This is a genomic window from Frankia sp. ACN1ag, from assembly GCF_001414035.1.
In the GTDB taxonomy this organism is placed as follows: Bacteria; Actinomycetota; Actinomycetes; order Frankiales; family Frankiaceae; genus Frankia; species Frankia torreyi.
The window spans coordinates 1-115,343 of sequence record NZ_LJPA01000011.1 but is presented as its reverse complement, the minus strand read 5'-3'; the positions used below and the strand labels follow the sequence as shown (position 1 = coordinate 115,343).

Genomic DNA, 115,343 nt, shown 5'->3' with positions numbered 1-115,343 from the left:
CGCATCGTGTGCAGCGCGCGCAGCCGCCGCGGGCCGGGGGTGGGCCGGGCGGCCCGGTAGGCGGCGAGCGCCGACGGCCCGACGAGGGGCCCGTCCCCGTCGACGCGCACCACGTCCGCACTGGCGGAGAAGGACTCCTGCTGGGTCGCCACGTCCCCGGCCAGCAGGGCCCGCTCGTACCGCGCGAAGGCGGCGCCGAGCTCGGGGTCGATGGCGGCCAGCTCCGCCGGTGCCCCATCAGTCTCCGACGTGGCCGCCGCCGTCTCGATGCCAAGGGGACGCAGAATGCTGAAGTCGGCGAAGTCGTGCCGCAGCGCCGGGCGGCGCAGCAGGTCGGTACCCGGCCGGCCGGGCGCCTCCCCGGCGGCGACCGCCTCGAACGCGTCGGCGGCTCGGCGCAGGAAGTCCGGGCCCACCCGGTACCGCAGGGTGTGCGCGGGATAGATCTCCCGCACCGAGCCGGCCAGCCGCGACGCGAGGCCGCGCAGGGTCGCGGCGAACACGTCGATCTCGGCGTCGGGCAGGTGCACCCAGAAGTCGCCGGTGACGAGGGTGTCGCCGGCGAACAGCAGACCGTCCCGCTCGTCGAACAGGCACAGCGAGTCCGGCGAATGGCCGGGGGTGTGCAGCACGGTCAGCTCCCGGCCGCCCAGGTCGAGGCGCTCGCCGTCGACCAGTGCGGCCGGCGCGGGCCCCGCAGGCACGGTCCAGGCGTCGGCGGACGGCGGCAGCGGTCGGGGCGTCGTGTCCTCGGTGAGCAGGTGGAAGAACCGCTCGTCGTCGGCGCGCAGCCGTTCGTAGGCGGCGTACTGCTCGCGGGCGACGGCGAGGTAGGCGGCCAGCCGCTCGGCGGGCACCGGTGTCCTCAGCGACGGCGCCGCCAGCGGGTGCGCCGCGACGTCGCGGAACAGCCAGTTGCCGCCGCGATGGTCGTCATGCCCGTGGGAGTTGACGGCGAGGATCGGCCGGCCGGTCAGGGACCGGGCCGCCGCGTGCACGTCGGCGAGACCCAGCCCGGTGTCGACGAGCACCGCGCGCTCGTCGCCCTCGACCAGGAAGCAGTTGACGTGGCCGGGCTCGGCGACCAGCCAGGTCCGGGCCGCCACGGGCCGCAGCGCGAACCAGTCCGCCGCCATGGCCACCGCGTCGCCGCCGGTCATGGCGCGGCGGACGGCGCGGCGGCCAGGACGGCGCGGTCCTCGTCGTCGGTCCCGGCGAGGGGCCCGCGGCGCACCATCGCCGCGAACCCGTCGTCCGGGCTCATCAGGGTCAGCGCGTACATCCGGCCCGGTCCCGTGTTGGTGATGTGGTGCACCGACGTGGGCGGGAGCACCAGCGTGCCGCCGGCGGCGACGGCGACCTCGGTGCCGTNGCAGACGGCCACCCCGCGCCCGCGCAGGAACACGAACAGCTCGGTGGACGCGGGATGGCTGTTGGGCGGCTGGGCTCCGCCGACGTCCCAGGACTCCAGGATGACGGTGACCGGCGAGGCCTCGGGGCCGGCGAGCACGCCGAGGCGCACGGTGTCCCCGGCGCTGATGTGGTGCATCTCCAGGGCGTCCGGGGTGATCAGGATCGGCGTCGTCGGCACGGCGTCACCCCTGCCCGGCGGGGTTGGCGGGGTCGGCGGGGTCGGCGACACCGGCCGCGGCCGCCGGATACCGCGCATCGGCGGTCCCGGCGAGGCCGTCGGTGAGCGCCGCGGAGGAGGCGACGAACCCGAAGCACTGGGCGACGTTGTAGACGGCGGCGTCGTGGCAGAACGGCGGTGACGTCGTCGCCGCGCAGTCCTCGAGCAGCACGACGTCGTAGCCGAGGCAGGCCGCGTCGGTGAGGGTCGCCAGCACGCACTGGTCGGAGTTCACCCCGGCGAACAGCAGCGTCGTCACCATGAGGTTGCGCAGCACGGCGTCCAGCGGCGTGTCGAAGAAGCCGCTCATCCGGTACTTGTCGACGCGCACGTCGCCGAGGGGCACCGGCAGCTCGTCGACGATCGCCGCCGACCAGCTTCCGGCCTGCAGCGTCGGGCTGCCGCCGGGGCGGGCCGGCGCGCCGATGCCGCCGCTGGCCCCGTCCGGGTTGTAGACGTGCAGCACGCCGGGCGGCAGGTTCGCCGCGTCCGGCCGGTTGCCCCAGTTCAGCCAGACGACGGCGACGCCGGCGGCGCGCAGCACCGGCAGGGCGCGGCGCAGCGGTGCGATGGGGCGGCGCGCCGGGGTGATGTCGACGCCGATCGAGGCGAGCCAGCCGTCGGGATGGCAGAAGTCGTTCTGCATGTCGACGACGACGACGGCGGTGCGGGCCAGATCGAGGGTGAGCCGCTGCGGGCGGGCGTCGACGGTGACCGGCAGCGGCGCGACCGGGGCGCGGCGCAGATCGACGTGTTCGGACGACACCGCCCACGAGTTCCGGGGGCCGCCCAGCCGGATGTTGACCACGTGAACATCCTGCGGCCGGTCGTTTGCCTCGGCATTACCGGCCAGTTGCGTCGTGGTGGCGCCCGGGGTGGACCACGCCTCGCCGTTCGCGGGACGGACGCGCTGGTCACACCGCAGGCGGCGGGCCGGTGACCGCGTGGCACGGTAACGAGACCGACACCGGGGTGTGGCAGCGTGCCGGCCCGTGACCGTTCTGCACAGCGGGGTCGGGATTACCGCGGGCGAGACGTACCTGCCGGCCCGGCCGGACGAGGTCTGGTGGGGGCTGCTGCCGAACGCGGCGAGCCGACCGGTGCTGACCGTGCCGTCCGGGCAGGCCATCCGGATCGACACGATCAGCCACGAGGGTCTGCTCGCCGACCAGGGCGGCGACCCGCGGACCTTCTTCGGCGCCGCGGGCATCCCGACCGACGCGCTGCTCGACGACGTGCTGGCGCTGGCGGGCAGCGGCCGGCGCCACCAGCCCGACGTCGCCGGCCCGCACGTCGTCACCGGCCCGGTGGCCGTGCGCGGGGCCCGACCGGGCGATGTCCTGGAGGTCGAGGTGCTCGACCTGGTCCGCCGGGCTCCCTACGGGGTGATCAGCAACCGGCACGGGCGGGGGGCGCTGCCCGGCGAGATGCCGATCGCGCCGCCGGGCCTGCCGGCCGGGGCCGCGGTGCCGCCGGTGTGCCTGGTCGCGCACACCCGGGGCGAGTCCGGGGTGCTGCCCGTGGGCGACGGCCGACAGATCCGTTTCCCGCTGCGTCCCTTCCTCGGAATCATGGGGGTGGCGGCCGCGACGACCGACCCGGTCCACTCGGTGCCACCCGGCCCGCACGGCGGCAACCTCGACATCCGCCACCTCGGCGTCGGCGCCCGTCTCTACCTGCCCGTCCAGGTCCCGGACGCGCTGTTCTACGCCGGGGATCCGCACTTCGCCCAGGGCGACGGGGAGGTGGCGCTCACCGCGTTCGAGGCGCCGCTGCGTGCCCTGCTGCGGCTGACCGTGCGCTCCGACGAGACGGTGCGCCGCACCGCCCGCGCCCTGAGCGCACCGTGGGCGCAGACCGACGCGCTGCACATCGTCGCCGGGCTCGACCCGGACCTCGGCGCGGCGATGCGCGCGGCCACCCGCAACGCCGTGGCATTCCTGGGCGAACGGTTCGCGCTGCCGCCGCACGTCGCCCTCGCCTACCTCAGCGCCGCCGGCGACTTCGCGGTGAGCCAGGTGGTCGACCAAGTCGTCGGCGTGCACTGCTGCATTCGTCGCGACGACCTGCGCGGGCTGGACGAAGCGAACGGGCTGGACGAAGCGAACGGGCTGGGCGGGCCGGACGGGCCGGACGGGCTGGGCGGACCGGACGGCGACATCGGCGGATGAGACGACGCCGCAACGGATACCCTCGGCTTCTGAGCGGTTCCGCGGGCGTCGGAGGGTGGTCCGGGTGGCGATGGCCGAGCAGGTCGAGGTCCCGTTGCTACGCGGGCTGATCGGGCGGGCGCTGCGGCGCCGCCGGCTGGCCCAGCAGCGCACCCTGCGCGACGTCGCCGCGGCGGCGCTGGTGTCGATGCCGTACCTGTCCGAGATCGAGCGGGGTCGCAAGGAGGCCTCCTCGGAGATCCTCGCGGCGATCTGCCGCGCGCTTGGCGTGCGCCTGACGGACCTGCTCGACGAGGTGCGCCTCGAACTCGCCCGCATCGAGCCCGAGATCGCCCCCGCCGTGCCGGCCGCGCCGGCGTCCGAGGTCGCCGGGCCGGTCACGGCCCACCTCGGCGTCCCGGCCCCGACGGGGCTGGCGCGACCGTTCGAGCCCCGTGCCGCCACCGGCGGCCCCCTCGAAATTCGCGGCTCCATGGCAGTTGGCGGCTCCATGGCAGTTGGCGGCCCTGTCGCGGTTGGCGGCCCCATGGCAGTCGGCAGCCCGATCGCAATGGGCGGCGCCATGGGGGTGAGCGGCCCCATCGCGATGGGCGGCCGGCCCGCGGTGGACGTCTCGGCGGCCTGGGACGGCGCCGGTGCGCTCCCGGTGCTCGACTCCCCGGCGCACCAGCACGGCGTGTCCCCGAACCTGGGGTTCTCGGCGGGGTTCGAGGCGGTCCTCGGCGCCGGCCGGATCGTGGTCCCAGCCGGCGCGCGGTTCGCCCGCCGATCCTTCCACCAGCCCGCCGCCGGAGAGATCCGCGCCTCCCGCCGCGGTCGCCCCGCGCCGGCCGGCCGGACCTGCCCTACCGCGAGCCCGCGGTACCCCGCCGGGCGGGCCGGGCGGACCACCCGGCGATCAGTCTCGGTCGCCTCCACACGCTGACCGTCGACCACTCCCCGGGGAGGCACCATGCGGTTCCTGGTCATCACCCTGATCGTCCATCGGCCGGACCCGGTCACCGGCGTCACGCCGTCGACCCGGGACCGGTTGCGCGAGGTCGTCGACAGCGCGGTGCTCGCCGAGGAGCTGGGTTTCGACGGGTTCGGCGTCGGTGAGCGGCACGAGCGGCCGTTCATCTCCTCCTCGCCGCCGGTCGTGCTCAGCCACCTCGCGGCGCGTACCTCGCGCATCCGGCTGTTCACCGCGGTGACGACCCTGAGCCTGCTGGACCCGGTGCGCGCCTACGAGGACTACGCCACCCTCGACAACCTCTCCGACGGCCGCCTCGAACTGATCATCGGCAAGGGCAACGGCACGGCGCAGCGGGAACTGTTCGACGTCACCCCCGAGGACCAGTGGGATCGCAACGCCGAGTCCTACGAGCTGTTCCGGCAGATCTGGCGGCAGGACACGATCACCGCGCAGCCGCGCTACCGGCCCGCGCTGCACGAGGCCGAGGTCTGGCCGCGCCCGTTCCAGCAGCCGATCCGGGTCTGGCACGGCAGCGCCACCAGCCGGGAATCGGTCGACCTCGCCGCCCGCTACGGCGATCCCCTGTTCTCCGCCAACGTCACCAACCCGATCGAACCCTACGCCGAACTGGTCCACTACTACCGGCAGCGCTGGGCAGAGTACGGCCACGACCCGGCGCTGGCCGCGGTCGGCGCCGGCACGGCCGGTTTCCACGTGGCCCCCCGCTCCCAGGACGCCGTCGCCGCCTACGCGCCGGTGTTCGCCGGGCAGCTCGCCTTCCAGCGTTCGATGGGGATGGAACCGGTCTTCCCGACGCTCGAGGACTTCATCGAACGCAGCTCCGCGCTGATCGGCAGCCCCCAGCAGATCGTCGACAAGGTGCACCGCTACCACGAGCAGTTCGGCCACAGTGTGCTGCACCTGCACGCCGAGGCCGGCGGCCTGCCCGCCGCCGAGCACCGGGCGAGCCTGGAACTGTTCCAGTCCGAGGTCGCCCCGGCGCTGCGCCGGAGCATCCCCGACCCGCCGTGGCCCTGGGCGCCGGTCCTGCCCGGGGCCGCCGAGGCTGCGGTCGCCGGCTGACCAGCCTCCCGCAGCAGGATCCCGGTCCGCTGTCGAACTCGAAGCGGACATCCGCAAGTGGATCAACGACTCGGCACACTAGTGCAGCGCCTCGGAAGTCCGCTTCCCGTCCAGCCTTTCGCGCTGCGTGACGTCGCCGTGTGGCTGCGAGGGTCGCTATGGGGGCGACGGCTCGCGGTTCGGGGCGGATGCGTGGGAGAGCCGCCACCGTGGTCCTTCTATACGGTTCAGCGTCCGATTTATCCATACAGAACAACCACGTGGCTCCGCTCCCACGCACACCTCTCGCGAGGCGGTTCCGGCGAACCATCCGGCGGCGAGACGAACGCCGTCTGACATCACAGGCCGTCACCGCACACCGGAAAGGGACCTATGAGCGGCTGCACTAGCCTCGGGTGGCCTTCTGCGCGTCCCAGGCGTCGAGCAGGGAGCGTTCTTCGTCGTCGGTAAGACCTGCTACCGGTTGTGCGGGCGGTGCGCGGAGTCCGTCGAGCAGTGTTTCCGCCAGCGGCCGGCTGACCAGACCGTGAGCACGCGCCGTGGTGTTGTCGAGATCGTTGAACCCGGAATAGTCGGGTTGCCGCAGCCACAAGGGCAGCGATGTCGGCCCGGACCAGGTCCGCACACCGTGCCGGTCGAGCCAGTCGGGAGCGGCCCGCACGAGTGACCCGCGGTGGCCCGTGATCTCGCGGGTGAGAGCGATGTGCTCCTCGAAGGGAATCGAGTCGCNGGTCGCGTTCACAGTTCCGGCGCGATGCTGGCGCGCGGAGTCGACCAGCCAGAACCCGAGATCACGCACGTCGATGACTTGCGTCATGAGGTTCGGTGCATCCGGTACAAGTACCCGACCATCCGGATGCGACGGGGCCGCGAACCGTGAGGGCCAGTAGGTCGTCCGTCCTGACCAGTCACCAGGTCCGCCGATCAGACCGGAGCGAGCGATCAACAGACGGGACGACCCGAACGCGTCGGCCACGACCTGTTCACACGCCACTTTCGCGGGACCGTAGTCGGCCATGGTGGCCATGACGTCGCCGGCAAGCGGCTCCAGCAGGGGAGCGTCGACGGTTTTCCGCAGCGCGGACGGGTCGGCGTACACATTGCCGGTGGACACGAAGATGAAGTGCGAGCAGCGCGGCTCCAGTGCCGCGGCCGCGCTACGCACGTGCCCAGGCTGGCGAGACACGTCCACCGCCGCGTCGAACTCGCCCGGGAGGAGATCGTAGCTGGCCGGATCGCGACGATCACCGCGAACCAGTTGCACGCCCTCGGCGGCGTCACCCGACTCACCACGAGCCAGGCACACCACGCTGTCGCCCGCGTCGCGCGCCGCCTCGGCCACGGCCCGGCCGAGCCAGGCGGTGCCACCCAGGACGAGCAGCCTCATGGCACACATTCCACTGCGCGATGATCCGTACCACTACCAGATTCCGCGGTCGTCGAACGAACGGTCCCTCTCAAGCGCCTGTCACCCCAGCCTACGATCGACCTGGAAACATGGATTCCGCGCACGACCCGGTGATCCGACCTGGTGGGATTCTCAGCGATCGGATCACCGGGTCGAGGTCAGGCGGCGCCGGAGATGCGGGGCGTCGTCGCCTTGCGGCTGGTGATGACGTCGTCGATGAGGCCGTAGGCGCGGGCCTCGGTGGCGCTGAAGATCTTGTCGCGTTCGGTGTCGCGGCGGATCTCCGTCTCGCTGCGGCCGGTGTGCCGGGCGAGCAGGGTCTCCTGCAGGGCGCGGACGCGCAGGATCTCGCGGGCCTGGATCTCCAGGTCGGACGACTGGCCCTCCCCCTGCGCCGACGGCTGATGGATCAGGATCCGGCTGTTNNCCAGCGCGAACCGCTTGCCCGGCGTCCCCGCCGCCAGCAGCACCGCCGCCGCCGACGCCGCCTGCCCCATGCAGATCGTCGAGATGTCCGGCCGCACGAACTGCATCGTGTCGTAGATCGCCGTCAACGACGTGAACGACCCACCCGGCGAGTTGATGTAGATCGAGATGTCCCGGTCCGGATCCTCCGACTCCAGGAACAGCAACTGCGCCATCACGTCGTTCGCCGACACATCGTCGATCTGCACGCCGAGAAAGACGATCCGCTCCTTGAGCAGCTTCGAGTACGGGTCCATCGAGTACTCGCCGCGCGACGTCCGCTCCACGATGTTGGGCAGGACGTGGCGGGCGGCGCTCATCGGGCACCCCCCGCCGGGCCGAAGCCGGTGCGGCCGGCCGCGCGGCGTAGGCCGATGCCGGCGCCGCCGACACCGCTGGGCACCTGGTCGACCCGCTCGACGACGTGGTCGACCAGCCCGTAGTCGCGGGCCTCCTCGGCGGTGAACCACCGGTCGCGGTCGGAGTCGGCCTCGATCTGCTCGACGGTCTGCCCGCTGTGGAAGGCGATGCGCTGCTGCAGCGTCCGCTTCGTGTACAGCATCTGCTCGGCCTGGATGGAGATGTCCGCGGCCGTGCCGCCGATGCCGCCGTGCGGCTGGTGCATCATGATCCGCGCGTGCGGGAGGGCGTACCGCTTGCCCGCGGCGCCGGCGCAGAGCAGGAACTGGCCCATGGACCCGGCGAAGCCGAGCGCGACGGTGGCCACGTCGTTGCCGACGTACTGCATCGTGTCGTAGATCGCCATGCCGGCGCTCACCGAACCACCCGGCGAGTTGATGTAGAGGTGGATGTCGGAGGTCGGGTCCTCCGCGGCGAGCAGCAGCAGTTTCGCGCTGATCGCGTTGGCGACGGCGTCCTCCACCACTGCGCCGAGGAAGACGATGCGGTTCTCCAGCAGCCGGCCGAACACCTGGTCGTCGGCGGTGCCGGCGCCGGCGGCCTGGGCGATCGGGCTTCGCGGCCGGCCGAGGCCGGGCCCCGCGTGCGCCGTCGATATCTCGATCATGAAACGTGTCCTCCCGCCGACCGGGTCGGGACTCGTCGCGTACGACGAGGGGCCGGCCCTTCCAGGGTCACCGGGAAAGCCGCCGCCGGACCGGCGGTCTGCCTGCGGCAGATCTGCTCATGGCAGACAGGCCGCAGACAGGACGCGGCCAGGACGCGGCCAGGCCGCGGCGCCGGTCCCCACCGCGGCCAGCGCGCCCCGCGCCCCGCGCGTCAGCGGTCGTCGCCGCCGAGCGGGTCGTCGAGGAAGTCGAGGAACGAGTCGTCCAGGTCCAGCCGACCGCCGGCGAGTCCCGGGGCCGGACCGCCGCGGTCGGGCCCGCCCGCGTCGCCGTCGGTCCGCAGCGACCGGGCCGTGTCGTCCCGCAGGCCGATCATGAAGTCCTCGGCGAGACGGACCTGCTCCTGCAGCGAGGCGAGCTTCTCCTCGGCCAGGCTGACCCAGGTCTGCAGCCGGTCGTGCAGCTCGGCGCGCAACTGAGGAGGCAGCCCCGGCTGCGTGATCCGCTCACGCAGGGTAAGCAGCGAGCGCATCTCCTCCACCGTGAAACCCAGCGGCTTCATCTTCTTGATCAGAAAGAATCGATCGAGGGCATCGTCGTCATAGAGTGGAAAACCACCCTCCGAGCGGCCCACGGCGACAAGAAGGCCGGCCTCCTCGTAGAACCTGGCGGTACGCAGGGACAAGGTCACCAGGGTGGCGACGTCGCCGATCTCGTAGCGCCCGTCGCGGGCGTCGGCGGAAGACCTGGCGCTGCTGGTTGTGGACAATTCAACCCTTATCAGGTGAGCTCGGCGGCTGGTGTTCAGATATCTAGCGTCTACGCGTGGGCAATCCGCGGCTACACACAAGCGGTAAAGATCTGGTAATCCCTGACCGACCGCGCGTCCCCTGCGGATCCGGCTTCCCGAGGCCCCCACGCGCGCCCCTCCCTGCCGGAGCGGGGCGGGACCACGGCGAGCGTCGGCAGACTCTCCGAACACGGCGAAACCGGGGCCGGGCAGCAGACGACAGAGCCTGCTCCGTCACCTCGCGTAGCCGGCAGGCCCGGCGGGCTGATGTGCCCCACCGACCTACCGTAGCCGGTGACCTGGCACGACACGCCCAGGCGCAGCCGCCGGCCGGAGGGGACGCCTAGCGCTGGGTCAGGCTGACCGGTCGGCGTCGCCGTGCAGGCCGATGACGAAGTCCTCGGCAACGCCGGCCTGCTGGCGCAGGGTGGCGAGCTTCTCCTCGGCCAGCACGACCCAGGTGCGCAGCAACTCGCGCAGCTCGGCCCGACGGGCATCGGAGATCTTCGGGTCAGACAACTCGTCGCGGACGGACAGCAGCGAGCGCATCTCCTCGAGGGTGAACCCGAGGGATTTCATCTTCTTGATGACCAACAGCCGGTCGACGGCCTCGTCGCCGTAAAGGCGGAATCCGCCGGGGGTACGGCCGGCGGTCGTGAGCAGCCCGGCCTCCTCGTAGTACCGGACCGTGCGCAACGAGAGCCCGACCCGCTCGGCCACCTCACCTATCTGATACGTGGTTCCGCGGGCCGCACGGAGCGCGGATGGATCGCGACGCGTCGTGGACAAGGTGACCCTCACGTTAGTGGCTCGACGCCGGGAGCAAGGCTGATAACAGACGACTCTACGACGTTCCGGACAGCGGGCCGATACGGGTCGCTTCGGCCCACCGTGCGCCCTCGGACGATCCTCCGACCCGGTGCGGAAGGTGACACCCCGGCCGGGCGGGCGTCCGCGGACCCACCGCGACCGCCGTCACCTGCGCCACCTGCCCGCATCGGTCGACGCGGGGATCGCGAACGGGCACTCTCTTCCTCGAGGCCGAGGTCTGCGGCGGGGCGGAGCTCGGCGGCGGAGCCGAGCCCGGACGCCGCCCGTCTCGGCCGCCATCATCGGCAGGATCCAGCCGCCGGGCCGGCGGAGCAGGGAGAGCGTTGTGCTGACCAGGATCGACCATGTCGGAATCGCGGTGGCTTCACTGGCCGAGGCGATTCCGCGCTACGAGGAGGCGTTCGGCCTCAAGGTCGTGCACCAGGAGGACAACGACCGCCAGGGCGTGCGCGAGGCGATGCTGCTGGTACACAGCGGCGAGGCCGGCAACTCCTACGTCCAGCTCCTCGAGCCGCTGCGCGAGGACAGCCCGGTGGGCAAGTTCCTGGCCAAGCGGGGCCCCGGCATCCACCACATCGCCTACGGCGTCGCCGACATCGACAGCGCCCTGGCCGCGCTGACCACCACCGGCTTCGACCTGGTCAACTCCACGCCGGTGCACGGCACCGCCGGCAGCCGGATCGCCTTCGTCCATCCCAAGGGGCTCGGCGGGGTGCTCACCGAGCTGGTCGAGGCCGCAGAGGGACACTGAGCCGACGGGCGCGGAACGGCTGGGAGGAGCAACGGGTGCGGATCGTGATCGCGGGGGCACACGGCCGGATCGCCCGGCTGCTAAGCCGCCGGCTACGCGGGCAGGACGCGACGGTGATCGGACTGATCCGCAACCCCGACCAGCGCGACGACGTCCGCGCGGCGGGCGCCGAGCCCGTCGTCGCCGACCTGGAGTCGATCGACGCCGCGGCATTGGCGCAGCACGTGCGCGGCGCGGACGCCGTCGTCTTCGCGGCCGGCGCGGGACCGGGTAGCGGCGCGGCCCGCAAGGACACCGTCGACCGGGCCGCGGCGGTACTGCTCGCCGACGCGGCGCAACTCGCCGGGGTCCGTCGCTACCTGCTGGTCTCCTCGGTCGGCGTCGACGGACCGCCGCCACCGGGCACAGACGCGGTGTTCGCGGCCTACCTGCGGGCCAAGGCCGCGGCCGAAGAGGCGATCCGCGGCCGCGATCTGGACTGGACCATCGTCCGCCCGGGCCGGCTGACCGACGACGACCCGACCGGCCGGGTGCGGCTCGCCGCCGGGGTGGACCGCGGGGAGATCTCCCGCGCGGATGTGGCCGCGGTGCTCGCCGCCCTGCTCACCACCGCCGGCACGGCCGGGATCACCGCCGGGCTGGTCAGCGGCGAGACGCCGGTGGCGCGGGCAGTCGCCGAGCTCACCTCCGCCGGACCCGGGCGCCACGCCTGAAGCAGGCGCCGGCACCACCAGCGCGTCCGGCCTCGCCGCCCCTTGCCTTGCCCTTCCAGGGGGTTCCGTGTCCGATTCATCCCTCTGGAAGGGCAAGGCACCCACGGGGCTGGCGCGCCGCGGGCACCGGAGAACGGTCAGCGGCGGCCCGCCGGGGCAGCGAAGGCGGCGCTCGGGATCGGGTCGAGCGGCGTCACCGACGAGCCGTTCCACTGGTAGCGGACGGTGGCCCCGCCGGCGGTCGGGCAGCACATCGGATCGCCCGGCTTGTACAGGTCGTACTGCAGAGCCACCACGCGGTCGGTGGACCAGATCCAGCGGATCGTCGCGCTCGACTGCTGCGCGTCGTTGCCGATGTACGCCCCGCGGTGGAAGAAGAACGCCCGCTGCGGGTGCCCGTCCGCGGAGGTCGAGCGCAGCCCGACGATCACACTGAGATCGCTGTTTTGGTCGAAGCCGCCCAGCGAGATCGGCGTGTAACCGGCGGCGCGCACGACCGACGACGCCTTCGCGACGCTGAGCGCGGGCGCTCCCGCCGCACTCGGCGCGGCCGAGGCGCTGCCAGCGAGTCCGCCTACCAGTACGAGTGCACCGATCATCACTGAAACGGCAAGTCCGCGACGTAGAGTCATGAGACCCCCCAAGTTCCGTGTTGACCCGACCACGCTAGATGCCCTCTTCGACGGCCGCCGCCCCGGCAGGGTCTATGGGCGCTATGTCGCCCGGTTCGACCGCAATCGCCCGGCAGCCGGCCAGTCCGGCCTCGCGGGACGGGTTGTCTCGGAACGGGCTTCTCGGGACGCGGGCCTCGGAACGGGCTGTCTCGGGACGCGGGCCTCGGGCCTCGGGCCTCGGGACGCGAGCCTCGGGACGCGAGCCTCGGGACGCGAGCCTCGGGACGCGAGCCTCGGGACGCGAGCCTCGGGTCAGCGACCGCGGCGGGCGGACGGGCCGCGGCCGTGGCGGCGGCCGGCGACCCAGCTCACCGCGGCCAGCAGCCCGGGCGGGCGCTGGAAGGTGGTCAGCGTCATGCCGGGCAGCGGCAGACGCAGCGTGGCCACCGAGCGGGGGCGGGCGAACTCGCGCAGCCCCTCGGCGCCGTGCACCCGGCCGAACCCGCTCTCGCCGCTGCCGCCGAAGGGCAGGGCGGGAATCCCGGCGAAGGAGAGTACGGCGTTGACGGACACCATGCCGGCGTCGAGCCGGCGGGCGATCTCGTCGCCGCGGTGGCGGGAGAACACGGTCGCCCCCAGCGCGTACGGGGTGCCGTTGGCCAGGGCGACGGCCTCGTCGACGTCGGCGACGGTACGGACGGTGACAACGGGACCGAAGGTCTCCTCCTGCACGGCGGGGCTGTCCTCGGGGACGTCCACGAGGACGATCGGGGCGATGAACGTCTCGCCCACCGCGTCGACGCCGCCGAGCAGGGCCGTCGCGCCGCGGGCCAGCGCGTCGGAAACGTGGCGGCGCACGACGGCGGCCTGGCCGGGCATCGTCATCGGGCCGTAGGAGGCGCCGGGACCGTCCCCCGGCCGCACCGCGGCCAGAGCCCGGCGGACCTCGGCGAGGAACTGCTCGGCGACGGCCGCGGTGACGTAGATCCGTTCGACGCCGGCGCAGGTCTGCCCGGCGTTCGCCATCGCCCCCCAGACGGCCGCCCGGGCGGCGGCGACCACGTCGGCGTCGTCGGCGACGATGCACGGATCCTTGCCGCCGCACTCGATGACGACCGGGGTCAGCGACTGCGCGCAGGTCGCCATGACCATGCGGCCGCTGGCCGCGGAACCGGTGAAGGCAATCTTGTCGACGCCCGCGGCGCAGAGCGCGGCGCCGGTGTCGGCGAACCCGGTGACCACGCCCAGCACACCGGCGGGGGCGTCCGGGTTCGCTGCGGCGAAGGACTGCGCCAGCCGACTGCCCAGCGCCGGGGTGTACTCGCTGGGCTTGAACACCACCGGGTTGCCGGCGGCGAGGGCGTAGGCGATCGAGCCGACCGGAGTCAGCAGCGGGTAGTTCCAGGGACCGATCACCCCGACGACCCCGAGCGGGCGGTACTCCACCCGGGCGGTGTAGTTGGCCAGGAACGGGCCGGGCAGGACCCGACGCGTCCGCAGCACCCGCCCGGCGTGGCGCGCCGCCCAGCGGATGTGCTCCAGGGTGAGCAGCAGCTCGATGCGGGCGTCGGCTGCGGTCTTGCCGTTCTCCGCATGCAGGAGCTCGACGAGCTCCCGGTCGTGGCGGGCGAGGTGAGCCGCCCAGCGCAGCAGGTGATCGCGGCGCGCGGCGGCGCCGAGCCCGGCCCACCAGGGGGCGGCGTCGCGGGCCGCCGCCACCGCGGCCGAGACCCGCCGCGGGGAGCACACCGGGAAGTGGCCGACGACCGCGCCGGTGACCGGGTTCGTGGAGGCGAACGTCGAGTCGGCAGCCGCGGCCAGATCAGCCGCGGCGCCTGGGAGCACGCCGGCGGCGGCGCCGGCACGAGAGGTCGAAGCGCCGGCCGCGGCCGGCTGGCCGGGCACCTCCGCCGCCTGCGCCCCGTGGCCAGCCACCTCACCCGGCTCACCCGGCGAGGTCGACACAGGCTGTCGCACCGCATGCCCTTCGGGGTCGTCACGGACCTTCCCTGCTGGGAAGCCCATTCGAACCAAGGATAGGTCGCCCGTGGGCCGAGGTCGACTACAGGAAGGAGTCCCGGTAGGCGGTGAACCATTCCCGTTGGGCCCGCTGGTCGGCCGTCTCGTCCGCGTACACGTTGTCGAACATGGTCACCGGGGCCGGCGGGTCCATGGCGAGGCATGCTCGGCGCAGGTCGGCGGCGGCGTCGTCGGCGTGCTCGCGGACCTCGTCGAACCAGCCGGCGGCCACGTCGGCGGCCAGCAGCAGCCGCAGTCGCTCGATGGGGTCCCGCGCCCGCCAGACGGCGAGCTCCTCGGCCGGCTGGTACCGGGTCGCGTCGTCCGACGTGGTGTGCGGCGCCATCCGGTAGGTGTTGGCCTCGATGAGCACCGGGCCACCGCCGCCGCGGGCGTGCTCGAGCGCCCAGGTGGTGACGGCGTGCATGGCGAGCACGTCGTTGCCGTCGACGCGCACGCCGGGGAAGCCGAACCCGTCGGCGCGCCGGGCCAGCTGCATCGTCGACTGCCGCCGGGTCGGGGTGGAGATCGCCCACTGGTTGTTCTGGCAGAGGAACACCACCGGGGCGCCGAAGCTCGCCGCCCACACGAACGCCTCGTTGGCGTCGCCCTGGCTCATCGCGCCGTCGCCGAGGTAGACCAGCACGGCGCCGTCGCGGTCCGGATCGCCGCTGCCGACCGTGCCGTCGAGCACCATGCCCATGCCGTAGCCGACGGCATGCAGGGTCTGCGACGCGAGGACGATCGTGTAGTTGGCCATGTTGTGCTCCGCGGTGTCCCAGCCGTCGTGGCTCACCCCGCGCAGCAGGCGGATGACCTCGGCGGCCGGCACCCCACGGTGCCAGGCGACGGCGTGCTCGCGGTAGCTGGGGAAGATGAAGTCGCGCGGCCGGACCGCCGCCGCGGATCCGACCTGCGCCGCCTCCTGTCCGCGCAGCGGAATCCAGAGCACCAGCTCACCCTGGCGTTGCAGGGCCGTGGCCTCCTCGTCCAGGCGGCGCGCCAGCACCATCGACGAGTAGAACTCCCGGCACAGGTCGTGGTCGGCGAGGACGGCGAAGCGCGGGTCGGTGACCCGGGTGCCGTCCGGCGCGAGCAACCGCACACCGGAGTCGGCCGGCTCCTGTGGTGGCGACGGCACCGCCGGGGGTGCGGCGACGGCCGCAGCCGGTTCCGGTGGCCGTGCCGGCCGCGCCGGCCGCTCCGCGATCAGCCCCGGCCCGCGTACGACATTCATACCGAGTACCTCTCCCCCACCGGAAGATCGCAGGACGTCCTACGATCGGAAACCATCGAAAAAAAGACCGGTATACCGGTAAGAGAGTACGCGGTCCGGGTTCGACGAGAACGCCGGATCCCCATGCTTCATTCACGTCGTACTCCTACCCGGCCGGCGGCCCGCCGATTCCAAGGACGTCCTACGATCGGAAACCATCGAGAGGAAACGGTCACCGTTGTGAACTCGACCGAAACCCGAGTGGCCGTTACGGCGCCCGCAGGTTAGGAGAACATTTCGGCCGCAGCCCTGAGCTCCGCCCGCCGGCGATCCACCAAGGGCCGTCCGACCGACCGGAAAGGGGCCCGCTGGTCGGCCCGATCGGCCCGCCGGACCGGACCGGTGGACACCCGATGCGGGGTGGTCGCCGGCCCGCGTCGGCGCACAATGGCCCCATGGCTGGCAAGGCGGAACGTGTCCGGGTGGTGTTGGAACGGTCCGGCGGGCTGCTGGGACGGCCGGTCCGGCGGGGGCTCGACAGCGCCGATCTGCCCGAGCCGGAGGCCGCCCGGCTGCGCGAACTGGTGCGCGGAGCGGTCTCACCGGGCAGCGCGCCAGCCCGGCGGGCCGGCGGGGCAGGAGGCGCAGGCGGGACACGCTGCGCAGGCGGGACAGGCGGCGCAGGCGGGGCCGCGCCGCGGGGCGAGCCGGCCGACGACGGACGGGGCGGGGGCGCGGACCGCTTTGTCTACACCCTGGAGATCGACTACACCCCCGAGATCGACTACACCTCCGAGATCGACCGCACCCCCGAGGTCGACCGCGCCCCGCGGGTCGACCAGCAGGGCGGACGCACCGTGCGGACCTTCTCCGAGCCGGTCCCCGAGGACCTGCGGCCGCTGCTGGCCCTGCTGCGGGCCGCCCCCCTGCTACCGGCCGGCGGCCGCGACACGCCGCGCTGACCCGCCGATGTGTCGACCCGCCGACCCCACCCGACGGACTGCCGAACTGGGACCGGAAAATCATTCGCCGGGCGGCCGTGGACCGGGCATCCTGAACAGGCGGAGCGGAACGGTTTCGATGCGGACTTCCGGACCGGGCGAGCACCTTCGCTGAAGACGGTGGCAAGGGCACGGCGGAACTTGCATGAATACACAAGGCCGGGGATGCCGTGGCCGGTGAAATCCATCCGTCGGCTTGTTCCAGCGCCTCCGGCGACGGGCGGGACGGGGAACTTCCGACGCGAGGCCCTGATTCCGGGCCGCCGCGATGAATGCGTTCGGTCGGCCAGAAGTGAACAGCACGTACCCACCCCCGTCGAGCGGAGGAACCATCCGATGAGCCCCGTCGCAACGCTCGGCGCAGCGGCGCATCCGATCTGGCTGTGGACTCGGCCCGAGGAGGTCGAGAGCGCCGCGCTGGACCAGTTGCGCAATGTCGCGTCCCTGCCCTATATCCATCATCACGTCGCGGTGATGCCCGACGTGCACCTCGGCTACGGCGCGACGGTCGGCTCCGTCATCGCCCTGCGCGACGCTGTCTCCCCCGCCGCCGTCGGGGTCGACATCGGCTGCGGGATGGCCGCGGCGCGGACCAACCTCACCGCGGCCGACCTGCCCGACGATNTCGGTCCGCTGCGGGCCGCGCTGGAGGCGGCCGTCCCGGTCGGGATGACCAGCCACCGGGAGCCGACCGCGCGGGCCCGGCGCCAGGACGACCTGTGGAGCGCGTTCGGTGCGCTGCACCCCCGCGTGGCCGGGCGGCTGGCGAAGGCCATGAACCAGCTCGGCACCCTCGGCTCGGGCAACCACTTCCTCGAGGTGTGCCTGGACACCGACGACGCGGTCTGGATCATGCTGCACTCCGGTTCGCGCAATGTCGGCAAGGAGCTCGCCGAGGGCCACATCCGCGTCGCCAAGCAGCTCGAGCACAACGCCGGCCTGGCCGACCGCGACCTCGCCGTGTTCCTCGCCGGCACCCCCGAGATGGCCGCCTACCGCCACGACCTGGACTGGGCGCAGACGTACGCCCGGCGCAACCGGGACCTGATGCTCGCCGCCGCCGTCGAGGCGCTGCGCGGCCCGCTGCCCGGGCTGCGCGTGCCCACCCCGCCGGCCGACGGCCCGCATGCCGGCGACCGCGACTTCGCCCTCGTGAACTGCCACCACAACTACGTGGCCGAGGAGCACCACTTCGGCGCCGACGTGCTCGTCACCCGCAAGGGCGCCATCTCGGCCCGGGACGGGGAATACGGCATCATCCCGGGTTCGATGGGAACCCGGTCCTACCTGGTCCGCGGGCGGGGAAACCCCGACTCGTTCCATTCCGCCAGCCACGGCGCCGGCCGCACGATGAGCCGCAACCGGGCCCGCCGGACGTTCACCGTCGACGACCTCGCCGCCCAGACCCGCGGGGTGGAATGCCGCAAGGACGCCGGCGTTCTCGACGAGATCCCCGCGGCGTACAAGGACATCGACACCGTCCTGGCCCGCCAGAGCGACCTCGTCGAGATCGTCGCTCAGTTGCACGCCGTCCTCTGCGTGAAGGGCTGACCTCCACGCCACGTGCGCGGAGGCCGTCGGATCGGACGGCGGCCTCCGCGGGGGTGTCCGACGAACGTGGACGTGCCTCGGCGGGCTCGCCCGACCGATGTGGGAGGAACAGCTCGCATCAGCGCATACGTCGGTCTTTCAACCCGTCCGCGCGCACGGGTGATTCGACCGTCCCGTCCATCCCGGATTATCGGTGGCCGAAGTCGGGTAAAAACAATCCGACCGATCCCGACGACATCCGACCGGGGCGGTGGCGTCCGCGTGCGCCGCTGGGGGGCGTGATGCTTTCTCGACACCGAGCCGCACGACTCACGATTGCGGCATTGATTGGTGCCATTGTGATGGTCGGCGCCAATCAGCCGGGCATGTCCGTGCCGACGGCGGCGCCCACGCCGCCGTCGGGACAGCCGCTTCGGGAGCCGCCGCAATACGTGAGTGAGGACGGCGTCCTGCGGGTCCGTATCGTCGTGGAGCGCCGCCAGGTCGAGCTAGCCGGCCACCGGCTGTGGGCGCTGACCTACAACGGCCTGTACATGCCGCCGACGCTGCGATTCCGGCCGGGTGACCGGCTGGATCTGACGATGGTTAACCGCGTCCGTCCTTACACGAACCTGCATATCCACGGGCTGCACGTGTCGCCGGCCGGAAACTCCGACAACGCCTTCATCCACATCCATCCGGGCGAGACGTACCACTACGTATACCAGTTCCCTCGGACCCTGACGCCGGGGACCTATTGGTACCATTCCCATGGGCATCCGCATGCCGCGTCGCAGGTCGCCGGAGGGATGTCGGGAATCATCATCGTCGACGGCCTGCAGCGGTACCTGCCGCCGAATCTGCGTCACATCACCGAGCACGTCGTCGCCCTGAAGGACTTCCAGGTCCAGGGCGACGCGATCCGGACCGAGGACCTGCACATCGGAGCGGCGACGAACCGCACGGTCAACGGCCAGCAGAACCCGACCATCCAGATCAGGCCGGGCGAGACCCAGCTGTGGCGGCTGGCCAACATCAGCGCCAACATCTACTACCGACTGCGGCTGCCGGGGCAGCGGTTCCACGTGATCACGCAGGATGCGAGCCCCGTCACCCGGGTCTGGTCCGCGGACTCTCTCGTCATTCCGGCCGGCGCCCGCTATGACGTGCTCGTGCAGGGCGGCCCGGNCGGCCGCACCGCACTGGAAACCCTCGAATACAGCACCGGACCGGCAGGCAACAGTTTTCCCCGACAGACCCTCGCCACCGTCGTCTCCAGCGGTCCGGCGATGCGACCGGCGGTGTTGCCCACCACCTTCGACCCGAGAACACGGGTGGACCTGAGCCGCGCTCCCATCGCCGCGCGCCACACCATCGTCTTCTCGGAGAAGAGCACCGGAACCCAGTTCTACATCAACGGTCGGACCTTCGACGAAAACCGGGTCGACATCCGGTCCAGGCTCAACACGGTCGAAGAATGGACTATCCGCAACGAATCCGACGAGCAGCACTCCTTCCACGTGCACACCAACCGCTTCCAGGTGATGAGCATCGACGGCGTACCGCATCACGCACTGAGCCTGCAGGACACCGTGAACCTCCCCGCGCGGGGAGAGGTGGTCGTGCGGATCCATTTCACCGACTTCACCGGAAAGACGGTCCTGCACTGCCACATCCTCAACCACGAGGACATGGGCATGATGGCCGTCCTCCAGATCGTGAGATAGGCCGCCGCACGATGATCGTCACGACGAAGGACCGCAGGAATGCGCCCGACGGCGTGGTGCGATCAGGCGGCATCGTGGAAGATCAGACCGAGGGTGTGGCTCGACGGCGCAGGGCGGCCTGCGGCTCTGGGACGAGGCCATCCAGCTGGGGGCGGCGTTTCACCTGGCCGGCTTCCGGCAGGTCATCGCCACCCTGGGTCCGGTGGAGGACCAGACCCTCCAAGTGGTCCACCTGCATCCACGTCGGTCCTTGATCTACGGTGCGGCGGCGGTGTTGGGGGGCGGGGCGGGCCGCCCTGGGGACTCGTCAGACGAACGCCTCGTCGACGTAACACCAGCGCCAGTCCTCGCCCGGTTCGAACGAGCGGACGATGGGGTGGCCGTGGTGGGCGGCNTGGGCGCTGGCGTGCCGCGCCGGCGAGGAGTCGCAGCAGCCGACGTTGCCGCAGGTCAGGCAGAGCCGCAGGTGTACCCAGCGGCCGCCGGTGCGCAGACATTCGCCGCAGCCCTGGTGCGTCGCCGGCTCGACGTCGCGGATCGCCGACAGGTGAGGGTCCTGGATGGTGGTCATCGGCCGCTCCGATCGTCGTCTGGCCGGCACGCACGAGGGGGTGCACGCCGACGTCGACTATGCCCGGCTGGGAGCCCTGACACATCCTGGCCCGGGTGGTCGGCGTGCCCCGGGTGGTCGGCTGCGGCCCCGCGCTCGTCGCGGACTGCACCCGGGAGTCCGATCAGGCGGCATCATGGAAGATCAGGCCGAGGGCGTGACGCCGGCCCGATCGGACGGTGCTGACTCCGTGCCGCATGGGCGAGGCGGACCAGCCGCGCGCGGAGGGGACCGGCCGATCCCGGGTGGTGAAGATCAGGGCATGNCCGCGCCGGAGGGTGAGGGCGGTGCCCCGGGACTGGGCCCGCATGCGCTGCTCGACGAGCAGGAACTCGCCACCGGTGTAGTCCGCGCCGGGGGTGTCGAGGCCGATGACGACCTGCAGGGGGAAGACCAGCTCGCCGTACAGGTCGCGGTGCAGCGCGTTCCAGTCGCCCGCCCGGTAGCGCAGCAGCAGCGGCGTGGGCAGGCACTGCCCGCTGCGGTGGCAGTCGGCCAGCCAGGCGTCGAGGGTGTCCGGCCACGGTGCGGACCGGCCCAGCCGGGCGGCCCACCGCCGGGCGACGGGCAGCAGGAACGGGTAGAACGCCGCGCGCAGGGCCCGGACCGGCGGGGGAAGTGGCTGATCGAAGTAGCGGTATTCCCCCGACCCGAACCGGTGGCGTCCCATGTCCACGGTGGACCGAAAGCGGGCGGGCTCCTCCAACAGACGCACGAGGTCGCGGCACTGCGTCCCGGTGAGCACCGCGCCGGCGAGGGCACAGCCGGTGGCATCCAGCTCCGCGCCGATCGCCGCCCAGTCCATGGCCCGTACGCGCTCCTCGGCTCCGGCGACCGGCTGCGGTGCCGTCATCCGAACCCCACGGCCGGGCCGGCCGGTGCGCTCGCCGCGGTGGCCTCGCCGGCGAGGTCCAGCGTCGGTGCGAGCGCGCCCTCGTGGCGCAGCAGGAACTCCTTGCGGTCCAGCCCGGCGGCGAAGCCGCGCAGCGTGCCGTCCGCGCCGATCACCCGGTGGCAGGGTCGTACCAGCAGCAGCGGATTCGCACCAACCGCCGCGCCGACCGCGCGCACCTCGCCGCGCCCGACTCCGACGCGGGCGGCGAGCTGGCCGTAGCTGATCGTCGCGCCGTAGGGAATCGCCTCCAACGCCCGCCACACCCGCTCCTGGAAGCCGGTGCCGCCGGTCCGCAGGGTGAGGGTGAACGCGTGCCGTTCACCGGCGAAGTACTCCTCGATCTCCTCGGCGGCGGCGGCGAAGAGTTCGGGGGTGCGGCGCCAGTGCGGCGCGGGTACCGCTGCGCCACGCTGCCCCGGCATGGACAGCGAGGCCAGGGCGAGCCCGCCGGGGGCCTGGTCCGTTGCGGCCCCCACCAGCAGCAGCTCGCCCACCGGGCTGGCCAACGTCGTGTAAAGCATCACCGCTCCCCTTCCGATCCGATCCCATCCTTCGGGACTGCTTCGACGCGCGTGGTCAACCCGGACCAGGAACCGGGCCCGCAGCCGGCTTCCGCCGCGTGCCGGCTCGGCGGGCACGGCCGGCGTGCAGACCCGCGCGGGTCATCGTGGGTGGGTCGCCGCGGGTGGCTGCGGCAGCCCACACGTGGTGCGCCGCGTAGCTGCGCCAGGGCGCCCAGGCGGCGGCGCGACCCAGGTCGACGTCGCCGCGGCGGTCCGCGGCGCGCAGGGCCGCATCGCCCGGCGGGAGCACATCGGGGTCGCCGAGGGCTCGCATCCGCAGGTAACCCGCCGTCCAGGGCCCGATGCCGCGCAGCGCCAGCAGCGCCCGTCGCGCCTCGTCGCGGTCCACCCCGGCGTCGAGGACCACGGAGCCGTCCGCAAGCGCGCCGGCAAGCGTCCGCACGGCGTCCCGGCGCACGGCCGGCATCCCCAGGTCCGCCAGACCGGCCGAGGCGAGGGTGTCGACCCGGGGGAACAGCAGGGTCAGGCCGCCGCTCGGCGTGGGCAGCGGATCGCCGTAGGCAGCCAGCAACACCGCGCCCAGGCGCCGCCCGGCGGCCACCGACACCTGCTGGCCCAGCACGGCCCGCACGGCGAGCTCATGCGGGTCGGCGGCACCGGGGGCGCGTAGTCCGGGTAGGCGGCCCACCTGCGCGGCCAGGGCGGGATCGCCGGCGAGCCGGTCGGCGACGGCGAGCGGATCGGCGTCGAGGTCGAACAGCCGACGGAGCCGGCTGACGGCGCTGCCGAGGTCCCGCAGGTCGCTCAGGATCAACCGGCAGTCCAGCCAGCCGACGTCGTCGCCGGCCGGGCGTTCGGCCACCTCCGCCACGCCGTGGCCGCAGGCCAGGCGCAGGGTGCGCCGGTAGGTTCGCCGTCCTCGCTCGCCCACGACCTCCTCCGCCCCGGGCAGGGCCCGGTCGGCGAGGTAGTCGAACAGGTGACCCGCCTCGTAGGGCCGGCGATAGCCCAACCGGAGGGTGAGGCCACCCTCGTCGGGTCGGCCGCCCGGACCCGCCCCATCGCCGCGGCTCGGGCCGGGCGGGACGGTCCGCGGCGGCCGTGGACCACGCAGCTCGAGAGGCGTCGCGGCATAGACCGTTCGGATGGTGTCGTTGAACTGACGAACGCTCGCGAAGCCGGCGGCGAAGGCCACCTCGGTGGCGGGCAGCGCGGTGGTCTGCAGCAGCAGCCGCGCGGTGTGCGCACGCCGCGCTCGGGCCAGGGCGAGCGGCCCGGCGCCCACCTCGGCGGTCAGGTGCCGGTGGAGCTGGCGCGCGCTGTAGCCCAGCCGCGCGGCGAGGCCGGCCACGCCTTCCCGATCGACGACACCGTCGCCGATCAGGCGCATCGCCCGGCCGACCACGTCAGCGCGGATGTCCCACTCGGCGGAGCCGGGCACCGCGTCCGGCCGGCACCGCCGGCAGGCCCGGAAGCCGGCACCGTGCGCCGCCGCGGCCGTCGGGAAGAACCGGACGTTCGTCCGCTTCGGCGTCACCGCCGGGCAACTTGGACGGCAGTAGATGCCCGTGGTGGTCACGGCGAAGTAGAAGGCGCCGTCGAATCGGGCATCCCGGCTGGCCACCGCCTCGTAGCGGCCCTCGTCCGTCCTCATGCCCCCACTTTCGGCGCGACCGCCTCCGGATGCTGGCGGGAATCGGACGTCGTGCCCGCTCGCCGGATCGGCGACGTCAGGCCAGCGGCTTGCGCAGGACGATGAAGTAGAGGTCGGGCCGCAGCGGCCGACCGAACCGCTCGTCGGCGTACGGAAACGGTCGGGTGGCGGTGGTCGGGAGGTATCCCTTGCCGCGGTACCAGCCGATGAGTTCGCTCCGCTGGGCGATGACCTGCATCTCCATCCACGACGCCGACCACGCGGTGACGGCGTGCCGCTCGGCGAGCCGCAGCAGCGCCCCGCCCACTCCGGCCCCCTGCCGGGTGGGGCTGACGGCGAACATGCCGAAGTAGGCCCCCGTCACCGCGGTGATCCCCGCTGCGGTGGTCCCCTCGTCCTCGCCCGGCTGGGCCACCAACTCACCCGTCTGGACCACACCAGCTCCGCCATGCGCCCGCGGCTCGATCCGACGCTCCACGTGGCAGCAGCCCACGAGGAGACCCGAGGGCTCCTCCGCGAGCAGGACTGTCCCGTGTGGGGCGGTCAGGGCGGCACGCACCTCCTCGACATCCGTGCGCTGGCCCCCGACCAGGTCCGCTTCGGTGGTCCACCCCGCCCGGCTGGACTCCCCCCGGTACGCGGATTCGACGAGAGCGACGATCGCCGCCGCCTCGGCGGCGCTGTCGGTGGCACGACGAAACGCCAGGTTCGCGGGCTGGGGGCGGGAGACCGATCGCATCTCCCCATCCTCACAGCTCAGCGGGCGAATCCCCCGACAGGGCCAGGGACGGCACGGTCCGTGACGGCGCGAGCGTTCGTTCGCCGCTGGTGACGGCGGCAGCCAGCCGCGGCAGCAGCGTCCCGAGGGGAGCGTCGACACGGACCGTCGCCCGGCTGTCCCCACGGGTGGGCCCCTGGTTGACGATCGCGACCGGGATGTCGAGCTCGGCCGCCCGCAGGACGAACCGGTAGCCGGACATCACCGTCAGCGACGATCCCAGGATCAGCACCGCACGCGCGCTCTCGACCAGATCGAATGCCTGCGCCACGCGGGGTCGCGGCACAGTGGCGCCGAAGAACACCACGTCCGGTTCCAGCCGCTCACCGCCGCAGCCACGGCAGTCGACCATGACGAAGCGGGCGACCGCCTCCGCCGAGAGGGTGACGTCACCGTCCGGATTGGTGGGGGCTCCGGAGATGCGGAAGCCCGGGTTCGCCGCGGTCAGCCGCTCGTCGAGGTCGAGGCGCGGGCTCACCTGCCCGCAGTCGCCGCACACCACGCGGGAGAGGCTTCCATGCAGATCGATGACATGGCGGGAGCCGGCGCGCTGGTGCAACTCGTCGACGTTCTGGGTGATGATGCCGGTGACCAGTCCCGCCTGCTCCAGGCGGGCCACCGCGCGGTGGCCCGGGTTGGGCTCGGCCCGGGCGACCTGCCGCCAGCCGGCGTGGCTGCGCGCCCAGTAGCGGTGACGAGCCCCCGGTTCCTTGGTGAACTGCTGGTAGGTCATCGGGGTGTGGCGGCGCAGTGCCCCGTTCGGGCCCCGATAGTCGGGGATGCCGGAATCGGTCGAGATCCCCGCCCCGCTCACCACGGCGACGCCGCCTGCCGCGACGAGGGCACACAGCCGGTCGAACGCCTCGCCGTCGTTGGTCGTCTTTACTCCCACCGCTCCCATGCTGCCCGATCGCGCGGCCGCGGACCCGTCCGAGCCGACTGGTGACCTCAGAGCGTGGGTCGTACCGTTGCGCCGGGTAGACCTGTATCGAGGTGATGACCGATGAACGAGCAGGTCAGAAGCGCCAGCAGACCGCCACGCCGGCGGCGGGACACCCCTGGTCCCGCCGTGGCGTCTGGTACCGCCGTGGCGTCCAGTACCGCCGTGGCGTCCCCCGAACGGCGCACGCCGCGCGTCACCGATGCGGGGGACGAAGCCGCATGTACGGGAGCCGAGCGGCTGTCAACGTGGGAGGCCGCGCAGGCAGCGGCCCATCCGGGCCCCGAGGCGCCGGTGTGTGGCGCGGCGGGGCAGCTCGCCGGACCGGAGGAGACGATCGAGGCCGAGATCGTCCGGTGCCTGCCGGGCGGGGTCGCACTTGTCCGGACAGCGGCCGGCACCGAGGAGATCGGTCTCGCCCTCGTCCGAGCCCGGGCGGGCGACGCGGTGCTGGTCCACGCCGGGGAAGCGATCAGCGTCCTCTGACCAGCGTGAAGGAGGCCAGCGATGAGGACGGTTCAGGCGCGGCTGGACCGGGCGGCGGCGATCGCCGACGCGACGATCTACCGGCACGATCCGGGCCATCGCGTGCGGCCCGGTCGGGGCGGATCGGGCGGACTCGTCGGGGTGCTGACCCCGGCCGCCTACGCCGCGCGCCATCCGGCTGACCGAGCCTACGTCCACGCGGAGTGCCTGTTGGAGGCGGGCCCCGACGCCGTGCTGACCGCGCAGGTCCGCTGGCTGCAGATCACGACGCGGGAGCAGCAGGTCCTCCGATCGGGCGGTGCCAGCGTCGGGCCGGAGGTGGCCTTCGACGCCGACCCCGACGACCAGGCCGAGTTTCTGCCCCACGAGGTCGATGAGGACGTGACGATCGCGGATCTGCTCGCGGCGGGCCCCGGCCCGATCACTCATCCCTCGACTCCGTCGACCGGAACATGGCCTCGCGGCTGGCTACCTCATCTCAGTGCCCCCCGCCCGGCCCCCTGGGAGCCGGCCGGCGCGGCGGCGGGCGGGCCGGGTGTGGCCCGGTCGGGGGCGCACACGGTGCGGCTCAGTGCGCCGTCCGGCCGTCAGGTCCGGACCGTGGATCACGGTGGGACGGCGCCGACCAGGATTACCTGGGACACCTGGTTCGCCCGGGCGGAACTGCGACTGAGCGCTGGGCTTTATCCCGGTCCACACCCGCTGCTGCGCCTGCGCGCGGAGCTGGTCAACATCTCAGGCTGGCCGCCCCACGCCGACGAGGCCCACGGACGGATCCCGGTAGGGTGGGCCGCCCGGGCCCCTCACGGGCAGGCATTGCGCCATGCGCTGATCGGGGCACACGTGATCCTCGGCATCGACCGGGGCCGGTTCGTCTCCCTGAGCGCGCCCCCCGCCTGGGCTGCCGCTGTCGCACGGGACTGCGTCAACGACGGCCTGTGGCCTGCGGTGGTCGGCGGGCCGGGCGGCGACCCCACCGCCGTGCTGCTCGCGCCGGTCCGGATCCCGGACGATCCGGGACCGCGGCCGACACCTTCCCCGGCTTGACGGGCCATCCGGGCGGTGTCGCGGCGGCGCCCGGACTCCTGGCCGAGATCCACTAGGGCAGATGGCCGCGATCCACATCCGCCGACGGACCGGGAACCCTGTCGGCCGACAGATCGGGGACGGCCTCGGCGGACGGATCGGGGACGCCCTCGACGGATGGATCGGGGTCCGCGGCGGCGGTCGGGTCACGACCCACGCCCGGGATCGCCGACAGCGGGTCGCTCGCCGGGCGCTGCTGGTCGGGCAGGTCGGTAAAGGTGACGTCCACCTGCTGGAAGCTCTTGAACTGCTCCGCCTTGGCGTAGGAGGTGTAGGCCCGCCGGTCGGAATCGGTCAGCTCGACGTCGTCGGTGAACGGGGTCAACAGCGCCCGCGGGTAGAGTCGGCCCGCCCGCACCGCGTTGATCTCCATGGCGACAACCACGACGACGGCGAGGAAGTACAGCCAGGTCATCAGCCCGAGAACGAGCCCGAACAGCCCGTAGACCTGGGTGGAGCCCTTGAGCTGGTGGGCGATGTAGTAGCTGCCCAGGGTCTGCACGAGCTGCCAGCCGAGCGCCGCGAACACCGCTCCGGGCAGGATCTCGCGCACTCGGACGGACCGGGCGGTCAGGACCTTGAAGGCGACGAGGACCAGGCCGGCGTTGCCCGCCGTGGAGATCGCGACCGCGAGCACCTGGAACCCGGCGGCCAACCGGCCGAACGCCGAGGCCCCGGTCGTGACGCTGGAGAGCACCGTCGTCATCAGCACACCGAGGCCGAGCAGGCCGATGAGGCTGAGGCTGCGCAGCCGGGCGAAGAACGGGTTCGGTCGGGCCCGGCGCGGCACCGCCCAGACGGTGTCGAGGGCGTTGCCGATCGCCCGGGCGACGCCGAGGCTGCCGGAGATGGCGCCGAGGACGCCGACGGCGACGGCGACGCCGCTGCCCTTGAGCGCCTGCACGTCGTCGCGGAGCTGATCACCAATGATCGGAAACTGGCTCAGCGTGGAGGTCACGACTTGTTCCTGCAGGTCAGGATGGCCGTGCAGGACGAAGCCCAGCCCGGTCGTGAGCAGCAGCAACAACGGGAACAGCGACAGGAAGGCGTAGAAGGTGATCAGGGCGGCGAGGTAGCCGCCCTGATCGTCGGCGAACTTGTAGATGACGGCGATGACGAAGCCGACCCCACGGTTGCGTTGCTGGGCCCGGTCGATGCGGCCACCGAGCGCCATCCCGCGCCTCCCCAGGCCGTCCATCGTCATGAAGCTATCCCCCGTCCGGGTGGGCCGCATACCCGCTGACCTGCCGGTAAAGCGTCTCGACCGGCCGACAACGGACCTCCCACCGCAACGCGCCCACATCGCCGCCGCGGCTGGCCCGATCGGGTGATGTGCCGGCTGCGCGGCCGGCCTTCACCCGCATCCCCCGATCCGGGTCCACCCGTATCCCCGATCCGGGCGGCGCCGCGGCGGGCTCCCTCCACCGGCTCATCATCGCGTTGACGGATGGGCGCGCATGGCCTTGGCTGATGCCGCCACCCTACGCACCTGATCGATCACGATGCAGCCACGGTCCACCGCCCGAAAGGAGTCCGCGGATGCGACGAGGTCTCAGGGGGATCATCCCGGGAATCGGCGTGGGCCTGCTTCCCCTCGCCGTCCTCCCGGTCCTGGCAGTATCCGGCCCGGATGGGGCAGCCCCGGTCGGCGCAGACAGCATCGGTGCGGACAGCATCGGTGCGGACAGCATCGGTGCGGACACCGGCCACCCGCTCGTGCCGCCCGCCGACGCGGCCTCGACGCCGCACGGACGAGGTGACACGCCCGCCGACGGGCCGACCTACCTGATCGCCGACCTCGGACCGGTGAACCGATCCGGCGCGAGCGGCACAGCCACCGCGACCCTGCGGGGGAACCTGCTGAGCATCCGGATCGTCACCCACGGCTTGGCTCCGGGACTGCCGCACCCCCAGCACATCCACATCGGCGGCAGCCATTCCTGCCCCGCCCCGGACGCGACGGGCACCGGCGCGAGGGGCCAGGTCCGTTCGGGCGACGCGAAGAAGTCGATCGGTGCCATCGCGGTGTCGCTCACCACGACCGGCGACACCGGCCCGGACAGCTCCTACGCGCTGGACCGCTTCCCCGTCGGCGACGCCGGCTACGAGCGCACCATCACCGTCTCCCCGACGGTCGCCGCGGAGCTGCGCGGCGGCGAGGGCGTGATCGAGCAGCACGGTGTCGACGCGAACCACAGCGGCCGCTACGACGGGGCGGCCCGCAGCGACGTGAAGCCCGAGCTGCCCGAGGAGGTCTCCAACTCGGCCGCCTGCGGCCGGCTCGTCACGAGCCCGACCGCTGTCCCGGTGGGCGGGGTGGCAGCCGGCGGCGGCGGGACCGCCTGACCCGATCGGGCCGGGGGCCGGGCCTGATCCGCTCGGACCGGCTGCCGGGCCTGATCCGATCGGGCCGGCTGCCGGGGGAAGGGGGCGCGGAACACCGGCCCGGTTCATCGTCCCGCGACGCCGCCCACCGCACGGCCCGGATGCGCCGGGGAGTCGCTCGGGGCAGCGTCGACGCTCGCCGGTCCCGACGCCGCGGCCGGGTAGATGCCGGTCTGCTCGGTGGCGTCGATCGTGGGTGGCCGCCCGTCAGCGAAGCCGAGCTGCACGATCTGGTGCGGGATGACCAGGTCCAGCGCCCAGTCCGTGACCACCCTGACCCGATTGGACCCGTTGTTCAACGCGTACGCGTGGTACGCCCGGGTGACCACGGCCGCGGGCAGTCCGTGCAGGGTGACCCCCAGCGGGTTGGCCACCGCGTCCCGGCCGCCTAGATCGACCACGAACCCGAGATCGTGGTGCCGGTACGGCCGGGCGGTGCCGTACCCGAGGGACGCCGCCACGTTGCGGGCGGCGGCCCCGGCCTGGCGCACGGCGTGCTGGGCGGTCTGACTGGCGAGGGCGCCCGAGCGGGTCACGTCCGGCACGGCGGCGGCGTCGCCCAGCGCGAACAGGCCATCCACCTCGGGGACGCGGAAGCAGTCGTCGACGACGAGGCGCCCGTGCGTGGTGGGCAGGCCCAGCTTGGCCACGAGCGGGCTCGGGGACACCCCCGCGCACCAGACCACGGTGTGGGTGTCGATCGTCTCGTGCTGGTCGGGGGCCTCCGCCTGGCCCAACCGGACGGTGCGCTCGGTGACCTCGTGCACCGCCGTCCGCAGCCGCAGCTCGACGCCGCGGGCGGTCAGCACGTCGGCGGCCCGGCGGCCGAGCGTCGGCGCCAGTTCGTGCAGCAGGCTCGGCGCGTGGTCGACGAGCACCCAGCGGACCTCCTCGGCCCGCACCCGCGGGTAGTTCGCCACCGCGCGCCGGCTGAAACGGGTCATCTGCGCGGCGAGCTCCGTGCCCGTGTACCCGCCGCCGACGATCACGAAGGTGCACAGGGCGCGCCGGCGAGCGTCGTCGGTGGTGGTGGCATCCGCCCGCTCGAACTGCCGCAGCACATGGTCGCGCAGGTGGACGGCCTCGGCGAGGTTCTTCAGGCCGATCGCGTGCTCGCGCACGCCGGGGATGTCGAAGGTCCGCGTGACGGACCCGGGGGCCAGCACAAGCCGATCCCAGCCCAGCTCGTCGACCGTGCCGTCGCTGCCGAGCACGGTCACCGTGCGGGCCCGGGTGTCGACCGCCACCGCATGGCCCAGGCGCAGCACGGTGCGGCGCAGCGCCCCCCGGGTGGCCACCGCCAGGTGCCGCGGCTCCACCGAGCTCGCGCAGACCTGCGGCATCAGGGAGGTGTAGAGCAGATGGTCCACCGGCGAGACGACGGTGAGTTCCGCCGCCGACGCCGGCAGCAGACCTTCCAGCCGCCGCAGCAGCCGCAGGCCGGCGAATCCGCTGCCCACCACGACCACGCGGGACGCTGCCGCCCCGGACCCGGCGGCGGACGCGGGTGCCGGGCGATCGGCTGCCCTGTCGGCGGGCAGGAATCGACGCAGGGACGCCGGCAACGACCATGCTGCGGGCACGTTCCACCTCCGGAGGCCGCACAAGGCGGTAGCGGTCGGGCGGCGGCAGGACGCGGGTGCGCAACCGCTTGGGGTGCGCGGACCGCGCCGGCCGCCTTCCTCTGCGTGCCCGGGTAGGCCGCCGGGCAATCGCTCGCCGCAGCGGTCTCGCTTCACGTCCAGTCGATTCTCATGATCGCGATCGTGGAATCACGTCAACGGCGTTGATTATCGGACATCCGCCGCCGTCCTGGCGGACCTCGCCGGTCAGGGCCTGACCGGCGCGTCACCGCGGGGGACGCCCAGGTCACCGACCCGTGGACGCCAGGCGTCGAAGAACTCGCCGCTGGTCAGCCGGCCCTCCAGGGCAATCCCGAGGTAGCGACTTCAGGCCCGCACGCTCCCGTCCTCCTGGAGGAGCAGGGAGGTGTGGACAGTGTGATGGTCGGGCGCCGCCGCGCTCCTGGAGCGGACGTAGTCGGCGAACTCCCCGAGCCCGTGGTAGGTCCGGCTCGGGCCCGGCCCGATGTCGACCCGGACGTCGGACGTGCACGCGAGCCCCAGCCCCGCCACATCGTTGTTGTCGAAGACATGCGCGAACAGCGCCAGGATCTCCCGGATCGCCAGCGCGTCACCCTGGGGAAGGACGGCCGCCATCTCGTTCTTCCCTCCGCCCGCCGCTTACCGTTGGGCCCTTCCAGGATGGTCGGCCTGCCACCACCGGAACACCCCATTCCATGTGCATCGGGGTGCTGGTTCAGGTCTGGACGAATCGGGTGCCGCTTGCGGAGAGCAGGAAGCCTCGGCCGCGGCCTGGTCCGCTCGGCGGGTAGGTGAGGTACCGGCCGCTGATGGGGTCGGACTCGCCGGGTTCCGGTTCGAGCACGAGGCGGGTCGGCGCCGACTTGAGCCGGCTCGCGGTCGAGGTGTAGTCGGCCGTGCGCAGCTCGCCGACGCGGGCCGTCGCAACCAGGCGGACGCGGGGGTGACGCTCCTGCAGGAAGGCGTTCAGGCTGTCGCCGAGCCGGGTCACGTCGTCGATGAGCAGCAGGGCGGGGCGCTGCTCGCCCGCGGCCCGCTGGGCGAGGGTCACCGCCGTGTCGAGCTCACGCACCCGGTCCGCGGCCGGGCAGCCCGCGAGCGGCGAGTCGGCGGGGGCTGCCGCGTAGATCGCCACGGCGTCACCCAGGCTCGCCCGAGTAAGCTCCGCGAGTCGGCGCAGCAGCGTGCTCTTGCCGCAGCGAGGTGGCCCGTACACCAGGGCCGGGCTGCCTTCCGCCAGGTCAAGGCACACCTGCACGACCGCGCCGTCCTGGGTGGCGAGGCCCACCGGGATCACCAGCACGTCGTCGTCCAGGCGGGCGCCCCCGTCCGCGGTGAGCTCGTCCGGCTCGATCGTCGCCGGCAGGGCCCGGATGCGTCTGGGTAGGGACGCGGCGCGGGCGCCGTCCGCCCAGGCCCACCGCGACGACCGGCCAGGCCCGTCGGCGCCGCCGAGCAGGGCTGCGGGCACATCGGTGGGCAACGCTGCGGGCGTGGACTCGCGCGTGGCCCCGGTCGGGGAGACGGCGTCGGGGGTGGCGACCTGGACCTCCATCAGCAGGTCGTTGCCGGTGGTCCACAGGCCCCGGCCGGGCACACCGCGTGGGATCGAGCGTCGTTCGACGGTGAGGTCGGTGTAGGCGTTGCGGTCCGGTAGGCGCAGGATGAGCCGCTGCGGCGCGCGGGCGGCGACCTCGTTGCGCACCCGGGTGCCGACGACGGACGCGGCGACGGCCACCTTCGACGCGGGCCCCGCGCCGATCACCGCGGCGAAGTCCTCCAGCACCGCGATCCCCTGTTTGGAGCTGACGGCCTCGTACGCGTTCATGAAGCCGGCCAGGTTGTCGATCAGCAGGATCGACTGGGCCTCGGCCGCTCGGGCCGCCGCGTCCAGCGCCCCCAGCCGGGCGATCCGGGCCCGCAGGTAGGCCAGCAGGTTCACCTGCCGCTCCCGCTCGTCACCGAGGATGACGTTGCCGGCGCAGTGCGGCAGCGCGGCGAGCCCCTGCAGGTCGCCTCCGGCGAAGTCGAGTGCGTACAGGTGCAGCTCGGCCGGGGACAGCGAGGCGGTGAGACTCGTGGCGAGCACGGTCAGCGCGGTGGTGGCGCCGGCGCCCGGAGCGCCGAAGACGAGCAGGTTGCCGGCGTCGAGATGCCAGGCGACCGCGGGCTGGCGGGCGTGCTCGGACTCGTCCGGACGGTCCGCGCGGCCGAAGTACGCCGCGAGCCCGGCGGGACGCCCGGGGATCACCTCCCCCGCCCGGGCCTGGGCCACGACCTCGCCCGGTGCCAGCGACACGGGCAGTGCCGGCGGCCAGACGTCCGCGACGGGCCGCAGCTGGCGCCTGCCCAGCGCCGACCGGTAGGCACGCCGGACTCCGGCAATCAACGCGCCCAGCTCGGTCCGCTCCCCGGCCTCGACACTCTCGTCGTCCTCGACACCCGTGCCGTTCGGCAGGTCGTCCACCTGCCACCAGGGCTCGTCCAGGGCTGCGATGCCCGCCAGGTTCGCGCCGCCGGACATGGACGTGACGACGCCTGCGGCGCCCACGACGTCCGCGGTGGCGACGACGGCCGCGCCGGGTGGGACGGCCGAGGCGGCGGTGGCGACCGCACTGGGCGTGACGGTCCACCTGTCGTCGTCGGGGGCGGCGGCGGGGAGCAGCGTGAACGGTTCGAGGCGGATCGCGTCGTCCGCGGACGCTTCGACTGGGCCGGACGGGTAGCCGGCCTGGAAGGCGAGCACCTGGTTGTCGACCCGGGCCAGCCCGCGGCCGGGCACGGTGAACCGGGCGGCGTCCGGCAGGTCGATGAGGCGCACCGAGTCCTCGACGTCGAGGAGCTTGAGGGTCATCCGCAGCTGGGTGTTGCGCTTGATCTCGTCGTAGTTGCGCACCGAGGCGGGGCTCTGCGTGGCGAACAGCAGGTGCACGCCCAGGGAGCGGCCCCGCTTCGTCAGGTCGATGACGGTCTGCAGCTCGTCGGGGAGCTCATCGGCGAGGATCTGGAACTCGTCGATGATGACGATCAGTCGGGGCAGCTCACCGGCGATCTGCTCGATCTTCGTCGCGCCGCGGGCGAACAGCAGCCGTTCGCGGCGCAGCAGCTCGGTGCGCAGGTAGCGCAGCGCCCGCTCGGCCTCGTGCAGGTCGGTGTCGCTGACCAGGCCGACGCAGTGCGGCAGCCGGGTGAGCTCCTGCAGGGACGTGCCGCCCTTGAAGTCGAACAGTCCGATGATCACCTCGTCGGGTGAGTACCGCGCGGCGAGCCCGGCCACGATCGTCTTCAGCAGCTCGCTCTTGCCGGATCCCGTCGCGCCGCCCAGGAGCCCGTGCGGGCCATGGCGGACGAGGTCGAGCTCGAACGGCCCATCCTCGCCGACGCCCACCGCGATCGTGAGGCTCCCGGGGTCGTGGCGGGCCGACCAGTGCCCGCGGATGGCGTCGGCAAGCTGGTCGGACGGCTGCGCCAGGTCGAACGGGACGAGGTCGGACAGCCGCACCCCGGCGGGCAACGGCACGTCCCGCTCGGCCACGAGCGGATCGTCGAGCCGCGCGAGCATCCGCGCGCAGCGGTGGGCGTCGTCGGCGTCGAGCGCCGCCGGGCTCGCGCCGTGGACGACTTGGCCGGTCCTGGCGTCGGCCTGCGTGACCGTGCCGTCGGGGCCGAACTCGACCAGCGTGGTGGTCAGATTGGGGGGTGGGCCGTCGACGACGATCGCCGACGCGTCGGCCGCGAGCGCGCGGCGGAAGGCGAGGCTGGACCCGGGCCGCAGCCGCGGGCCGTCGACGATCAGCAGGGTCCGGACCGCCTGCACCCGCTCGGGGGACGCGGCGGCCGGCAGGCCGAACGCGGGACCCCCGCCGGCGCCCCGGCCGCCGAAGCCACCGGAGCCACCGAGGCCGCCCGATCCGCCCGGCCGGCCCGATCCGCCCGGCCGGCCTGGTCCTCCCGGTCCTCCTGCTCCGGCGGCGCCGGCGGCGGCGAACGCGTCCGCGGCTGTCAGCCAGGCGGCGGCCTCGTCGACGGCGCGCTGCGGGTCTGCGGTGGCGTCGATGCGCCGCACCCGCAGTTCCCCGCTGGCCTCGTCCCGCAGGTGCGGGAGCCACTTGAGCCACTCCCAGTCGGCGGTGTCCTCGACCAGCAGGCCGATCCGCAGATGGGCGGGCCCCTGCGCGCAGCACGCCTGACAGATCGCCGCACGGACCAGGCCCAGCACCTCCGGCCGCGGGCCGCGCAGCGTCACGAGCTCGCCGCGGTCCAGACTGAGGGTGAGCGGGATGGGTGAGAGACCCCCCGAACGGGCCACCCGTTCCCTGACCTCGGCGCCGGCCTGGTCCACCCGCTCGACCGCCGGACGCCACTGCAGGTGCCCGACGGCGACGAAGACGTCCAGGAAGTCGCGGTCGGTCGGACCGCGTTCCCACAGGGTGGCGCCCAGCTGGTCGGCGGCGCGCACCCAGTCGGCCGCCGTCGGCGTGACGTCCCAGCGGCGCCGCAGCTCCTGGCGCCTGGCCTCGGCCAGCCTGGTGTCGAACGCGGCGAGTTCCGCCGCCCGCTCGGCGGCGCCGCGGCGCACCTCCCGGCGGCGGCGCAGCCGGCTCTCCACGAACGAGAACACCACGATGATCGCGCCCATCGCGGAGAGGAGCGCGTACGTGAGCTGCCTGGTCATCGTGAACAGAAGGCCGGCGAGGACCAGCGGAGCGCCGAGGGAGGCCCAGTTGAACGGGTTCGCCCCGCCCGGCTCCCGGGGCGTCGGCGGCAGCGTGACCCCGTCCGGCGCCGGCGGTGGCACCGGACGGGCGGTGCGGTGGAACGGCACGGTCGGGCGATGCTCGGCCGGCACGCCCAGTGCCTGGCCCGGTCGGGCCAGCCCGCCGCCCGCGCGGGCCAGGCGTGCGGTGCTGCGCCCGACGGTGAGCACCGCGGCGGGGCGCAGGACCTGATCGTCCGCGGGAGCCTCGCCGTCCACGGTGAACTCNGCCGCCGCCCACCGGCAGGTGACCGCGTCGTCGGCCACGGTGAACTCGGCCACCGCCTCCTCAACGCCGCCGCGTTCGAGCAGCGGCCCGTCGAACGGGTCGACGAGCAGCGAGACCGCCTGCCCCACCGGCACGGGCAGCCGCCACCCAGCACCCGGGCCGGCGACGACCACCAGCTCCCACCCGCCGGGCTGCGACCCCGCCGACGACCAGGGCAGTACGTCAGACAGTTCGGCGTGGTGGGCCGGGGCCGGGGCCCACCAGTCCGCCTCCGTATCCGACGCGACCGCCTCGAAGCCGCTGGGTTCCGGCGCAGCCACGGGCTCCCACCAGGCATCGGCGTTGTCTCCCTGCGAGGTGTCGTCTCCCCGCCAAGCCGACGGTCCCGGCGCGGTGAGCCCACCGCCAGACCCGGACCAATACCCGTCCACGGATTCGGCCGGGGCCACCTCGACGCCGTCGACGATGCCGCAGATCGCCACCGGCACCTCAGGCTCGAACGACTCCCCCTCCACCACAAGACCGAACTCGCCCGCCGGGCCAAACAGGCGAAGACCCAGCTCCCGCACAGTCGCGTCCGCCCCGACCTCCACCGACCAGTCCCGCACCCCGCCGCCCCCGGCGACCGCGCGCACCCTGACGATCATGAGGTCCGAGACCGCGGACTGCGCCCCGCAGGACCGGTCGGAAGTGTCATGAGCTCGGCATAGACGGGCTCGGGCCGGGGAGCCTCGTTACCACGCCACCGTCCGACCAACGGGCCGCCACCGTACCTGAAGGTGACCAGGCCGGCTGAAGGGACGAAATCCACCACGACGATCTGCACCACTTTCCTGTCAATGAGGCGAGCCGGACGACATCATCCCAGGTCGGTGAAATTTCTAGGCTCCGACTCGGGCGGCGGCCACCATGGACACGGAAGTAGGCCGTGCCGTTGAAGGCTGCGGGTTCTCCGAGCTGTTGTGATACTCGAGTGGGATCTCCGTTAGCGGCACCTCGCGTCCAGTCGATGACCGCCTCGCCGCGGCGATGCCGACGTAGGGCCGCGGCCCCGGGCCAGTCTGTATCCAGGCATCCACAGGAACCTCCACGTTGCCCCAAGGGTGGGCGACGGTAACCAGGACATCCGGGTACTCCTCGAGAGACAACATCAGCGCCCTCCGCGACGGTGGCCAAGTTCTGAACTTCCCAGTCCCCGAAGTCGCGGCGCACCATCACCGGCTCCCACCACGGGAGTCCTCGCCTGGCGCACTCCGCGCGCGATTTCCCTGGCATCCTCCCCGCTGATGTGGCTCTTCGACAGGAACAGGCATCGCGCAAGTCGGCTCATCGCTCATCCTCATAGATTCCGTAACCAGCAGCGCCGACCCCCGACCGCTCCGCACCCAGCCAGTGACCTTCACGTAGCCATCGGCGATCGGGAATTCAAGGCCCTGCCGCAGGCTGCCCGTGGCACAAGTCTTGGCTGTGGCCTCCGCGCGTCTCCGCCGCTACGCGTCGAACGCTATTCTCCCCATTCAATAAAATCCTCGACAGCCCGCCGGAACCAGGCGTAGAAATTGACGAAGGCATTTTCCCGGTGGTATCCAGGGCTGGCGAAGTCGTGTACGACGGTGATACCGCCGGAGTCCAGATCCCAACAGGCGACGTCATCGTTGTCCTGCCGCTCCGCGAACGGTACAAAGCAGTCGGCGGGGTAGCGGCTGCGCAGGCCTAGGTGTCGGCGGAACAGAATTTCCCCATCCATGATCCACCAGGGTTCGAGGTTGGTCAGTCCGAGCTCCACCACTCGGAGAAATTCCGGTGGATAGGTGAAGTCCCGAGGAAGATCGACGGTGGATATCAAGTTACTCATCCCACCCTCCATTCCAGCTGGTTATGGGCGATCCCATCGGATATGTCTGACGATAGATTGCCTTCTGCCCTCGCAATCGGTTCTCCACCGCCTCCCCCCAGGTGTCGGGCGAAATCTTCTTCGTGTCTCTGAACCGGCCGGCGAAATCGGATGGTATGGGGTCGCTGTACCGGTGGATGTTCGCCTGGATCCGGGTGTTCGTGATCTTTGCCGCGAGCACCCGCCGGTTGTCGACACTCGTCAGTCCGCCGTCGGGCATCCGCACGACGTCGATCCGGTCGCCAGCCCAACCGTTCGCCCGCATGCTGGCGACGTACTGCGGGACTCTCCTGCCGACCGACCCCTGGCTGAACCGCACGTCGGCCGGCTTGAGAGTCGGCCGGAACAGCATGCGGCTACCCGCTCCGCCGAGCCCACCAGTCGCCAGGCCGAATGCGACCTCGCCGAGATCAAGATGCCCCGGGTGGGCTACCTGCTGTTCGGTGACATCCCCGGCAGCCCCAGAGATTGCGCCCGATCCGGCCGCGACCAGATAGCCCTCCCCCGTGACGAGTTTTCCGGTGGCGGCGCCGACACCGCCGCCGACACCCCCGGCGATACCGGAAAGCGCGACAGCCGTGGGATCGAAGTTGCCGGTGACGAGACCCAGGCCGGCGGAGCTCCCGGCGCCGATGAGGATGCCGGCACCGATCGCCTGCCCTCCCGGCACGAACATCAGCCCGACTCCAGCGGTGATGACCGCGGCGGCGGCCAGGCTTCCCCACGGGTCCTTCTGGATGTTGTGCCAGGCCTTGCCGAACATGTTCCTGGCGGACTGCGACCGATAATCCTCGTACGCGTCGTCGCTCAGTGGACGCAACCCGGTCGGGTCCAGCATTCCGACCGGGTTGTTCCACGCCTCGTGGTAGGGGTTCGCCGCACCCGGCATGCCGGGAACGTGCTCGAGCGGATCCGGGGACAGGAAGGAACGCGCCTGGGGGTCGAGAACCCGGGCGCGCTGCCAGAGCAGGCCGTTGAAGGCGAGTTCGCCACGGTAGCCGAGCCCAACCGAGACCCTGGCATCCGGGGACGAGCCGCGAGCAGCCTCTCCGGCGTCGCGGGTGGGGAACCGCCCTCCCCACGGGTCATGGCCGCCGAACGAGCCCTGCCAGTCGGTGTCATGCCAGCGCCCACGCCCCGCGTCCTCTCCCTGCCCGTCCGCGCGGGCATCCGGCGTCGTGGGGCCGATCACACCGAGGGCCGACTCGGCGCGGACGTAGGTGGTGTCGCCGAGGCCCTGGACCTGCCCCGGCCAGGTCACCGGGTCCCAGCGGACCGCGGTGCCGTCGATCTGCAGCAGCTCACCGAGTGCATCGGTGACCAGGCGAGTCGTCCGCTCCTCCGGCGCGTCGCCGCCGACGGCGCGGGACGGGATGCGGCTGACCTCGGTGAGCCGGCCCAGGGCGTCCCAGCCGTACCTGGTGCTACCGGTCGGCCCGTCCTTCGCCACGCGGCGGCCGGCCGTGTCGTACCGGTAGCGGGTCGGCCCGGCCGCCCCGAGGCGGCGTTCGACGAGCTGGCCGGCGGCATCATAGGTGGAACGCAGGACGCCGGCCGGGTCGCCGCGGTCCTCGGCGACGAGGCGTCCGCCCAGATCCCAGGTCAGGGTCTGGGTCCCCCACGGCCCCTCGGCGGTGACCAATTGGCCGGCGGCGTCGTAACCGAAGCGCAGCTCGCGGCCGCCGTCGACGACCCGGGTGATCCGACCTACGGCGTCGCGTTCCACCGTTCTGCCCGGTGCGCTGATCCGCCCGTCGGCGTCCCGGTCGATCCGCCGCACGCCGAGTATCGGGTGCTCGACGGAGCGCAGGTAGCCGTCGTCGTCGTAGTCGTGGCGCACCGGCGGCGAGCCTGCCTGGCCCAGCCGGACGCAGCGGTCGTCCGCGTCGTACTCCCAGGTGAGCCGGCCCGCCGCGGTGGTGCGGGAGACCAGCCGACCGGCCGCGTCGTAGGTCAGGGAGACGCCCCNGTCGGGTCCCGTCGCATCAGCCTGTGCCGTGGCACTGATCAGGCGACCGGCGGCATCGTGGTCGAAACGAGTCCGGGGCTCGGCATCGTCGAGGAGACCTTCGCCCACCAGTCGGCCGGCCGCGTCCCGCCACCACCGTTGGCCGACGCCGTTCGCACCACGCCAGGCCTGGACCGCGCCGTCGCTGGCCCGGATGACGGTGGTGGTGCGGCCGAGGGGGTCGGTCGTGGCGGTCAGTCGGCCGACCTGGTCGTGGCGCAGTTCGTGGCGGCCGCCCAGCGGATCCGTCCAGGCGGAGAGCTGGCCGCGGGCGTTGTACTCGTAGCGGGTGACGGCGCCGAGCGGGTCGGTGGCGCTGGTCAGGGCGCCGCGGGCGTCGTAGGTGTAGCGGCGGGAGGCGCCGGTGCCGTCGGTGACGACCACGGGCAGACCGAGCGGGTTGTGCTCGATCGTCGTGCGCCGCTCGCCCGGGCGGGTGACCGCGACGACGCGGCCGTACGCGTCGTACTCCCAGGTCGTCTCGCGGCCGGCGGGGGTGACGAGTGCGGTCAGCCTGCCCGCGGCGTCGCGGCGGTACAGGGTGCGCGCCCCGGACGGGGAGGTGGTCTGCACCCAGCGGCCGACCCGGTCGTAGCCGTAGGTCTCGCGCCGGCCAAGGGGCGTGGTGACGGCGGCGAGGCGCCCGCCGGGAGTCCACTCGAGCGTGCGCCGCCCGCCCAGCGGGTCGGTGACGGCCACCACCCGTCCGCGCGGGTCGTGCTCGTAGCGGGTGACGGCGCCCGCCGGGTCCGTTTCGGCGATGACGGCGCCGGCCGGGTCGTACGCGCGCTGCCAGACCCGCCCGTCCGGGCTGGTGCGGCGCACCGGGCGGCCGGCCTCGTCGTACTCGGTCCGCCACTCGTGGCCCTCGGCGTCGGACTCGACGGTCGGGCGGCCGTCCGGGTCGTAGCCACGGCGGAACGTCGCGCCGGCGGGATCGCTCAGGGCCACCAGCCGGCCGAGGCCGTCGTGGTCGAAGTGGAACTTCTGGCCGTCGGGGGCGACGATCAGCGCGGTGTTGCCGAACAGGTCGTACTCGAAGCCGAGCGTCGAGCCCAACGGGTCGGTGACCTGCTCGACCCGCCCGTGCGGGCCATACGTCGAACCCCATCGCCCGCCGGCCGGGTCGACGTAGCCGTCGGGACGGCCCGCGGCGGTGTAGTGGTACTCGCTGCCTGCCCCGTCCGGGCCCTGCTCGCGCGTCACCCGCCCGGCGGCGTCGTTCTCCCATACCCGGGTCTGCCCCGCCGGCCCGGTGATCCCCACCAGCCGGCCGGCCGCGTCGTAGCGCAGCCTGGTCCGCCCGCCGCCGGCGACCCGCACGTCGATGAGCTGGGCGTCGTCGTCCCAGCGGAACCTCGTCGTGACGCCGTCCGGATCGACGACGCAGGTGGGCAGGTCGTCGTCGTTCACGGTGATCCGGATCAGCGCGCCGGCCGCGTCGACGATCTCCACCGGGGTGCGCGCGGTGCCGGCGTAGACCCATCGGGTGAGGTGGCCGCGTGGGTCGGTGTAGCTGGTCAGGCGGCCGAGGGTGTCCCATGACCAGCGCTCGGTGATGCCGCACGGGCCGGCGCGGTGGACGAGGTTGCCCTCGTCGTCGTAGTCCATCGTCCAGCGCGCGCCGGAGCGTTCCTCGATGCCGCGCAGCCGGCCGGCGTCGTCGAACACCCGGTAGAAGGGACGGTCCGCGTCGTCCACGACGCCGACCAGCCGGCCGGCCGAGTCGTGGCGGTACTCGTTGATGGCACCGCCCGCCGCGTCGGTGACCAGAGTGCGGTGGCCCTCCCGGTAGGCGAACTGGACGAGACGGCCCTCGGGGCTGAGCTGGGTCAGGACCCGGCCGGCCTCGTCGTAGGTGGTGCGGGCCAGCGTCACGCCGTCGGCGTCGACGAGCTCGGTCAGCAGGCCGGCGGTCGCCCCGGCGTACCGGAGGCGGCGGGAGCCCTGGGGGCCGCCGTCGACGGCGACCAGGTTGGCGTACTCGTCGTAGGAGTAGCGCACCTCCCGGCCGTCGCTGGCCCGCACCGCCGTGACCAGGGCACGCTCGTCGTCCCATACCAGCTCGACGAACCGGCCCGAACGGGGATGCGACAGCCGCCTCAGCCGGCCGCCCGACCAGGCGAGCAGCAGTTCCGTCCGGTCGACGCGCACCCGCACCGGTCGACCGGCCTCGTCGTACCACCAGGTCTCCCCCGGCCCGCGGGTGAAGCGGAAGCCCGCGCCGTCGGCGTGCAGGGTCGCGCCCAGCAGCGGCAGCTCGGTCGGCCGGTCCACGCCGGGGCGCGCCAGCAGACAGCACGCGCCGTCCGGGGCGCGCCACTCGATCTGCTCGGCGCCCTCGACCCGCTCGGCGCCCTCGACCCGCTCGTCACCGAGGTCCAGGGCGGTGTCGGCCCAACTGGACCACCCGCGCCCGTGCGCGCCGAGCCGCTCATGAGCGCGGGAGTTGTAGGTCCGCCGCCAGCCGGCCGGCGCCACCCGGCCGGGCAACGGCAGGTCGAGTTCCTGCTCGACGAGGTTGCCGTTGGCAGTACACACCGGGTCGGCCGCAAAGCCGCTGTCCGGCGTGTGGCCCAGCAGCGTCGGGTCGTCGACGGTGAGAGTGGCCGTCGGCAGCGAACCGATGCCGGCCGCCGCCAGACCGGCAGCGATCCGGCCGTCGTCGACCGTGACCGGGCCGGCAGCCGTGCCCGCGGAGCCACTGTCCGCGGCGACGAACGCGTCCCTCACCGTGGCGACGAAACGGTCCCGCTCCTCGGCGTCGCTCAGGTGCGAACCTAATTTCACCCACAGATCCGGATGCGAAAGACTGTACTGCGCCCCGAACCGGGCGACCACGTCGTCGTAGTAGGCCCGCACACCGCTCGCCGCCGCCGCCAGCGTCGCGCGGGCCGCGGTGGCATCCGTGACATAGGTACCCAGGTCCTCAGGATCCGCGGAACTGGTCGCCACGACACTCTTCCTTTCTCCCCGCTCCTTCGCGGAGCCGGCTCCCACTCCACCGGCCGACGGCCCCGCGGCTCCGAACAATATTTCGGCGAAAGACCACCAGTCGCCGAACGAATTCGCGCGAGCGCCGACAAGATTTTGATCATCATCGTGGCATTGGCCCGAAGACACCCCCGACGGCCCCGCTGCCTCCGCCAACGATCACCCGAATGTTTCCGCCGCGGTAATTGGCGTTAGTCCATACTTCCCAGTCCCCGAAGTCGCGACGCACATTCACGGGCTCCTCCCAGGTAAGGCCGCGCAAGGCGCACTCGGCTCGCGCGATCTCCCTGGCATCATCCTTGCTGATGGTGCCCTTCGACAGGAACAGGCATCGCGCAAGTCGGCTCATCGCACACCCTCGTAGATTCCATAGCCGGCAGCGCCGACTCCCGCCAGCTCCACGTCCAGCCAGTGCTCCTTATCCACCGCCAGCCCGCGGTCGCCGGGCGGTCCGAACAGGCGAAGGCTCAGCTTCCGCACGGTCGCGTTCGCCCCGATATCCACCGACCAGCCCCGCACCTCGCACCTCTCAGTGACTATCCACACCCTGATGATCACCATATGATCGCGCCGGTCCCATGCTGCTCCTACGCATCCGAGACGCCATCGGCGCGGGCGGGCGACCACACCCAACCGATACGTGAAAGATCTGGGCTAGGGCTCTGACTTGGGCGGCGGCCCCCACGGGCACGGAAGTAGGCCTTGCCGTTGAAGGCTGCGGGTCTCCGGGCTGTTGTGGTACTCGTGCGGGATCTCAGCCAGCGGCACCTCGCACCCGGTCGATGATCGCCTCGCCGCGACGATGCCGACATAGGGTCGCGGCCCCGGGCCAGTCTGTATCCAGGCTTCCAAAGGCACCTCCAGGTTTCCCCAGGGGTGGGCGACGGTAACGAGGACATCCGGGTACTCCTTGGGAGACAGCATTCGCCACCCTCCTCTGAACGGATTTGCGCGAGTTTCCACAAGATATTTGATTAGATCGTCCCCTTGAAAGAGGTACTCCCCTTCGGAGATGGACAGAGCGTTCGACGGTGCGACGAGCCGGCTGGCCGGAACGCTGAACTCGCTGAGATGAGGCGCATTCTTCACGATCCCTTGCAGCCACCAATCGGTTGTAGCCGCCGCGGCCTCCGGGCTGTCGGTCACGCTGACGAAGGGGCTGTTCTCAACGAAACCCTGCATATGAGCTTCGGCAAGTCTGGCCACCTCAGCCGGGGACTCCAGCTGCGACATTACCTTTGCCTGCACATCCGGCGCCGCGGATTCCAGCCGGGACACCAGCGAGGTCGGATCGCTCGCGTCGTGGAACCGGAAGACGGTCTTGAACGCCGCCCCTGCATCCTCCACGGCGGTGGCGTCGGCGCCGACGATGTCGGCTCCCGCGGCGGTGGCGCCGCCGAGGGCATCGCCGATGCCGCCGGTCGCGCCGCCGAGCATGCCGGAGACGGCGATCGATCGGGGGCTGACGTGGCCGGTGACAAGGCCGATGCCGGCGGAGGTTCCGGCGCCGATAAGAATCCCGGTGCCGATCACCTGGCCGCCGGGGACGAACATCAGGCCGACGCCGGCGCCGATGACGGCGGCGGCGGCGAGGCTCCCCCAGGGGTCGTGTCCGATGTTGTCCCAGGCCTTGTCGAACATGCCTTTGGCGGCCTGGGTCCGGTAGGTGTTGTATTCGTCGTCGCTCAGCGGGCGTAGTCCGGTGGGGTCGAGCAGGCCGACCGGGTCGTTCCAGGCGTAGTGGTAGGGATTTGCCGCTGCGGGCATGCCGGGTAGGTGGTCGAGTGGGTCGGGTGACAGGAACGACCGGGTCGCCGGGTCGAGGACGCGTGCGCGTTGCCAGAGCAGGCCGTCGACGGCGAGTTCGCCGTGGTAGCCGAGCCCGGTGACCGGCTCGTCCGGACTGCCTGTCGGGCTGTTGGAGCTGCTCGGGATGGGCAGGCCCCAGGGGTCGTAGCTGCCGGGCGAGCCCTGCCAGTCGGAGTCGATCCAGCGGCTCTGCCCGGCCTGACCTGGTCGGCCCTCTGGAAGCTCGCCGTCGATGACACCGATGGCCGATCCGGCGCGGGCGTAGGTCGCCGTGCCGAGCTGGTGAACCTGCCCGGGCCAGGTGACCGGGTCCCAGAGCACGGGCACACCGTTGATCTGAAGCGGGGCACCGAGCGCGTCCACGGCGAGCCTCGTCGTGCGGCCAGGCGCGCTGGTCTCGCCGGTCGGGCTGTGGTGGATGTCGGCGAGCCGGCCTGCCGGGTCCCAGTGGTAGCGGACGGTGCCGGCTGGTCCGTCGGCCGTGATCCGGCGGCCGGCCGGGTCGTAGCTGAACCGCAGCCGGGTGTCGTCGTGGTCGATCTGGACGATTCGCCCGGCGGAGTCGCGATGCACGGTGCGGCCGGGGATGACTGGGCGGCCGTCGGCGTCGCGGTCGAGGAGGCGGCGGCCGAGCGCGGGATGCTCGACCGACCGCAGGTGACCATCGGCGTCGTAGTCGTAGCGTAGTGGCGCCGAGCCAGCGCGGCCCACGGTGACAACCTGGCCGTCGGCGTCGTAGCCCCAGGCGAGTCGTCCCGCCGCGGTCGTGCGGGCAACGAGGCGGCCCAGCTTGTCGTATTCCAAGGCGACCGCGCCGCCCAGCTCCGGCCGATCGGGAGCCGGGCTGGCCGGGTCAGCTCTGGTGAGCCGACCAGCCGGGTCGTAGCTATACCGCACCTGTGGCTGCTCGCTGCCGGGCAGGCCCCGTCCGATCAGCCGTCCGCCGGGGTCGCGCCACCACCGCAGCCCGGTGCCGTCCGCGTACCGGAGGGTGTCAACGGCACCGTTACGGTCGCGGGTGACGGTCGTGGGCCGCCCCAGCGGGTCCGTCATCCCGATCTGCCGTCCGACCTGGTCGTAGCGCAGCTCGTACCGCCCGCCCAGCGGGTCCGTCCAGGCCCGCAGGCGGCCCCGGACGTCGTACTCGTAGGACGTGACGGCGCCGAGCGGATCGGTGGCGCTGGTCAGTGCTCCTCGGGCGTCGTAGGTGTAGCGGCGAACCGCACCGTCCGCGTCGGTGACCGTCACCGGCAGCCCGAGCGGGTCACGTTCGATCGTCATCCGCCGCCCGTCTGGGCGGATCACCGCGCTGACGGCGCCCTGCGGGTCGTGTTCCCAGCGGGTTTCCCGGCCGGCGGGGGTGACCAGCGCGGTCAGCCGGCCCGCCGGGTCGTGCCGGTAGACGGTCCGCGCTCCGGACACCGACAGGGTCTGGGCCAGCCGGCCGGCCCTGTCGTAGCCGTAGGTCACCGTGCGGCCGAGCGGCGAGGTGACCGACGCGAGCCGGCCGCCCGGTGTCCAGGTCAGCGCGCGGCGTCCGCCCGCCGGGTCGGTGACCGCGACGACCCGGCCGCGTGGGTCGTGGTCATAGTGGGTGGTGGCACCTGCCGGGTCGGTCTCCGCGATGACCGAGCCGGCTGGGTCGTAGGCACGGTGCCAGGTCCGCCCGTCCGGGGCGGTGCGTTCCGTCGGCCGGCCGGCCTCGTCGTAGGTGATCTGCCAGGCGTTCCCGTCGCCGTCGGTTTCGAGGGTCGGCCGCCCGTCCGGGTCGTAGGCCCGGCTGAAGGTCGCCCCCGCCGGATCGCGGGCTGCCACGAGGCGGCCCAGGCCGTCATGGTCGAAACCGAACGTCTGCCCGTCCGGCGCGACGATCCCGCTGGTGTTCCCGAACAGGTCATAGGAGAAGCCGACCGTCGAGCCCAACGGGTCGGTGACCTGGGCGACCCGTCCGTGCGTGCCGTAGGTCGAGCTCCACCGACCCCCCGCCGGGTCGACGTAGCCGTCCGGGCGCCCCGCGGCGGTGTGGTGGAACCGGCTCCTCGCCCCGCCCGGGGCCTGCTCCAGCACGACCCGGCCAGCGTCGTCGGTCTCCCACCGCCGGGGATGACCGTCCGGGCCGATCATCTCGACGAGCCGGCCCGCCGCGTCATATCGCAGCCTCGTGCGCCCAGCGCCGGCAACGGCCACCCTGGTGAGCTGACCGTCGCCATCCCAGGCGAAGCGGGTCGTGACACCGTCCGGATCCGCCACACAGATCGGCAGATCGTCATCCGACACTGTGATCCTGGTGACCGCACCGGTCGCGTCGACGATCTCCACCGGGGTCCGGGCCCCGCCGGCGTAGAGCCACCGGGTCACCTGGCCACCTGGGTCGGTGTGCGAGGTCATCCGGCCGTGGTCGTCCCAGGTCCACTGCTGTCTGATCCCGCACGGACCGGTCCGGGAGGTCAGGTTCCCCGCGTCGTCGTAGTCCATCGCCCAGCGGGCACCGGAGCGTTCCTGGATGCCGCGTAGCTGGCCCGCGTCGTCGAACACCCGGTGAAAGACCCGGTCCGCGTCGTCGATGACACAGATCAGCCGGCCGGCCGCGTCATGCCGATACTCGTTGATCGCACCGGCCGCTGCGTCGGTCACCAGCGTGCGGTAGCCCTCGCCGTAGCCGAACCGAACCAGCCGTCCCTCCGGGGCCAGCTGGGTCAGCACTCGGCCGGCCTCGTCGTAGCTGTTGCGCGCGAGCGTCACCCCGTCCGCGTCCACGATCGCCACCAACATCCCGCCAAGGCAGCGGTAGCGGCGTGGACCGTGCGGGCCGCCGTCGACGGCCACCAACTGCGCGTCGTCGTCATAGCAGTAGGACACGGCCCGGCCATCGCTGGCTCGCGCCGTGGTGATCAGCGTGCCGGTGTGGTTCCACTCCAGCAGCACCGACCGGTCCGACCGGGGATGCCGCAGCTGCACCAGCCGGCTTCCAGCCCACTCCAGGGTGATCTCAGAGGGGCCGGTCCGGACCCGCACCGGCCGGCCCGCCTCGTCGTACCACCAGGTCTCCGCCGGGCCGCGTTCGAACCGGAATCCCGACCCGTCGGCGTGCAGCATCGCGCCCAGACGCGGCATCGCCGTCGGCCGCCCGGCACTCGGCCGCTCGACCAGCAACTCCGCCCCGTCCGGCCCACGCCACCCGACCAGCTCCGCGCTCAGCTCCAGCGCGGTATCCGCCCAGGAGCACCACCCTGGCCCGTGTGCCCCGACCCGGTCATGACCGCGGGAGTTGTACGTCCGCCGCCACCCCGCCACACCGGCCCGCCCCGGCAGCGGCAGGTCGAGTTCCTGCTCGACGAAGTTGCCGTTCGCGGTACACACCGGGTCGACCGCGAAACCGCTGTCCGGCGGGCGGCCGAGCAGCACAGGATCATCGACCGTCAGCGTCACCGTCGGCAACGCGCCGATCCCGGCGGCCCTCAGTCCGCTCGCGATCTGACTGTCCGCCACCGTCACCATGCCGCCCGGCGAGCCGCCGTCCGCGGCGACGAACGCGTCCTTCACCGTGCCGACGAAACGGTCCCGCTCCTCGGCGTTGCTCAGGTGTGAACTTAATTTGGCCCACAGATCCGGATGCGAAAGACTGTACTGCGCCCCGAACCGAGTGACCACGTCGTCGTAATAGGCCCGCACACCGGTCGCCGCCGTCGCCAGCGTCGCGCGGGCCGCGGTGGCGTCCGTGACGTAGGTGCCCAGGTCCTCGGGGTCCGCGGAGCTGGTGGCCACGATCGTCTTCCTTTCTCCCCGAACTTCGCGGGCCGAGTCCCCATCCGCTGACCGAGGACTCCGCGGATCCGAACAAAGTTTTCCTCGGTCGTCCGGGCACATCCCATTGCCGGGGGCCCTACAATGCCCCGAACGTTCCGCTGATTCCCGGGGGAGGCCCAGGATGGGTGTTCACGGCGGCCAGCACGTGGTCTTCGACTTTGCGGGCGCACTTGAGCTGGCCAGACGGCTGTGGGGCCTGGCCGACGGCGTCGACACCTTCCGCGGAAAGCGGGACACCGCCGCGACCACGGCCCTGCGCCATTGGCAGGGCCGTTATGCCACGGAGTTCCGCAGTAGTGTGACCGCCGAACAGGGCAGTGACACACATCTCAGTACCGCGATGCGGGACGACGCCCGCACCCTGGCCGCCCTGTGGAGCCAGGCGATGGCGGAGGAGGCCAAAGTCCGATACGCCGACCACGTCACCGAGAAAAAGCAGCACAGGGGCTTCTTCCATCGCATCGAGGACGCGGTGTTCGGTTCCGACGACGACTACGGACCCGAGCCCGGGCCGTTCACCGTGCCGCAGCCGCCCGCCTTCACCGCGACGGGCAGCCTCCCGGTCTACGACTAGGAACCGCACCCCGGGCCGGCGGCCTTCGGCGGCCGCATCTCCCAGGAACGCCTGCCGCGCAGGGCGCCACCGGCACCGGCTCGTTGCCTCGCGGCGGGGCGGGCGGCCGTCGGCACGTCGCTCAGTTGCCGCCCGCATTCATGATGTCCGTGTTGATCTGACTGACCTTCTGCTGCAGCGCGCCAAGCTGGGTGACCGCGTTGTCCAGCGCCGTCTTGGTCTGAGGCCAGATGTCGGCCCGGAACTGGACGGCGAGGCCGCCGTCCCAGTTGTTCGGGTCACTCAGCAGCTGACCTTCGCGTTCCAGGTTCTGGATCTCCTGACTGAGCCCGGAGTTGATGATCTGCTGCATACGCCCGATCGCGTCGCGCGCCGTGTCAGTGGAGACAACCCGAGCCATCGATCCTGATCTCCCCGCAAGTCGATTCTGCCGCCGACGCCATCATCATAGCCACACCCATCTCCACGGGCGGCACCCCGACCTGGCGGCGCCATATCTTTCCTGTTGAACGGCACCACAGCCCGGACGGACGCCCGCGCCGGCCACCGAGCAGCTGATTGCGAGCGGACAAACGTCGGTAGCGGGTTGCCCGTCTCGATGACCTTGGCGGCCGCACCCAGGATTCATCAGCGTTCGAACGGTGGACGTTCTCGCCGGCGCCCGGCTATAGTCGGGCAGCAATGGTGTTGGCCGTTCCCGCGCTGGCCCGGTAGCGCGGGAACGGCCCGGGTGAATATGTGTTATACGGGCAGCTCCGGCCGCCGGCCGCCACGAGGCCGGGTTTTCCGACGACGTTGCTTCCAGGGTCGGCGCGCATTCGGGCGTCGCCGCTGCCCGCTGTTCGCTGTCCGCTGTCCGCCGCAGACAATGGTGAGTGGTGTGCGTATCTGGCCGGATGACGGACGGTTCGAGGCGGCGGTCACGCGCGGCTCGTACTGGCATCCGCGCCTGACCGGCGTCACCTTCGACCGGGAGGGCCCTGCCGGGCCGGGCCGGGCCGATGCCGGCGGCGACGGGTCCGGGCCGCTGCTGCACGCGCTCGGCGCGTCGGCGGTCGTCTTCTTCGGCCGTCGCGGCCCGCAGGGCGTGGCGCTGCGCTGCCCGACCCGGGACCTGGGCGCCGGTGCGACCCGTCGCTACGAGAAGCTCGCTGCCCGGCGGGCCGCCCATCCGTCCCTGGCCGCCGCGCTCGCCGAGGCGGAGTGGATCGACCAGGGCGTCGAGATCGACGGCACCTGGTGGCCGGTGATCGTCATGGAGCGGGTGGAGGGCCGGTCACTGGCCGGCGAGGTGGAACACGTGCTCGAGAAGGACCCGGCCGGGCTGCGCGGCCTGGCCTGGAACTGGGCCGAGTTCGTCGCCGCGCTCGGGGCGGCCGACGTGGCGCACGGCGACCTGCAGCAGAACAACATCTTCGTCACCGGGGACGGGCAGCTGAAGGCAGTCGACCTGGACGGCGTCTGGCTGCCGGCCGTCGCCCACCTGCCGCCGGACGAGACCGGTCATCGGCACTACCAGCATCCCCGGCGGCGGCGCGGCGACTGGGGCCGTACCGTCGACACGTTCTCCGCCCTGGTCATCTACCTTTCCCTACGCGCGCTGGCCGTCGAGCCGGACCTCTGGGGGCTTTACCACAACGGCGAGAACTTAGTGTTCACCGACGACGATCTCGCGCATCCGGACCAGACCCCGCTGTGGGACCGGCTGAACAGCAGTCCCGGCCAGGACGTCCGTCGGCTCGTGGCGCTGCTGCGGGAGCTCTGTCACGGCCCGGCCGACTCCGGCCGGGACCTGGCCGGCCTGCTGGACGGGTATCGCCGGACCCGGTCGGAGGGGCTCCTGCGGCCGGCATCGTTCCTCCGCCCCGCCGGGCACGACGACGTCAACCGCTGGTGGGACGAGCCCGCGGCGGCCCCGCCGGATCCCGACGCCACCTGGTCCTGGCCCGGCGAGGCGGACGTCGGCGCCGGGCTGGCCGAGCACAGCGACGCGAACGAGGGTGATGGCGCGGCCCGGTCGGGCCCGGCGCGCGCGCTCGTCTACGTCGCCGTGTTCCTCGCCGTCTTCGGTGTCGTCTTCGTCGTGTACCGCACCGGACTACTGCGGGCACTGCTCTCGTGAGGACCGCCCCGCCCCTCCACGACCCCCGCCCCTCCACGACCCCTGTCCCACCGCTAGGAGCCGGTCCGTGCCCTATTCCCAGTCGATCGACCGCACCACCCCGGGTTGCGTGATCTTCCTGTTGGACCAGTCCGACTCGATGAACCTGCCGGTCGGCGGTCGCCCCAACGTGTCGCGGGCCGAGCTGCTGGCCGACATCGTCAACGACACCATCGCGATGATCATGCGGCGATGCCGGAAGGTCCACACCGAGCCGACACCGCGGGCCTACTACGACCTGGCCGTGCTCGGCTACTGCGGGCAGGAGGTGCGCTCGCTGCTGGGCGGTCCGCTGACCGGACAGTGGCTGGTGTCGATCCCGGAGCTGTTCTCCTCGGTGCTGCGGCACGAGGAACGGGACGGACGTTCCAAGCCCGTCTGGGTGGAACCCTTCGCGTCCGGTCACACACCGATGTGCCTGGCTCTCAACCAGGCCGGTCGGCTGGCCAGCGGCTGGGCCTCGGGGCACCAGCGGTCCCACCCGCCGATCATCATCAACATCACCGACGGGATGGCGACCGACGGGGACGGCGACGAGGTGCGCACCTGGGCCGACCGGCTGCGCTCGCTGCGCACCCGGGACGGGGACCTGCTGCTGTTCAACGTCAGCCTCTCCGACGGACTGTCAGCCTCGGTGCGTTTCCCGGCCAGCCCCGCGGAGCTGCCCGCGGGCGACGACTTCCTTCGCCTGCTGTTCGACACCTCCAGCGAGATCCCGCCGGAGATGCGCACACGGGCGGAGTCCACCACCAACGTCAGTCTTTCCGCCGGGTCCCGCGGTTTCGTGGCGAACGCGGCCCCCGACGACCTCGTGCTGGCACTGCGGGTCGGCACCAGCCTGACCGACGACCGGCGGTGACCACCAGCCGGCGGGACCCCGCGCGCCCGCAGGCGCCGCCTCGGTGCAGTGCGCGGATCCTGCGGCTGCCGAAGAACGAGATCGACCCGATCGAGGACGGCGCGGCCGCGAGCGAACGCCACGGCCGGTTCGCCGTCGCCGACGGCGCCTCGGCCGGACGCGACGTGCACCTGTGGGCGCAGGCGCTGGTCCGCGCCTACGTCCGCCAGCCGCCCCCGGCGCAGGCCAGCGATGCCGACCTGCGGGAATGGTTCCTCGCCGTGGCCAGGCAGCACGCGGCCACCCTTCCCCCGGCGGTCGGGCCCAGCTGGCTCGACGAGGGTCCCGGCGCGGTGACCAGCGCCTACGCCACGTTCCTCGGGCTGCAGCTCCTGTTCGACGATCAGGGCCGCGCACGCTGGAAGGCCATTGCCATCGGTGACTCCTGCCTGCTGCAGGTAACCGCCGCCGGTGTGCTCACGGCCTTCCCACTGGACGCCCCGGAACAGTTCTCCGACACCCCGCGACTGGTGCCGGGCCAGCCCGACCTGCTCGCGGCCAGCATGGACGCCGCCGTGGTGGAACGGGCCTCGGGCCCGGTGGCCGCGGGTGACACCCTGCTGCTCGCCACGGATGCCGTCGCCCGCTGGCTGCTTACTCTGGCCCTCCACGACCTCGCCGGGCTACATCGGATCATCCGCAGCCCGCGCGACGACCTGCGCGACCATCTCGCCGCGCAGCGCGCCAACGGCGCGGTGGACACCGACGACCTCACCCTCCTCACCGTCCGCCTGCGCACCAGTCCACGCAGCCGGTGAGGTGGTGGCACTTCGCGATCCGCATCTCCCGTGGCACCGAGTTGGTGCCAGGAACTGGCGCCAAAGCGGGACGAGAACCTGCAACGGGGACACGTTGCCCCTGCTGGTGCGCGAGTTCCGCCCGGCAGTGCCCACGATGTACGTTCTACCGCGCGTAGAATCTGGCCGGTGCGACGACAGGTGCAGACGGCTTCCGCGCGTCGCGGCGGCGCCCGACGGAGCAGGCTCGCCGCCGCGGTCGGCGTCGTCGCCGCGATCCTGCCCGCGCTGCTGCTGGCCCTGGCAGCACCCGCCGCGGCGCACTCCCGGCTCGTGGCCACCACACCGGCCGCGGACAGCGTGCTGCCCGCCGCGCCGAGTGAGATCATGTTGACCTTCAACGAGTCCGTCTCGTCCCGCTACACCCACGTCGCCGTGACCAGCGCCGACGGCACGAGCGTGACCGGCGGCGCCACCGTGGTCGAGGGCGCCGCCGTCCGCCAGCCGCTCACCGCGCTGGCCGGCGGGCGCTATACGGTCTCCTACCAGGCCGTCTCCGAGGACGGCCATCCCGTCGGGGGGACGTTCACGTTCACCGTCGCCGGGCGGGCGGGCCCGCAGGGCGGCGGCGCCGGTTCCGCGTCGCCGGCCGGAAGCGGCGCCGCGGCCCCCGGCCTCGGCGCGGCCACCGCGGCGCCCGCCACGACCGCGCCTGGCGCGGGGACCGCGGCGGTCCCCGGCGGATCCGCCTCGACCGCGCCCGCCACCGGCGCGCACGATGGGGACGGCGGGGGTGTCGGCGGGGCCATCTTCGTGGTGATCGCCGCCGTTGTCGTCATCATCGTCGGCGGCCTGCTCGTCTTCCTGATCCTGCGCCGTCGTCAACCCGGAGCGCGCTGACCATGGACATTTCCGCCTCGGCGGGCCCGCCCACCTCGACCGACGACCCCGTCGCCGCGGAGGTCCGCCCGCCGGGGGACGCCTTCCCGGCGCAGGCGCCGACGCCGGGGGCCACCCGGCCCGCGGGTGCCGTCGCCCGCGCGCTGCCCGTCGCGGTGCTGGCCGGCTGTGCCGTGCTGGCTCTCGTCGTCGGTTTCGGCCCGGGTCCGCTCCGGCTGCCCGGGCTGCCCTCGTCGGGTGAGGGCACCTACTGGGCGTTGCCGTTCGCCCGGCTGGTGGGCCGGATCGCCTCGGTCGCCACGCTCGGCTGGCTGCTTGCCGCCGCGGTCCTGCTTCCAGCCCGGCGCGTCCCCGTGCGCCGCGACCGCGAGCCGTCCAGCGCGGACGCGACGGCAACGCGGGCCGGCGACGCGGCGACGCGCACAGGGGCTGCGGCGACGGCTCGCGCGGGTGACGCCCTGCCGGAACGCGCGGCCGGGTCCCGCCAGCGGCCGTTGACGTCGACCGCGCGCCGCTGCGGGCGGTACGCGGCCGACGCCGCGGTGGTATGGCTGATCGCCACGCTGGCGGAGCTGGTGTTCACCCTGTCCGACGTCTCCGCGCAGCCGGCCGGGGACGTGTTCGACCTGCACGCGCTGCGCTCGTTCGTCGCCTCGACCGAGCAGGGCCGCGCCCTGCTCACCGTCGCCGCGCTCGCCGCCGTGGTGGCGATCGTGGGCCGCACGGTGACGACGACGACCGCGGCCGGCGTGCTGCTCGCCCTCGCCGCCATCGGGCTGCTGCCGCCCGTCCTCGCCGGGCACGCCGCCACGTCTGGTGACCACGCGATCGCGGTGGTGGCGCTCGCCGTGCACATCCTCGCCGCGTCGGCGTGGGTGGGTGGGCTGCTGGGACTGCTGTCCGCCGTGCGGCTGCCCGCCGGTTCCTTCGGGCCGGCGCTGCGGCGGCACAGCCGGTTCGCGGCCGGCGCGGCGGCCGTGACCGCGGTCAGCGGGATCGGCGGGGCCGCGCTGCGGCTCGGCGGATTCGCGCCGCTGTGGGAGACCCGCTACGGCCTGCTCGTCACGCTCAAGGCGGTGGGCCTGATCGCCGCGGTCGTGCTGGGCGGTCTGCTGCGCCGCCACGTCGTCGCCCGGCTCGCCACGGCCACCCCGCAGACCACGACGGCGGCCGGGACGGCGGCGGGGGCTGGGGCCACGGCAGAGGCCGGGACCACGGCAGGGACGGTCGGTCGGTTCATCCGCCTGGCGGGCGTGGAACTGACCGTGCTGACGGCGACGTTGGGGCTGGCCGTGGGGCTGTCCCGCACGGCGCCGCCGGTGGACGACGCCCTCGTCCCCGCCGACCCGACCCGGGCGCTGCTCGGCTACCCGATGCCGCCGCCGGTGACGGCCGTCCGGCTGGCCGCCGACTGGCGGATCGACTGGGTGTTCCTCAGCGCCTCGGTGATCGCCGCCGGGCTGTACCTCGCCGGGCTGCTGCGGCTGCGCGCCCGGGGCGTCCGTTGGCCGGTGGGGCGCACCATCGCCTGGCTGTCCGGTCTGGCCGTCGTCGTCTTCGCCACCTCCAGCGGGCTCGGGCGCTACGGGCCCGTCCTGCTCAGCGTGCACATGACCCAGCACATGCTGCTGAGCATGCTCGCCCCGATCCCCCTCGTCCTCGGCGCGCCGGTGACCCTGGCGCTGCGGGCGATGCACCCCGCCCGGGCCCCGCACCCCAGCGGGCCGCGGGAGTGGCTGGTGGCGCTGCTGCACTCCTGGCCGGTGCGGGTGCTGACCCATCCGGCGTGGGTGACGGCGAACTTCATCGGCAGCCTCTACGCGCTGTACCTGACGTCGCTGCTGACCACGCTGATGCACAACCATCTCGGCCATCTGTACATGAACGTGCACTTCCTCGCGGTCGGCGTGTTGTTCTTCGAGCTGCTCATCGGGGTCGACCCGTTGCCGCGGCGGCTGCCGCATCCGGGGCGGATCATCATGCTGCTCAGCGCCGTTCCGTTCCACACCTTCCTCGGAATAGCGATCATGAGTGAGTCGTCGCTGCTCGCGGCCGGCTGGTACGGCCGGCTGGTGCGGCCGTGGGGGGTGAGCGCGCTCAGCGACCAGCACACTGCCGGCGCCATCGTCTGGGCGTTCGGGGAGCTGCCGACGTTCGCCGTGCTCATCGTGCTGGTCATCCAGTGGTCGCGGATGGACGACCGGCGCACCCGGGCCCGTGAGCGCCGGATCGCCGCCGCCGGCGACGTCGACGCGGAACTCGACGCGTACAACGCCTACCTCGCCCGGCTCGCCGGCGGCCCGACCCGCCGCCGTACCGCGGCGACGATCGGCCCGGCGGTCACGGCCGCCGGGGGGCCGATCACCACCACGCCTCCCGCGCCCCGGGACGCCGCGGACGACGACGAGGGTGGCGGCGGGCGCGCTTCGGCCGGGGGCGGCGGCTGACGGCGCCCACGACGGCGTCTCGCCAGCCGGGCCGGCGACGATACCGCGCACCGCCGTCACGTTCGCATCGCGGCGGTCGACCACCGCCGGGTTCTCGCCGGGTTCTCGCCGGGTGCCCTGCCGGGCAGACATTCGCCGCCACCCGTCGCCCCGGCACCCGTTTTCCGCCGAAAGTGGTGCGTGCCGGCACGGGCGCGTAAGCGTGCACGGAATAGAACATCGCCGGTTCCCGCCGTATTGGCAGCCCATTTCCCGGCAAATCCCGGGCCGAGGCAGGTCACCGGCGGAATGTCGGCGGAGCCGATGGCCCGTCGCCTGGCTGTACGCCCGGACTTGCCACGACCCCCGGAAATGCCCTCGACAACGGGTCCGGACGTGGCGTCATCGCCATCGACACCACAGCAGAAGGCATTCCTCGTTACGATCTACCAGGCGGCCGGAAATCCGCCGCCGATCCGCAGGTGCCGTCGCGCGGCGGCCGCGACGGAGGAGCAGTCACGTGTCGCAACCGCCCCCTGAACCGGGCCCAGTCCGCCGCCGAACTGCACAGAAGCAGGCAATTGTCCCAGGCCAGAAAAAAGATCCGGCCCGGTGGCCGCGACGACTGCACGGCGGCACTCGAGGGGCAGATCGCGACCGGTTCGCCGGGTTCCTGCGGGCGCAGACCACCGGCGGGCTGCTCCTCGTCGGTGCGACGGTGGCCGCCCTGGTCTGGGCGAACGTCGCACCCGGCGCCTACCACGCGGTGTGGTCCACGCCGGCCGGTCTCGGCCCGGCCTGGCTGCACCTGGCCGACCTGCACGTCACCGACTGGGTCGCCGACGCCCTGCTCGCCGTCTTCTTCTTCACCGTCGGCCTGGAACTACGCCGCGAACTGACCGTCGGCGCCCTGGCCGACCGCGCCAGCGCGGCACTGCCCGTCGCCGCCGCGGCCGGCGGCATGCTCGCCCCCGCCCTGATCTGCCTGGCCCTCACCCACCACACCCCTGGCGCCGGACGCGCCTGGGCCATCCCCGTGGCCACCGACATCGCCTTCGCCCTCGGGGTGCTGTCCCTGGCCGGCGACCGGGCCCCGGCGGGGCTGCGCACCGTGCTGCTCGGCCTCGCCGTCGCCGACGACCTCGGCGGCATCCTGCTCATCGCCGTCGGCTTCAGCAACGGCATCAACCCCGGCTGGCTGGCCGCCGCCGCCGCCCTGCTCACCGCCACCGCCCTCGCCCACCGCCGGCGCTGGGGCTCACCACTGCTGCACGTCCCACTCGCCGTGGCCACCTGGGTCAGCGTGCACGCCGCCGGCCTCCACGCCACCGTCGCCGGCGTCGCCCTCGGCCTGCTGGTGCGGGCCCGACCCGACCCCGGCGAACCCGAGGCGCCGGCCATCCGGCTCGAACGGCACCTCAGCCCGCTCTGCGCGGCCGTGGTCCTCCCCGCGTTCGCACTGTCCTCCACGGGGGTGTCCCTCGCCCCCTCGGCCCTGCTGCACGTCGTCACCGACCCGATCAGCCGAGGGGTGGCCATCGGGCTCATCGCCGGCAAGCTCCTCGGCGTCCCCGCCGGGGCGTGGCTCGCCGTGCGCCTCCACCTCGCGCGGCTGCCCGACGGCGTCCGCTGGCGCCACCTCGTCCCCCTCGGCCTGCTCGCCGCCATCGGCTACACCGTCAGCCTGCTCCTCGCCCGCCTCGCCCTCCCCGACCCGGCCGCGGTCGAAGGAGCAGCCACCGCCATCCTCACCGCCTCCGCCGCGGCCAGCGCCCTCGCCCTCGCCGCCCTGCGCACCCCGCTCGCGACCGTCGGCGCCCCGGGCACCCGCGGGTCGAGCAGGCCGGCCAAGCAGGCCGGCGGCCTGGCCGGACCGATCCCGCAGACCCGACGGGAGTCGGACGGCGGCCCGGCCGGCGGGCAGGAGCCGCCCCCGGCGAGCCGGCTGCCGACACCGCTGCCGACGCAGCCGTCGACGCAGCCGTCAAAGCAGCCGCCGAAGCCCGCGACGGGGAAGGCTGTCACCGGGAGGTCCGCTGCCCGAGCCGCCCGTCCCCGGTTCTGACCGGCGCAGCGGCGCCCACGGGCCAGCGCGCCCCCTCCCGTCCCGCCCTCGCCTCGCGGCGCACGTGTCAGGCGCGAGCCCCCGGCGTCCCTCCCTCCGCGGTGACCTCACCCCGAGCCTCGGGTTGGGCGTCCGCGCCGAGCCCGGCGCTCGGCGCGGCGGGCTGGGCACCGGGCGCCGACGGCGCCGGCAGGGTCCGCACGTTGCTCTGCGTCGTCGACGGGCGTCGCGCCGCGGCCAGCTCATCCCTGGAGGCCGCGATCGACAGGTGCCGGCGGGTCAGCAGCCAGACGAGTTCGAGCAGGATCGCCGCGCCCGCGGCGATGCCCACCCCGATCCACGGGCCGGTCGTTCCCACCAGCGACAACTGGAAGAACTTCTGGCCGAACGGGATCACCAGGACCAGCACGAAGGCGACCGCCATGGTCAGGACCAGGGCGATGCGCCACCACGTGTAGGGGCGGGCGACGATCGCCAGCGCCCACAGCGCAATGAGGAAAAGCGTCAGGGNCGCCATCGACGTCTCGGCGTTCAGATCGTCGTAGATCGACCGCGCCACCAGGTAGGACGCCATGGTCGCCACCGCGGCGAGGATCCCGGCGGGCAGCGCGAAGCGCAGCACCCGGCCGACGAAGTCCGGGCGGGCCCGCTCGGCGTTCGGGGCGATCGCGAGGAAGAACGCCGGGATGCCGATCGTCAGCGAGCCGAGCAGCGTGAGATGCCGCGGCAGGAACGGGTAGGGCACGCGGGTGACGACGACCAGGATGGCGAGCAGCACCGAGTAGACGGTCTTCGTCAGGAACAGGTTCGCGACGCGTTCGATGTTGCCGATGACGCGGCGTCCCTCGGCGACGACGGACGGCAGCGTCGCGAAGCTGTTGTCGAGCAGGACGATCTGCGCGACGCCGCGGGCGGCCTGGCTGCCCGAACCCATCGCGACGCCGATGTCGGCGTCCTTGAGGGCGAGGACGTCGTTGACGCCGTCGCCGGTCATCGCGACCGTGTGCCCGCGTGACTGCAGCGCGGCGACCATCGCCCGCTTCTGCTGCGGGGTCACCCGCCCGAAGATCGAATGGGTTTCCAGGGCGTCGGCGAGGCCGACGGGATCGGTCGGCAGCGTTCTCGCGTCCACGGGCGAGTCGGCGCCGGGCAGGCCCAGGGAACGAGCGACCGCGCCGACGGACAGCGCGTTGTCCCCGGAGATCACCTTCGCCGCGACGTTCTGCTCGGCGAAGTAACGCAGCGTGTCCGGCGCGTCCGCCCGCAGCCGCTGGGCGATCACGACGAGCGCGACCGGCACGACGGCCGCCGGGACGCTCGCCGGGTCGGCCAACGCCTCGTCGAGCGGGGCGTTGAACCGGCCGAGCAGCAGCACCCGCAGCCCGCGCGCACCGTAGCCGTCAACCTCGGTGAGCACCGGGTGGCCGGCGGGCAGCAGCACGTCCGGCGCGCCGAGCAGCCAGGTGGCGACGGTGCCGGCCGGGTCGGCCAGGGTGGCACCGCTCCACTTGCGGGCCGAGGAGAACGGAGCGTCCGCGCGCACCGTCCATCCCACCGGCGCCGGGTAGGCGTCGATGATCGCCTGCATGCTGGGGTTCGGCCGGGTGTCGGCCGCGCCGAGCACGCCGAGCACCTGACGGGCCGCCTCCGTCGCGGGACCGCCGTCGGCATCGGTCGCCGCGGTCGCCGCGGTCGCGTCGACGATGCGCAGCTCGGCGACGTCCATCGCCGCCTCGGTCAGGGTGCCGGTCTTGTCGAGGCAGACGACGTCGACGCGGGCCAGCCCCTCGATCGCCGGCAGCTCCTGGACGAGGCACTGGCGGCGCCCCAGCCGCACCACCCCGACCGCGAAGGCGACCGAGGTGAGCAGAACGAGCCCCTCGGGCACCATCGGTACCAGGCCCGCGACCATCCGGCGGATCGCCTCGGGCAGGTCGTCATTGTTGACGAAGATCTGACTGATGATCAGCGCGACACCGGTCGGGATGATCATCCAGGTCACGACCCGCAGGATCGTGCTGACGCCGGCGCGCAGCTCGGAGTGCACCAGGGTGAACCGGCTGGCCTCCTCCGCGAGCTGCGCGGCGTAGGCCTCGCGGCCCACCCGGGTCGCCCGGAAGGCACCCCCGCCCGCGACCACGAAGCTGCCGGACATGACCTGGTCGCCGGGCAGCTTGTGCACCGGGTCGGCCTCGCCGGTCAGCAGCGACTCGTCGACCTCCAGGTGTTCGGCCTCGACGACGACGCCGTCGACGGGGATCCGGTCGCCCGGCCCGAGCTCGATGACGTCGTCGAGGACGATCTCGGACGCGGCGAGCGGCGCCACGACCCCGTCGCGGCGCACCAGCGGCCGGGACTCCCCGACCACCGCCAGGCGGTCCAGGGTGCGCTTGGCGCGCAGCTCCTGGAACAGCCCCACCAGGGTGTTCGCGACGATCACCCCGCCGAACAGGGCGTCCTGCAACGGCCCGACGACGAGCACGAACGCCAGCAGAACGCCGATGATCGCGTTGATCCGGGTGAACACGTTGGCGCGGACGATCTGCCCGAGGGTCCGGCTGGAGCGCAGCGGCACGTCGTTGACGTGGCCGTCGGCGATCCGCTCGGCGACCTCGGCGGCCGTCAACCCGGCGGCGGCGACGGATCCCACGGTCGGGGCGGCGGCGCCGGCCGGATCACCTGTCGCGGCGGCCTCGGCGGGGTCCGCCGGGTCACCGCCCGCCGCGACCTCGCCACCCGCCGCGACCTCGCCGGTCGCCGTGTCCGGGTCGTCGTGCCGTCCCGGAGACGGCCGCGCTCCCGCGACCCCTGGCCGATTCATGGCGTCCTCCACGCTCCGTCGCGGCCGCCACCAAGAGCTCGGCGGCGGCGTCGGGCATCGCCTGCTGGGCCCGGGTCCGGCAGGCGGTCGGCGCGCGCACCGCGGATCCATGCGCGTGCCCGGGGACGGCCACGTCCCGGCATGCCGCGTCCCCGCGGCGCAGTGTCTCCTCGGCGCCGTGTTTCCTCGGCGCCGTGTTCCCCGCCACCGCGCCGAGCAGGTACCCCGCACCCCCGCCCACCGCGCGTCGCGTTCCATACGCCGCATGGGCTGCGAGCCCACCGTAGTTGACGCGACCGCGGCAGGTCCGTCCGCGGGTCGTCAGTCGGTCGCGGCACCCGCGTCCGCGCTGATCGCGCCCCCGGCGAGCAACGCCAGCAACAGCAGCCCCAGCGCGACCCGGTACAGCACGAACGGCGCGAAACTGCGGGTCGAGATGTAGCGCAGGAACCAGGCGATGGCCGCGTAGCCGGTGGCGAACGCCACGATCGTGGCGACGATCGTCGGCCCCCAGGACACCTCTTCGCCGTCACCGCCGATCGACTTCAGCTCGAACACGCCGGAGGCGAGCACCGCGGGCATCGCGAGCAGGAACGAGTAGCGCGCGGCCGCCTCCCGGGTGTAGCCGAGCAGCAGCCCGCCGCTGATCGTCGCCCCCGACCGGGACACGCCCGGGATGAGAGCGGCCGACTGCGCCAGCCCGTAGAGCAGGCCGTCGCGCACCGACAGATCGGGGAGGGTCTTGCGCGGCCGCGGCAGCGAGTGCCGCCCGCGCGGGCGGCCCTTCAAGGCATACCAGTCCGCGCCGCCGAGGATGAGACCGAGCACGATCAGCGTCGTCGCGATCAGGCGAAGGTCCCGGAACGGGCCCTCGATGGCGTCCTGCAACGTGACGCCAAGCAGACCGATCGGGATCGTGCCGAGGATGACCAGCCAACCGATGCGGGCGTCGGTGTCCTTGCGCATCTCCCGGCGGGTCCACGACAGCGCCCAGGCCCGCACGATCCGCGCGATGTCCCGGCGGAAGTAGATCAGCACCGCGGTCTCGGTGCCGATCTGGGTGACCGCGGTGAACGCGGCGCCAGGATCGTCCCAGCCGGCCAGCGCGGCGGTGATCCGCAGGTGGGCGCTGGAGGAGACGGGAAGGAACTCGGTCAGCCCCTGGACCAGCCCGAGAACCGTGCCCTCGAAATAGTTCATGGGCGCCGGTCGGGGCCCGCGGGCCCGCTGCGCCCGGACTGCAGTCCGTGCCTGGGCTGCATGCCGGTCAGCGGGTCATTCGCGCGTCGGGTCCGGTCTGGTCGCGTCATCCGTCTGCACCCCTCCACGCGCCTCACGCTAGCGGAGCACGAAGCACGCCTTCAGGGCGGGGAGCACGGCCACCATCGGGCCCATGACCGCGGCGATGCGCCCGAATCGCCCGCATCGTGCCTGGTAGGGTGCGTTGCAACTCGCCGTCCGGTTTTCCGCCGTCGTGGCAGGTGTGGGCGGCGGTCGTTGACGCGTTCGCCGCGCGTCGGCGGCCCGGACGGTCGCCGCGTCGGCGTCCATGCCGTGGGCTGGACGTTGCCGGGGCTCGTCACCCCGCCGGATTCGCGCCCGCTGTGCGCTGTGGCCCGCGGACGCATCCATGAATCTTTCTCACGACGACGACGCCGTCCCCCAGAGGCGCCCCTCCCCCAGGCCGGCCGAGCCGCCCGTTCCGGCAGGCTCGTCGCCCGTTCGGACCATTCCTGCACCGCCAGTGCCGGCCGTGGCGCCCACTGCCCCCGACAGCCCGGCGACCCGCGGCGGTCAGCTCGCCACTGTGCGGAATGGTCGTGGACGCCGCCGGGGCGCGGCCGGCGACCGTCGCCATCCCGATCTCGGCCGGACTGGCCGCCGTCGGCGCGCTGCTCGCAGCGCGGTCCGACGCCGCGCGCTCCGCCGTCCCGGACCCGACCGGCTGACTCGGTCCCTCCGCCGCCGTCCGCGGGCGTTCACCGCGGACGGCTTCACCATCACGTCACACCGTCGAACGGGGAATCTCGCCTTCCGTTCACCTTGGGACCGCATGGTGTCATCGGAGCGCGGGGTCCGTCGACGCATGCCCTGATCCGCGTCGACCCGGGCGGCCAAGCCGCTCCGACGGACTCGGATCCGCGCGTGCGGCACGTCCACGGCAGCTACGGGAGGTCCGATGATGAACCATCTGCTCGCAGCAGTGATCATCGAGGTGGTCGGGACAGCCGTCATCCTCGTCCTGACCACCCTGGTCCGCCGCTGGCTCGGTGTGCCGGCCGGCCAGCAAGCCTGACCCGGCCCGGCCCGGTCGGGTCGAGTCCAGTCGGGTCGGGCCCGGTCGTAGGGAGGGCGGGCGCCGGGCGGGCGGCACACCCGCCGTCTCGGCCGGGCCAGCCAGCTCCGGCTGGTTAACGCGGGCCCGGCGGCATCTCGGAACCCTGACGCCTCGCCGCCTGCCAGGCCACGAAGGTGGCCGCGCCGGCGGCGCCCAGCGCGATGCACCAGCCGACCGGCCCGACCGGGCGGGACCCGAACAGCGCGCTGAGCACCGGTGTCTGTACCAGCACGGCGAGCACGACCACGCTGGCAATCGCCGTCGTGATGACCAGCGGATCCCGGCCCGCGAGGGTCAGAGTCTGGCCCAGTTGGGCCCCGACGAGCGCGAGCAGCGCGACGGTCGAGGCGCGCCGCCGGGTGCCGGTCACCCGGGCGAGCAGCCAGGCGGCGCTCGCTCCGCCCGCGGTCGCCCCGCCTCGGATCAGCAGGATGCGTCGCAGCGGGCCGGTGAGCCAGTCGGTCGCCGCCACGCCGCCGCGGCGGACACCCCCCTGTCGGGCGGGGCCGGTCCCGGGCAGCGCCCGCTCGACAGCTCCGCCCGACCGGGCGGACTCGGCGCCGCCGACGGCGGAGGGCCGCCCGCCCCGCGGTGCGCGCCCCCGGACGGCGAGCGCCATCGCCGGGGCCATGTCGGTCAGCAGGTTGACGAGCAGCAACTGGCGCGGATTCAACGGCGCCGTCCCCCCGAGCGCCGTGCCGAGGACGGTGAACGCGACCTCCCCCGCGTTGCCGCCGACCAGCACGGACACCGCATCGGTCACCGCCTGTGACATGCCTGCGCCCTCCTCGAGGGCGTCGACCAGGCGGGTGACATCGGCGTCGGTGAGCAGGAGGTCGGCGGCGCCGGTGGCCGCCGCCGACCCGTGGCTGCGGACGGCGACGCCGACGTCGGCGGCGCGAATGGCGGCGGCGTCGTTCGTGCCATCCCCGGTCATGGCCACGACGTGGCCGCGCCGGCGCAACGCGAGGACGAGGCGCACCTTCTGCTCGGGGGAGATGCGCGCGAACACCGTCGCCTCCTCGACCCGACGCGCGTACTCCTCGTCGCCCAGCGCCGCGAGCTCCGCGCCGGTGACGATGTGATCGGCCCCCGGGACGCCGAGCTCGGCGGCGATCGCGCCCGCGGTCACCGGGTGGTCTCCGGTCACGACGAGCACCCGGATCCCGGCCTCGACCAGCCGGCGCACGGCTGGGGCCGCCGACGGTCGGGGCGTGTCGGCCAGGCCGAGGAAGCCGACGAGTTCCAGACCGCGGAGCTGCTCCGCGCCCACCGGGCTCCCCCCGCCCGAGCGCGGGTGCGTGCCCGGGGGCCACGACCTGTCGGGTGGCGTCGGTTCCGGCGACGTCTCGTCGGGCAGTGTCCGCTCGGACGAGGTCCGCTCGGACGAGGTCCGCTCGGACGATGGGTGGTCCGCCCGGGCGACGGCGAGGACTCGGAGCCCGCGTCGGGCCAGGTCCTCGGCGACCGATGCCGCCGCGCGCCGCCGGACGGACCCCAGCCCGCAGCGGTCGAGCACCACCTCCGGGGCGCCCTTGACGGCGAGCGCCTCCGTCCCGTCCGGGCCACGCAGCAGCGTGGCCGCGTATCCACGCGCGGTCTCGAACGGCGTCTCCGCCAGGCGTTCCCCCAGCGGAGCAAGCCCATGGGCGGCGTCGAGCACCGCCCGGTCGGTGGCGTGCGGCACCGGTCCACCCGGCGCGGGACTGGCCGCGGCCGCGAGCCGGTGAACCGCCGCTGCGGCCGGGTCCGTTGCGGCGACCCGCCGCCACCGGGTGCCGGGCCCACCCGCGGCACCGCCCGACCTTCCTCGCGCCACAGCCGCGCGGACCACGACGTCACGCAGCACCAGCCGCCCCTCGGTGAGGGTGCCGGTCTTGTCGAAGCACACGGTGTCGACGCGGCCGAGGGCCTCGACGGTGCGGGAGGAGCGGACGAGCACTCCGAGCCGGGCCAGGCGGCGCGCCGACGCCATCTGCGCGACGGTGGCGACCAGCGGAAGCCCCTCGGGGACCGCGGCCACCGCCACGGCCACCCCGGCGTTGACGGCGGACCGCAACGATGTGCCGCGCAGCCAGGACAGGCCGGCCACGGCGACCCCGCTGATCGCGGTGAGCGGCATCGCCAGCCGGGTCAGGTCGGCGAGCCGGGCCTGCACACCCTGCGGCCGGTCGTGGCCGACCGCGGCCTGCCCCGCCCGACCGGCCTCGGTCGCAGCGCCGACGGCGACCACCACCGCCCGACCGGACCCCGCAAGCACAGTCGTCCCCTCATAGAGCATGTTGCGCCGCTCGGCGAGCACGGCTCCCGGCGTCGGGGCGATGTCCTTCACCACGGGCACCGACTCCCCCGTCAGGGAGGACTCGTCGACCTCCAGGGACTCGGCGTGGACCAGCCGGGCGTCCGCGGGCACCACGTCGGCGGCACGTACCTCGACGAGGTCGCCCATGCGCAGGTCACCCGCGTCGACGACCAGGGTCCCCGCCGTCGTCACCAACCGGGCCAGCGGGGTGTGTCGGGCCACCAGCCGGCGCATCACTGCCTCGGCCCTGGCCCGCTGCGCCCCGCTGACCACCGCGTTGGCCACCGACACGCCCGCCACGAGTGCCGCGTCGACCGTCGACCCGAGCACCGCGCTCGCGGCGGCCCCGACGAACAGCACCGGGATGAGCGGATCGCGCAGGTCCGAGAGCACGGCGCCGGGGAGCCCANGGATGCTGGACACCATCGAGCCCAGGGCCCCTCCGGGGGTCGGGGAGTCGATGTTCCTCGCGGCCGGCTGGCCCGCCGACGATGGACCGGCGGACGGCGCCTCCACGGGCATGGTCCCCTCGGGCGGGACCGGCCGTGCGGAGTCCGGTTCGGCGGTGCGGGAGACGGCCAGACCCGCCGGGTCCCGCGCAGCGGCAGCCAGGCGGCGTCGCACGGTGTCCGCCGACAGGGCATGCCAGTCGGTGCGCCATGCGGGCGCCGGAGGGCTTCGCCGGTCGGCGCGGCTCGCGCTGAGCGCGCCGAGGGCCATCGCGGCGAGCGCGGCGGCGTTGACCGGCCCGCCGCGCAGGAGCGCCGCGGGCCGGATCAGCGCCGCCCGGCCGTGGCCCGCATCGGCGTCCCCGCGACCCAGCCCGGCGATGGTGGTGAGGACGGCCAGGGCCGACGCGGAGTGAGCGAGGGTCGCCGACCGACTGCTGACCGCCGCGGCGACCGGCGGAAGCTGCAGGATCCGCCAGGCATCGGCCAGCCCGTCCGCGCAGATCAGATCCGCGGACCAGGGCGGCCGGGCACCGGGAGCGTCCACCCCGATGGCGACGTCCGCGCGGAACATCGCGTCAGCGTCGTCGGCGACCGCCAGCGCCTCCGGTCGCGCGCCCCCGGCCACGGCGGCGACCACCCGACCGGCCGCCTGCAAACGCCAGACCTCGGTGTCCGCGGCCGTGCCCGCGGGCAGCACGGTGTCGACGAGTGCGGCGAGCTCGGCCGTGCTGGCGTGGGCGGTGAGCACGACGGTGCCGCAGGACCGGGCCGCGCGCAGGAGCGCCTCGGCAAGACCGTCGAGTTCGGTGCCGACGACGGCACGCGTCCGGTGGCGGCCGGCGCGCAGCTCGACGGGTAGCCCGGATGGGTGCAGCGCCGACCGCGGTCCGTGAGCGTGCATCGCCACCACCCGGGCGGCCCCCTCCCGCGCTATGACGTCGCCCGGGTGGAACACCCGCCGCGGGTCCACCTCGTCGAGCAGCCGGTCCGCCCGCGACCAGGTGGCCGCATCGGCGGCGGACAGCACCCGCATCCGCTGCCCCAGCAGGACCGGTGCGCAGACGACGACAGCGTCGATCCGATCGAGCCGGCGCAGGCTGGCGGCATCGAGGGTCAGCACGTCCCGAGCGGACAGCCGCCGCGCCGCCGTGGCCGCGAAGACCTCCCGGCCCAGTCGGGCCGCTCGCGGTACGGTCGCCAGCACCAGCTCGCCGCCCATGTGCGGAGAGCCGGTCGCGAGCAGGCCGGCCGCGCCGACGGCGAGCCCGACAGCGGCCATCCGCTCGGCGCTACGCTCGATCGGGCCGGCGGGAAGCGGGCGGGGCCTGCGCTCCCGCGCGCGGGCGCCGAGCTCGCCGGGTAGTCGGGACAGGCCAGGCAGACCGCCGGGCGGCTGCCCCGATGCCATCGGCTCCGCGGCACTCGGCGGCTCCACGGCACTCGGTCGGTCCACCGGCGGCAGGGCGTCCGGGAGGGCTGGCCGGTCGGGGACCGCACGGAACGGCTCGGACGGAACCGCGGGCGAGGCGAGTACCTGGTCCGCCTGGGCGGTGCGGCGCAGCAGGTCGGGCTGCCGGCGGATGAACACCGCCCGTTCGGCGAGCAGCTCGCCGACGGCCGCCGCCCGGTGGGCAACGCTGACGACGAGGATGTCCGGGCTCTGGGTCACCGCACCCGCGCCCGCGCCGAGCAGGCCGATCATCAGATCGGCGCCATGCTGGCCAAGGCGGCGTTCGGCCGCCCGCCGGACCCACGGTTGATGATCCACGAGCGCCACCACGGCTCCCGCGGCGCGGGGCACGGCGGGCACCCGACAGACTCGGGCGGCCACGGCGACGCCGAGCGCCGCGGTGTCCACGCCGAGTCCGATCATCGCGGCCGCCACTGGCCCCGGATCCCCCGGATGCGCGGCCCGCCCGGGGGGCATCATCCGCCCGTCACCGTCCCAGTCACCGGCCCCCACGGCGGCCGCCGTGGCACCTCGCTCGGCGCCGGCACCCGACTCTTCCGCGCCATCCCGATCGCCCTCGGCGCCATCCCGCTCGCCCTTGATGCCGGTCCNCTCGCCCTCGGCGTCGGCCCGCGCGCGCCCCCCGTCCGGGTCCGGCTCGCCGAGGGCACCCTGGCGCAGGCCTGCCTCCGCCGCGGCGACGGCCTCGACCAGCTCCGCCACGTCCACCCGATCGGAGTCGAAGCTGACCAGGACCCGCCCCAGGGCCTCGTCGACCTCGGCCCAGTCGACGCCGTCCAATCGATGCAGCGCGGCGACGACGGCGCGGTGCAGTCGGCGCCGGTGGACGTAGGCGACCGCCGGATCCGGCTGCGTGCCCTCGGACCACGGCGGATGAACCTCGATGTGCGCGTCGCCGTCCCGCGTCCATACTCGCCGCGGTCGCCGCTCCGGCCGGGTCAGCTCGGCGCTCAGCATCCGGACGAGCACCGCCGCCGCGGACCTGGCCGCGGCCGGGCCGGGCAGTCTCACGCGCGGGGGGTTATCCCCGAAAGCGAGGCCGAGCGGCGCCGCCGCCGAGACCGTTGTGACCAGGTCGCTCAGAACCAGGTCGCTCAGAACCAGTCCGCGAAGAACCCGGCACCGTTGAACCACGCCCCCCGGAACCACGCTCGTGGCGGCCATTCCCGCTGTGGCCGTTGCGGTCGGACAGCCCGCCGAGCCCGTGTTCGGCATGCCGGAACCGACGCCACAGCCCACGCGGGCCAAGGCCGATGGGCAGCTCCGCGCTGATCTCGACCTCGGCCTCCCGCTCCCGCGCAGGAGCAGCCTGCGGTCCCACCGCATGCCCGGCCACGTAGGTGCCGGCCGCGATGGCCAACGCCACCGGCCACTCGATCAGCTCGACCACGGCCAGAGTGCCCAGGCCCAGGTAGTAGGCGGTGCGACCCGGGGTGGGCAGGCTCAACGGCCCCAACCGGACCTGGCCGCCCGGCGCGGGTGGCGGGGAGACCTCGAAGTGGGCGGTGACAAAGGGCAGTCGCAGAGTCGCCGTGCGCAGCTCGGTTGGAGTGTCCCCGCGACGACGGATCTGCGCCACACCCCCCGCAGGGGTGGAGCTCACCCGAACGGCGGAGGAGGCCGTGACCCGGCTGCCCCCGGCCTTCCGGACGGTGCCGCGTCCGCTCACGGCCCGGCCCGACGTCGTCGCAGTGACCCGGCCCGACGCCGGCCTGGTCGCGGAGACCCGCGATGTCCCGGGACGCGTCGCCGCGGCGGCCCGACTGCTTGCAGCCCGGCTCGTGGTGCTCCGGCCGGCCGCCGCCGACCGGCCGGCGGTGGCCTCGCCCGACGCCGACCTGTCCGTGCCTCGGGGGGCGGCGGCCGAGGCCGCGGTGCCGCGCCCGGATGCCGCCCGGGTCGGCGTCGATCGGCTGGCGGGGCCCGTTCGGGCGGCTCCCGCCCGCGCGGTGGTCGACGGGGTGCCCGCGGCCCGTCCCGCAGTCCCGGTGGTCGTCCCGACGGAGGCCGATCCTGTCGGCGCCGCCGAGGCGGCGGACCGGCGGCCCGAAGCTGCCCGAGTCGTGCTCGCCCGGGTGGAGCTGGCGCGCGCGGAGGCGGACTTCGCGCTCGCCGGCCCCGACTCTCCTACCTTCCCGGTGCTGGACTTGGCTGCGGTGGACTTGGCGGTGCTGGACTTGGCCGCGGTGGACTTGGCCGCGGTGGATTCTTCGGTGGCGGTCCTGCCGGTGCCGGTCTTCGCGGTGCCGGTCTTCGCGGTAGACGTCCTGGACGCACCAGAGCCGGACGTGGCGGGCCCGGGCGTGGCGGAGCCGGCGCCGGTGGTGCCTGCGCTGGTGGTGCCGGGGGACGTGCCGGTCGAACCGGCCTGCGATGCCGATGCCCCCGCGGACGCCGGGCCCGGCTGCGAGCCGCCGTCGCCCGACGACGAGGCGCCGCCGGCAGGCGGCTCCGAGGGAGACAGGGAGGTCGCCGAGGTCCCGGCGATGGTGCTCTCGCGCGTACCAGCGCTGCTCGGCCCGGCGCCGTTCCTGGAGCTCGTGCTTGCCATGAAGCGCTTCCTCCCCGTCAAGCAGCCGGCCGCCAACTCCGAAGAGTCATCGGACTGCGTCGATGGGTGCACAGCCTCGCAGCTTCCGCGCCGAAGCGCTACCGCTCACCGCAATGATGCGACTACTTTTTGTCGCGACGCGCGCGGGCGGATCGCCGCCGGGTGGTGCGGCCGCCCAGCCCTCAGAAGGCCGCGAAACCGGTCGCAAGCAGCCCGAGCGCCTCGTCGAGGATCGCCACCAGGTCCGTGCCCTCCTCCCGCAGCCACTGCTCGTACGCGGTGACCGCGACCCCCAGGTGCGCGGCTGCGACCGCCTGCGGCGTCAGGGCATCCGCCGGTTGGCCGACCCGGCGGGCGACGAACTCGGCGATGACGCCGCGCCAGCTCGCATAGCGCAACGTCGAGTGCGCCTGCAGGGCCGGGGTGCGCAGGATGAGCGTCATCCGTCGGCGCAGCCAGGCGCCCTCCGCAGGCGGATAGGTGTTGAAGTCGAGAATCGCCCGGCGCAGCACGGCAACCGTCGGTTCGCCCGCCGCGGCGGATGCCAGCGACGCGCGCATGACCTCGAGCTGGCCGTCGAAGTCGCCCCAGGGGACGTCGTTCTTCGAGGCGAAGTAGCGGAAGAAGGTGCGCCGCCCGATCCCGGCCGCGCGGGCGATGTCGTCGACGGTGGTCTCCTCGAACCCACGCTCGGCGAAGATCTGCAGGGCGAGGTGCTCGAGCTCCGCCGCACTGGTGGCGGGCCGGCGGCCGGTGCGTCGACCATCGGCGCCCATGGTCACAACGGGGGGCATCACTTGCCCCTCACCCCACTTCACTTTCGGCACCGAGTGCCATTAGTGTCCGAGGTGGCGGGCGACGCCCGGTCGGCCCGCGTCGCCGGCACGCCGGACCTGCTGCCCCCGGGCCGCACCCCACCTACTACCCACCATCACCGTAGAGGAGATCGATGCGGCCCGGGGAACCGGCGGGTGCACCGCCCGTCCGCGCGATGGTCCCACCCACCGGGCTGAGTCAGCCGATCGTCCTGCGCGGCGGGCGGCGGGCGCCTTCCCGAGTCCTGTTCGGACCGCACGAGACCAACCTGGGCCGGGGACGGGCGCTGTCCGAACGCCATGTCGCCTACTACGGGCGGCGGGCGGCGGGCGGCGCCGGCGTGATCGTCACCGAGACCGCCTCGGTCACCCCCGACGACTGGCCCTACGAACGGGCTCCGCTTGCTGCCGACTGCGGGTCCGGGTGGGCGGCTGTGGCCCAGGCGATCCGCCCGCACGGGACTGTGCTGCTCGCCGGCCTGGGCCATGCCGGCGGGCAGGGGTCGAGCGCATGGTCGCAACAGCCATTGTGGGCCCCCTCCCCGGTGGCCGATGTGGTGAGCCGGGAGGTACCCGCCGAACTGGACCAGAGCGCGATCGCGGGCATCGTCGCGGGCTTCGCCGCCGGGGCCGACCGGGCGGTGGCGGCCGGGCTCGACGGAGTGGAGATCGACGCCGGGGTGTTCTCCCTGCTGCGGCAGTTCCACTCGGGGTTGACGAACCGGCGTGCCGACGACTACGGCCGGGACCGGCTCCGCCTGACCCGGGAGGTCCTCACGGCGGTCCGCGCGGCCATCGGCGACGCGCGGATCCTCGGCCTCCGGCTGTGCTGCGACGAGCTGGCGCCCTGGGCGGGCATCACCCCGGACCTGGCGGCCGGCCACGTCGGCGCGCTCGCAGGCCTCGTCGACCTGCTCGTCGTCGTCCGTGGCGGCCCGTTCGCGACGGGCGCGTACNGGCCCGATGCGGCCACCCCACCCGCCTTCAACACCGATCTCGCCCGCCGGATGCGCCGCGCCGCCGCCGGCCGGGTGCCCATCGTCCTGCAGGGCAGCATGGTGGACGCCGCCGACGCCCAGCAGGCCCTCGACACCGCGGCCGCCGACGTCGTGGAGATGACGCGCGCCCTCATCGCGGAGCCGGACCTGGTGGTTCTGGTCCGCGCGGGCCAGGGCCACCGCGTGCGTCCCTGCGTGCTGTGCAACCAGGCCTGCCAGGTCCGGGATGTCCGCAACCCGGTGGTGAGCTGCATCGGCGAGCCCGCCAGCGGCCACGAGACCGTCGAACCCCGGCCCGGCGGACGCGCCGCAGCGCCGGTGGACGTCCTCGTCGTCGGCGGCGGCCCGGCCGGACTGGAGGCCGCGCGCGTGCTGGCCACCCGCGGGCACCAGGTCCGACTCGCCGAGCGCGGCGCCCGGCTCGGCGGGACGCTGCGGATCGCCGCCCGTGGGCCCGGGCGCGACCGGCTCGCCGGGCTGGCCGACTGGTGGGCGGCCGAGTGCCGCCGGCTCGGGGTTCGGATCTGCCTGAACACCGACATCGGCATCGAGGAGATCGACCGGCACCGGGCGACCGGCGGCGCCGTGCTGCTCGCCACCGGCTCGGTCCCGGCGCCGCCCGCCGCGCGGACCGACCTGCCCGCCCCCAACGCCGAAGCGATGATCAAGGTCCTCGACGTGGTCCACGTCCTGACGGCGGGGCCGGCGGTCCTGCCTGCGGGGCCGGTGGTCGTGCATGACCCGCTCGGGGGACCCGTGGGGGTGGCGACCGCGCAATGGCTGGCCGAGCTCGGCCGGCCGGTCACGATCGTGACGCCCGACCCGGTGGTGGGCGCCCGTCTCGCCGCCGGCGATCTCGCGCCCGCGAACGTGCGGCTGGCCCGCGCCGGGGTCCGGCGGCAGGCGCGGTCCCGAGTGTGCGAGATCGGTCCGGGCGGTCTGGTGCTGGAGGACGTGTGGACGGCCGAGCGGCAGATCCTCGGCTGCGCCGCCGTCATCGACTGCGGTCCCCGGCTGCCGCGGGACACCCTGCACACCCACCGCCCGGACCTGCCCCGAGCGGGGGACACGATCGCGCCACGGACCATCCTGGCGGCCGTCCTCGAAGGCCGTCGGCGAGCGCTGGAGATCGGCGCCGGCCGGCCCGGCTCCCCCCGGGTGGACCATGGCATCCCCCGCCCCGACCATGATCGGCCCGCCCGGGCGGATGACGCCCCGGGCGGCCCGCAGAGGTCGCCGAGGCCGCCGAGGCCGCCGAGGTACGGGCCCGCCGGGCCTGGCGGCGCGGGGACAGGGGAAGATCCAGGACTGTTTACCCCACAGCAAATCGGGCCATTGACGCTGCGCAACCGGATCGTGTTCTGCGCACACCTGACGAACTACGCCGACGAGGGTCTGCCGAACGCACGCCACGCCGCCTACTACGCGGCCCGGGCAGCCGGCGGAACCGGGATGGTCATCACCGAGGAGCTCACCACCCATCCGGGCGACCGCCCCTACGAGAAGATGATCCGCGGTTTCGACCCGGCGGTAATCCCCGGTCTACGGCGGATCGCCGACGCGGTCCACGCGCACGGGGTACCGGTTCTCGCCCAGCTCAACCACAACGGCGGGCAGTCCGCCTCGACCTACACCCGGCTGCCCGTCTGGGCGCCAAGCGCGGTGGCGGACCCGATGTTCCGCGAGGTGCCCAAGGCACTGGCAGAGTCCGAGATCGCCGACGTGGTCGCCGGTTTCGCCCGCACGGCCGCACACGCCGTGGCAGGCGGGTTCGACGGCGTCGAGGTGCAGGGTTCGCACAGCTCCCTCATCCGTGGGTTCCTGGCCCCGGCGACGAACCGGCGCACCGACCGCTACGGCGGCCCGCTCGCGAACAGGGCTCGGCTGCTGCTGGAGATCATCGAGGCGGCACGGGCCGCGATCGGCCCCGGCCGGGTCCTCGGCGTACGGCTGTGCGGAGACGACGGGATCGAGGGGGGCATCACCCTCGACGAGGCGGTCGCCGTCGCGGCGCTGGTCGAGGCCACCGGTGCGGTCGACTACCTCAACACGGCCATCGGTGTGGCCACCTCGACGCTGCCGCTGATCATACCGAGCATGCAGGTCCGCCCGGGCTACGCGGCGCACATCGCCGCGGCGATCCGGGCGGCGGTCGACCTGCCGGTCGTCGCCGTCGGCCGGTTCACCGACCCGGCGCAGGCCGAGCAGGTCCTGGCCGCCGGTCAGGCAGATCTCGTCGGGGTGGTCCGCGGCCAGATCGCCGACCCCGCCTTCGCCGCGACGGCCCGGGCAGGGGGGCACGGCCGGGGCGGAGGCGAGCAGGGCGCAGGCGACGAAGCCGGCCAGGGCGAGCGGCGCGAGGGCGGCACCTGTGTGGCCTGCAACCAGGAGTGCGTGGGCCGGACGGGCCGCAATCGCTGGCTGGGCTGCCTGGTCAACCCGCGGGCGGGCCGGGAGGCGGTGCCGCTGGCACCGCCTCGCCGGCGCGGACGGCGGGTGTTCATCGTGGGGGGCGGCCCTGGTGGCCTGCGGGCCGCTGTCACCGCGGCCGGACGCGGGCACCGCGTCACCATGGTCGAGCGTGGCGACCAGCTCGGGGGCCAGGTGCGCCTCGCCGCGCGGTTGCCGGGCCGGGGCGGGCTACGCGCACTGGTCGACGACCTCGCCGCCCGCCTCGACGGGCTCGGCGTCGAGGTGCTGCTGGACACCGTCGCCGACACCGATCTGCTGCACACTGCCGGCCCCGACGCCGTCGTCCTCGCCACCGGATCCCGGCCGGCCCGGCCCGACTGGGCGGGCGACGATCCACGGATCGTCGGCGTGCGGGAGGTGCTGACCGGCGCGGCCCGCCCGCGCGGGCGGGTGCTCGTGGTGGACAGCACGGGGTTCCACCAGGCCCCATCGGTGGCGGAGCTGCTCGCCGCCCGCGGCGCCGACGTGACGGTGATCAGCGACGCGATGGTCGTCGGCCAGGATCTCGGCCTCACTCTGGATCTGGAGCGGTGGAACCGGCGAGCGGCCGCCCTCGGCGTCCGACAGGCCGGCGACCTCGTCGTGACGGCCGTCGGCGACGCCGACCCGGATCCGCACAGATCCGCTCCGCCCGATTCGCCGGGTACGTCCGGCCGCTCCGGGCGTGCAGACGGGCTGACGGTGAGCGTCACACACCATCCCACCGGGGCAGTGCGGCGCCACGCGGTGGACTGGGTGGTCCATACCGAACCCTCCCGAGCGGAGGACGCTCTGTGGTCCAAGCTGCGGGTGGATGCCCCGTTCGAGCTACATCGGGTCGGTGACTGCCTGGCCCCACGGCGCGCGCACGCTGCCATCCTCGAGGGTGACCGGGTGGCTCTCCTACTCTGAGTTAGCCCAAGGCGACCAGGCAGGTCCTCATCGAGCCGCCCGCTCGGGCCGCTCGGGCCGCGACTGCGCGGGTTCCCCCCGGCGGCGGGCCAGACACCACCGGCTGCCCGAGTGCAGGCCACGCATCGCCCGGCGGACCGCCGGGACCTGGGTGGCACGGTGCACTCGGTAGCGCCACGGCGGCTGCGGACCGTGGCGCCCCGCCATCGCATAGGCGAAAGACACCGCGCCCCGGTCGCCGTCCCGGCTGCCCTCCTCGTTGCCCTGCTCGTCGCCGTCCCGGTCGAGGTAGCGGTCCGCCTGCTCGAACCAGGTCATGCTGGTCCGCGCCGCCGCCTGCACCGGGCGCAGCGCCAGCCGACCCCGGGCGTCGAAGGACCGCAGCGCGGCTGTCAGATCGTCGTCGTTGTCGTCGAGGATCTGCGCGAGCATGACCGCGTCGACGATCGCCAACGCCGTCCCGGATCCCAGGGTGAAGTGGGTCGTGTGGGCGGCGTCCCCGAGCAGCACGACATTGTCGTGGTACCAGCGCTCGTTGGAGATCTCGGTGAAGCGCTGCCAGCGCGCGGTCCGGCCGCGGCACTGGCTGATGAGACCGTGGCCGTCCAACGGCTCGACGAAGATCTTCTCCAGCTCTCGCAACGTGTCGGCGTCGCCACGCTCGTCGAAGCCGAGCCCCTCCCAGGTCCGCCGGGTGCATTCCACGATGCACGTGCTCAGGCCCGCGCTGGACGGGTAGGCGTGACACCAGATCCAGCCCGCGGGGGTCCGCTCGAAGTCGAAGGCGAAGGTGTCGAAGAACCTGTCCGTCCCCAGCCAGATGTAGGGGTTGCTCCCGGTCGCGACGCGGGTCCCGAACGGGTTCCCGCCCCCCTGGCGCATCCGGCTGTTGGCGCCGTCGGCGGCCACGATCAGGTCGGCGTCGGCGTACGGACGCGGATCGGCGACCTCGTGGCGGTAGGAGATCCTGACCCCGAGTTCGACGGCGCGCCGCGCGAGGATGTCGAGCAGCACCGCCCGCTGCATGCTGAAGCCGTATCCGGCCAGGTAGGCCGCGCCCGCCCCCGCGACGCTGATGCGCTGCTCCTGCCAGAGGGTGGACTGCGCCCGGATGCGGCGCGCGCTGGGGGGATCGTTGCGGAAGAAGACGTCCAGCAGGTTGTCCCAGTAGACGACCCCCCAGCCATAGGTGGCTCCCGGCGGGTCGCGTTCGATCACCGTGACCTCGTGTGCGGGATTGCGCAGCTTCGTCGAGATTGCGAAGTACAACCCCGCCGGTCCACCACCCACGCAGACGACGCGCATACCAGTCCTCCCGATCCGCACCCCCTGATCCTCGGTGCCCTGCCGCCGCCCGAAAACGACGAAATGGCGACGGCCGACCGATATGGAGCGGTTCGTCGCCACCTCGTTCCCGGATGAACAGAACACTGATGGTGGGTGTCGTGTGGTGGGTGTCGTGACAGTTGGTCGGAACGTTGCCGGACTACCGGCGATGGCCTGGCCGGCCGGGGGACTGCCGCAGGTCGCGGCGAGTCAGCCGAGGGCTACCAGCCCCAGCCCCAGCCGCCTCCGCCACCCCAGCCACCCCAGCCGCCTCCGCCACCCCAGCGGCCCCAGCGACTCCAACCCCAGCCACCCCAGCCACCCCAGCTGCTCCAGCCCCCGCCCCAGCCGCCGACGAAGAAGCCGACGAAACCGGTCGCCTGCCGGAACGATCCCTGAGCCTGAAGGGCCGGTGCCTCATATGTAGCCTTCATGCCGGGTTTCCCCCCGTCTGCACTCGGATGCTTTCTCTCGGGTATGCCCGGCCCTCGGTATTCCTCGTTCAAGGCCGGATACACGACCTTCGACCGAGCAACTTCCATTGTGCTTCTTCCGGGTCCACTAGGGGTTCATCGACGGTTCGTTGCAGCCGGTTGCAACGGCATCTGCGGGTCTCGCCGCGCCGGGCCGGCCTGGCGCCGTCCGGCGGACCGGCCGGGAGTCGGACCGGCCGGAAGTCGGGACGGCCGGGAGTCGGGACGGCCGGGGCTGCGCGAGGGCCGGCGGGGTTACCATGGAGAAGTCCACCATCTGGGAGATCCAGCCCAGATGGTGGGACACCTGCCGGGAGAGGCCCCTGAGGGGACACCCCCGTCGGTGTCCCCGGCGGCCCGAGACAGTCGGCCGGCGTCGGGGACCCTGACGGCCCGCCCGCCGCCGCGACCCGGCCTGGCGGGCGGGCCGTCGACCCCGACACCCGCCATCCCGCCGCACCTGCGACCACCCGCGCACCCGACCGGGCGGCGGCCTGACCGCACGCCCTGCGGGCGGATCACGGCCGACGCAGAAGGAATCGAGAAGCCGCCATGACGATCGCCGCCGCCCCGCCGCAGCTCGCCGCCCGCGCCCGCGCGGTGCGCACCTCCCCGGTGCGCGAGATCCTCGCCCTGACCGCCCGGCCCGAGGTGATCTCCTTCGCCGGCGGTCTGCCGGCCCCCGAGCTGATCGACGCCGAGGGCATCCGACGCGCCTACGACCAGGTGCTCACCGACGAGCCCCGGCGGGTGCTGCAGTACTCCACCACCGAGGGGGACCCCGACCTGCGGGCGGCGGTCGCCGCCCGCCTGGCCCGGCGCGGCCTGCCGACCGAGCCCGACCACCTGCTGGTCACCACCGGCTCCCAGCAGGCCCTGACGCTGCTCGCCGCCGCCCTGCTCGAGCCCGGGGACGTCGTCGTGGTGGAGGACCCGACCTACCTCGCCGTGCTGCAGTGCTTCGGCTTCGCCGGGGCCCGGGTACTCGCAGCCCCCACCGACGACGAGGGGATCATCCCCGACCGGCTGGCCGACCTCGTCGCCCGGGAGCGCCCCCGGCTGCTGTACCTGGTGCCCACGTTCCAGAACCCCACCGGACGCACCATGGCCGCGGACCGCCGGCGTGCCGTTGCCGAGGTCGCCGCCCGGCAAGGCCTGTGGATCATCGAGGACGACCCGTACGGCGAGCTGCGCTACGAGGGGACGGCGCAGCCGTGGATCGCCTCGTACCCGGCTGCGGCCGACCGCACGGTGCTGCTCGGCAGCTTCTCCAAGACCATGGCTCCGGGCATGCGGCTGGGCTGGCTGCGCGCGCCGGCGGCGCTGCGGCGCGCGTGCGTGATCGCCAAGCAGGCCGCGGACCTGCACACCTCGACCGTCGACCAGGCGGCCGCCGCCCGCTATCTGGCCGACGCCGACCCCGACGCCCAGATCGCGCGCATGTGCGCGGTGTACCGGGAGCGGCGTGACGCGATGCTCGACGGGCTCGCCGGGGCGCTGCCGGCCGGCAGCTCCTGGAACCGGCCCGAAGGCGGCATGTTCGTCTGGGCTCGCCTGCCCGCAGGTTACGACGCCACCGCCCTGCTGCCCGCCGTGGTCGCCCACGACGTGGCCTACGTCCCCGGCGCCCCGTTCTTCGCCGGCGCGCCGGACCCGGCGGCGCTGCGCCTGTCGTTCACCACGCACGCGCCCGCACGCATCGCCGAGGGGATGGCCCGCCTCGCCCGCGCCCTCGGCGGCCAGGCCGCGACCGGGTGAGGGCACCCCCGTCCCGCCGGGTGCCGGCCAGACGGGTGCCGGGACGGGTGGCCAGCCAGCCGGGCTGCGGCGTGTGCCCGCGCTCAGGCACGGATCTCCAGGGTGGCGCNCTTGATTCCACCGCCGCCGCGACGCAGCTCGTCGAACTCGATCCCGATCGGTTCGAACCCTCGGTTGCGCAGTTCGGCGGCGAACCCCTCAGCGGCGGCGGAGAGCACCACGTGCCGCCCGTCGCTGACGGCGTTGAGCCCGAACACCACCGCGTCGGCCTCGCTCACCCTGATCGCGTCCGGGAACAGGGTGGCGAGCAGCCGGCGGGCGGCCTCGTCGAAGGCCGTCGGCAGGTAGGCGACGAGATCGTCGTCGAGGACGCACAGCGCGGTGTCGAGGTGGTAGAAACGCGGGTCCACCAGGGTCAGGGAGTGCACCGGGCGGCGCAGGACACGCGCCGCTTCGGCATGCGCGGCCGGCTCCGACCGGAATCCGGTGCCGGCGAGGATCATCTCGCCGACGGGCAGGAAGTCGCCCTCGCCCTCGTTGCAGAACGCCGGGCGGTATGCCCCGTCCGGGGCCAGCCTCGCCAATCGCCGCAGGTAGGGCGCCTGCTCCCCGCGCCGTTCGGGATGGCGGAACCGGACCCCCAGCGCCCGGCCGCCGACGACGAGCCCACCGTTGGCCGCATAGACCATGTCGGGCAGGCCCGGCAGCGGATCGATCAGCTCGACGGTGTGCCCGAGATCGCGGTACAGCGCACGCAGCGTCTCCCACTGCGCGCAGGCCCGCGCGGTGTCGACCGGGCGGTGCGGGTCCATCCACGGGTTGATGGCGTAGCGGACGTCGAAGTAGGTCGGCCGGCACATCAGGTACCGGCGCGTGCGGGCCCGGCGACCCCCGGCACACGACGACGTCATCGGCGACTCCCGGGCCCGACAGGTGCGCTGTCCACCGTCCGGCTCAACGCGCCATCGCCTGGTGCCGTTCCGCCGACCGGATCGGTTCGTGGATTGCGCGAGCACGGCGGGGCCGAAGGGACAGCAGCCACCCCGTTCGGGCTAGGCAAGTAGGTTCGTCCGGAGTGGTCGCCACCGTGCGCGACCGCACGGCGGCCGCGCCGGTCGTGGCGCCGGGGCACGCGGACCCCCGTCCGATCCCCCGCGGTCAGGAAGGCAGGACACGAGGGCGATGTCGACCTCCGAAGCGGAACCGTCCGGTTCCGCCACCTCCGGCGCGCCGGGCTCGCGACGCACCCGCCCCGCCCCGCGGCGCCTGCAGGTCGTCCGGGTGGCCCCGCTGGCGGACGACATGGTCACCGTGACCCTGGGCGGCCCCGCACTGGCCGGGTTCGCCCTGCCCCGGCCCGCGCATCACATCAAGATCTTCCTTCCGGTCGACGGACAGCGGGAGCCGACCGTCCCGGCCTGGGGACCGGACGGGCGGCCGGTCTTCCCGGCGGGGCAGCCCCGCCCGGTGGTCCGGACCTACACTCCGCGACGGTTCGACCCCGACGCCCTTGAGCTGGACATCGAGATGCTGCTGCACGCGGGGGGCCCGGCCGGGCGGTGGGCGGCCGCGGCCCGGCCCGGGAACCATCTCGCCATCGCCGGTCCGGGGGGTGGCTATGAGGTCCCCGCCGGCGCGGCCCATCACCTGCTCGCCGCCGACGAGACCGGCCTGCCGGCGCTGGCGACGATCCTCGAACGGCTGCCCCCGGCGGAGGGCGTCACGGTGCTGGCGGAGGTCCGCGACGCGGGGCGCCGCCGCGAGCTGCCGGTGAACGCGGCGGCCACGGTCACCTGGTTGCACCGCGGCACGCGGGTCGCCGGCGAGCTGCTCGCCGAGTCCGTCGCGGCGGCGAGCCTGCCGGCGGGCACGGCGGCCTGGGTCGCCTGTGAGGCCTCGGCGGTGCGCCGGATCCGCCGCCAGTTGCTCGGCTCCGGACTGGACCGCGGCCGGATCTCGACCCGCGGCTACTGGCGGCTGGGAGCGGCGGACCATCCCGACCACGACTTCGGTGAGGTGGACCTCGCCGACGTCGCCCGGGGCGGCGGGGGCCGCGGGGACCGGCTGCGTAGCACGCTCGGGCCGTTGAAGAGCCGCGCCCGCAACGCCGCCCGGGAGGTGCGCACCGCGCTACGCGAGCGCGGCGACGGTCGGACCCGATGACCACGGCCGACGCACCGCTGAACGGCCACGTCCCCGCCGGCAGCACCCCCGTCGGCAACACTCCCGCCGCCGACATCCTGACCAGCGGCGCCCTGACCAGCGACGTTCTGACCAGCGCGGCGCCTGCATCGCGGTCAGCCGTCGACGCCGTGATCGGCTCGCGGTCGGGACCGCCGGTGCTTCGTTGTGCGGGCGTCGCCCTGGTGCGCGAGGGCCGGGAGCTGCTCGCCGACGTCGATCTGACGGTCCGTCCCGGCGAGCACTGGGCCCTGCTCGGCGCGAACGGGGCGGGCAAGAGCACGCTGCTCGGCCTGTGCGGCGCGGTGCGCCACCCCACCCGCGGCAGCGTGGATGTCCTCGGGCACCGGCTGGGCCGGGTCGACGTCCGGACGCTGCGGGGCTGGATCGGGCACGTCGACCCCCGTCATCCGCTGCGTTCGCCGCTGACCGTCGAGGAGGTCGTGCTGACCGGGGCGACCGGCTCGATCGAGCCCGTTCCGCGCTGGCAGCCCACCGAGGCCCAGCGGCGGCGGGTGGCGGAGCTGCTCGGGCTGCTGGGCATCGCCGCGATCCGGCACGCACGCTGGCCGACGCTGTCCCAGGGCGAACGGGGGCGGGCGCTGATCGCGCGGGCGCTCGTGCCCCGGCCGCGGCTGCTGCTGCTCGACGAGCCGGCGACGGGCCTCGACGTCGCGGCCCGCGAACGGCTGCTGACCAGCGTCGAGACGCTGGCCGGGGAGTTCGGTGAGCTGGCGAGCGTGCTGGTGACCCACCATCTGGAGGATCTGCCGGTCACGACGACCCATGCCATGCTGCTGCGCGGCGGGCGGGCGCTGGCGACCGGCCGGGCGGACGACGTGCTGACCACCGAGCTGGTCAGCACCTGTTTCGACCATCCGATCGCGGTCCGCCGCCAGGACGGCCGGTGGTCGGCCCGCGCGCCGCGCCGTACGGGGTGACCAAAAGGTTCGACCTCACTTACCTGCGGGCGCCCGGGAACCTTTTGCGAAATCGGACAGTTTGACGGGAGCCGCACCGGGGATACCACTCGCGATCACCCCGGCGAACAGGAAAGCGGCGCACCCCGGCACCGCCGCCGGCCACGGCAAAATTGCGGAGGCTCTCGTGCTCTGGTTCATCCTCACCATGATTCTGCTTGGGCTCGTCGCTGGCGCGGTCGCCCGCCTGGTGGTTCCGGGTCGCGATGCGATGAGCATTCCGGCGACGATTGTCCTGGGCCTTGTCGGTTCCTTCATCGGTGGTTTCCTCGGTTACCTCCTGTTCGGCCATGACTTCGACGAGGGTGCGTTCCAGCCCTCCGGGCTGATCGGCTCCATCATCGGTGCGATCATCGCGCTGCTGATCTACCGGGCCGTGCACGGCCGTCGGCCGGTGCACCACTGACCTCTGCCGAGCCGGAGCCCGACGACCCCGCCCACCAGCGGCGTCGCTCCGGGTCCGGGAGCTGCTTCGAGGGCCGACCGGGCAATCCGGTCGGCCCTCGGGCGTGTGCGGATCCGACCGCGAACGATTCCCCGCGCCCGATGCGACCGTGGCCGTCCTGGCGCGGCGGCCGTCGATTCCGGCCGACCGGGGCGACCGGCCGGAGGACCGCGCCGCCGGGAAACAGGGTCCTTGGTCCCGGTGAACGGTCCGCCGGGCACCCGTCGGCCGGAATCCGGGTGGAGCGGTGGGTATCCCACCGGTCCCGGTTCTCTTCACCGCCGAACCCCACGCGCGCAACCGGGAAAACACCGGGCGAGGTCCAGCCGACGAAGCAGGACATGCCCGGGTCACCGCCCAGAAGGCCGTCAGCATACGGCCGACCTCTGGGGCAGAGTCGCACCGCCGCGACCGAACCGTCCGTGTCAGGAGCAAAGGGAGCTCCACCACGACGGATGGACGGGCCCGTGGCAGGCTGACGGCACGGCACGGCAGCGCCCCAGCCGGGCCGCGGACGTCGGCGGAGAGGCACCCATGGCGCAGGACGACGCGACGCTGCCCGACGGGGACCATCGCGGGGACCGGTCGGACTCGCCGAGGGACGGCCGTGTCGGCGGCGCGGCCGGGTCCACCCGGTGGCTCGAACCGACCGAGCCCACCCGGGCCCGCTTCACCGGTTCGCCCCGCCCCGGCGACGGCGACGAGGACGGCCGCGAGCGGGCCGTGGGCGCCGGTGCGGTGCCGGGCCCACGGACGATCTCCTCCCCCCGCCGGGGCCCCGCGCCCGGTGTTCCCCGCGACCCGCTGCGGCTGCCCCGCCGGATCGGGCCACCGCCCGGTGCCACCCCACCGCTGCTGGAGGCGCCGAGCGTGCCCGTGGGGCTGCGGGAGTGCGCCGGCTGCGGCGCGCCGGTGGCCCGTCCGGGCCAGTCGGGAACGGTCGCACTCGAGGGCACGTGCGGGGGGTGCGGCCACCGCTACTCGTTCACCGTCAAGCTGCGCCCCGGCGAGCGCGTCGGCCGGTACACCGTGCACGGTGTGATCGCCCACGGCGGCCTCGGCTGGGTGTACGCCNCCACGGACGACAACCTCGGCGACGACGACGTACAGGCCTGGGTGGTGCTCAAGGGCCTGCTCGACGCGGCCAACCCGGAGGCCCGGCGGATCGCGGAGGGCGAGCGCCGCATCCTCACCACGGTGTCCCACCCGGCGATCGTGAAGATCCTCGACTACGTCACCCACGAGGGCGAGGACTACATCGTGATGGAGTACGTGCCCGGGGTCTCCCTGACCGGGCTGGCCGACGCCGGGCCACCCGGTCCGGACGGGCGGCCCGCCCCACCACCCCCCGCGGACGTGCTGCGCTATCTGCTGCGGGTGCTGCCCGCGCTGGGCCACCTGCACCGGATGGGCCTGGTCTACTGCGACTTCAAACCGGACAACGTGATGGTCACCGCGTCCGGGGTGAAGCTCATCGACCTCGGCGGGGCCCGTCGCCAGGACGACATGGTCTCCGGGTACCTGTCCACACCGGGCTACCGCGCGCCCGAGCTCGACGACGACGGCGAGCGCCCCGGCGGCGTCGAGCGGGCCGCGCCGTCGGTGACGACGGACACCTTCGCCGTCGCCCGGACCCTGGCCCGGCTCGTCCTCGGCCGCTTCCCCGGGTTCGTCGACGCCTACCGGCACGTGCTGCCCCCGCGACGCGCCCACCTACCGCTGCGGGAGTTCGAGTCGCTGGACCGGCTGCTGCGCCGGGCCACCGCGACCGACCCGCAGCGGCGCTTCCAGAGCGTCACCGAACTGGCCGACGAGCTGGTCGGCGTGCTCTACGAGATCGTCGCCCGGACGGAGGGGCCGGTTCCGCCGCTGGCGAGCCGATGGTTCGACGCCGCCGGGCATCCCACCGGGGAGGCCGGCCCGACCGGGCCCCCCGCCGCCTGGGAGGTGCTGCCGGACCTGCGGGTCGATCAGGACGACCCGCGCGCGCCGGCGCTGACCGCCGGCCCGGAGGAGGACCCGGCGGCACTCGCCGCCCGGCTGGCCGCGATCGTCCCGGTGACCACGGAGGTGCGCCTGGCGCTGGCCCGGGCGAGGATCCGCGCCGGGCAGCTCGGCGAGGCGGCCCGCGCCCTGGACGCCGCGACCTCGGCGGCCCCCCGGGAGTGGCGCATCGACTGGTACCGGGGACTGGCCGCCCTGGTCGCGCGGCGGCCGGGGCTGGCCGCGGCGGCCTTCGACCGGGTGTACTCGCAGGTTCCCGGGGAGCTCGCCCCCCGCCTCGCCCTCGCCACCGCCCTCGCCGACGTGGCGACCACCGCCGGCTCGGCGCGGGAGCGCCAGGCGGCCCGGGAGCGCGCGGGCGAGCTGTTCGACGTCGTCGGCGCCATCGACCCCGGCGTCACCAGCGCCGCGTTCGGGCTGGCACGCTGCCGCACCGACCCGACCGGCAAGATCGACGCCTACCAGCGGGTGCCCCGTTCCTCTTCCGCCTACACGGCGTCGCGGGTCCGGATGATCGGCGTCCTGGTCGCCCGCGTCCCCGGGACGGACTCCCCGGCGGTCGGGTCCGCGGCGCTGCTGCGAGCCGCGGCGCTGCTGGCCGACCCCCTGCTCGACCTCGGTGAACGACGCCGCGCCGAGCTGCGCCGCGACATCTTCACCGCCGCCCTGACCCTGGTCCCCGCGGGCCACCCGCCACCCGACTCGCCGCGGCCCCCGACCCTGCTCGGTCGGGCCATGGTCGAGCGCGAGCTGAGGTTCGGGCTGGCCGAGACCTACCGCGAGATGGCCCGGCTGACCCCCGATCGGGCCAGCCGCGTCCGGCTCGTCGACCGGGCGAACCATGCCCGCCCCCGCACGCTGCTCTGACGCTCGGACCCGCGCCAGCCCGCCCGGCCGATCCGGCTGCCCGGTCTGGCGCCCGTCGGACTCAGGAGGTGTCGGCGCCGACCAGCGGCGGGCGGCCGGGGACGCGCAGCCCGGGCCGCAGCCACTCGTCGTACAGCCGCGACCAGGTGCCGTCGAGCATGATCTGGCGCAGCACCCCGTTGACGAACGCCACGAACCCGTCGTCCCCCGCGGTGTCACCGGTGATCGGCATCGCGATGCCGTAGGGCTCGTCGAGTCGCCCGCCGGCGGCGAACGCCGCCCCGAACGCCTGCGGGCCGAGCACCGTCGTGTAGGGATCCTGGGCGGCGAGCCCGGCGAGCAGGACGTCGTCACCGACGATCGCGTCGACGTCGCCGTGCTGGAGGGCGACCAGGCAGTCGGCGATGCGGGAACGGGTCACCACGCGCGGGGCGGGCGCCGGCAGCCGCGCGAGCTTCTCGCTGGCCGTGCTGCCCGCCGACGTGCACACCGGCCGGCCGGTGAGGTCCGCGATGTCGGTGAAGCCCGCCTCCTGGCGGACCAGCAACCGCAGCGTCGATTCGTAGTAGACGCTGGAGAACCGGACCTGCCGTTTGCGCTCGCAGGTGATGGTCATCGTCGCGACGAGCATGTCGACCATGTTGGAACGCAGCAGGTCCTCCCGTTCCGACGTGGTGACCGCCCGGAACTGGATGTGGTCGTCGACGTCGCCCGGTCCGAAGATCGCCGCGGCGACGGCGCGGGCGATGCCGACGTCGAACCCCTCCAGCCGCAGGGTGCGCCAGTTCATCAGCCCCGCGGGCGGTGCGTCGGTGACGATGCCGACCCGCAGGTAGCCCCGGTTCTGGGCGATCGCGCGCATCCGGCTGCCGGCCGGCATGCGCCCCGGTGCCGGCAGCGGGTCCAGCGGCGGCTGCGTCGAGCGCACCGGCCGGCCGTCCTGGCGGCAGGTGCCGTCCGGATTGACCGCCCCGGCCGGCGCCGACGTCGGCTCGACCGGCGGCGCCGGGGAACGCGGCAGTGGGCCGGCCTCGATCGGCAGCGGGCTGCGCGCCGTGCTGCAGCCGGCACCGCCCAGCAGGGCCAGGCAGCAGGCGAGCCCCGCGGCGACCAGCCGGACGCGGTCGCGGGGGCTCACAGGAACTCCCGCAGTCGCGGCCACATGCCGGCCGCGGCGGCGACGATGGCGGCGAGCACGAGGGCCGGGCCGGCCAGCCGCAGGGCCCGCAGGGCGTCGGCGGCCCGGCGCACGTCGCCCTCGAACCGACCGCGGGCGGTGTCGACGGCCACGTCCAGCTTGCCGAGAAAGCGGGTGAACGCGGCCGTGTCCGGCCCGAGCGTGCGGGTGACGGCCTCGCCGAACGTGTCGGACGAGCGCGGATCCCCACCGGCGGAGCCGGCGTCCCCGGGTCCGTGGGCGGCGGCCACGACCGAGTCGGGCGAGGAGGCCAGCAGCTTCACCACGGAGTCGCGCACCCGCAGCCAGGAACGCAGGTCCGCCTCCAGCCCGGGTGGCAGGTCCGCACCCTGATGGCTGTCGAGAGCCACGACGAGGGATCCGCGGCGGGTGACCGGTTCGGGCGGCAGCCGGTCGCCGGCCGAGTCGAAGCCCAACCCCCGGGTCACCCAGGCGAAGTGCTCGTCGAAGCGGACGCCGTTACCCAACGCGGTCAGCGACAGGTTCTCGTCGACCCGGGCCTCCAGCGCGAGGGTCTTCGACCGCGCGAGCAGCGTCATCTGCCGATAGCCGGCATCGCGCGCGGTGTCCAGGCGGGTCTGCTGGGTGCCGAACGCCACCGCCGTCCACACGACCGCCGTCAGCACCGCGCCGGTCGCGACCACCAGGCCCGGGTTGATCAACCGATTCGTCCGGCGCACCAGCAGCAACTGCACACCGACCAGCGAGCCCAGCGCGAAGCCGGCGGTGATCACGATGGCCCATTCCCCCTGCGAACCGGTGGCCCGCTGGTAGGCGAGGTCGACGGCGTCGGCGTAGCGGGCGACGAGGACCTCGGTCGAGGGGAGGATCTCGGTGCGCATCATCGTCGAGGCGGCCCGCAGATTGGCCTCGCCCACGGACAGGCCCGCGCGGTTGTTCGCCCGGGCCCGCTCCACCATCCCGTTGTAGACGGGGATGCCCTGGGCCAGCAGGTCCAGAGGGCACGCCACGGACGCCACGCCCCCCGACGAACCGCCCGGCGTGCCCCCGGCTCCCCCGGCTCCCCCGGCGCCGAGGCCGCCCGCCCCGCCCGCCGGACGCACACCACCGGACGCATCCGCACCCCCCGGGGCGGACCAGGGTGGTTCCATCCCGCCGGCCTGATCCGAACCGTCGACCAGCCCGTCCGGGGCGGTCGTAAGGTCATCGTCGTCGCTGCCGTCGCCTTCTCCCGCCGCGGCGACCGGATCGGGAGCGGCCGCAGCGGGGACGGGGGGGCCGAGTCGGGGATCCGGAGCCGTGGCGCACAGCCTCGGGTCGAGGCGGCGCAGGTCGAGGACGTCGCGGGCCGCCTCGGCCACGCTTGCCTCGAAGGGCTGACCGGCCTTGATCCCGTCGTAGCGGGCCCGCAGCTCCGCCGCCGGCTCACCCTTGTCAACCAGCAGTTCGACAGGGGCGAACAACTCGGCGGCTGCGGCGGCGTCCGCCTGGGACAGCGCGGCACGCAGCTCCTGGGCCGTGGCCAGCGCTCGCCCCTGCCGGGTGACCAGATCGTCGGTGGCGTCGAGACGGTGGGCGACGACACCGCGCAGGGTCAGCCCGAACAGGGCCAGGGCGACGACGAGCACGCCGAGCAGCCCGACCAGCCGGACGCCGGCATCGCAGCGCGCGGCGACGGTACGCGCCAGCCGCGCGGCCCGGCGGAACCAGCCGGGGCCGGGCGGGACCGGCGCCCCGCAAGCCCCACCCTCGCGCCCTCGCCGGACACCCCCGCGGCGCCCGGAATCCGGCCCCCCGCTGGGAGCAGGCGGCGGCGACGCTACAACCGTCACGGTCACCGAGCGTATATGTATCCCACGGATCCCGTTACCTCGCGCGGTGATTTCACCCGACCCGAGCCGGCGAGGCGCCATGCCCGGCCGCCCGTCCCGCCCGTCCCGTCCGTCTGGGAGGATCGGGTCGAGCCCGTGACCCCCGATCGGGCGGCGCCGCGACGGGCGGCGGCCATGGCGGGGCACCGGGAGAGGAGCAGGCAGCGACGTGTCGATGATCCCATCCCCCTCCCGCGACGAGCCCGCGGGTCCGGTGGGACGGCCGGTCGAGCCGCCCCCGGGAATCACCGACGCGCGCCTCGCCCGGCAGATCGCCTTCCTGCTGGAGATCGACCAGCTCAAGTCGGTGCTGCGGCAGAGCCACCTGATCGACCGGTCCCGCCGGGAGAACGACGCCGAGCACTCCTGGCATCTGGCGATGCTCGCCGTCGTCCTCGGCGAGTACGCGGCGGCGGAGGTCGACCAGGCGCGCGTCGTGCGGATGCTGCTGATCCACGATCTGGTGGAGGTCTACGCGGGCGACACGTTCCTGTACGACACACAGGCCGCGGCCGGCCAGGCCGAACGCGAGCGGGCCGCCGCCGATCGGCTGTTCCCGCAGCTTCCTGGTGACCAGGCGGACGAGCTGCGGGCGCTGTGGGAGGAGTTCGAGGCACGGCGCACCCCCGACGCCCGGTTCGCCCGGGCGCTCGACCGGGTGCAGCCGCTGCTACTGAACTTCTACACCGGCGGGAGCACCTGGCGTCCGCACGGGGTGACCAGGGCGGACGTGCTGAACCACCAGAAGACGATCGAGGACGGATCCCCGGCGCTGTGGGAGTACGTCCGCGTCATGATCGACGAGGCGGTGCGCCGCGGGTACCTGCGCGTCTGACGGCCCACCCGGGCCACGGCGGGGCCGCCCGCTCGGAGGCGGCCATGCGAAGGCGGCCATGCGAAGGCGGCCATGCGAAGGCGCCCGTTTGAAGGCAGCCGTCAGGACAGCCCGCAGTGCTGCTGCGAGGTGTACTCGCGCAGCGCGGTCGCGACGGCGGGCAGGACCGGCACCAGGCAGAACACCGGATTGCGCCAGAGCTGGCGGTACTCGCTGCCGCCCGCGTCGGTGTCGGATTCGAGCGCGTCGCTGTGGGCGTGGGCGACGGCGGCGGGTGCCGCCTGGCCCAGCACGCCCGCGAGCCACGACCGGTCGGCCATGATCCTCGCCGCGGCGACGGCGAGCCCGGGGTCGACGGAGTCGCGGACCACCAGGCCATTGGGAGCGCCGATCGTCGCCGTCGGCTGGTTCACCCCGCTGTAGGTGCCGGCGGCGATCGTCCGGTCGGCGAAGATGCCCGGCGCGCCGTCGCGGCCGACGAATCCGGCGCCGGCGACCCGCCCGTAGTACCGGTCCCAGTGCGTGCCGAAACCCTCCCGATACTGGTCGATCGGGAGGAGCTGCAGGTCGCTGGCGGCGCCGCCGAGCCGGCGGATCCGTTCGTCGAGGATCCCCGACGGCGCCGCCACCCACACCACCGCCCGCACCGGGTCCGTGGACGACGCCGGATCGGTCAGCGAATCCATCGCCTCACCGAGCGTCTGGTAGACGACGTGGGGCAGCGGCAGCGCCGGCGGCGTGAGCGCGCACACGTTGTCGAACAGCACGTCGTTCATCTGCAGGGAGCCGGACAGCTCCAGGCCGCCGGAGACGGTCTTGCCGCACAGGTCGCGCAGGCTCGACACCTCGCCGCGGCGAACGATGACGTGCACGAGGTCGAAGTAGGCGGGTCCGAGCGTGCGCAGCCGGTTGACCTGGTTCAGGGTGCCGCGGCGGAACCGGGCCGCACTCTGGTAGTCGAACTGGTAGATACCGAAGGTGGCGTCCACGGCGACGTTGAGCTGGGTCAGCGCGAGGGAGCACGGCGCAGCCCCGTCGCCCTGGAGCCGGTAGAGGTTGTCGGCGCTGCCGTCGGTGGCGACCGGGTCGACGGTCAGCCCCCAGCCGGGATGGCGCCGGACGAGCTCGCGGCCCAGCTCCTGGGCGACGACCCAGTACGGGGAGTTCGCCTGCCCGGTGTAGATCTTCACCTTGCGACAGCGCGTCCCCGGATCGTGGGAGCTCCCGCGCCCCGGTACGAGCAGGACGATGAGCAGCGACGCTCCGAGCAGGCCGACCGCCACGAGGGCGGCCGACCGCGACCGCTGCCGTGGCCGTGGCGGCGACGATGACGACACCCCGCTACCCCCGCCTCTCCCCGATCCCCGGCCCCCACCGCGACGACCGCCGCGGCGCAGGCGGGCCGATGTGCGCTCAGTATGCCCGACATATGCAGGCACCTTCACGCTGGGAGACCGGCCAGCGTCACCGCGTCGGCGCGACCGGCATGCTCACCGGACCGCCCCGCACGGGGGCGCGGAGCGGGGGCGCGGGATGGGAGCCGGCGGTGGGGAGCCGGGAGTGGGAACGGGCTCAGGCGTCCAGCAGGGACTCCAGGAACAGCACGGTGCGCGCCGCGACGCTGCGCCGTCCCGATCCGGTGAGCACGTCGTGACCGCCGAGGACCACGTCGAGTTCGGCGCGCGGCGCGGTCCGGGTCGTCATCCGCACCAGGGGCAGCGGGCTGATCTCGTCGTCGGCGCCGTGCAGCAGCAGGATCGGCAGGTCGGGCAGGGCCCGCGGCGAGGGCTCCTCGACGGGCAGGCCGGCCACGGGCAGGTGCAGCAGCGGCAGGCCGAGCAGAACCAGGCCATCGGGACGCACGGCGGGCGAGCCGACCATCGCCAGCGCCGCCAGCGCGCCGGTGTCGGAGCCGAGCAACACGAACGGCGTGCCCGGGACCCGTCCCTCGACCAGGGCGGACACCCGGTTACCGCCGTCGGGGACGACCGTGAGCAGGTAGCCGTCGAGCGCCAGTCGGTCGGCGAGCGCGTCGAAGATCGCCGGGTCCTCCCCGCGGCCGGGCAGGGCAGCGATCGTGGCCCGGATGTCCCGGCGGGCGACGGTGGCGCGGGCGCGGGCGGGCGGCCGCACGGGCGTTGCCGTCGCGACGGGGCTGCGCGGGGCGGGGGTCGCGGTGGAAGCGACGAGCGGGCGCACGGAGCGTGGCGCCGCGACGGCGGGATACGTGCCCGCCTGCCGATCGGCGAGGGACAGAGGCTGGAACGGCGACATCATCGGCGCCTGGTCTCCTTTGGAGGAAACGGATCGCCGCGGCCTGATGGACCGGGCGTGCCGCGGACGCGGCGGGAGCAGGTCGTGCGTCGGGTAGCCGGTGGGCGGGTCACGGCCGGTCGGGCGGGTCGCGCGAGTGGGCGTCCGGGCGGTGGACTGACCCCCGCCTGTCCCAACGCCGAACGCGACGGCGCCGGTTCCCGGGACACGACCAGCTCACCGGCCGAAGGACGAAGCGGCGCCGGCACGCCAGAGGAGCGCGGCCGCGGGGGAAGGCGGGTAGGTCTCTCGGCGGTGGCCCGCCCTCGTCCGACGGATGAGGGTTCGGCGACGGGCCGAAGGTCGGGCGAGGGCTCCCGGCGGATCAGCTCAGCGACAGCGCCATGAGGAGGATGACGGCGACGGGGAGACCTCGTGCCCGAGTCGAACGGACTGACGTGCGTCCACAGACATGCCTACTACCCTTGGTAGTCGTACCGCCATCCGTCAACTGGTTCTTGCTGTGCCCTACATCACTTCCGCGGATCACGAGGCGGCGGAGCGCGCAACGACGGCAAGGGCACCACCCGAGCGGGTGATGCCCTTGCCGTGACTCGCCCACGACGCCGCGACGGGGCTCACCCCCGCCGCGCGCCTCGGCCCGCGTCCCCACCAGCCCGGGCCCGGCGGACCGGACTCGGGCGGGCGTGGACCCCGGGCGGTGCGTGGTGCTGCGATCAGGCGGCCGCCGCGGCCTTCGCCTTCGCGAAGCGCTCGGCGACGTCGGCCCAGTTGACGATGTTCCACAGGGCCGCCGCGTAGTCCGCCTTGACGTTCTTGTACTGCAGGTACCAGGCGTGCTCCCACGCGTCGAACACCAGCAGCGGGGTGTTGCCGACACCGATGTTGCTCTGGTGGTCATACACCTGCTCGATGAGCAGCCGCTGGCCGGTGGCGTCGTAGGCCAGCACCCCCCAGCCGGAGCCCTGCACCGTCGTGGTCGCCGCGTTGAGCTGCGCCTTGAAGGCGTCGAAGGACCCGAAGTCGGCGGTGATGGCCTCGCCGAGCACGCCGTCCGGCTTGTCGCCGCCGTCCGGAGAGAGGTTCTCCCAGTAGATCGAGTGGAGAATGTGCCCGGAGAGGTTGAACGCGAGCGTCTTCTCCAGGCCGACGATGGCGCCGAAGTCGCCCTTGTCGCGCGCCTCCGCGATCTTCTCAAGGGTGTCGTTCGCACCCTTGACGTAGGTCGCGTGGTGCTTGTCGTGGTGCAGCTCGACTATCTGTCCGATGATGGACGGTTCCAGTGCACCATAGTCGTACTTCAGGTCGGGCAGCGTGTACGTCGCCACTAGAGCACGATCCTTTCCATTCGCAAGGGATTTTTCGGGGGCACCCCCGCGGGGGCTCCCGACGGTTCAGGTGGGCGGTTCCGGCGACGTCGGCGGCCACCGGCCGGGCAGCCGGGGTCGGCGGGGCCTGGCGATGCCCATCGACCCTCTCCTCCTCCGGCGAGCCGCCGAGACGGCACCCTGTGGACGTCGACGTCAGGTGCTGCGAACGCCCGCCTGGACACTATCGCCAGAAGGATCGGTCCTGCATAGCGAGACCGGACACCGCCACACGGGAAGGATCACCCATAGCTCCGACCAATAACAGCCGGTGACGGCAACGAGGAGGAGGGCGGGATTCGGTGACCCACCGAACAGTCGAGCGCGCCGGCCGGGGTGCCACCCCGTACGAACGTCCCGCGCATTCTCGGTGCCGCCCGTCCGGCCCCGCCCGCACGTGCGCGGCTCGGCCGGACGGGACGCGATAAGGAGCCGCCGGGCCGCCCCCCGGACTCCCCAGCCAACCGGCTCGGCGTCGTGAGCCCTCAGCGCCGACACCCGCCCTGCCGGCATCCTCGGCGCCGCGCCCTCGCACGCCTTCCCGGCCTCGCACGCCTTGCCGGCCTCGCACGCCTTGCCGGCCTCGCACGCCTTGCCGGCCGCCGCGCCGCGGTGCCCGGGCGACGGCGACGCCCCCGCATGCCCGGGCGTGGCGGGGCGCCGCGTTCGGCACCGCGGGCGGGGTGACCCGCGGGAGTGTCAGTCGTCCTCGTGGATCTGCTGGCTGAGGTAGTTGGCCGCGCCAAGCTGGGAGATCAGCTCGAGCTGGGCGTCGAGCCAGTCGATGTGCTCCTCCTCGGAGACGAGGATCTGCTCCAGCAGGACCGCCGAGCCGATGTCGCCGCGCTCGCGGCTCAGCGCGATGCCGCCACGCAGCACGTCGACGGCCTCGAATTCACCGGACCGGTCGATCTCGAGCTGCTCGGGGACCGTCTCGCCGATGCGCAGCGTATGCAGCCGCTGCAGGTTCGGCAGACCGCCGAGGTAGAGGACACGCTCGATGAGCTGGTCGGCGTGCTTCATCTCGTCGATGGACTCGTGGTAGTAGTGCTCCGCAATCCGCCGATAGCCCCAGTTGCGCTGCATCCGGCTGTGCAGGAAATACTGGTTGATGGTTGTGAGCTCGTTCGTCAGCACACTGTTGAGCAGTTCTATGATTTCCGTGTCGCCACGCGTCGCCATCGGTTCCACACCTTTCCGTCGGCTGTTTCCAGCCGGACGTCCCACACCGCGCCGGGGCAGGGCGGGGCGGCTGCTCCGGTCACCCCGGCGGCCCGCGACCGGACACCGACCATCTGCGACGACGGGGACACAGATCGACCGGACCGGGCAGGCTTACGAACCTCGAGGCACCAGCAAATCACAAGGATGCGTAATTCGCAGCGAGCCGACACTCCCGACCCGTCACAACGATCGGAACATCGATACAGGTAAGGCTGCCCGAAGTTAGGAGAAGCTACCCGTAGGTGGTGCGCACGGCGGGGACGATCCACCGCAATCACAGCCGGGTTCACCGCCGGGCGACCTCCGGGAATCGGCCTGCGATGCCCCGCCGCGCCCACCAATACGGAGGATGGGACGAGCTCAGCTTCCGGGCAGACGGACCAGGCCGAGATAGAAGTCGTCGATCCGGTGGAGGGCCAGGATGAAGGCGTCGAAGTCGACGGGCTTGGTGACGTACGCGTTCGCGTGCAGGCTGTAGCTGCGCAGCACGTCGGTCGGGGCGTCCGAGGTCNTCAGGACGACCACCGGGATGGTCAGCAGGGCCGGATCCTCCTTGACCGACATGAGGACCTCCCGGCCGTCCATCCGGGGCATGTTGAGGTCGAGCAGGATCAGGTCCGGCCGGGGCGCCGCGGCATCGCGCAGGAAGCGCATCGCCTCGACGCCGTCGGCGGCCACGTGCAGCTCGTGGTCGAACCCCCGGTCCGTCAGCGCCTCGGTGACCATGAGCGTGTCACCGGGGTCGTCCTCGACGAGCAGGATCCGGAACGAACGAACGGCGGTGGCGGGCACTGGTTCGCCTCTCCTGGCAGTCGTCGGCCCGGGTGAACCGGCGCGGGGTCGGCGCTCACGCGCATTCGCCCACGATATCGCCGGGTGCCCGGTTCGACCGGTCCTGTCCGCGGGCCATAGCCGGGCTGGCCCGGGCGGGCGGCGGGCCACCCGTCTCCACAGGTCACGCGGTGTAACAATCCCGCCACGACCTCCGCCGCGCGGAGGGGGCTGGTTCGCGCGGCGGGTGCCTGCCCGGCCGCCACCCCGCCAGCTCGGGCCGGTCGGGAGGAGCCGCGTTCGATGTCCACGGGCCAGCGCGCCACCGCCGTCCTGTTGCTGGTCTGCGCGGTGTGCGGCGCGGTCGGCCTCACCGAGCTGCGCCATACGCTCGACTACCCCGAGGTGCTCAGCGCACCTCCGGCCGACACCCTCGCGGTGGTGCGAGAGCACTGGCTGGCAATCGGCGTCGGTGTCGTGCTTGCCGGCGTCGCCGCGGGTCTGCTGCTGCCGATCACCGTGGGAATCGTCCGTCTGCTGCCGCGCGGCCCGCATCGCCCCCTGCTGACCGTGCTGGGGGCGGCGGCCGGCGGCGCGCACCTCACCGGCCTGCTGTTCTGGCTGATCACGGTGCCGGCGCTGGCCCGGCGCGCGGCGATCCCCGCCCAGGCGGACCATGCGTCCGCCGTCTTCGACACCGCACGCACCCTGTTCGGGGTGATGATCGGTGAGGTCCTCGCCTGCCTGCTGACGGCGAGCTGGACGGTCGTCCTGCTGACGCGCGCGGCGCGGGCCGGCATGATCCTGCGGCCGGCTGCCCGACCCGCGTTGCCGAGAGTCGCCGCCATCGCTCTCACGGGCTGGGGCGGCCTCGCCGCGGGGGGTGTGCTCGGCGGGGTCCTGCTGCCGTTCGGGGTGGATGCCGCGGTCACCGGGCGCGTCGTCGGGGAGTTTCTGTGGTACCTGTGGCTCGTCGGGCTGGCGGTCGCCGTCGGGCATCTCGATCCCGGGTTGCTCGCGGCGGACCCGACCGCGGTGGCAGCGGCCGGCGGCCCCGCGTCGCCCACCGAACGGAGGGGTGACGACGGGGCCCATCCGGGCGGGGGCGTCTCGGGCCTGCCCGTCGGCAGCGTGCCCGCCCGAGCCGCCCACTACCCCGAAGGTGTCCCCTCGCCCCCGATTGCCCTCCCCGCCGGGGGCCCGACCCCCGCCGCGGCCGTCGCCGGGCACGACACTCGACTTTGCGAGCCGAGGTCGGCCGGCGACGCCTTCTTCGACGCGGCCACCGAGATCTCCTGGGAGGACCCGCCCGCCGTCGACGGCGACGGAGTCCGCCTGGACCAGGCGGACGATGGGGGCACCCATCGGGAGGATCCCGGCGGCTCCGGCCCGGCTGATCGCGCGCACGCCGGCGCCATCGTCGACCCCGACCGCCGACCGCTGCGCGCCGCCACCCAGCCGGCGGGTCGGCTGCTCGGCGACGACGCACCCACCGACCCGGCGGTCGACGTGCCCGCCGGCGAGCACCCCGACCGGGCCACCCGATCAACACCGCAGGATCGCCGGACCCGAACGGGCGAGAAGGGCGGGTCCGGCGAGGCGGGCGAGACGGGCGAGACGGGCGAGACGGGTGGGACGGGCGAGACGGGCGTGGCGGCCCGAGAGGCCACAGGATCGAGAGGCCCCCGAGAGGCCACAGGATGAGGCGTCTTGTCGGCGCGACCGGTCAGGGTGCGTGCCCGCGTTCGGCCGCCAGCGTGGCAGGGCCGCGAGAGGGCTGGACGACCGGGGCGGCGGCCGTGGCGAACCCCGTGGCCGTCACCCCAGGCACAGCGCGTCGACGACGGCGCGAGTGTCCGTCCCCGAGGCGGCGGCCCGCGCCCGGCCGGTCTCCCTCGCGCCGGTCCCCACCTGCGGGGGACGCGGTGGCAGGACCCGCTGTGTCCGTCCCGCCTGGTGCACGGTCCAGCCGTCCCGATCGCAACCGGTGACCGTCCACGGCACCGGCCCGGTCGGGTCCACCTCCCCGTCGGGCGGGTCCATCCCCTGGTCGGGCGGTGCGGCCACCCAGGCGGCCACGTCCCGCATCGCGACGTCGAGCAGATGGCCACCGCCGCCGAGCACGGAGGCGGCCGCGGCCAGCGCGGCGAACAGGCCGGTGAGCGGGTCGGCGATGGCGTCGCCGCAGAACACCGGGCTCGCGGTGTCGCCGCCGGAGCGGTCCCACGCGACGAGACCACCCGCCACCGCGGCATCGTCGCCGAACGCGACGGGGTCGGGGCCCGGATGGGCGCCGGCGTAGGCCCGCCCGTAGCCGGTGATGCTCACCCAGGTGCGCCCCGGTCGGGCGGCGACGAGCTCCGCGGCGTCGAGCCCGAGCTGGGCCAGGGCACGCGGCCGCGACGACTCGATGACGACGTCGGCGCGCTCCACCAGGCGACGCAGCATGGCCCGACCGCCCGGGGTCGTGAAGTCCAGGGCCACGCTTTCGTGACCGGCGTGCAGCCAGTCGTAGAACTCCGGGTCGCCGCGGCGTGCCCCGTCTGGTCTATGCACGCTTTCGACCTTCACCACCCGCATCCCGGCCTCGCCGAGCAGGTGCGCGCACAGCGGACCCGCCCACATGGCGGACAGGTCGATGACCAGCGGTGGTTCGGCGCCGACGCCTGCCGCGGCCCCGATCAGGGACGATGTCGGCGCAGACGACGTAGCCCGGGTGGCCCGAGTCCGCCGGGAAACCCCCGTCGGCCGGGAATCCCGTGTCGACCGGGAAACCCCCGTCGGTCGGGAAACCCGTATCGGCAGGGTCCGAACCGGCCTGGGCCGGCGGGGGCCGTCCAGCTCACCGGCCGGGATGGCGAGCAGCCGTGCGATGTCGACCACGTCCGCGGCCGGCCGGGCGGCCACCGCCGCGCTCAGTGCCGTCCACGCCTGCTCGACGGGATGCAGGCACGGGTCGGCCGACACGAGTCCGATCTGATCCCCGAGCGCACCGACAAGGGCGTCCACGGCGTCCACGTCGTGCGGCCGCGCGAGGTTCACGGCGATCCAGCCGTCCGCGGCCGGCAGCAGGCGGCAGCTCCCGTTCGCCGACCAGGTGCCGCGGCGGTGCAGCCCCAGCAGCGCGGCCCGGCCGCCCAACAGCGTGGCCACATCGGGCCGGACGGCCCGGCCGAGCTGCCGGGACAACTCCGTGAACAGCCGGGCCGCCGCCTCGGCGCGGCCGAGCACCGGCCCGTCGGGAACCAGCGGGGGCCGTCCGGGCGGCCCCGTGAGCCACATCAGCCCGCTGGCCGCCCAACCCAGCGCGGCGGGCAACCCGGCTGTCCCCCCGGCTCGGGCGGTGTTCGGCGCCGGCGGGTCGACGGCGACCGGCAATCCCTGGCCGGCGAGCATCGATCGCAGCTCGTCGAGCAGCACGCCGGGTGCGGATTCGACGAAGCCCGCCAGGCGAGTCCCCCGTCCGGGCCATCCGGCTCGTCCGGCCAGGGCGGCGCCCGCCGGAGGCGTTGCTGGCGACGACATCTCGGCTCCCTGCACAATCACGATTCCCTGCGCGCCGGTCCTACTCTGCGGTGCGTGCGCGGCGGTACAGGCAGGCGGGTCAGTGCCTCTCCTGGGTCGTGCCGGCCGCCGGAGTCTCGCCGCACTGGACGACGACGAAGCCCCCCCGACCGGAGTACTCGATCTGCGCGAGCTCCCCGGAGCTGCGACCCACGAGGTTGCCCATCTTGAAGGTGGACACGACCCGGGTGCGCACGCCCGCGGTCCAGGCGACGGCCGCGTCCCGGTCGACGCACACCGGTTCGTCCGTCGGAAGTACCAGCGGGGAACCCAGGCAGAGCACGGCCACTCCGCCGGTGCCCGAGACCTCGGTGTTGAACACCCCGCCGGCGATCATCGCACCGAGGCCGCCCGAGGTCGTGGTCACCTTGTAACGCACCCCGGACTCGAGCGCGAGCAGGCTGCGGCCGTTGACCGTCAGGCTGTCGTGGTCGAGAGTGAAGATCGAGATATGGCTGCCCGACTCGGCGAACCAGACGGTCCCGCGGCCGGTGACCTTCATCAGGTCCTGGCCCTCGCCGGTCACCGCCCGCCGCAGGAAGCCACCCACGCCCTGGCCCTTGTAGGCGAAGTCGAGCCGCCCCCGGTAGGCCACCATCGACCCCTGCTTGGCGTACGTCTGCCCACCGTCGAGGTGGACCCGCAGCATCCGGTCGCCCTCCTCGAGGGCGAACGGTGGGCCCGCGGGCTGGCCGTTCGCGAAGTGTCCCAGCGGGTGTGTCATGCCTCCATTGAACGCCCCGCCCCCCTCCGTTCGGGCGGTACGTCCCGATGCCGGACGCCTTTCCCTCCCCGGCTGGAGCGGCATCGGCTCGGCCGACGGGACCGTGCCCACCCCGCCCAGGGCCGGCTGCGGCGCCACACCTCACCGTTGACCGAGCCCAGACCGTGTGCAAGGCACCGCAACGAGCAATCCGCACCGGCAGCTGCCCACCGGCTCAGCACACGACGGCTCAGCACACGACGGCTCTGCACACGACGGAATCAGTCGCGTCGGTGGTGTGCGCATCCCGGAACGAGGGGAGAAACGGGATATCAAGTTCCTTCGATGAAACGGTGTGCTATGCGAGCTCTGGGTGCGGTGGCCGCGTTCTGTACCGTCCTGCTCGTCGGGGCCGGGATCGTCGGCCGGGCGGCCGCCGCGGACGGTCGGTGGGGATACGTGGTGGTGGTCGTCCTCGCCGCGCTGGCGGCCGGACTCGCCGCCCGCCTGATCCCCGGCCGCCATCATGGTGCCGTCGAGCTGGACTGCCCGCGTTGCCGCGGCGAGGGGCAGGCCTTCTACGGCGTGGGGCGCGAGACCTACCGGCGCCGCTGCCGGGTCTGCCATGGTCGGGGCTCGGTGGGGCGTGGCCAGGCGGGTGCGACCCGTTGGCCAGTGCCGGAGACGGCCGGGGACCCGCCCACCCTGCCGATGGCGGAACCGGAGCTGAGCACGACCTCGGCGCGATGAGCGCGGACCTCGTCGTCAGACCAGCATGAGCAGCATCCCGCCGGCCATGATCAGCCGGGACGCGGCGGGGGTGATCGGGGCGGGGGCGGCGTCCCAGGCCGGCCGGGCCCGGCGCAGCAGCGGGCCGCCGACGGCCGCGACCGCGGCGACGGCGAAGACGACGGCGAACCAGCCGGACAGGTCACCGAGGTCACCGAGGTCACCGAGGTCGCCCACCGGCCACCGGCCCGCGCGGGCCATGCACGCCATCGCCAACGCCTCGACGACCAGCATCGAACAGCACGACCAGCGAGCCGGCTCGCAGCAGGCGGGGTTCGTCAGGACGAGGACGAGGAACACCCCGGCGAGGGCGAGATAGGTCAGGGCGAAGGCCCCCGAGGACGCCACTCCGGACGGGCCGACGAACATGACCGCCATACCCACCGCGACGATCGTGTGACCGATCTCCACCGGCACGAACGCGGCCGCCCGGCCCCGCAGCACCTGGCGGACGAACGCCGGGACGTGGTGCGCCCGGCCCTCGTCGGTGACGATCCGGGTGGCGTGGAACAACGCGACGATGCCCATCGCGACAGCGGCGACGAACGCCACGGCCGTCGGAAGTTGCTGCGAGGACAGCGCCGCGGGGTGATGGTGCGTCACCGCGGCGGGCGGCAGGTGGCGGACACCCGGCCGCATGCCCGGACGGTGCCCCGGCCCGCGACCCACCCGCTCCCCCTACGGGGCAGGCCGCCGGGCATCTCAGCCCACGCCCAGGGCGAGTTCCGCGTCGACGAGCTCGGTGATGCGGCCGGCGCGCGCCTCGTCGACGATGACCTGGAGCTGCTCGACGCTCATCTGGATCCGCTGCCCGAAGTCGTCCGTCAGCACGATGCGGCGCTCGGCGGACGCGGTGTGGTCGACGAACAGCTCCGGACAGCCGCAACTGCACTTTCCGCAGAAGGTCAGGACGTGGCGGGAGTTCTCGACTGCGGGCATGTCGACTCCTGGATCGGAGGAGGGAGCGATGGCGCCAGTTTAGAGATCCACAGATCCAGTTGTCCTTACGTTCATCAGGTTTCCGACAGTTGTCGTTTTGTTCACTAACGTTTGCTCATGGACAGCCGCCGCGCGTGTCGGCGGGCGGATCGGCGCCGTCCGGGCCGGACGCGCGGTCCGCGACGCCACCACCACCGCCCGACCCACCGCTCGACCCATCGCCCGCCGCGCGGCCGGCCGCCCGGGCCGTCGCCGCGAGACCCGAGGCGACACCACCGCCGCCCATGTGCGGATAGTCGTGCACGACCGGCGGGCACAGGTTCTCCTTGACCACTCGGGAGCTGACCCAGCGCAGGAGGTTCTGGGCGGAGCCGGCCTTGTCGTCGGTCCCCGACCGGCGCGCCCCGCCGAACGGCTGGCGTCCGACGACCGCCCCGGTCGGCTTGTCGTTGATGTAGAAGTTGCCGGCGGCGAAGCGCAGCGCGTCCTCGGCGCGGGCGATCGCGGCGCGGTCGGTGGCGACGACCGCGCCGGTCAGCGCGTAGGGGGACGTGCGGTCGACCAGGCGCAGGACGTCGTCCCAGGCGCCCGGCCGGGAGTCGTCGTAGACGTGGACCGACAGGATCGGGCCGAACAGCTCGCGGGTGAACCACTCCCGGCCCGGGTCGGTGCCGACGAGGATCGTCGGGCGCACGAACCAGCCGACCGCGTCATCGCACTGGGCGCCCGCGAGCACGGTGACGGTGGAGTCGCTGGCGGCGCGGGTGCAGGCGGCGGCGAGCCGGGCGTAGGCCCGGGCGTCGATGACGGCGCCGGTGAAGTGGTCGAAGTCGTTGACGTCGCCGACGGACAGGGCCTCGGTGGCCGCGGCGAGCTCGGCGTCCATCCGCCGCCACAGGCTCGCCGGGACGTACGCCCGCGACGCCGCCGAGCACTTCTGCCCGCTGTACTCGAACGCGCCGCGGACCAGCGCTGTGCGCAGCACGTCGACGTCGGCCGAGGGATGCGCGACGACGAAGTCCTTGCCCCCGGTCTCCCCGACGATCCGCGGGTAGGAACGGTAGCCGTCGAGGTTGTCCGCGACGGCCCGCCACAGCCGGGTGAACACGGCGACGGAGCCGGTGAAGTGCACGCCGGCGAGGTCGGGGTCGGAGAACACGACGTCGCTGACCGGCTCCCCCGAGCCGCCGACGAGGTTGATGACCCCGGGCGGCAGGCCGGCCGCCTCCAGCAGCCGCATGAGGAAGTGCGCGGCGAACGCCTGGGTCGGCGCCGGCTTCCAGACGACCGTGTTGCCCATCAGCGCGGGCGCGGTCGGCAGGTTCCCGGCGATGGCGGTGAAGTTGAACGGCGTGACCGCGTAGACGAATCCCTCCAGCGGGCGCAGGTCGAGCCGGTTCCACTCGCCGGCGGCACTGCGCGGCTGGGCGTCGTGCAGCTCGGCGGCGAACATGACGTTGAACCGCCAGAAGTCGATCAGTTCGCAGGCGGCGTCGATCTCGGCCTGCTGGCAGGTCTTCGACTGGCCGAGCATGGTGGCGGCGTTCACAGTGTCACGCCAGGGTCCGGCGAGCGCGTCGGCCGCACGCAGGAACACCGCGGCCCGACCGGTGAAGCCGAGCTCACGCCACGGCCCCGCGGCCTGCTTCGCCGCGGCGACGGCGGCGGCCGCGTCGGCGTGGGTGCTCTCCCGCAGCGTGCCGAGCACCCGACGATGCGCGTGCGGCTGGACGACGTCGCGCGGCGGGCCGCCGCCGGGACGGTGATGCCCCCCGATCGTGTTGGTCAGGTCGAGGTGGTCACCGCCCAGGCGGAGCAGGGCCCGGCGCAGCCCGGCGCGCTGCGCCGACCCCGGGGCGTAGGTGCGCACCGGTTCGTTGTCGGCCACGGGCACCGACCCCGCGCTCACGCCTGCCAGCACGGCTGTCTCCTTCCCCCCGCCCGCCCGGCGCGGCGGCGTCACGAACCGTGCCGGCTGCCCAGCGCCCGCACGGCCAGCAGCAGGTTGGCGGGCTTCTCCACGAGTCGCCGCGTCAGGTAGGGCACGCTGTCCGGCCCGTACGGCAGGTACACCCGCACCGTCGCCCCACCCGCCGCGAGCCGCCGCTGCTCGCCGGGACGCACCCCGTGCAGGAGCTGGTACTCGTAGGTCGCCGGCGCCCGCCGCAGCTGCGCGGCCAGCCGGCCGGCGACGCCGATCAGCGCCGGGTCATGGGTGGCGATCATCGGATATCCCGGCCCGGCGAGCAGGATGCCCAGGCAGCGCGCGTAGGCGACACGGACGGCCGGCCGCCCGCAATGCACGGTGCCGGCCGGCTCCCGGTAGGCCCCCTTGCACAGCCGGACCCGCGAACCGGCCCGGGCCAGGTCGCGGCAGTCGCCCTCGGTGCGCTGGAGCTGGGCCTGCAGCACCGCGCCGACCGACGGGAAGTCCCGGCGCAGCTCGACCACCGTGTCGAGCGTCGCGTCGGTGGTGGTGTGGTCCTCCATGTCGACGGTGACGGTGGCGTTCACCGCCGCCGCCCGGGCGCAGATCTCCGCGGCGTTCTCGTAGGACAGCTTGCGGCCGTCACGCGGCACGGCCTGGCCGAGGGCGGACAGCTTGACCGACACGTCGAGCCCCGCGCCGATGCCCGCCCGGTCGGCCAGGTCGAGCAGCCGCAGGTAGGCCAGGACCGTGGCGAGCGCGTCGTCCGGCCGGGTGACCCCCTCGCCGAGCAGGTCGACCGACGCGCGCAGGCCGCGATCGGCCAGCCGCGCGGTGGCGGCGACGGCGTCGGCGTCCGTGGGGCCCGCGACGAACCGGTCGACGATGCCGGCGGCGATCGGTCCGCGGGTGAGCAGGACGCGCGCCGGCGGACTGGCGACCAGCCGGGGAACGAGGCCGCGGATCATCCCCACTCTCCGACCTCAACAGCAGGCGACGACTTAGGCACGTCCAGTAGCCTTGCCCAGGCGACGTGTCCTGTCCAACCGGCGGGCCGCAGCCTCAGAGGCGACGAAGGTTTGTCAGGACGCGGTCGAGCAGCGCCATCTCGGGCGCGCCGGTGGGCATGGTCAGTTGGGAGATGTCGACGAGCCGGTCGGCCGCCGCATCGGCGACGAGGACCCGCACGACGCCCACCGGCAGGCGCAGCGCCGCGGCGATCTCGATCACCGACTGCGGCTGCACGCACATCGCGACGATCGACTTCTGTTCCAACAGCAACGCGGGCAGTCGCGCCAGGCCGAACGGCGTCGTGGTCACCATGGCCTCGAGCGCCAGCAGGCGGGACGGCCGCGCCCGGCCGCGGGTCGCCGTGTACGGCCGGACGAGCTCCCCCGACGGCTCCACCGCGTCCCCGTTCATCCATTCACCCGCTTCCCCGAGGCCGTGGCTGTCACCGGCGGCCGGTCGGCGTCAAACGCTCTCGCGCGTGTCGGCTCGCCGCGCCGGGGTCAGCGCCTCCCGGGTGCGGGCGACGAGCACCGTCATCTCGTACCCGACCAGCCCGATGTCGCAGGTACTCGTGGCGAGCACCGCCAGGCAGGATCCCTCACCGACGGCCATGAGCAACAGCGACCCCTGCACCATCTCGACGACCGTCTGGGTCACCGAGCCGCCCTCCACGAAGTCCGCGGCCGCCAGGGTCAGGCTGAACAGCCCCGAGGCGATGGAACCGAGTTGCACCGCCCGCTCGCGGGGGAAGCCGCTGCACACCGCGAGCAGGTGACCGTCCGAGGACGCGACGATCGCATTCGCCACACCGGGCACGAAGTCGACGAAGTTGTTGATGAGCCAGTCGAGTGAGGGGATGTCCGGATCAACGTCGGTCACGGTTGTCCTCCAGGCTGCGGGTTCGAGTGGACGGGGAATCGGGGTCAGGGTTCGTTCGGGCGGGGTTTCGGCCGGGCTCAGCCGCCCCCGCCGTCGTCCTCCGCGGCGGGTCTGGTCCCCCGGGCGTGGTGGATGCCTTCGTAGAGCCGACTCAGCCGCCCGCGGATCCGCTCGGGTGCGACGCCCGGGTCGGGCATCGCCGACGACGGGGCGGCGGAGTCGAGGAACACGCTCGGGCCGGCCGGGCCGCCGGCCGACCCCGTCGGCGGACCGAGCGGGATCTGCCCCGGGATGGGCACGGTCTTCGGGGTGCGGATCGGCAGCCCGGACGCGGTGGTGGTCCGCCGCGGCCCCGCAGTCGGCCCCGCAGTCCGCCCCACACCGGGTCCGGCGCCGGGCCGGGGAGAGGACAGCCCGGGCTTCGACGCGGCGAACGGCCCCGTCCCGGCGGCCTGCTCGCGCGCCGGAACGGCGAACCGCCCCGGGTTCGCAGCCCGCGCCACGACCGACTCGGGCACCGCGACCGGTTCGGGCACCGCCGGCGGCTCAGGCACCGCCACCAGCCCGGGCCCCACGAAGGGATCGGCAGTCCCGGCCGAGCCGGGGAGCGGTCGGGAGCCGGCCAACGGTCCGGCGTCGAATGCGCGGGGCGCGGCGAACGGCTCGGGGGCCCACCGCTCGACTCCGTTCACCCGGCCGGCGGCCGGGATCGCCTGGCCAGGCGCCACCGCCAGCTCATCCCGGACGAACCAGTTGAACGGCTCGGCCGACTCGTCGAGGACCGGCGACTGTAACCCGGCGGCATCGGCGAGCTGCGCCCACAGCCCGGCGGGTGGCGGTCCTGCTGGCGACACGGCGGCGGGCGATGCGGCGGCTGCGACGACGGCCCAAGCCGGATGGTGCGTCGGGGCCGGCACCGCCGGGAACGCCGGCAGGCGGGTGGCGGGCATCGCGAGGTCGGCGCCCACGTCGGACCCGTCTGGAGCGGACGGAGCGGCGGGCTCGGCGGCGGTGCCCCGAGTCGGCTCCGCGGCGGTCGACGCGTCGGCGGCGGTGGCAGTGGCGGCGGCGGCGGTGGCGGCGGTGGCGGTGGCGGTGGCGGCGGCCGGGGCCAGTTCCGCGGCGGTCGACACCTCGGCGGGGGCGGTCGCGGTGGCCGGGGCCGGCTGGACCGCGGGCGCCGCGTCCTCGGCGGCACTCGGGTCGGGCTGCGCCGCGCCGGCATGCGCACGCCCGAGGGCCGCCCGTTCGCGTCGCCGGTCGAGCGCGGCGACGGCCTGGGCGATCGAGGGCAGCCCCGCCCCGTCCCCGGCCGGCGGCGTTGCGGCAGGTCCCCCCGCTGAGCTGCCGGTGGGCTGGTCGACACCGCCGCGGCCGGCGAGATCCGCGAGATCTGCGAGGTCCTCGTTGGTGAGATCGATGCCCCGCGGCCGGAACCACTCGCCGGTCGGCGTGTACGGGGCGAAGCCGTCCGACGCGGACTCCTCGCCGGACGCGGGGATCCGGCCGAAGCCGGGGCCCGCACCGAACGAGGACGCGTCGCTCGAGGGTGACGTGTCGCCGAAGGCGGCGGAGCCATCACCGAAGGCGACAGAGCCGCGACCAAAGGCAGCAGAGCCGTGACCAAAGGCAGCAGAGCCATCGCCGAAGGCGGGATTGCGGCCGTTGCGGACGGCGCGCCGCGGCAGCGGATCGGCGGAGCCGTCCGTGATCGTGCCGTCGATCAGGGGGGTGCCCGGATGAGGCGCCGGCGCGGCGAGGGGAGCGCGACGGGACGTGACGGGCGGGAGGTCGGCGAGCGGTGCCGGCGGCGCGCCGGGCAGGCCGAGGCGGGTCAGCTCCGCGCCGAACAGCGCCGTCCCGGGTAGCTGCTCACGCCGCGCCGGTACGGGCGGGCGGGCCTCGGCGGCGGAGCCGGGCGCCACGAGCAGCGCCTCGGGCAGCCGCACGGAGGCCCGTACCCCGCCGGCATCCGAGCGGCTCAGCCGCACCTCGATGTCGTGGCGGTCGGCGAGCCGGGCGACGACGAACAGGCCGAGGCGCTGGGCGATGGAGAAGTCGAACAGCGGCGGGTCGGCGAGACGCTGGTTGACCGCGACGAGCTCGCGCTCGGACATCCCGAGCCCGCCGTCGTCGATGGTGATGAGCACCCCGCCGTCGTCGAGGGCGGCCGCGAGGTCGACGGACAGGTACGGCGGCGAGAACTGCGCGGCGTTCTCCAGGAGTTCGGCCACCAGGTGGACGACGTGGTTGACGGAGTCGGCGGCGATCCGCGCGTCCGGCACGTCGATGATCTGGATCCGCTCGTACTGCTCGATCTCGCCGAGGGCGGCCTGCAGCACGTCGCCGAGCGGCACCGGCCCGGCGCGGCGCCGCCCCGGCCCGGTGCCCGCGAGGACCAGCAGGTTCTCGCTGTTGCGGCGCATCCGGGTCGCGAGATGGTCGAGCCTGAACAGGTTCTCGAGCTGCAGCGGGTTCTCCTCGGCGGCCTCCAGCCGGTCGATGAGGGCGATCTGCCGCTCGATGAGGCTCTGGCTGCGCCGGGAGAGGCTGAGGAACAGGGTGTTGACGTTGCGGCGGAGGCTTGCCTGCTCCGCGGCGAGGCGCACCGCCTCCCGCTGCAGTTCGTCGAAGGTTCGCGCGACCTCGCCGATCTCGTCGCGGGAGTCGACGCCGATCGGCCGGATCGTCGTGTCGACCTGCTCCGGGTTCGCCGTCTGCAGCTCGGAGATCAGGCGCGGCAGGCGCACCTGGGCGACGTCGAGGGCGCCGCTGCGCAGGCGGCGCAGCGGGACGGTCATCGTCCGCGCGATCAGCAACGTCCACCCGATCGCGCCGACGATGATCACGAGGATGAGTGCACCGATCAGGGCGGTGCGCTGCCAGGCGTCGGAACGCAGATGCCGCGCGGAGTGGGTGACGTTGTCGAGCAGGTCGGACTCGACGGTGCGCAGCAGTTCGATGTGGGTCGTGCTGGCCGCGAACCACTGGTCGGGATCGATGTCGAGGTCGGTCAGCCGCTGGCGCTGGATGGCCCGTTCGGAGATGCGCTTGACCGTCAGCACCGCCTGACCGTTGACGATCTGGTCGAAGCGGGCGCGGTCGTCGGGGCGGGCGGCGGCGCGGAAGCCGTCCTGTGCCGCCTGCTCCTGGGCGAGCAGCCCGGCGAGCCGATCGGAGGCGCCGAAGGCGAATTGCTGCGCGAAGCTCGTGGCGAACAGCTCGCCGCGGATCTCGGAGTCGATCTCCTTCAGCGTCGACACGTCGTTGAGGACGGTCGCGGCGTAACGCAGGTCCTCGTCGTCACGGTCCTGCCCGATGCGGTCGTCGAGGCCGAGCAGGTCGGTGATCGTGGTCGAGTACTGATGGAAGATCGCATCCGTGGACAGGCCGCCGGTCTGCACGGACCGGCGCAGCGCGGGCAGCCCGGCGAGGTCGCCCTCAACCCGGTCGGCCACCCGCCCGGTGCCGGCGCCGAGGTCGCCGACGGAGGAGCGCAGGGTGCCGCGGAACCTGCCCACGGCCGCGTCGACGGCCCGCTGCTGGCCGTCGAGCCGGCCGGTGAGCGAGGTCTCCGGATCCGTGCCGCGGCCGCTGCTGATGAACCCGGCCGCGAGGTCACGTTCCAACTGGAGCTCGTGCACCGTCGCCGTGACGTCGCGGCCGAGCTTCGCCGCGGTCACGTCGCGGCCGTAGCTGGCGGCGTTGGACAGCCAGGTCGTGCCCGAGAGGATCCCGAGCGCCAGGAACGCCGCCGTGGGCACGGCCAGCGCGGCGAAGAGCTTCCCGCGCACGGGCAGGTCGCGCAGGCTCACCCGTCGGCGCCGCCGCGGCCGGGCACGCCGGCCACCCGTCCCCGGACCGCCGGGGCCGGCCGATGGCGGCGCGGAGCGAGCCGGGCCGGGCCTGGGCCCGGGCCCGGAGCTGGGGCTGGGCCCGGGCCCGGAGCTGGGGCTGGGCCCGGGCCCGGAGCTGGGGCTGGGGGCGGGGCTGGGACCGGGGGCCAGCGGACCGGTGGCGGCGGTCATCGCGCCCGCCGCGGCACCTGGGCGGGCGGCGACGGGCCGCGCACGGCCGCCGGCGCCATCCCGGCCCCGGTCGAGACCCTGCACCACACCCGGACCCTGAACCCCGTCTGGACCCTGAACCCCGGCGAGATCCCGGCCCCCGTCGAGGACCCCGCGGGAGGTGTCCGGCGGCTCTCCCGTCACGTCCCGCCCCTTTCTGGCTCGATCACGCGCCCCGTACCTCTCCGCCTCTCGAACGCCCGAATCCCGACCCCGGAACCCCGGGCGGCGCCTGGGGAGCGCCGCCCCTGCGCGGGGCCCTGCGCACCCGACCGCATGACGGTCAGCGTCGCCGCGGCTGGCGAACCAAAAGGCTATTTGCGCACCGGACACGACTGCCAGCGGGGTCACTTGACGAACGGGCGCGCAATCGTCCGGGATGAGCCAACCCCGCTGCGCTTGACCGGCGTCAAACCACTAGTGTCGTCGCGGTCGCTGTAGCTTTCACCCCTCACTCCAGCCGGGCGCACGGGGAGCGTGATGATCCACGGTTTTCGAAGGGCGGGCGCGGCGGGTGTTGCGCTGCTCTGCATCGCCGCACTCGCGGGCTGCGGCGGTGGCGACAATCCCGGGCCGCCCGCGGTTTCCGGCGAGGTCAAGATCGGCCTTCTCGCCCCGTTGACGGGTGGGAACACGGAAGCCGGCCGTGACGCCCAACGGGGAGCGGAACTCGCCAGCCGTCTCATCAACACCGGAGAAGACTGGTCCGGATACTCGGCCGGGCGAATCTGGGGGCCCGCCGGTCACGCCCGACTATCGATTGTGACGTTGGACACGAAAAGCGACCGCCAACGCGCGGCGGACGGTACGTCGACCCTGGTGAACGACGACGGCGTGGCCGGCATCGTCGGTGCGTTCGGCGCCGAGGCCACTTTGGACGCCAGCCAGCGGGCCGAGCGACTGCAGACCCCGTTCCTCAGCGGCGACGCCGCGTTCACGGCACTCACCGAGCGCGGGCTGAGCTGGTTCTTCCGGGCCGGACCCGACGCCGCGGACTACGGCGGCGCCTTCCTGTCCCTGCTGCACAACGCCGAACAGCCTGGCCAGGAGCGTCGACGGGTGGCTGTGCTCTACAGCAACGACGCGACCGGCACCGACCTGAACTCGATCATCGCCGAGTACGGCGAGGAGGCCGGCTACCAGATCGTGGCGAGCGCGCCCTACGAACCCGGTGACACCGATCCCACCGCCGCGGTGGGGGCGATCCAGACCGCCGCGCCCGACGTCGTCCTGGTGGCGACGGCCTCCGGCGCGGGGGAAAGGCTCGGAAACGCGTTCCAGGCCACCGGGTATACGCCGCCTGCCGTCGTCGTTTACGGCGCCCCCGCGGACGCCGCCCGGCTCGCCGCAATCCCCGGGTTCGCGGGCCGGGTGAGCAGGCAGGTTCCGTGGTCGCTGCCCATCACCCGCGCCAACCCGCTCGCCGCGGCGGTCACCGAACGTTATCAGCACGACTTCGGGGCGGCGATGACGGCGGAGGCGGCAACCGCCTTCACCGCGGTGGCAATCTATGCCCAGGCAATCGAGGACGCCGACAGTTCCGCACGGGAACGGATACGCTCCGCACTTGTCGCGATCGATCTCCCGGGGGCCGCGACCATCATGCCGTGGAACGGTGTCCGTTTCGANGGAACCCACCAGAACACACTTTCCGCAACGGCCGTCGAACAGGACACCGATGGAACCTTCGCCGTCGTCTATCCGCGCGACCTGGCCACAACATCGGTCAATTGGCCGCCGCCGGGAAGCCCCGCACCGACCACCCTCTCCTCGGCCGGATCGGGAACACGGGCGGCATCCACCGGAGCACGGAACGGTTAGGCCCACGGGTCATGCGGCATCATATTTGGACATACAGCAACGAATCGCGCGAGGCCGGCCCAGGCGGGGAGGCCGGGGCGGTCCAGGACGTCGGGACGGTCCAGGAGATCGGGGCAGCGGGCGGAGCGGCGGGCGACCTCCCGCCGACGCTGGTGACGTTCACCGGCGTCGAGAAGCGCTACCCGGACGGCACCCAGGCCCTCGCTCCGGTCGACCTGGCGGTCCGTGACGGCGAGTTCGTGAGCATCGTCGGCGCGTCCGGCTGCGGCAAGAGCACCCTGCTGCGGCTGGCGTCCGGCCTGACCGAGGCCACCGCCGGCACGGTGTCGCCGTCGACCGACCGGATCAGCTACGTCTTCCAGGATCCGACCCTGCTGCCCTGGCGCAGCGTGCGGCGCAACGTGGAGACGCTGGCCGAGCTGACCGGCGTGCCCCGCGCCGAGTACCGGCCGCGGGCCGCCGAGGTCATCGATCTGGTGGGGCTCGGCGGGTTCGAGCGGCACCGGCCCCGCTCGCTGTCCGGCGGGATGCGGATGCGGGTGTCCCTCGCCCGCTCGCTGGTGCTCTCCCCCGACCTGTTCCTGCTGGACGAGCCGTTCGGCGCCCTCGACGAGATCTCCCGGGAGCGCCTCGGCGGCGAGCTGCTGCGACTGTTCGAGCTGCGCCGCTTCGGTGCCGCTCTGTTCGTCACCCACTCGGTCGCGGAGGCGGTGTTCCTGTCGACCCGGGTCCTGGTGATGTCGCCGCGCCCCGGCCGGGTGGTCGCCGAATTCACCGTCCCGTTCGGCTTTCCGCGCCCGGCGGAGCTGCGCTTTCGGGACGACTTCACCCACCTGACCGCCGCGGTCTCGCGCTGCCTGCGCGCCGGGGAGCCCGCGTGAGTGCGCCGGGGGTCGTCGGCGGGCCGACGACCCCCGGTCAGGGAGGCGGACCCGCGCCCGACGGACGGCGCGGCGCGGGCCGGATGGCGGCCCTGGTCCGCGGCGGGAGCCGGGCGCTGCGCACGGGACGGCCACGGGCGACCTGGCGCGACCGCCTCGCCCCGCTCGTCCTGTTCGCGGTCATCATCGGCGTCTGGTACTTCGTGAGCCTCGTGGTGCTCGACCGGGACCGCCGGTTCCTGCTGCCCAGTCCCGACTCGGTCGTCCGCGTCGCCTTCCTCGACGGCCACAACCTCGCGCAGCTTCTGNGGGCGCTGTGGCTGTCGACGTCGGTGGCGCTCATCGGCCTCGGGGTGTCGATCGGGCTGGGCATGGCCGTGGCGATCGCGATGAGCCAGGCCCGGTGGATCGAGAAGTCGGTGTACCCGTACGCGGTGATCCTGCAGACCATCCCCACCCTGGCGATGGTGCCGCTGATCGGCTTCTGGTTCGGCTACGGCTTCCTCAGCCGGGTGATCGTCTGCGTCCTCATCGCCCTGTTCCCGGTGATCAGCAGCACGCTGTTCGGCCTGCGGTCGGTCGACCAGAGCATGCTCGACCTGTTCCGGCTGCACCGCATCCCCCGCTGGCGCCGGCTGGTGTCGTTGCAGCTCCCGGCCGCGATGCCGGCGACGTTCGCCGGATTCCAGGTCTCCGCCGGGCTGTCCGTCGTGGGGGCGGTCGTCGGCGACTTCTTCTTCAAGCAGGGCAAGCCGGGGATCGGCGTCCTGATCGATCTTTACCGGGCGCGACTGCTCTCCCAGCAGCTGTTCGGCGCGGTCATCCTCGCCTCGCTGCTGGGAGTCGTCGTGTTCACGTTCTTCGGCTGGCTGAGCCGGCTGGTCACCGGTCGCTGGTACGCCGCCGAGACGCCCTGACGCCGCGGGTGGCCGCGTCCGTCGATCCCGGCGGCACCGGCGGCCCGCGGAGCTGTGTCACACCCGGCCCGCGGGGGGTTCCACGAGCCCGGGGGTCTTCACGAGAAGGAGCAACATGGGACGTTTCCGACGAGGAGCCGCCGTCGCCTTCGGCACGGCGCTCGCCCTGACCCTGACGGCGTGCAGCGGGGACTCCGGCGGCGGGTCCGCCGCCGGGTCCACCGGCGGGGGGTCCACCTCCGCGGCGCCGGCCGTCGCGTCCGGCGGCGCACTCGACCTGACCGGCGCCTGCCCCGCCACCGTCGTGGTCCAGACCGACTGGTTCGCCGAGTCCGAGTACGGATTCCTGTACAACCTGATCGGACCGGACGCGAAGGTCGACACCGGCAAGAAGCGGATCACCGGCTCCCTCGTCTCCGGCGGCAAGGACACCGGGGTCAACATCGAGGTCCGGTTCGGCGGCGCGGCCATCGGGTACGAGCAGGTCAGCGCCCAGATGTACGTGGACAAGTCGATCAATCTGGGGATCGTCTCCACGGATGAGGCCATCCAGAACTCGGCCTCCCAGCCGACCAGGGCGGTGTTCGCGCCGTTCGAGGTGGCCCCCATGATGATCATGTGGGACAAGAGCAAGCATCCGAACTTCACGACGCTGGTCGACATCGGGCAGACCGACACCAAGGTCCTCTACTACGAGACCGACGCCTACATGCAGTACCTGCTCGGCGCCGGCATCCTGCGCCAGGGCCAGGTCGACGGCAGCTACGACGGCTCCCCGTCACGCTGGGTCGCCGAGGACGGCAAGATCGCCGAGGCCGGCTTCGCCACCTCGGAGCCCTACATCTACAAGCACGAGCTCGGTGACGGGCACAGCTACGACGTCAACCTCCAGCTCGTCAACGACACCGGCTACCCGGTGTACGGCCAGGCCCTGTCGGTCCGCACCGGCGACGAGGCGAAGCTCGCCCCGTGCCTGAAGAAGCTGGTGCCGATCGTGCAGCGCTCGCAGGTCGACTTCCTCGCCCACCCGCAGACGGCGAACGGGCTCATCATCAAGGCGGTCAAGGCGGACGCCGCCTCGGTGTGGAACTACTCGCCGGGGCTCGCCGCGTACGCCGTGCAGACGATGAAGGACCGCGGGCTGGTCTCCAACGGGTCGAACGCGACGATCGGCGACATGGAGCAGAGCCGGGTCAACCGGATGATCCAGATCCTGACCCCGATCTACGCCGGCCAGAAGAAGCCGGTGCGCAGCGGACTCACCCCCGCCAGCCTGTTCACCAACCAGTACATCGACAAGACCATAGGCCTGAAGTGACTGATCCCGCCGCCGTCGAGCCGACCACCTTCGTACTGCGGGCCCGGCATGTGCTGACCATGGGCGCGGCCGGGCACGTGCGCGACGGTGCGGTCGCGGTGGTCGACGGGCGCATCGCCGCGGTCGACGGGTACGCCGCGATCGCGGCGCGGTTCGCGGACCTACCGGTCCTCGGCGACGGCGGCGGGATCCTCACCCCCGGCTTCGTGAGCTGCCACGGGCACTTCTCGGAGGGCCTGGTCACCGGCATCGGGGAGACCCACACGCTGTGGGAGTGGTTCGTCCACGTGGTCGAGCCGATCGAGGCGCACCTGACCCGGGACATGGCCTACGTGGGCACCCTGCTCAAGGCGACCGAGATGGCCCTGTCGGGGGTGACGACGGTCGGGGACATGTTCTGCTCCGCGCCGGGCACCCCGGCGATCACCCCCGGGATCGTCGACGCGCTCGACGTCGTCGGGCTGCGCGGGGACGTCTCGTTCGGCCCGGCGGACGTCCCGCACGGCTACCCGGTCGACCGGATCGTCGCCGAGCACCACGCACTCGCCCAGGCCGCGGCGGCCTCCCGACGCACCCGGTTCCGGGTCGGCCTGGCCACCATCCCGTCCAGCAGCGACACGCTGCTCGCGGCCACGCGGTCGCTGCTGGCCGAGACGGACCGGCTGCACGTCCACCTGCACGAGGTGCGGGAGGAGGTGACGGCGTCGCGCACGGCCCGCGGGGCCAGCTCCATCGAGGTCGCCGCCCGCCTCGGCCTGCTCGACGCGCAGACCGTCGCCGCGCACTGCGTCTGGCTCTCCGACGACGACGTCGCGTTGCTGCGCCGGCACGCGGTCGCCGTGGCGCACTGCCCGGTGTCGAACATGATCCTGGCCAGCGGGGTATGCCAGGTGCCGCGGCTGCTGCGGGACTCGGTGCCCGTCGGCCTCGGGGTGGACGGCGCCGCCAGCAACGACAGCCAGGACATGCTGGCGACCGTCAAGACCGCGGCCCTGTTGCAGAAGGTGCACCACCAGCAGGCCGACGTCCTGACCGCGCCGGCGGTGCTGCGGATGGCGACCCTCGGCGGTGCCCGCGCGCTCGGCCTCGACGACACCGTCGGCAGCCTGGATGTGGGCAAGGCCGCCGACCTGGTGCTGTTCGCCGAGGCGAGCCCGTCGATGGCGTTCGTGCACGACCCCTACCAGGCCGTCGTGTACTGCGCGGGTACGCGGGACATCGCCGGCGTGTGGGTCGACGGCGAACGGATCGTCGCCGGCGCGCAGATCCTCACCGCCGACGTCCCCGCGATCCTGCCGCACGCCCGCGAGCTCGCGGTCGAACTCGCCACCCGCGCCGGCCTCGCCTCGGAACTCGCCGTCACCTAGGAGACCACTGAAAATCTTGCGGGTCCGGGTTCTGGTGTGGTGGTCGACGCCAGTGTTGTGATCATGCAGGGTGAGTGGGTGGGCGAGCTGATCGGGCCGGACGTGTGGGAGACCTGCCGGGAGTTGATCCCGGCGGGGAGTGTGTTCGCGTTCCTGGCCGAGCATCGGGAGGCGCTGTTCCCGGCGGAGATGTTCACCGACATGTACCCGTCGTCCAACGGACGGCCGAGCATGCCACCGCAGGTGCTGGCGGCCACCGTGGTGCTGCAGAGCCTGCACGGGTTGTCGGATTTCGAGACGGTGCAGGCGTTGCGGTGCGATCTGCGGTGGAAGGCCGCGTGTGGGCTGGGGCTGCTCGACAC

The 115,343-nt window shown here is 73.6% G+C and carries 84 protein-coding genes and 15 pseudogenes (1 of these 99 running past the window's edge); 41 read left to right on the top strand and 58 right to left on the bottom strand.

Annotation, left to right across the window (positions count from 1 at the left end; translation table 11 throughout):
• The 4 genes and pseudogenes from UK82_RS12020 to UK82_RS12010 form a co-directional block, all read right to left on the bottom strand.
• On the bottom strand, positions 1-1,136 hold the 5' portion of the coding sequence (locus UK82_RS12020) for an AtzH-like domain-containing protein (RefSeq protein WP_236705832.1). The gene continues 193 nt to the left of window position 1, outside the view; only the first 1,136 of its 1,329 coding nucleotides appear in the window; its start codon is at positions 1,134-1,136; its stop codon lies beyond the left edge, outside the window.
• Between the two features lie 20 nt (positions 1,137-1,156).
• Positions 1,157-1,371, bottom strand: a pseudogene (locus UK82_RS37450) (cupin); the annotation flags it as partial.
• Between the two features lies 1 nt (position 1,372).
• Positions 1,373-1,591, bottom strand: a pseudogene (locus tag UK82_RS37445) (cupin); the annotation flags it as partial.
• A gap of 4 nt (positions 1,592-1,595) precedes the next feature.
• Positions 1,596-2,438, bottom strand: a complete 843-nt coding sequence (locus UK82_RS12010) for a cysteine hydrolase family protein (RefSeq protein ID WP_044886118.1) — start codon at positions 2,436-2,438, stop codon at positions 1,596-1,598.
• Between the two features lie 184 nt (positions 2,439-2,622).
• Here UK82_RS12010 and UK82_RS12005 point away from each other — a divergent pair, with 184 nt between their 5' ends.
• From UK82_RS12005 to UK82_RS11995, 3 genes are all read left to right on the top strand, one after another.
• Positions 2,623-3,801: an acetamidase/formamidase family protein gene (locus UK82_RS12005; RefSeq protein WP_055407119.1), complete on the top strand. Its 1,179-nt coding sequence runs from the start codon at positions 2,623-2,625 to the stop codon at positions 3,799-3,801.
• Positions 3,802-3,871: 70 nt separating this feature from the next.
• The gene (locus UK82_RS42575; RefSeq protein ID WP_095212238.1) at positions 3,872-4,726 is read left to right on the top strand and encodes a helix-turn-helix domain-containing protein; all 855 of its coding nucleotides are present in this window, start codon (positions 3,872-3,874) and stop codon (positions 4,724-4,726) included.
• A 27-nt stretch (positions 4,727-4,753) separates the two neighbouring features.
• Entirely contained in the window at positions 4,754-5,839 is a 1,086-nt protein-coding gene (locus tag UK82_RS11995; protein WP_044886116.1) for an LLM class flavin-dependent oxidoreductase, read from the top strand.
• 730 nt (positions 5,840-6,569) lie between these two features.
• Here UK82_RS11995 and UK82_RS37440 read toward each other — a convergent pair.
• The 6 genes and pseudogenes from UK82_RS37440 to UK82_RS11970 form a co-directional block, all read right to left on the bottom strand.
• On the bottom strand, positions 6,570-7,226 hold a 657-nt coding region (locus UK82_RS37440), incomplete at its 3' end, for an oxidoreductase (RefSeq protein ID WP_396230527.1).
• A gap of 179 nt (positions 7,227-7,405) precedes the next feature.
• Positions 7,406-7,672 (bottom strand): annotated as a pseudogene (locus tag UK82_RS37435) (ATP-dependent Clp protease proteolytic subunit); the annotation flags it as partial.
• Between the two features lie 2 nt (positions 7,673-7,674).
• Positions 7,675-8,032, bottom strand: a 358-nt coding sequence (locus UK82_RS37430) for an ATP-dependent Clp protease proteolytic subunit (RefSeq protein WP_236705831.1), incomplete at its 3' end; no start/stop codon positions are given.
• Positions 8,029-8,739, bottom strand: a complete 711-nt coding sequence (locus UK82_RS11980) for an ATP-dependent Clp protease proteolytic subunit (protein WP_052680980.1) — start codon at positions 8,737-8,739, stop codon at positions 8,029-8,031. The genes UK82_RS11980 and UK82_RS37430, both read right to left, overlap by 4 nt.
• Before the next feature lie 212 nt (positions 8,740-8,951).
• Complete coding sequence (locus UK82_RS11975; RefSeq protein ID WP_044884036.1) at positions 8,952-9,509, bottom strand: MerR family transcriptional regulator; 558 nt, start codon at positions 9,507-9,509, stop codon at positions 8,952-8,954.
• 375 nt (positions 9,510-9,884) lie between these two features.
• The gene (locus UK82_RS11970) at positions 9,885-10,319 is read right to left on the bottom strand and encodes a MerR family transcriptional regulator (protein WP_041940731.1); all 435 of its coding nucleotides are present in this window, start codon (positions 10,317-10,319) and stop codon (positions 9,885-9,887) included.
• Positions 10,320-10,686: 367 nt separating this feature from the next.
• Between UK82_RS11970 and mce the strand changes: the two genes are divergently transcribed.
• Positions 10,687-11,112, top strand: coding sequence for a methylmalonyl-CoA epimerase (mce, locus tag UK82_RS11965; protein WP_044884037.1), 426 nt, complete (start codon positions 10,687-10,689; stop codon positions 11,110-11,112).
• Positions 11,113-11,147: 35 nt separating this feature from the next.
• A complete protein-coding gene (locus tag UK82_RS11960) occupies positions 11,148-11,825 on the top strand; it encodes an NAD(P)-binding oxidoreductase (RefSeq protein WP_044884038.1) in 678 nt (225 codons plus the stop codon).
• Between the two features lie 137 nt (positions 11,826-11,962).
• Here UK82_RS11960 and UK82_RS11955 read toward each other — a convergent pair whose 3' ends face one another.
• From UK82_RS11955 to UK82_RS11945, 3 genes are all read right to left on the bottom strand, one after another.
• Positions 11,963-12,424, bottom strand: a complete 462-nt coding sequence (locus UK82_RS11955) for an LppP/LprE family lipoprotein (protein ID WP_313949807.1) — start codon at positions 12,422-12,424, stop codon at positions 11,963-11,965.
• A gap of 327 nt (positions 12,425-12,751) precedes the next feature.
• Positions 12,752-14,344, bottom strand: a complete 1,593-nt coding sequence (locus UK82_RS11950) for an aldehyde dehydrogenase family protein (RefSeq protein ID WP_052680992.1) — start codon at positions 14,342-14,344, stop codon at positions 12,752-12,754.
• Between the two features lie 157 nt (positions 14,345-14,501).
• A complete protein-coding gene (locus UK82_RS11945; protein ID WP_236705830.1) occupies positions 14,502-15,695 on the bottom strand; it encodes a thiamine pyrophosphate-dependent dehydrogenase E1 component subunit alpha in 1,194 nt (397 codons plus the stop codon).
• Between the two features lie 434 nt (positions 15,696-16,129).
• Here UK82_RS11945 and UK82_RS11940 point away from each other — a divergent pair, with 434 nt between their 5' ends.
• The 5 genes and pseudogenes from UK82_RS11940 (at position 16,130) to UK82_RS37415 (ending at position 19,932) form a co-directional block, all read left to right on the top strand.
• Positions 16,130-16,636 (top strand): hypothetical protein, encoded by a 507-nt coding sequence (locus UK82_RS11940; protein WP_173667269.1) that lies wholly within the window; start codon positions 16,130-16,132, stop codon positions 16,634-16,636.
• Positions 16,637-17,011: 375 nt separating this feature from the next.
• A pseudogene (locus tag UK82_RS37425) lies at positions 17,012-17,299 on the top strand (RtcB family protein); the annotation flags it as partial.
• 1 nt (position 17,300) lies between these two features.
• The coding region (locus UK82_RS11935; protein WP_236705829.1) for an RtcB family protein at positions 17,301-18,226 on the top strand (926 nt) is incomplete at its 5' end.
• A gap of 281 nt (positions 18,227-18,507) precedes the next feature.
• A pseudogene (locus tag UK82_RS37420) lies at positions 18,508-19,393 on the top strand (multicopper oxidase family protein); the annotation flags it as partial.
• A gap of 101 nt (positions 19,394-19,494) precedes the next feature.
• Positions 19,495-19,932 (top strand): multicopper oxidase domain-containing protein, encoded by a 438-nt coding sequence (locus UK82_RS37415; RefSeq protein WP_236705855.1) that lies wholly within the window; start codon positions 19,495-19,497, stop codon positions 19,930-19,932.
• Between the two features lie 307 nt (positions 19,933-20,239).
• Here the strand turns inward: UK82_RS37415 and UK82_RS37410 are convergent.
• The 8 genes and pseudogenes from UK82_RS37410 to UK82_RS11900 all read right to left on the bottom strand — a co-directional run.
• Positions 20,240-20,326, bottom strand: a pseudogene (locus UK82_RS37410) (hypothetical protein); the annotation flags it as partial.
• A gap of 1 nt (position 20,327) precedes the next feature.
• Positions 20,328-20,503, bottom strand: a 176-nt coding sequence (locus UK82_RS11925; RefSeq protein ID WP_236705854.1) for a hypothetical protein, incomplete at its 3' end; no start/stop codon positions are given.
• 163 nt (positions 20,504-20,666) lie between these two features.
• Positions 20,667-20,807: pseudogene (locus UK82_RS37405) on the bottom strand (2OG-Fe(II) oxygenase); the annotation flags it as partial.
• A 1-nt stretch (position 20,808) separates the two neighbouring features.
• Positions 20,809-21,395 (bottom strand): 2OG-Fe(II) oxygenase (locus UK82_RS37400; protein ID WP_396230526.1); only part of this gene is annotated, 587 nt, incomplete at its 3' end.
• Positions 21,392-21,958: a methylated-DNA--[protein]-cysteine S-methyltransferase gene (locus UK82_RS11915; RefSeq protein WP_055407201.1), complete on the bottom strand. Its 567-nt coding sequence runs from the start codon at positions 21,956-21,958 to the stop codon at positions 21,392-21,394. The genes UK82_RS37400 and UK82_RS11915, both read right to left, overlap by 4 nt.
• Positions 21,959-22,013: 55 nt before the next feature.
• Entirely contained in the window at positions 22,014-23,615 is a 1,602-nt protein-coding gene (locus UK82_RS11910; protein ID WP_082121713.1) for an AlkA N-terminal domain-containing protein, read from the bottom strand.
• Between the two features lie 76 nt (positions 23,616-23,691).
• Positions 23,692-24,354, bottom strand: a complete 663-nt coding sequence (locus UK82_RS11905) for a GNAT family N-acetyltransferase (RefSeq protein ID WP_055407114.1) — start codon at positions 24,352-24,354, stop codon at positions 23,692-23,694.
• A 10-nt stretch (positions 24,355-24,364) separates the two neighbouring features.
• The gene (locus tag UK82_RS11900; RefSeq protein WP_044884044.1) at positions 24,365-25,294 is read right to left on the bottom strand and encodes an NAD-dependent protein deacetylase; all 930 of its coding nucleotides are present in this window, start codon (positions 25,292-25,294) and stop codon (positions 24,365-24,367) included.
• A 186-nt stretch (positions 25,295-25,480) separates the two neighbouring features.
• Here UK82_RS11900 and UK82_RS11895 point away from each other — a divergent pair, with 186 nt between their 5' ends.
• Together UK82_RS11895 and UK82_RS11890 are read left to right on the top strand one after the other, a co-directional pair.
• A complete protein-coding gene (locus UK82_RS11895) occupies positions 25,481-25,819 on the top strand; it encodes a HypC/HybG/HupF family hydrogenase formation chaperone (protein WP_236705828.1) in 339 nt (112 codons plus the stop codon).
• 21 nt (positions 25,820-25,840) lie between these two features.
• The gene (locus tag UK82_RS11890) at positions 25,841-26,866 is read left to right on the top strand and encodes a hypothetical protein (protein WP_044884045.1); all 1,026 of its coding nucleotides are present in this window, start codon (positions 25,841-25,843) and stop codon (positions 26,864-26,866) included.
• 52 nt (positions 26,867-26,918) lie between these two features.
• Here UK82_RS11890 and UK82_RS11885 read toward each other — a convergent pair whose 3' ends face one another.
• A complete protein-coding gene (locus UK82_RS11885) occupies positions 26,919-28,079 on the bottom strand; it encodes a YihY/virulence factor BrkB family protein (RefSeq protein WP_370657256.1) in 1,161 nt (386 codons plus the stop codon).
• 365 nt (positions 28,080-28,444) lie between these two features.
• On the opposite strand from UK82_RS11885, the gene UK82_RS11880 reads away from it, so the two are divergent.
• Positions 28,445-29,251 (top strand): hypothetical protein, encoded by an 807-nt coding sequence (locus UK82_RS11880; protein ID WP_055407113.1) that lies wholly within the window; start codon positions 28,445-28,447, stop codon positions 29,249-29,251.
• Positions 29,252-29,355: 104 nt separating this feature from the next.
• Here the strand turns inward: UK82_RS11880 and UK82_RS11875 are convergent, their stop codons facing one another.
• From UK82_RS11875 to UK82_RS11845, 8 genes are all read right to left on the bottom strand, one after another.
• Positions 29,356-30,831 (bottom strand): NAD(P)/FAD-dependent oxidoreductase, encoded by a 1,476-nt coding sequence (locus UK82_RS11875; RefSeq protein WP_396230532.1) that lies wholly within the window; start codon positions 30,829-30,831, stop codon positions 29,356-29,358.
• Positions 30,832-31,239: 408 nt separating this feature from the next.
• Positions 31,240-31,509 carry a nuclear transport factor 2 family protein gene (locus UK82_RS11870; RefSeq protein WP_044884142.1) on the bottom strand — a complete coding sequence of 90 codons (270 nt, stop codon included), beginning with the start codon at positions 31,507-31,509 and terminating at the stop codon, positions 31,240-31,242.
• Between the two features lie 100 nt (positions 31,510-31,609).
• The gene (locus tag UK82_RS42570; RefSeq protein ID WP_396230531.1) at positions 31,610-34,456 is read right to left on the bottom strand and encodes an FtsK/SpoIIIE domain-containing protein; all 2,847 of its coding nucleotides are present in this window, start codon (positions 34,454-34,456) and stop codon (positions 31,610-31,612) included.
• A 2,927-nt stretch (positions 34,457-37,383) separates the two neighbouring features.
• Positions 37,384-37,734, bottom strand: coding sequence for a hypothetical protein (locus tag UK82_RS11860; protein ID WP_044884143.1), 351 nt, complete (start codon positions 37,732-37,734; stop codon positions 37,384-37,386).
• A complete protein-coding gene (locus tag UK82_RS42565; protein WP_396230530.1) occupies positions 37,727-39,730 on the bottom strand; it encodes an RHS repeat-associated core domain-containing protein in 2,004 nt (667 codons plus the stop codon). The genes UK82_RS11860 and UK82_RS42565 overlap by 8 nt, the downstream gene beginning before the upstream one ends.
• Before the next feature lie 12 nt (positions 39,731-39,742).
• The coding region (locus UK82_RS37395; protein ID WP_236705826.1) for a DUF6531 domain-containing protein at positions 39,743-42,736 on the bottom strand (2,994 nt) is incomplete at its 3' end.
• A 384-nt stretch (positions 42,737-43,120) separates the two neighbouring features.
• Entirely contained in the window at positions 43,121-43,294 is a 174-nt protein-coding gene (locus UK82_RS33625) for a hypothetical protein (protein WP_161849107.1), read from the bottom strand.
• A gap of 135 nt (positions 43,295-43,429) precedes the next feature.
• Positions 43,430-48,349 (bottom strand): DUF6531 domain-containing protein, encoded by a 4,920-nt coding sequence (locus UK82_RS11845; RefSeq protein WP_055407109.1) that lies wholly within the window; start codon positions 48,347-48,349, stop codon positions 43,430-43,432.
• A gap of 163 nt (positions 48,350-48,512) precedes the next feature.
• Here UK82_RS11845 and UK82_RS11840 point away from each other — a divergent pair, with 163 nt between their 5' ends.
• A complete protein-coding gene (locus UK82_RS11840; RefSeq protein ID WP_055407108.1) occupies positions 48,513-48,965 on the top strand; it encodes a hypothetical protein in 453 nt (150 codons plus the stop codon).
• 121 nt (positions 48,966-49,086) lie between these two features.
• Here UK82_RS11840 and UK82_RS11835 read toward each other — a convergent pair whose 3' ends face one another.
• Positions 49,087-49,365 carry a hypothetical protein gene (locus UK82_RS11835; RefSeq protein WP_044884053.1) on the bottom strand — a complete coding sequence of 93 codons (279 nt, stop codon included), beginning with the start codon at positions 49,363-49,365 and terminating at the stop codon, positions 49,087-49,089.
• 480 nt (positions 49,366-49,845) lie between these two features.
• Between UK82_RS11835 and UK82_RS11830 the strand changes: the two genes are divergently transcribed.
• From UK82_RS11830 to nhaA, 6 genes and pseudogenes are all read left to right on the top strand, one after another.
• Positions 49,846-51,087, top strand: a complete 1,242-nt coding sequence (locus UK82_RS11830) for a hypothetical protein (protein WP_052680981.1) — start codon at positions 49,846-49,848, stop codon at positions 51,085-51,087.
• A 67-nt stretch (positions 51,088-51,154) separates the two neighbouring features.
• Entirely contained in the window at positions 51,155-51,985 is an 831-nt protein-coding gene (locus UK82_RS11825) for a vWA domain-containing protein (protein ID WP_044884054.1), read from the top strand.
• The gene (locus UK82_RS11820; RefSeq protein WP_052680982.1) at positions 51,982-52,782 is read left to right on the top strand and encodes a hypothetical protein; all 801 of its coding nucleotides are present in this window, start codon (positions 51,982-51,984) and stop codon (positions 52,780-52,782) included. Before UK82_RS11825 ends, UK82_RS11820 begins: the two co-directional genes overlap by 4 nt.
• Positions 52,783-52,950: 168 nt before the next feature.
• Positions 52,951-53,661: a copper resistance CopC family protein gene (locus UK82_RS11815; RefSeq protein ID WP_236705825.1), complete on the top strand. Its 711-nt coding sequence runs from the start codon at positions 52,951-52,953 to the stop codon at positions 53,659-53,661.
• A 2-nt stretch (positions 53,662-53,663) separates the two neighbouring features.
• Positions 53,664-56,108, top strand: coding sequence for a cytochrome c oxidase assembly protein (locus UK82_RS11810; protein WP_063897472.1), 2,445 nt, complete (start codon positions 53,664-53,666; stop codon positions 56,106-56,108).
• A gap of 559 nt (positions 56,109-56,667) precedes the next feature.
• Positions 56,668-57,879 (top strand): annotated as a pseudogene (nhaA, locus tag UK82_RS11805) (Na+/H+ antiporter NhaA); the annotation flags it as partial.
• A 340-nt stretch (positions 57,880-58,219) separates the two neighbouring features.
• Here the strand turns inward: nhaA and UK82_RS37390 are convergent.
• The 3 genes and pseudogenes from UK82_RS37390 to UK82_RS11795 all read right to left on the bottom strand — a co-directional run.
• Positions 58,220-58,662, bottom strand: a pseudogene (locus UK82_RS37390) (cation-translocating P-type ATPase); the annotation flags it as partial.
• Position 58,663: 1 nt separating this feature from the next.
• On the bottom strand, positions 58,664-60,973 hold a 2,310-nt coding region (locus UK82_RS11800), incomplete at its 3' end, for an HAD-IC family P-type ATPase (RefSeq protein ID WP_236705823.1).
• A gap of 321 nt (positions 60,974-61,294) precedes the next feature.
• Complete coding sequence (locus UK82_RS11795; RefSeq protein WP_055407105.1) at positions 61,295-62,173, bottom strand: undecaprenyl-diphosphate phosphatase; 879 nt, start codon at positions 62,171-62,173, stop codon at positions 61,295-61,297.
• Between the two features lie 620 nt (positions 62,174-62,793).
• On the opposite strand from UK82_RS11795, the gene UK82_RS41475 reads away from it, so the two are divergent.
• On the top strand, positions 62,794-62,922 hold the full coding sequence (locus UK82_RS41475) for a hypothetical protein (protein WP_255354284.1): 129 nt from the start codon (positions 62,794-62,796) through the stop codon (positions 62,920-62,922).
• A 462-nt stretch (positions 62,923-63,384) separates the two neighbouring features.
• Here the strand turns inward: UK82_RS41475 and UK82_RS37385 are convergent, their stop codons facing one another.
• The 3 genes from UK82_RS37385 to UK82_RS31295 all read right to left on the bottom strand — a co-directional run bounded on the left by UK82_RS37385 (position 63,385) and on the right by UK82_RS31295 (position 69,139).
• On the bottom strand, positions 63,385-65,898 hold the full coding sequence (locus UK82_RS37385; protein ID WP_255354286.1) for a cation-translocating P-type ATPase: 2,514 nt from the start codon (positions 65,896-65,898) through the stop codon (positions 63,385-63,387).
• Between the two features lie 2,229 nt (positions 65,899-68,127).
• On the bottom strand, positions 68,128-68,547 hold a 420-nt coding region (locus UK82_RS37380; protein ID WP_236705822.1), incomplete at its 3' end, for a heavy-metal-associated domain-containing protein.
• A gap of 10 nt (positions 68,548-68,557) precedes the next feature.
• Positions 68,558-69,139, bottom strand: coding sequence for a hypothetical protein (locus UK82_RS31295; protein WP_236705821.1), 582 nt, complete (start codon positions 69,137-69,139; stop codon positions 68,558-68,560).
• Between the two features lie 19 nt (positions 69,140-69,158).
• On the opposite strand from UK82_RS31295, the gene UK82_RS11785 reads away from it, so the two are divergent.
• The gene (locus UK82_RS11785; RefSeq protein WP_152989861.1) at positions 69,159-70,370 is read left to right on the top strand and encodes a hypothetical protein; all 1,212 of its coding nucleotides are present in this window, start codon (positions 69,159-69,161) and stop codon (positions 70,368-70,370) included.
• Here the strand turns inward: UK82_RS11785 and mftR are convergent.
• Complete coding sequence (gene mftR / locus UK82_RS11780) at positions 70,270-70,881, bottom strand: mycofactocin system transcriptional regulator (RefSeq protein ID WP_236705820.1); 612 nt, start codon at positions 70,879-70,881, stop codon at positions 70,270-70,272. The genes UK82_RS11785 and mftR overlap by 101 nt on opposite strands.
• Positions 70,882-71,078: 197 nt before the next feature.
• Between mftR and UK82_RS37375 the strand changes: the two are divergent.
• Both UK82_RS37375 and UK82_RS31290 read left to right on the top strand, forming a co-directional pair.
• A pseudogene (locus UK82_RS37375) lies at positions 71,079-71,858 on the top strand (mycofactocin system FadH/OYE family oxidoreductase); the annotation flags it as partial.
• 1 nt (position 71,859) lies between these two features.
• Positions 71,860-75,263: mycofactocin system FadH/OYE family oxidoreductase 2 (locus tag UK82_RS31290; RefSeq protein WP_236705819.1), on the top strand; the 3,404-nt coding region annotated here is incomplete at its 5' end.
• A 27-nt stretch (positions 75,264-75,290) separates the two neighbouring features.
• Here UK82_RS31290 and UK82_RS11765 read toward each other — a convergent pair.
• Both UK82_RS11765 and UK82_RS31285 read right to left on the bottom strand, forming a co-directional pair.
• Positions 75,291-76,568 (bottom strand): FAD-dependent monooxygenase, encoded by a 1,278-nt coding sequence (locus UK82_RS11765; protein WP_055407103.1) that lies wholly within the window; start codon positions 76,566-76,568, stop codon positions 75,291-75,293.
• A gap of 242 nt (positions 76,569-76,810) precedes the next feature.
• Positions 76,811-77,023: a keywimysin-related RiPP gene (locus tag UK82_RS31285; RefSeq protein ID WP_082121717.1), complete on the bottom strand. Its 213-nt coding sequence runs from the start codon at positions 77,021-77,023 to the stop codon at positions 76,811-76,813.
• A gap of 591 nt (positions 77,024-77,614) precedes the next feature.
• On the opposite strand from UK82_RS31285, the gene UK82_RS11760 reads away from it, so the two are divergent.
• Positions 77,615-78,820, top strand: a complete 1,206-nt coding sequence (locus UK82_RS11760) for a PLP-dependent aminotransferase family protein (protein WP_055407102.1) — start codon at positions 77,615-77,617, stop codon at positions 78,818-78,820.
• A 110-nt stretch (positions 78,821-78,930) separates the two neighbouring features.
• Here UK82_RS11760 and ddaH read toward each other — a convergent pair.
• On the bottom strand, positions 78,931-79,731 hold an 801-nt coding region (gene ddaH / locus UK82_RS11755; protein ID WP_236705818.1), incomplete at its 3' end, for a dimethylargininase.
• Between the two features lie 271 nt (positions 79,732-80,002).
• Between ddaH and UK82_RS11750 the strand changes: the two genes are divergently transcribed.
• From UK82_RS11750 to UK82_RS11735, 5 genes and pseudogenes are all read left to right on the top strand, one after another.
• Positions 80,003-80,983 carry a siderophore-interacting protein gene (locus UK82_RS11750; RefSeq protein WP_055407100.1) on the top strand — a complete coding sequence of 327 codons (981 nt, stop codon included), beginning with the start codon at positions 80,003-80,005 and terminating at the stop codon, positions 80,981-80,983.
• A gap of 107 nt (positions 80,984-81,090) precedes the next feature.
• Complete coding sequence (locus tag UK82_RS11745) at positions 81,091-81,942, top strand: ABC transporter ATP-binding protein (RefSeq protein WP_370657254.1); 852 nt, start codon at positions 81,091-81,093, stop codon at positions 81,940-81,942.
• Between the two features lie 187 nt (positions 81,943-82,129).
• A complete protein-coding gene (locus UK82_RS11740) occupies positions 82,130-82,387 on the top strand; it encodes a GlsB/YeaQ/YmgE family stress response membrane protein (RefSeq protein WP_041940742.1) in 258 nt (85 codons plus the stop codon).
• A 573-nt stretch (positions 82,388-82,960) separates the two neighbouring features.
• A pseudogene (locus UK82_RS37370) lies at positions 82,961-83,500 on the top strand (serine/threonine protein kinase); the annotation flags it as partial.
• Between the two features lies 1 nt (position 83,501).
• The coding region (locus UK82_RS11735; RefSeq protein WP_236705816.1) for a serine/threonine protein kinase at positions 83,502-85,297 on the top strand (1,796 nt) is incomplete at its 5' end.
• Between the two features lie 61 nt (positions 85,298-85,358).
• On the opposite strand, the gene UK82_RS11730 is transcribed toward UK82_RS11735, so the two are convergent.
• Positions 85,359-86,435, bottom strand: a complete 1,077-nt coding sequence (locus UK82_RS11730) for a glutamate ABC transporter substrate-binding protein (protein ID WP_236705815.1) — start codon at positions 86,433-86,435, stop codon at positions 85,359-85,361.
• The gene (locus UK82_RS11725; protein WP_236705814.1) at positions 86,432-88,288 is read right to left on the bottom strand and encodes a hypothetical protein; all 1,857 of its coding nucleotides are present in this window, start codon (positions 88,286-88,288) and stop codon (positions 86,432-86,434) included. The genes UK82_RS11730 and UK82_RS11725 overlap by 4 nt, the downstream gene beginning before the upstream one ends.
• A gap of 214 nt (positions 88,289-88,502) precedes the next feature.
• On the opposite strand from UK82_RS11725, the gene UK82_RS11720 reads away from it, so the two are divergent.
• The gene (locus UK82_RS11720) at positions 88,503-89,162 is read left to right on the top strand and encodes an HD domain-containing protein (protein ID WP_083507157.1); all 660 of its coding nucleotides are present in this window, start codon (positions 88,503-88,505) and stop codon (positions 89,160-89,162) included.
• A 101-nt stretch (positions 89,163-89,263) separates the two neighbouring features.
• On the opposite strand, the gene UK82_RS11715 is transcribed toward UK82_RS11720, so the two are convergent.
• From UK82_RS11715 to UK82_RS37360, 6 genes and pseudogenes are all read right to left on the bottom strand, one after another.
• Complete coding sequence (locus UK82_RS11715; RefSeq protein WP_236705813.1) at positions 89,264-90,445, bottom strand: C4-dicarboxylate ABC transporter substrate-binding protein; 1,182 nt, start codon at positions 90,443-90,445, stop codon at positions 89,264-89,266.
• 289 nt (positions 90,446-90,734) lie between these two features.
• Positions 90,735-91,439, bottom strand: coding sequence for an alpha/beta hydrolase (locus UK82_RS11710; protein ID WP_236705812.1), 705 nt, complete (start codon positions 91,437-91,439; stop codon positions 90,735-90,737).
• A 713-nt stretch (positions 91,440-92,152) separates the two neighbouring features.
• Complete coding sequence (locus UK82_RS11705; protein WP_044884068.1) at positions 92,153-92,764, bottom strand: superoxide dismutase; 612 nt, start codon at positions 92,762-92,764, stop codon at positions 92,153-92,155.
• A gap of 738 nt (positions 92,765-93,502) precedes the next feature.
• On the bottom strand, positions 93,503-93,985 hold the full coding sequence (gene bfr, locus UK82_RS11700) for a bacterioferritin (RefSeq protein ID WP_009737569.1): 483 nt from the start codon (positions 93,983-93,985) through the stop codon (positions 93,503-93,505).
• Positions 93,986-94,387: 402 nt separating this feature from the next.
• A pseudogene (locus tag UK82_RS37365) lies at positions 94,388-94,538 on the bottom strand (response regulator); the annotation flags it as partial.
• A 1-nt stretch (position 94,539) separates the two neighbouring features.
• A partial coding sequence (locus UK82_RS37360; RefSeq protein WP_236705811.1) for a response regulator occupies positions 94,540-94,819 on the bottom strand: 280 nt, incomplete at its 3' end.
• Positions 94,820-95,101: 282 nt separating this feature from the next.
• On the opposite strand from UK82_RS37360, the gene UK82_RS11690 reads away from it, so the two are divergent.
• The gene (locus UK82_RS11690; protein WP_083507151.1) at positions 95,102-96,502 is read left to right on the top strand and encodes a DUF4386 domain-containing protein; all 1,401 of its coding nucleotides are present in this window, start codon (positions 95,102-95,104) and stop codon (positions 96,500-96,502) included.
• A 114-nt stretch (positions 96,503-96,616) separates the two neighbouring features.
• Here UK82_RS11690 and UK82_RS11685 read toward each other — a convergent pair whose 3' ends face one another.
• Together UK82_RS11685 and UK82_RS11680 are read right to left on the bottom strand one after the other, a co-directional pair.
• Positions 96,617-98,323, bottom strand: coding sequence for a CoA transferase (locus tag UK82_RS11685; RefSeq protein WP_236705810.1), 1,707 nt, complete (start codon positions 98,321-98,323; stop codon positions 96,617-96,619).
• Positions 98,324-98,402: 79 nt separating this feature from the next.
• Positions 98,403-99,086, bottom strand: a complete 684-nt coding sequence (locus tag UK82_RS11680; RefSeq protein WP_044884070.1) for an AIM24 family protein — start codon at positions 99,084-99,086, stop codon at positions 98,403-98,405.
• A 339-nt stretch (positions 99,087-99,425) separates the two neighbouring features.
• On the opposite strand from UK82_RS11680, the gene UK82_RS11675 reads away from it, so the two are divergent.
• Entirely contained in the window at positions 99,426-99,815 is a 390-nt protein-coding gene (locus UK82_RS11675) for a cytochrome C (protein WP_236705809.1), read from the top strand.
• Positions 99,816-99,830: 15 nt separating this feature from the next.
• On the opposite strand, the gene UK82_RS11670 is transcribed toward UK82_RS11675, so the two are convergent.
• The 7 genes from UK82_RS11670 to UK82_RS41470 all read right to left on the bottom strand — a co-directional run bounded on the left by UK82_RS11670 (position 99,831) and on the right by UK82_RS41470 (position 108,425).
• A complete protein-coding gene (locus UK82_RS11670) occupies positions 99,831-100,523 on the bottom strand; it encodes a DUF5134 domain-containing protein (protein ID WP_236705808.1) in 693 nt (230 codons plus the stop codon).
• A gap of 33 nt (positions 100,524-100,556) precedes the next feature.
• Positions 100,557-100,793: a hypothetical protein gene (locus UK82_RS11665; protein WP_044884072.1), complete on the bottom strand. Its 237-nt coding sequence runs from the start codon at positions 100,791-100,793 to the stop codon at positions 100,557-100,559.
• Between the two features lie 115 nt (positions 100,794-100,908).
• Positions 100,909-102,714 carry an L-glutamate gamma-semialdehyde dehydrogenase gene (gene pruA / locus UK82_RS11660; RefSeq protein ID WP_063897474.1) on the bottom strand — a complete coding sequence of 602 codons (1,806 nt, stop codon included), beginning with the start codon at positions 102,712-102,714 and terminating at the stop codon, positions 100,909-100,911.
• Between the two features lie 38 nt (positions 102,715-102,752).
• On the bottom strand, positions 102,753-103,688 hold the full coding sequence (locus UK82_RS11655) for a proline dehydrogenase family protein (protein ID WP_055407095.1): 936 nt from the start codon (positions 103,686-103,688) through the stop codon (positions 102,753-102,755).
• 94 nt (positions 103,689-103,782) lie between these two features.
• Positions 103,783-104,142: a DUF742 domain-containing protein gene (locus UK82_RS11650; protein WP_044884076.1), complete on the bottom strand. Its 360-nt coding sequence runs from the start codon at positions 104,140-104,142 to the stop codon at positions 103,783-103,785.
• A gap of 51 nt (positions 104,143-104,193) precedes the next feature.
• Positions 104,194-104,610: a roadblock/LC7 domain-containing protein gene (locus UK82_RS11645; protein ID WP_044884077.1), complete on the bottom strand. Its 417-nt coding sequence runs from the start codon at positions 104,608-104,610 to the stop codon at positions 104,194-104,196.
• Positions 104,611-104,687: 77 nt separating this feature from the next.
• A complete protein-coding gene (locus tag UK82_RS41470) occupies positions 104,688-108,425 on the bottom strand; it encodes a nitrate- and nitrite sensing domain-containing protein (protein WP_055407094.1) in 3,738 nt (1,245 codons plus the stop codon).
• Positions 108,426-109,157: 732 nt separating this feature from the next.
• Here UK82_RS41470 and UK82_RS11635 point away from each other — a divergent pair.
• The 8 genes and pseudogenes from UK82_RS11635 to UK82_RS32685 form a co-directional block, all read left to right on the top strand.
• Positions 109,158-110,305: pseudogene (locus UK82_RS11635) on the top strand (ABC transporter substrate-binding protein); the annotation flags it as partial.
• 1 nt (position 110,306) lies between these two features.
• A pseudogene (locus UK82_RS37350) lies at positions 110,307-110,498 on the top strand (ABC transporter substrate-binding protein); the annotation flags it as partial.
• A gap of 11 nt (positions 110,499-110,509) precedes the next feature.
• On the top strand, positions 110,510-111,379 hold the full coding sequence (locus UK82_RS11630; protein WP_083507149.1) for an ABC transporter ATP-binding protein: 870 nt from the start codon (positions 110,510-110,512) through the stop codon (positions 111,377-111,379).
• An 83-nt stretch (positions 111,380-111,462) separates the two neighbouring features.
• A pseudogene (locus UK82_RS42560) lies at positions 111,463-111,687 on the top strand (ABC transporter permease); the annotation flags it as partial.
• 1 nt (position 111,688) lies between these two features.
• The coding region (locus tag UK82_RS37345; protein WP_396230524.1) for an ABC transporter permease at positions 111,689-112,296 on the top strand (608 nt) is incomplete at its 5' end.
• Between the two features lie 115 nt (positions 112,297-112,411).
• The gene (locus UK82_RS11620) at positions 112,412-113,614 is read left to right on the top strand and encodes a hypothetical protein (RefSeq protein WP_044884080.1); all 1,203 of its coding nucleotides are present in this window, start codon (positions 112,412-112,414) and stop codon (positions 113,612-113,614) included.
• A complete protein-coding gene (locus tag UK82_RS11615; RefSeq protein WP_236705807.1) occupies positions 113,611-114,981 on the top strand; it encodes an amidohydrolase family protein in 1,371 nt (456 codons plus the stop codon). Before UK82_RS11620 ends, UK82_RS11615 begins: the two co-directional genes overlap by 4 nt.
• Before the next feature lie 63 nt (positions 114,982-115,044).
• On the top strand, positions 115,045-115,343 hold a 299-nt coding region (locus tag UK82_RS32685; RefSeq protein WP_396230523.1), incomplete at its 3' end, for a transposase.

Coding starts and splice junctions, on each gene's coding strand:
- UK82_RS42575 (WP_095212238.1), top strand. CDS start 3,872: ATGGCCGAGCAGGTCGAGGTCCCGTTGCTACGCGGGCTGATCGGGCGG.
- UK82_RS11995 (WP_044886116.1), top strand. CDS start 4,754: ATGCGGTTCCTGGTCATCACCCTGATCGTCCATCGGCCGGACCCGGTC.
- UK82_RS11980 (WP_052680980.1), bottom strand. CDS start 8,739: ATGATCGAGATATCGACGGCGCACGCGGGGCCCGGCCTCGGCCGGCCG.
- UK82_RS11955 (WP_313949807.1), bottom strand. CDS start 12,424: ATGATCGGTGCACTCGTACTGGTAGGCGGACTCGCTGGCAGCGCCTCG.
- UK82_RS11945 (WP_236705830.1), bottom strand. CDS start 15,695: ATGAATGTCGTACGCGGGCCGGGGCTGATCGCGGAGCGGCCGGCGCGG.
- UK82_RS11940 (WP_173667269.1), top strand. CDS start 16,130: ATGGCTGGCAAGGCGGAACGTGTCCGGGTGGTGTTGGAACGGTCCGGC.
- UK82_RS37415 (WP_236705855.1), top strand. CDS start 19,495: ATGCGACCGGCGGTGTTGCCCACCACCTTCGACCCGAGAACACGGGTG.
- UK82_RS11915 (WP_055407201.1), bottom strand. CDS start 21,958: ATGCTTTACACGACGTTGGCCAGCCCGGTGGGCGAGCTGCTGCTGGTG.
- UK82_RS11910 (WP_082121713.1), bottom strand. CDS start 23,615: ATGAGGACGGACGAGGGCCGCTACGAGGCGGTGGCCAGCCGGGATGCC.
- UK82_RS11905 (WP_055407114.1), bottom strand. CDS start 24,354: ATGCGATCGGTCTCCCGCCCCCAGCCCGCGAACCTGGCGTTTCGTCGT.
- UK82_RS11900 (WP_044884044.1), bottom strand. CDS start 25,294: ATGGGAGCGGTGGGAGTAAAGACGACCAACGACGGCGAGGCGTTCGAC.
- UK82_RS11890 (WP_044884045.1), top strand. CDS start 25,841: ATGAGGACGGTTCAGGCGCGGCTGGACCGGGCGGCGGCGATCGCCGAC.
- UK82_RS11885 (WP_370657256.1), bottom strand. CDS start 28,079: ATGGCGCTCGGTGGCCGCATCGACCGGGCCCAGCAACGCAACCGTGGG.
- UK82_RS11880 (WP_055407113.1), top strand. CDS start 28,445: ATGCGACGAGGTCTCAGGGGGATCATCCCGGGAATCGGCGTGGGCCTG.
- UK82_RS11870 (WP_044884142.1), bottom strand. CDS start 31,509: ATGGCGGCCGTCCTTCCCCAGGGTGACGCGCTGGCGATCCGGGAGATC.
- UK82_RS42570 (WP_396230531.1), bottom strand. CDS start 34,456: ATGCTCGCGCGGCTCGACGATCCGCTCGTGGCCGAGCGGGACGTGCCG.
- UK82_RS11860 (WP_044884143.1), bottom strand. CDS start 37,734: ATGAGTAACTTGATATCCACCGTCGATCTTCCTCGGGACTTCACCTAT.
- UK82_RS11840 (WP_055407108.1), top strand. CDS start 48,513: ATGGGTGTTCACGGCGGCCAGCACGTGGTCTTCGACTTTGCGGGCGCA.
- UK82_RS11835 (WP_044884053.1), bottom strand. CDS start 49,365: ATGGCTCGGGTTGTCTCCACTGACACGGCGCGCGACGCGATCGGGCGT.
- UK82_RS11810 (WP_063897472.1), top strand. CDS start 53,664: ATGGACATTTCCGCCTCGGCGGGCCCGCCCACCTCGACCGACGACCCC.
- UK82_RS11795 (WP_055407105.1), bottom strand. CDS start 62,173: ATGAACTATTTCGAGGGCACGGTTCTCGGGCTGGTCCAGGGGCTGACC.
- mftR (WP_236705820.1), bottom strand. CDS start 70,881: ATGCCCCCCGTTGTGACCATGGGCGCCGATGGTCGACGCACCGGCCGC.
- UK82_RS11765 (WP_055407103.1), bottom strand. CDS start 76,568: ATGCGCGTCGTCTGCGTGGGTGGTGGACCGGCGGGGTTGTACTTCGCA.
- UK82_RS31285 (WP_082121717.1), bottom strand. CDS start 77,023: ATGAAGGCTACATATGAGGCACCGGCCCTTCAGGCTCAGGGATCGTTC.
- UK82_RS11760 (WP_055407102.1), top strand. CDS start 77,615: ATGACGATCGCCGCCGCCCCGCCGCAGCTCGCCGCCCGCGCCCGCGCG.
- UK82_RS11750 (WP_055407100.1), top strand. CDS start 80,003: ATGTCGACCTCCGAAGCGGAACCGTCCGGTTCCGCCACCTCCGGCGCG.
- UK82_RS11740 (WP_041940742.1), top strand. CDS start 82,130: ATGATTCTGCTTGGGCTCGTCGCTGGCGCGGTCGCCCGCCTGGTGGTT.
- UK82_RS11720 (WP_083507157.1), top strand. CDS start 88,503: ATGATCCCATCCCCCTCCCGCGACGAGCCCGCGGGTCCGGTGGGACGG.
- UK82_RS11710 (WP_236705812.1), bottom strand. CDS start 91,439: ATGATGTCGCCGTTCCAGCCTCTGTCCCTCGCCGATCGGCAGGCGGGC.
- bfr (WP_009737569.1), bottom strand. CDS start 93,985: ATGGCGACGCGTGGCGACACGGAAATCATAGAACTGCTCAACAGTGTG.
- UK82_RS11690 (WP_083507151.1), top strand. CDS start 95,102: ATGTCCACGGGCCAGCGCGCCACCGCCGTCCTGTTGCTGGTCTGCGCG.
- UK82_RS11685 (WP_236705810.1), bottom strand. CDS start 98,323: ATGTCGTCGCCAGCAACGCCTCCGGCGGGCGCCGCCCTGGCCGGACGA.
- UK82_RS11680 (WP_044884070.1), bottom strand. CDS start 99,086: ATGACACACCCGCTGGGACACTTCGCGAACGGCCAGCCCGCGGGCCCA.
- UK82_RS11675 (WP_236705809.1), top strand. CDS start 99,426: ATGCGAGCTCTGGGTGCGGTGGCCGCGTTCTGTACCGTCCTGCTCGTC.
- UK82_RS11665 (WP_044884072.1), bottom strand. CDS start 100,793: ATGCCCGCAGTCGAGAACTCCCGCCACGTCCTGACCTTCTGCGGAAAG.
- UK82_RS11655 (WP_055407095.1), bottom strand. CDS start 103,688: ATGATCCGCGGCCTCGTTCCCCGGCTGGTCGCCAGTCCGCCGGCGCGC.
- UK82_RS11650 (WP_044884076.1), bottom strand. CDS start 104,142: ATGAACGGGGACGCGGTGGAGCCGTCGGGGGAGCTCGTCCGGCCGTAC.
- UK82_RS11630 (WP_083507149.1), top strand. CDS start 110,510: ATGCGGCATCATATTTGGACATACAGCAACGAATCGCGCGAGGCCGGC.
- UK82_RS11620 (WP_044884080.1), top strand. CDS start 112,412: ATGGGACGTTTCCGACGAGGAGCCGCCGTCGCCTTCGGCACGGCGCTC.